This is a genomic window from Starkeya sp. ORNL1, assembly GCF_012971745.1.
In the GTDB taxonomy this organism is placed as follows: domain Bacteria; phylum Pseudomonadota; class Alphaproteobacteria; order Rhizobiales; family Xanthobacteraceae; genus Ancylobacter.
The window spans coordinates 1,581,045-1,693,914 of sequence record NZ_CP048834.1 but is presented as its reverse complement, the minus strand read 5'-3'; the positions used below and the strand labels follow the sequence as shown (position 1 = coordinate 1,693,914).

At 66.5% G+C, this 112,870-nt stretch carries 105 protein-coding genes and 2 pseudogenes (2 of these 107 only partly in view); 54 read left to right on the top strand and 53 right to left on the bottom strand.

Annotation, left to right across the window (positions count from 1 at the left end):
- Positions 1-505, top strand: partial view of a citramalate synthase gene (gene cimA / locus G3545_RS08185; RefSeq protein WP_170011518.1) — the 3' end only. 1,091 nt of this gene lie to the left of the window's left edge; 505 of the gene's 1,596 nt are visible here — the last part of the coding sequence; its start codon lies beyond the left edge, outside the window; its stop codon occupies positions 503-505.
- Positions 506-753: 248 nt separating this feature from the next.
- Positions 754-2,958 carry a mechanosensitive ion channel domain-containing protein gene (locus G3545_RS08180; protein ID WP_170011516.1) on the top strand — a complete coding sequence of 735 codons (2,205 nt, stop codon included), beginning with the start codon at positions 754-756 and terminating at the stop codon, positions 2,956-2,958.
- Between the two features lie 141 nt (positions 2,959-3,099).
- Here G3545_RS08180 and G3545_RS08175 read toward each other — a convergent pair whose 3' ends face one another.
- A complete protein-coding gene (locus tag G3545_RS08175; protein WP_246702739.1) occupies positions 3,100-3,750 on the bottom strand; it encodes a TIGR00730 family Rossman fold protein in 651 nt (216 codons plus the stop codon).
- Positions 3,751-3,870: 120 nt separating this feature from the next.
- Between G3545_RS08175 and G3545_RS08170 the strand changes: the two genes are divergently transcribed.
- Both G3545_RS08170 and G3545_RS08165 read left to right on the top strand, forming a co-directional pair.
- On the top strand, positions 3,871-4,290 hold the full coding sequence (locus tag G3545_RS08170) for a metalloregulator ArsR/SmtB family transcription factor (RefSeq protein WP_170011514.1): 420 nt from the start codon (positions 3,871-3,873) through the stop codon (positions 4,288-4,290).
- 119 nt (positions 4,291-4,409) lie between these two features.
- On the top strand, positions 4,410-6,290 hold the full coding sequence (locus tag G3545_RS08165; protein WP_246702873.1) for an ABC transporter ATP-binding protein/permease: 1,881 nt from the start codon (positions 4,410-4,412) through the stop codon (positions 6,288-6,290).
- Positions 6,291-7,292: 1,002 nt separating this feature from the next.
- On the opposite strand, the gene G3545_RS08160 is transcribed toward G3545_RS08165, so the two are convergent.
- The 3 genes from G3545_RS08160 to G3545_RS08150 all read right to left on the bottom strand — a co-directional run bounded on the left by G3545_RS08160 (position 7,293) and on the right by G3545_RS08150 (position 9,374).
- Positions 7,293-8,132 carry a hypothetical protein gene (locus G3545_RS08160; protein WP_170011510.1) on the bottom strand — a complete coding sequence of 280 codons (840 nt, stop codon included), beginning with the start codon at positions 8,130-8,132 and terminating at the stop codon, positions 7,293-7,295.
- Positions 8,133-8,461: 329 nt separating this feature from the next.
- Positions 8,462-8,806: a hypothetical protein gene (locus G3545_RS08155; protein ID WP_170011508.1), complete on the bottom strand. Its 345-nt coding sequence runs from the start codon at positions 8,804-8,806 to the stop codon at positions 8,462-8,464.
- Positions 8,796-9,374: a hypothetical protein gene (locus tag G3545_RS08150; protein WP_170011506.1), complete on the bottom strand. Its 579-nt coding sequence runs from the start codon at positions 9,372-9,374 to the stop codon at positions 8,796-8,798. Before G3545_RS08150 ends, G3545_RS08155 begins: the two co-directional genes overlap by 11 nt.
- A 647-nt stretch (positions 9,375-10,021) precedes the next feature.
- Between G3545_RS08150 and G3545_RS08145 the strand changes: the two genes are divergently transcribed.
- Positions 10,022-10,791 (top strand): IS5 family transposase gene (locus G3545_RS08145; protein ID WP_170008969.1). Its coding sequence is split into 2 segments (ribosomal slippage): positions 10,022-10,336 and positions 10,339-10,791, totalling 768 coding nucleotides; the frame shifts between segments, so codons are not numbered across the junction.
- Here G3545_RS08145 and G3545_RS08140 read toward each other — a convergent pair.
- Both G3545_RS08140 and G3545_RS08135 read right to left on the bottom strand, forming a co-directional pair.
- Complete coding sequence (locus tag G3545_RS08140; RefSeq protein ID WP_170011504.1) at positions 10,750-11,769, bottom strand: DUF4917 family protein; 1,020 nt, start codon at positions 11,767-11,769, stop codon at positions 10,750-10,752. The two genes, G3545_RS08145 and G3545_RS08140, sit on opposite strands and share 42 nt — an antisense overlap.
- Positions 11,770-11,843: 74 nt before the next feature.
- Positions 11,844-12,095: a hypothetical protein gene (locus G3545_RS08135; RefSeq protein ID WP_170011502.1), complete on the bottom strand. Its 252-nt coding sequence runs from the start codon at positions 12,093-12,095 to the stop codon at positions 11,844-11,846.
- A gap of 53 nt (positions 12,096-12,148) precedes the next feature.
- Between G3545_RS08135 and G3545_RS08130 the strand changes: the two genes are divergently transcribed.
- Positions 12,149-13,273, top strand: a complete 1,125-nt coding sequence (locus G3545_RS08130) for an SH3 domain-containing protein (RefSeq protein WP_170011500.1) — start codon at positions 12,149-12,151, stop codon at positions 13,271-13,273.
- 9 nt (positions 13,274-13,282) lie between these two features.
- Here the strand turns inward: G3545_RS08130 and G3545_RS08125 are convergent, their stop codons facing one another.
- The 4 genes from G3545_RS08125 to G3545_RS08110 all read right to left on the bottom strand — a co-directional run bounded on the left by G3545_RS08125 (position 13,283) and on the right by G3545_RS08110 (position 16,922).
- Positions 13,283-14,290: a L,D-transpeptidase gene (locus G3545_RS08125; protein WP_170011498.1), complete on the bottom strand. Its 1,008-nt coding sequence runs from the start codon at positions 14,288-14,290 to the stop codon at positions 13,283-13,285.
- A 146-nt stretch (positions 14,291-14,436) separates the two neighbouring features.
- A complete protein-coding gene (locus G3545_RS08120; protein ID WP_170011496.1) occupies positions 14,437-14,643 on the bottom strand; it encodes a hypothetical protein in 207 nt (68 codons plus the stop codon).
- 518 nt (positions 14,644-15,161) lie between these two features.
- Positions 15,162-16,439 (bottom strand): hypothetical protein, encoded by a 1,278-nt coding sequence (locus G3545_RS08115; RefSeq protein ID WP_170011494.1) that lies wholly within the window; start codon positions 16,437-16,439, stop codon positions 15,162-15,164.
- Positions 16,440-16,529: 90 nt separating this feature from the next.
- Positions 16,530-16,922: a DoxX family protein gene (locus G3545_RS08110; RefSeq protein ID WP_170011492.1), complete on the bottom strand. Its 393-nt coding sequence runs from the start codon at positions 16,920-16,922 to the stop codon at positions 16,530-16,532.
- 218 nt (positions 16,923-17,140) lie between these two features.
- On the opposite strand from G3545_RS08110, the gene G3545_RS08105 reads away from it, so the two are divergent.
- Together G3545_RS08105 and G3545_RS08100 are read left to right on the top strand one after the other, a co-directional pair.
- A complete protein-coding gene (locus tag G3545_RS08105) occupies positions 17,141-17,536 on the top strand; it encodes a YciI family protein (protein ID WP_170011490.1) in 396 nt (131 codons plus the stop codon).
- Positions 17,505-18,872 (top strand): RNA polymerase sigma factor, encoded by a 1,368-nt coding sequence (locus G3545_RS08100; protein WP_170011488.1) that lies wholly within the window; start codon positions 17,505-17,507, stop codon positions 18,870-18,872. Before G3545_RS08105 ends, G3545_RS08100 begins: the two co-directional genes overlap by 32 nt.
- Before the next feature lie 134 nt (positions 18,873-19,006).
- Here G3545_RS08100 and G3545_RS08095 read toward each other — a convergent pair whose 3' ends face one another.
- Entirely contained in the window at positions 19,007-19,711 is a 705-nt protein-coding gene (locus tag G3545_RS08095; protein WP_170011486.1) for a glutathione S-transferase family protein, read from the bottom strand.
- Between the two features lie 113 nt (positions 19,712-19,824).
- Between G3545_RS08095 and G3545_RS08090 the strand changes: the two genes are divergently transcribed.
- Positions 19,825-20,172, top strand: a complete 348-nt coding sequence (locus G3545_RS08090) for a helix-turn-helix domain-containing protein (protein ID WP_170011485.1) — start codon at positions 19,825-19,827, stop codon at positions 20,170-20,172.
- Between the two features lie 177 nt (positions 20,173-20,349).
- On the opposite strand, the gene G3545_RS08085 is transcribed toward G3545_RS08090, so the two are convergent.
- Positions 20,350-20,523 carry a hypothetical protein gene (locus tag G3545_RS08085; protein ID WP_170011484.1) on the bottom strand — a complete coding sequence of 58 codons (174 nt, stop codon included), beginning with the start codon at positions 20,521-20,523 and terminating at the stop codon, positions 20,350-20,352.
- Between the two features lie 55 nt (positions 20,524-20,578).
- On the bottom strand, positions 20,579-20,995 hold the full coding sequence (locus G3545_RS08080; protein ID WP_170011483.1) for an organic hydroperoxide resistance protein: 417 nt from the start codon (positions 20,993-20,995) through the stop codon (positions 20,579-20,581).
- A gap of 322 nt (positions 20,996-21,317) precedes the next feature.
- Here G3545_RS08080 and G3545_RS08075 point away from each other — a divergent pair.
- Positions 21,318-22,415 (top strand): annotated as a pseudogene (locus tag G3545_RS08075) (IS481 family transposase); the annotation flags it as partial.
- 101 nt (positions 22,416-22,516) lie between these two features.
- On the opposite strand, the gene G3545_RS08070 reads toward G3545_RS08075, so the two are convergent.
- Positions 22,517-24,262 (bottom strand): cytochrome c biogenesis protein DipZ, encoded by a 1,746-nt coding sequence (locus G3545_RS08070; RefSeq protein WP_170011481.1) that lies wholly within the window; start codon positions 24,260-24,262, stop codon positions 22,517-22,519.
- 248 nt (positions 24,263-24,510) lie between these two features.
- On the opposite strand from G3545_RS08070, the gene G3545_RS08065 reads away from it, so the two are divergent.
- The 3 genes from G3545_RS08065 to G3545_RS08055 all read left to right on the top strand — a co-directional run bounded on the left by G3545_RS08065 (position 24,511) and on the right by G3545_RS08055 (position 27,906).
- Entirely contained in the window at positions 24,511-25,251 is a 741-nt protein-coding gene (locus G3545_RS08065; RefSeq protein WP_170011480.1) for a response regulator, read from the top strand.
- Complete coding sequence (locus G3545_RS08060; protein WP_170011479.1) at positions 25,248-26,564, top strand: ATP-binding protein; 1,317 nt, start codon at positions 25,248-25,250, stop codon at positions 26,562-26,564. The genes G3545_RS08065 and G3545_RS08060 overlap by 4 nt, the downstream gene beginning before the upstream one ends.
- A gap of 307 nt (positions 26,565-26,871) precedes the next feature.
- Entirely contained in the window at positions 26,872-27,906 is a 1,035-nt protein-coding gene (locus tag G3545_RS08055; protein WP_170011478.1) for a murein L,D-transpeptidase family protein, read from the top strand.
- A gap of 69 nt (positions 27,907-27,975) precedes the next feature.
- On the opposite strand, the gene G3545_RS08050 is transcribed toward G3545_RS08055, so the two are convergent.
- Complete coding sequence (locus tag G3545_RS08050) at positions 27,976-28,701, bottom strand: outer membrane protein (protein WP_170011477.1); 726 nt, start codon at positions 28,699-28,701, stop codon at positions 27,976-27,978.
- A 154-nt stretch (positions 28,702-28,855) separates the two neighbouring features.
- On the opposite strand from G3545_RS08050, the gene G3545_RS08045 reads away from it, so the two are divergent.
- The gene (locus G3545_RS08045) at positions 28,856-29,086 is read left to right on the top strand and encodes an acyl carrier protein (protein ID WP_170011476.1); all 231 of its coding nucleotides are present in this window, start codon (positions 28,856-28,858) and stop codon (positions 29,084-29,086) included.
- Complete coding sequence (locus G3545_RS08040; protein ID WP_170011474.1) at positions 29,083-30,336, top strand: cytochrome P450; 1,254 nt, start codon at positions 29,083-29,085, stop codon at positions 30,334-30,336. Before G3545_RS08045 ends, G3545_RS08040 begins: the two co-directional genes overlap by 4 nt.
- Here the strand turns inward: G3545_RS08040 and G3545_RS08035 are convergent.
- The 6 genes from G3545_RS08035 to G3545_RS08010 form a co-directional block, all read right to left on the bottom strand.
- On the bottom strand, positions 30,333-31,988 hold the full coding sequence (locus G3545_RS08035) for an AMP-binding protein (protein WP_170011472.1): 1,656 nt from the start codon (positions 31,986-31,988) through the stop codon (positions 30,333-30,335). The two genes, G3545_RS08040 and G3545_RS08035, sit on opposite strands and share 4 nt — an antisense overlap.
- Complete coding sequence (locus G3545_RS08030) at positions 31,985-32,593, bottom strand: GNAT family N-acetyltransferase (RefSeq protein WP_170011470.1); 609 nt, start codon at positions 32,591-32,593, stop codon at positions 31,985-31,987. Before G3545_RS08030 ends, G3545_RS08035 begins: the two co-directional genes overlap by 4 nt.
- A gap of 365 nt (positions 32,594-32,958) precedes the next feature.
- Positions 32,959-33,795, bottom strand: coding sequence for an alpha/beta hydrolase (locus tag G3545_RS08025; RefSeq protein WP_170011468.1), 837 nt, complete (start codon positions 33,793-33,795; stop codon positions 32,959-32,961).
- 181 nt (positions 33,796-33,976) lie between these two features.
- Positions 33,977-34,450 carry a nuclear transport factor 2 family protein gene (locus G3545_RS08020; protein ID WP_170011466.1) on the bottom strand — a complete coding sequence of 158 codons (474 nt, stop codon included), beginning with the start codon at positions 34,448-34,450 and terminating at the stop codon, positions 33,977-33,979.
- 131 nt (positions 34,451-34,581) lie between these two features.
- Positions 34,582-35,100, bottom strand: coding sequence for a DUF4399 domain-containing protein (locus tag G3545_RS08015; protein ID WP_206151399.1), 519 nt, complete (start codon positions 35,098-35,100; stop codon positions 34,582-34,584).
- A gap of 12 nt (positions 35,101-35,112) precedes the next feature.
- On the bottom strand, positions 35,113-36,777 hold the full coding sequence (locus G3545_RS08010; protein WP_170011464.1) for an SUMF1/EgtB/PvdO family nonheme iron enzyme: 1,665 nt from the start codon (positions 36,775-36,777) through the stop codon (positions 35,113-35,115).
- Positions 36,778-36,962: 185 nt separating this feature from the next.
- Here G3545_RS08010 and G3545_RS08005 point away from each other — a divergent pair, with 185 nt between their 5' ends.
- From G3545_RS08005 to G3545_RS07995, 3 genes are all read left to right on the top strand, one after another.
- Positions 36,963-38,903, top strand: a complete 1,941-nt coding sequence (locus tag G3545_RS08005; RefSeq protein ID WP_170011463.1) for a cytochrome c — start codon at positions 36,963-36,965, stop codon at positions 38,901-38,903.
- A 188-nt stretch (positions 38,904-39,091) separates the two neighbouring features.
- A complete protein-coding gene (locus tag G3545_RS08000; RefSeq protein ID WP_170011462.1) occupies positions 39,092-39,532 on the top strand; it encodes a hypothetical protein in 441 nt (146 codons plus the stop codon).
- Between the two features lie 163 nt (positions 39,533-39,695).
- Entirely contained in the window at positions 39,696-40,412 is a 717-nt protein-coding gene (locus G3545_RS07995) for a carbonic anhydrase (protein WP_170011461.1), read from the top strand.
- A gap of 24 nt (positions 40,413-40,436) precedes the next feature.
- On the opposite strand, the gene G3545_RS07990 is transcribed toward G3545_RS07995, so the two are convergent.
- Both G3545_RS07990 and G3545_RS07985 read right to left on the bottom strand, forming a co-directional pair.
- Positions 40,437-42,083 (bottom strand): MFS transporter, encoded by a 1,647-nt coding sequence (locus G3545_RS07990; protein ID WP_170011460.1) that lies wholly within the window; start codon positions 42,081-42,083, stop codon positions 40,437-40,439.
- Entirely contained in the window at positions 42,064-43,185 is a 1,122-nt protein-coding gene (locus tag G3545_RS07985; RefSeq protein WP_170011459.1) for an HlyD family secretion protein, read from the bottom strand. Before G3545_RS07985 ends, G3545_RS07990 begins: the two co-directional genes overlap by 20 nt.
- Positions 43,186-43,602: 417 nt before the next feature.
- Between G3545_RS07985 and G3545_RS07980 the strand changes: the two genes are divergently transcribed.
- Positions 43,603-44,118, top strand: a complete 516-nt coding sequence (locus tag G3545_RS07980) for a DNA starvation/stationary phase protection protein (RefSeq protein WP_170011458.1) — start codon at positions 43,603-43,605, stop codon at positions 44,116-44,118.
- 85 nt (positions 44,119-44,203) lie between these two features.
- On the opposite strand, the gene G3545_RS07975 is transcribed toward G3545_RS07980, so the two are convergent.
- On the bottom strand, positions 44,204-45,628 hold the full coding sequence (locus G3545_RS07975; RefSeq protein ID WP_170011457.1) for a PLP-dependent aminotransferase family protein: 1,425 nt from the start codon (positions 45,626-45,628) through the stop codon (positions 44,204-44,206).
- Between the two features lie 85 nt (positions 45,629-45,713).
- Here G3545_RS07975 and G3545_RS07970 point away from each other — a divergent pair, with 85 nt between their 5' ends.
- Together G3545_RS07970 and G3545_RS07965 are read left to right on the top strand one after the other, a co-directional pair.
- Entirely contained in the window at positions 45,714-46,577 is an 864-nt protein-coding gene (locus G3545_RS07970; RefSeq protein WP_170011456.1) for a DMT family transporter, read from the top strand.
- 54 nt (positions 46,578-46,631) lie between these two features.
- The gene (locus tag G3545_RS07965; RefSeq protein WP_170011455.1) at positions 46,632-47,705 is read left to right on the top strand and encodes a D-alanine--D-alanine ligase family protein; all 1,074 of its coding nucleotides are present in this window, start codon (positions 46,632-46,634) and stop codon (positions 47,703-47,705) included.
- Positions 47,706-47,770: 65 nt separating this feature from the next.
- On the opposite strand, the gene G3545_RS07960 is transcribed toward G3545_RS07965, so the two are convergent.
- The gene (locus G3545_RS07960) at positions 47,771-48,505 is read right to left on the bottom strand and encodes an SDR family oxidoreductase (protein WP_170011454.1); all 735 of its coding nucleotides are present in this window, start codon (positions 48,503-48,505) and stop codon (positions 47,771-47,773) included.
- Between the two features lie 160 nt (positions 48,506-48,665).
- On the opposite strand from G3545_RS07960, the gene G3545_RS07955 reads away from it, so the two are divergent.
- Positions 48,666-49,025, top strand: a complete 360-nt coding sequence (locus tag G3545_RS07955; protein ID WP_170017960.1) for a helix-turn-helix domain-containing protein — start codon at positions 48,666-48,668, stop codon at positions 49,023-49,025.
- Between the two features lie 36 nt (positions 49,026-49,061).
- On the opposite strand, the gene G3545_RS07950 is transcribed toward G3545_RS07955, so the two are convergent.
- The 4 genes from G3545_RS07950 to G3545_RS07935 form a co-directional block, all read right to left on the bottom strand.
- Positions 49,062-50,777 (bottom strand): ABC transporter ATP-binding protein, encoded by a 1,716-nt coding sequence (locus tag G3545_RS07950; RefSeq protein ID WP_170011452.1) that lies wholly within the window; start codon positions 50,775-50,777, stop codon positions 49,062-49,064.
- A gap of 181 nt (positions 50,778-50,958) precedes the next feature.
- A complete protein-coding gene (locus tag G3545_RS07945; RefSeq protein WP_170011450.1) occupies positions 50,959-51,837 on the bottom strand; it encodes an ABC transporter permease in 879 nt (292 codons plus the stop codon).
- Complete coding sequence (locus tag G3545_RS07940; protein WP_170011448.1) at positions 51,834-52,847, bottom strand: ABC transporter permease; 1,014 nt, start codon at positions 52,845-52,847, stop codon at positions 51,834-51,836. The genes G3545_RS07945 and G3545_RS07940 overlap by 4 nt, the downstream gene beginning before the upstream one ends.
- A gap of 33 nt (positions 52,848-52,880) precedes the next feature.
- Positions 52,881-54,509 (bottom strand): ABC transporter substrate-binding protein, encoded by a 1,629-nt coding sequence (locus G3545_RS07935; RefSeq protein ID WP_170011446.1) that lies wholly within the window; start codon positions 54,507-54,509, stop codon positions 52,881-52,883.
- 207 nt (positions 54,510-54,716) lie between these two features.
- On the opposite strand from G3545_RS07935, the gene G3545_RS07930 reads away from it, so the two are divergent.
- Positions 54,717-55,391 carry a GntR family transcriptional regulator gene (locus G3545_RS07930; RefSeq protein ID WP_170011444.1) on the top strand — a complete coding sequence of 225 codons (675 nt, stop codon included), beginning with the start codon at positions 54,717-54,719 and terminating at the stop codon, positions 55,389-55,391.
- Positions 55,392-55,612: 221 nt separating this feature from the next.
- Positions 55,613-57,142 (top strand): hypothetical protein, encoded by a 1,530-nt coding sequence (locus tag G3545_RS07925; RefSeq protein WP_170011442.1) that lies wholly within the window; start codon positions 55,613-55,615, stop codon positions 57,140-57,142.
- Here G3545_RS07925 and G3545_RS07920 read toward each other — a convergent pair.
- Both G3545_RS07920 and G3545_RS07915 read right to left on the bottom strand, forming a co-directional pair.
- On the bottom strand, positions 57,105-58,391 hold the full coding sequence (locus G3545_RS07920; protein WP_170011440.1) for a hypothetical protein: 1,287 nt from the start codon (positions 58,389-58,391) through the stop codon (positions 57,105-57,107). The genes G3545_RS07925 and G3545_RS07920 overlap by 38 nt on opposite strands.
- Positions 58,392-58,393: 2 nt before the next feature.
- Positions 58,394-60,226, bottom strand: a complete 1,833-nt coding sequence (locus G3545_RS07915) for a S8 family peptidase (protein ID WP_170011437.1) — start codon at positions 60,224-60,226, stop codon at positions 58,394-58,396.
- Between the two features lie 171 nt (positions 60,227-60,397).
- Here G3545_RS07915 and G3545_RS07910 point away from each other — a divergent pair, with 171 nt between their 5' ends.
- The 4 genes from G3545_RS07910 to G3545_RS07895 all read left to right on the top strand — a co-directional run bounded on the left by G3545_RS07910 (position 60,398) and on the right by G3545_RS07895 (position 64,938).
- Entirely contained in the window at positions 60,398-61,909 is a 1,512-nt protein-coding gene (locus tag G3545_RS07910; protein WP_170011435.1) for an MBL fold metallo-hydrolase, read from the top strand.
- Positions 61,910-62,113: 204 nt separating this feature from the next.
- Positions 62,114-63,736: an ABC-F family ATP-binding cassette domain-containing protein gene (locus G3545_RS07905; protein ID WP_170011433.1), complete on the top strand. Its 1,623-nt coding sequence runs from the start codon at positions 62,114-62,116 to the stop codon at positions 63,734-63,736.
- A 124-nt stretch (positions 63,737-63,860) separates the two neighbouring features.
- The gene (locus tag G3545_RS07900; RefSeq protein WP_170011431.1) at positions 63,861-64,304 is read left to right on the top strand and encodes an SRPBCC family protein; all 444 of its coding nucleotides are present in this window, start codon (positions 63,861-63,863) and stop codon (positions 64,302-64,304) included.
- A gap of 160 nt (positions 64,305-64,464) precedes the next feature.
- Complete coding sequence (locus tag G3545_RS07895; protein ID WP_170017959.1) at positions 64,465-64,938, top strand: VOC family protein; 474 nt, start codon at positions 64,465-64,467, stop codon at positions 64,936-64,938.
- Positions 64,939-64,997: 59 nt separating this feature from the next.
- Here the strand turns inward: G3545_RS07895 and G3545_RS07890 are convergent, their stop codons facing one another.
- Positions 64,998-66,140: an alpha/beta hydrolase gene (locus tag G3545_RS07890; RefSeq protein ID WP_170011429.1), complete on the bottom strand. Its 1,143-nt coding sequence runs from the start codon at positions 66,138-66,140 to the stop codon at positions 64,998-65,000.
- 174 nt (positions 66,141-66,314) lie between these two features.
- On the opposite strand from G3545_RS07890, the gene G3545_RS07885 reads away from it, so the two are divergent.
- The 4 genes from G3545_RS07885 to G3545_RS07870 all read left to right on the top strand — a co-directional run bounded on the left by G3545_RS07885 (position 66,315) and on the right by G3545_RS07870 (position 71,269).
- Entirely contained in the window at positions 66,315-67,175 is an 861-nt protein-coding gene (locus tag G3545_RS07885) for an aldo/keto reductase (protein ID WP_170011427.1), read from the top strand.
- A 99-nt stretch (positions 67,176-67,274) separates the two neighbouring features.
- Positions 67,275-67,769: a MarR family transcriptional regulator gene (locus G3545_RS07880; RefSeq protein WP_170011425.1), complete on the top strand. Its 495-nt coding sequence runs from the start codon at positions 67,275-67,277 to the stop codon at positions 67,767-67,769.
- A complete protein-coding gene (locus G3545_RS07875) occupies positions 67,766-68,446 on the top strand; it encodes a GNAT family N-acetyltransferase (protein ID WP_170011423.1) in 681 nt (226 codons plus the stop codon). The genes G3545_RS07880 and G3545_RS07875 overlap by 4 nt, the downstream gene beginning before the upstream one ends.
- A gap of 354 nt (positions 68,447-68,800) precedes the next feature.
- Entirely contained in the window at positions 68,801-71,269 is a 2,469-nt protein-coding gene (locus tag G3545_RS07870; protein ID WP_170011421.1) for a glycogen/starch/alpha-glucan phosphorylase, read from the top strand.
- Between the two features lie 229 nt (positions 71,270-71,498).
- Here G3545_RS07870 and G3545_RS07865 read toward each other — a convergent pair whose 3' ends face one another.
- Positions 71,499-72,209 carry a L,D-transpeptidase gene (locus tag G3545_RS07865; protein WP_170011419.1) on the bottom strand — a complete coding sequence of 237 codons (711 nt, stop codon included), beginning with the start codon at positions 72,207-72,209 and terminating at the stop codon, positions 71,499-71,501.
- A 135-nt stretch (positions 72,210-72,344) separates the two neighbouring features.
- Entirely contained in the window at positions 72,345-73,886 is a 1,542-nt protein-coding gene (locus tag G3545_RS07860) for an adenosine deaminase (RefSeq protein ID WP_170011417.1), read from the bottom strand.
- A 401-nt stretch (positions 73,887-74,287) separates the two neighbouring features.
- Between G3545_RS07860 and G3545_RS07855 the strand changes: the two genes are divergently transcribed.
- From G3545_RS07855 to G3545_RS07845, 3 genes are all read left to right on the top strand, one after another.
- Positions 74,288-74,551 (top strand): hypothetical protein, encoded by a 264-nt coding sequence (locus tag G3545_RS07855; protein WP_170011415.1) that lies wholly within the window; start codon positions 74,288-74,290, stop codon positions 74,549-74,551.
- Between the two features lie 223 nt (positions 74,552-74,774).
- Positions 74,775-75,029, top strand: coding sequence for a hypothetical protein (locus G3545_RS07850; RefSeq protein ID WP_170011413.1), 255 nt, complete (start codon positions 74,775-74,777; stop codon positions 75,027-75,029).
- A gap of 284 nt (positions 75,030-75,313) precedes the next feature.
- On the top strand, positions 75,314-75,622 hold the full coding sequence (locus tag G3545_RS07845; RefSeq protein WP_170011411.1) for a hypothetical protein: 309 nt from the start codon (positions 75,314-75,316) through the stop codon (positions 75,620-75,622).
- A gap of 27 nt (positions 75,623-75,649) precedes the next feature.
- Here G3545_RS07845 and G3545_RS07840 read toward each other — a convergent pair whose 3' ends face one another.
- Positions 75,650-77,305: an MBL fold metallo-hydrolase gene (locus G3545_RS07840; protein ID WP_170011409.1), complete on the bottom strand. Its 1,656-nt coding sequence runs from the start codon at positions 77,303-77,305 to the stop codon at positions 75,650-75,652.
- Positions 77,306-77,417: 112 nt separating this feature from the next.
- On the opposite strand from G3545_RS07840, the gene G3545_RS07835 reads away from it, so the two are divergent.
- The 4 genes from G3545_RS07835 (at position 77,418) to G3545_RS07820 (ending at position 80,793) form a co-directional block, all read left to right on the top strand.
- Positions 77,418-77,837 (top strand): META domain-containing protein, encoded by a 420-nt coding sequence (locus G3545_RS07835; RefSeq protein ID WP_170011408.1) that lies wholly within the window; start codon positions 77,418-77,420, stop codon positions 77,835-77,837.
- 363 nt (positions 77,838-78,200) lie between these two features.
- On the top strand, positions 78,201-78,614 hold the full coding sequence (locus G3545_RS07830) for a hypothetical protein (RefSeq protein ID WP_170011407.1): 414 nt from the start codon (positions 78,201-78,203) through the stop codon (positions 78,612-78,614).
- 164 nt (positions 78,615-78,778) lie between these two features.
- On the top strand, positions 78,779-79,168 hold the full coding sequence (locus G3545_RS07825; RefSeq protein ID WP_170011406.1) for a mannan-binding protein: 390 nt from the start codon (positions 78,779-78,781) through the stop codon (positions 79,166-79,168).
- A gap of 47 nt (positions 79,169-79,215) precedes the next feature.
- Positions 79,216-80,793, top strand: a complete 1,578-nt coding sequence (locus G3545_RS07820; RefSeq protein WP_170011405.1) for an alkaline phosphatase family protein — start codon at positions 79,216-79,218, stop codon at positions 80,791-80,793.
- Here the strand turns inward: G3545_RS07820 and G3545_RS07815 are convergent.
- Entirely contained in the window at positions 80,790-81,074 is a 285-nt protein-coding gene (locus tag G3545_RS07815; RefSeq protein WP_170011404.1) for a hypothetical protein, read from the bottom strand. The two genes, G3545_RS07820 and G3545_RS07815, sit on opposite strands and share 4 nt — an antisense overlap.
- A 448-nt stretch (positions 81,075-81,522) precedes the next feature.
- Here G3545_RS07815 and G3545_RS07810 point away from each other — a divergent pair, with 448 nt between their 5' ends.
- The 4 genes from G3545_RS07810 (at position 81,523) to G3545_RS07795 (ending at position 84,948) form a co-directional block, all read left to right on the top strand.
- Complete coding sequence (locus tag G3545_RS07810; protein ID WP_170011403.1) at positions 81,523-81,900, top strand: HEPN domain-containing protein; 378 nt, start codon at positions 81,523-81,525, stop codon at positions 81,898-81,900.
- Positions 81,901-81,902: 2 nt separating this feature from the next.
- Positions 81,903-83,198, top strand: a complete 1,296-nt coding sequence (locus G3545_RS07805) for a hypothetical protein (RefSeq protein ID WP_170011402.1) — start codon at positions 81,903-81,905, stop codon at positions 83,196-83,198.
- Positions 83,195-84,649 (top strand): hypothetical protein, encoded by a 1,455-nt coding sequence (locus G3545_RS07800; RefSeq protein WP_170011401.1) that lies wholly within the window; start codon positions 83,195-83,197, stop codon positions 84,647-84,649. The genes G3545_RS07805 and G3545_RS07800 overlap by 4 nt, the downstream gene beginning before the upstream one ends.
- Before the next feature lie 86 nt (positions 84,650-84,735).
- Complete coding sequence (locus G3545_RS07795) at positions 84,736-84,948, top strand: hypothetical protein (RefSeq protein WP_170011400.1); 213 nt, start codon at positions 84,736-84,738, stop codon at positions 84,946-84,948.
- An 18-nt stretch (positions 84,949-84,966) separates the two neighbouring features.
- Here the strand turns inward: G3545_RS07795 and G3545_RS07790 are convergent, their stop codons facing one another.
- Positions 84,967-85,737, bottom strand: a complete 771-nt coding sequence (locus G3545_RS07790) for a methyltransferase domain-containing protein (protein ID WP_170011398.1) — start codon at positions 85,735-85,737, stop codon at positions 84,967-84,969.
- Positions 85,738-85,875: 138 nt separating this feature from the next.
- On the opposite strand from G3545_RS07790, the gene G3545_RS07785 reads away from it, so the two are divergent.
- Positions 85,876-86,904 carry a c-type cytochrome gene (locus G3545_RS07785; RefSeq protein ID WP_170011396.1) on the top strand — a complete coding sequence of 343 codons (1,029 nt, stop codon included), beginning with the start codon at positions 85,876-85,878 and terminating at the stop codon, positions 86,902-86,904.
- A gap of 24 nt (positions 86,905-86,928) precedes the next feature.
- On the opposite strand, the gene G3545_RS07780 is transcribed toward G3545_RS07785, so the two are convergent.
- The gene (locus tag G3545_RS07780; protein WP_170011394.1) at positions 86,929-87,348 is read right to left on the bottom strand and encodes a hypothetical protein; all 420 of its coding nucleotides are present in this window, start codon (positions 87,346-87,348) and stop codon (positions 86,929-86,931) included.
- 72 nt (positions 87,349-87,420) lie between these two features.
- Positions 87,421-88,035, bottom strand: a complete 615-nt coding sequence (locus G3545_RS07775) for a LysE/ArgO family amino acid transporter (protein WP_170011392.1) — start codon at positions 88,033-88,035, stop codon at positions 87,421-87,423.
- Positions 88,036-88,124: 89 nt separating this feature from the next.
- Between G3545_RS07775 and G3545_RS07770 the strand changes: the two genes are divergently transcribed.
- Positions 88,125-89,030, top strand: coding sequence for a LysR family transcriptional regulator ArgP (locus G3545_RS07770; protein WP_170011390.1), 906 nt, complete (start codon positions 88,125-88,127; stop codon positions 89,028-89,030).
- Here G3545_RS07770 and G3545_RS29655 read toward each other — a convergent pair.
- The 5 genes from G3545_RS29655 to ada all read right to left on the bottom strand — a co-directional run bounded on the left by G3545_RS29655 (position 89,027) and on the right by ada (position 92,294).
- On the bottom strand, positions 89,027-89,308 hold the full coding sequence (locus G3545_RS29655; protein WP_246702738.1) for a hypothetical protein: 282 nt from the start codon (positions 89,306-89,308) through the stop codon (positions 89,027-89,029). The genes G3545_RS07770 and G3545_RS29655 overlap by 4 nt on opposite strands.
- Before the next feature lie 45 nt (positions 89,309-89,353).
- Positions 89,354-89,704, bottom strand: coding sequence for an antibiotic biosynthesis monooxygenase (locus tag G3545_RS29650; RefSeq protein ID WP_246702737.1), 351 nt, complete (start codon positions 89,702-89,704; stop codon positions 89,354-89,356).
- Positions 89,705-89,731: 27 nt separating this feature from the next.
- The gene (locus G3545_RS07760) at positions 89,732-90,223 is read right to left on the bottom strand and encodes a methylated-DNA--[protein]-cysteine S-methyltransferase (protein WP_170017958.1); all 492 of its coding nucleotides are present in this window, start codon (positions 90,221-90,223) and stop codon (positions 89,732-89,734) included.
- 160 nt (positions 90,224-90,383) lie between these two features.
- Positions 90,384-91,124, bottom strand: a complete 741-nt coding sequence (locus G3545_RS07755) for a 2OG-Fe(II) oxygenase (RefSeq protein WP_170011388.1) — start codon at positions 91,122-91,124, stop codon at positions 90,384-90,386.
- 84 nt (positions 91,125-91,208) lie between these two features.
- Positions 91,209-92,294: a bifunctional DNA-binding transcriptional regulator/O6-methylguanine-DNA methyltransferase Ada gene (gene ada, locus G3545_RS07750; protein WP_206151398.1), complete on the bottom strand. Its 1,086-nt coding sequence runs from the start codon at positions 92,292-92,294 to the stop codon at positions 91,209-91,211.
- A gap of 222 nt (positions 92,295-92,516) precedes the next feature.
- Here ada and G3545_RS07745 point away from each other — a divergent pair, with 222 nt between their 5' ends.
- Positions 92,517-93,230, top strand: a complete 714-nt coding sequence (locus tag G3545_RS07745) for a phosphatidylserine decarboxylase (RefSeq protein WP_281411730.1) — start codon at positions 92,517-92,519, stop codon at positions 93,228-93,230.
- Between the two features lie 64 nt (positions 93,231-93,294).
- Positions 93,295-94,191 carry a CDP-diacylglycerol--serine O-phosphatidyltransferase gene (gene pssA / locus G3545_RS07740; RefSeq protein ID WP_170011384.1) on the top strand — a complete coding sequence of 299 codons (897 nt, stop codon included), beginning with the start codon at positions 93,295-93,297 and terminating at the stop codon, positions 94,189-94,191.
- A gap of 140 nt (positions 94,192-94,331) precedes the next feature.
- Here the strand turns inward: pssA and G3545_RS29645 are convergent, their stop codons facing one another.
- Positions 94,332-94,568 carry a transferase gene (locus tag G3545_RS29645; protein ID WP_246702736.1) on the bottom strand — a complete coding sequence of 79 codons (237 nt, stop codon included), beginning with the start codon at positions 94,566-94,568 and terminating at the stop codon, positions 94,332-94,334.
- 430 nt (positions 94,569-94,998) lie between these two features.
- Positions 94,999-95,601 carry a protease inhibitor Inh/omp19 family protein gene (locus tag G3545_RS07730; RefSeq protein ID WP_170011381.1) on the bottom strand — a complete coding sequence of 201 codons (603 nt, stop codon included), beginning with the start codon at positions 95,599-95,601 and terminating at the stop codon, positions 94,999-95,001.
- A 302-nt stretch (positions 95,602-95,903) separates the two neighbouring features.
- On the opposite strand from G3545_RS07730, the gene G3545_RS07725 reads away from it, so the two are divergent.
- Together G3545_RS07725 and G3545_RS07720 are read left to right on the top strand one after the other, a co-directional pair.
- Entirely contained in the window at positions 95,904-96,677 is a 774-nt protein-coding gene (locus G3545_RS07725) for an SDR family NAD(P)-dependent oxidoreductase (protein ID WP_170011379.1), read from the top strand.
- A gap of 419 nt (positions 96,678-97,096) precedes the next feature.
- A complete protein-coding gene (locus G3545_RS07720) occupies positions 97,097-99,076 on the top strand; it encodes a multicopper oxidase domain-containing protein (RefSeq protein WP_170011377.1) in 1,980 nt (659 codons plus the stop codon).
- Between the two features lie 4 nt (positions 99,077-99,080).
- Here the strand turns inward: G3545_RS07720 and chrA are convergent, their stop codons facing one another.
- Both chrA and G3545_RS07710 read right to left on the bottom strand, forming a co-directional pair.
- Positions 99,081-100,304 (bottom strand): chromate efflux transporter, encoded by a 1,224-nt coding sequence (gene chrA, locus G3545_RS07715; protein ID WP_170011375.1) that lies wholly within the window; start codon positions 100,302-100,304, stop codon positions 99,081-99,083.
- Positions 100,305-100,429: 125 nt separating this feature from the next.
- The gene (locus tag G3545_RS07710) at positions 100,430-101,389 is read right to left on the bottom strand and encodes a transposase (protein ID WP_170010893.1); all 960 of its coding nucleotides are present in this window, start codon (positions 101,387-101,389) and stop codon (positions 100,430-100,432) included.
- Between the two features lie 401 nt (positions 101,390-101,790).
- Between G3545_RS07710 and G3545_RS07705 the strand changes: the two are divergent.
- A pseudogene (locus G3545_RS07705) lies at positions 101,791-102,740 on the top strand (IS110 family transposase).
- A 46-nt stretch (positions 102,741-102,786) separates the two neighbouring features.
- Here G3545_RS07705 and G3545_RS07700 read toward each other — a convergent pair.
- A complete protein-coding gene (locus G3545_RS07700) occupies positions 102,787-103,659 on the bottom strand; it encodes a LysR family transcriptional regulator (RefSeq protein ID WP_170011373.1) in 873 nt (290 codons plus the stop codon).
- A 236-nt stretch (positions 103,660-103,895) separates the two neighbouring features.
- On the opposite strand from G3545_RS07700, the gene G3545_RS07695 reads away from it, so the two are divergent.
- Positions 103,896-104,927, top strand: a complete 1,032-nt coding sequence (locus tag G3545_RS07695) for a DMT family transporter (RefSeq protein ID WP_170011371.1) — start codon at positions 103,896-103,898, stop codon at positions 104,925-104,927.
- 60 nt (positions 104,928-104,987) lie between these two features.
- Positions 104,988-105,326 (top strand): rhodanese-like domain-containing protein, encoded by a 339-nt coding sequence (locus tag G3545_RS07690; RefSeq protein WP_170011370.1) that lies wholly within the window; start codon positions 104,988-104,990, stop codon positions 105,324-105,326.
- 141 nt (positions 105,327-105,467) lie between these two features.
- Here the strand turns inward: G3545_RS07690 and G3545_RS07685 are convergent, their stop codons facing one another.
- Positions 105,468-106,847 carry an aspartate aminotransferase family protein gene (locus G3545_RS07685; RefSeq protein ID WP_170011369.1) on the bottom strand — a complete coding sequence of 460 codons (1,380 nt, stop codon included), beginning with the start codon at positions 106,845-106,847 and terminating at the stop codon, positions 105,468-105,470.
- A 108-nt stretch (positions 106,848-106,955) separates the two neighbouring features.
- A complete protein-coding gene (locus G3545_RS07680; protein ID WP_170011368.1) occupies positions 106,956-108,338 on the bottom strand; it encodes an aspartate aminotransferase family protein in 1,383 nt (460 codons plus the stop codon).
- Between the two features lie 330 nt (positions 108,339-108,668).
- Here G3545_RS07680 and G3545_RS07675 point away from each other — a divergent pair, with 330 nt between their 5' ends.
- Both G3545_RS07675 and G3545_RS07670 read left to right on the top strand, forming a co-directional pair.
- Positions 108,669-110,087: a glutamine synthetase family protein gene (locus G3545_RS07675; RefSeq protein WP_170011367.1), complete on the top strand. Its 1,419-nt coding sequence runs from the start codon at positions 108,669-108,671 to the stop codon at positions 110,085-110,087.
- Between the two features lie 106 nt (positions 110,088-110,193).
- Positions 110,194-111,318, top strand: coding sequence for a polyamine ABC transporter substrate-binding protein (locus G3545_RS07670; RefSeq protein ID WP_170011366.1), 1,125 nt, complete (start codon positions 110,194-110,196; stop codon positions 111,316-111,318).
- Positions 111,319-111,516: 198 nt separating this feature from the next.
- On the opposite strand, the gene G3545_RS07665 is transcribed toward G3545_RS07670, so the two are convergent.
- Together G3545_RS07665 and G3545_RS07660 are read right to left on the bottom strand one after the other, a co-directional pair.
- Entirely contained in the window at positions 111,517-112,446 is a 930-nt protein-coding gene (locus tag G3545_RS07665; protein ID WP_170011365.1) for a lipid A biosynthesis lauroyl acyltransferase, read from the bottom strand.
- 154 nt (positions 112,447-112,600) lie between these two features.
- On the bottom strand, positions 112,601-112,870 hold the final stretch of the coding sequence (locus tag G3545_RS07660; protein WP_170011364.1) for a zinc-binding dehydrogenase. It continues 753 nt past the right edge of the window; only the last 270 of its 1,023 coding nucleotides appear in the window; its start codon lies beyond the right edge, outside the window — the gene reads right to left on this strand; its stop codon occupies positions 112,601-112,603.

The following is a 112,870-nucleotide window of genomic DNA, read 5'->3' as shown; positions in this document are numbered from 1 at the left end:
GCTGGACGAGGTGAAGACCCGCGAGGCCGGCGGCTATGCCTATGAAGCGGCCGACGCCTCCTTCGCGCTGCTGGCCCGGCGCATCCTCGGCGGCGTGCCGGACTATTTCACCGTGGAGCGCTTCAGCGTCAGCGTCGAGCGCCGCTACAATGTGCGCGGCGAGATGGTGACAGTGGCCGAGGCCATCGTGAAGGTGCGCATCGGCGAGGAGGTGATGATCTCTGCCGCCGAGGGCAACGGCCCGGTGAACGCGCTGGACCTCGCCTTGCGCAAGGATCTCGGCAAGTACCAGCCGCTGATCGCCGGCCTCAAGCTCACCGACTACCGCGTGCGCATCCTCGACGGCGGCACCGAGGCGGTGACCCGCGTGCTGCTGGAGAGCGCCGACGAGACCGGCGAGCGCTGGACCACGGTCGGCGTCTCCCCGAACATCATCGACGCCTCGTTCCAGGCGCTGAGCGACAGCATCGTGTGGAAGCTGGTGAAGAGCGGAGCGGCGGCGTGAGGTTGCACGGCTGCAGCATCCTTCGAGGCCGCTTCGCGGCACCTCAGGATGAGGTGGTTCTATTAAAAGCGACCTCATCCTGAGGTGCCCGGCAAAGCCGGGCCTCGAAGGATGCCCGAGCCGAGCGCCCTCTTACTTGGTTGTCGCACGTTGATCGCCTTAACCCCCTCATAGGCCCCGACATCATAAGGTAAGCTGGACTGGGGTAAGGGGACGCCGCGTCGCGGCGGCGAGGGACGGGCCTGGACATGCGGTGCGTAAATACGGCTAACAACATCACGCGGCTGGCAGCGCCGCTGCTGCTGCTTCTCGCGCTCTTCACCGCCACCCCATCCCCCGCGCAAACATCGCCGGAACCCGCGGCCCCCGCGGCCGGCCTCACCCAGGCTGAGACCGACGCGCTGGTGGATCGCATCAGCACCGAGGTGGTGCGCCGGCTGAGGGCCGAGGGCCTGTCGCCCGCCACCCCAGCCGCGGCCCCGGCCACCACGCCCGCCGGGAAGGCCAAGCCCACCGCCGACGCGCCGATGATGGCCGACGATTCCATGGATGAGGACTATGTCCGCCGCTTCGCGCGCGCCGGCTCCATCTTCATGGCCTTGCCCGCGCTCGGCGACGAACTCGCCCGCGTGCCTGGCATGCTCACCTCGATGGAAGGCGAGCGCCCGCTCGGCTCCTATCTGGCGCTGCTGCTGCTTGCCGGCGTGCTGGTGATCGCCGCCGATGCCGCGGCGCGCATCATCACCGATCCGCTGCGCCGGAGCCTTGCCGCGCACATGCATGGTTCGCGCGGCGTCGGCGCGCTGGCGCTCCTCGCGCTGCTTGATGCGCTCGGCCTGATCGCCGCCTGGCTGGTGAGCCACGGCCTGCTCTCGGTGTGGTTCCCCGGCACGCTGCCGCAATCGCGCTTCGCCTCGCTGGTGCTGCTCAGCGTATTCTCCTGGCTGCTCTACATGTTCGTGTTCCGCGCCGCGCTGCGCCCCAAGCTGCGGCCGGCGCGTCTCGTCGAGATCAGCGACGATGACGCCTCCGCCATCTTCCGCGCCATCGGCATCGTCGTCGCCATGGTGCTGGTCAGCCGCGGCATCACCCGGGTGCTCACCGCCATCGGCGCGCCGGAGGATGTGACCGCGCTGGCCGAGATCCTCGAGGCGCTCGTCGTGGTCGCCGCTTTCATCATCGGCGCGGTGCGCCAGCGCCATCCCGCCGCGCGCTTCTTCCTCGGCCTGTCGCGCCGCGCCGAGCCGCACCCGGTGATCGCCGGCATCTCCCAGCACTGGATCGCGGTGGCGATCCCGTTCTTCCTGATACTGGGCATCGCCCGCATCCATGGCGCGGTGATGGACCAGACCATGGTGCCCGAGGCGCTGGTGACGACGCTGAACGTCGTCATCGGGCTTTTGCTGATGGAAGCGGTGACCGGCAAGGTGACGCGGCTGGTGCGCGGCCCCCATGCGCGGGCCGCCGACGGCGCGCCGCATCTGCCCGATGTGGTGGCGCGCTGCCTGCGCTTCGCCGTGTTCATGATCGCCGGCCTCTATCTCGCCGAGGTGTGGATCCTCGACGTGCTGGCGCTGGCGAGCATGATGGACACCGGCCGCGTCACCGCCGGCGTGCTCGCGGTGGGCACCACGGCTTTCGTCTCCTATTGCTCGTTCGAGGCCATTCGCTACCTCACCGATCGCTATGCCGCGCGCGCCTACAAGCCGGTGATGCCGGGCGCCGAGGATCCGGACGGCGACACCCCGGCGGTGGTGGAGAGCAGCCGGGCCGGCACGCTGGTGCCGCTGGTGCGCGTGGTGCTCTATGCGACGCTCGCCATATTGGTGACGCTGACCGTGCTCTCGCAGCTCGGCATCAACATCACCGCGCTGATCGCCGGCGCCTCGGTGGTCGGCCTCGCCATCTCCTTCGGCAGCCAGACTTTGGTGAAGGACATCGTCTCCGGCGTGTTCTACCTGGTCGACGACGCGTTCCGGGTCGGCGAGTACATCGATGTCGGCAAGGGCAAGGGCACGGTGGAGGGCTTCACCATGCGCTCCCTGAAGCTGCGCCACCAGAGCGGGCAGATCCACACCATCCCGTTCGGCCAGCTCGGCCAGATCACCAATTTCAGCCGCGACTGGACCACCGCGAAGTTCAATCTCCGCTTCATGCCCAACACCGATCTCGAGAAGCTGCGCAAGGTGGTGAAGAAGATCGGCGTGGAGATGATGGACGACCCGGAGATGAAGGACGAGATCCTGATGCCCCTGAAGATGCAGGGCGTCGCCGACATCACCGACAGCGCCATCGTGGTGCGCTTCAAGTTCACCGTGAAGCCGAACAAGCCGAGCTACATCCAGCGCGAGGCGCTCAAGCGCATGTTCCGCGCCTTCCCCGAAGTCGGCATCGAGTTCGCGAACGCGGTGCTGGCGCTGCAGAATCTGGGTGGGCGGCCGGAGGGGTCTTAAAGCGATCTCTGCCTCATCATCCTTCGAGGCCGCCTGCGGCGGCACCTCAGGATGAGGCGGTTCTTTTCAAGTGAACCTCATCCTGAGGTGCCCGGCACAGCCGGGCCTCGAAGGATGTTGAAGCAGGGCGACCCCCGCGCCTCACATCCGGTCCATCACCTGTTCCGCCGCCGCATCGTGCAGCTCGCCCTCGGCGACGTTCGACACCGCGGTGCGCAGCTTCGGCAGCACGGCGCGGGCATTGTGCGCCACCAAGAGGCGCACCGGGCGGGCGATGTTCACGAAGCCGCTGGACTGCATGTGGTCGAACAGGCCGAGCAGCGGATCCCAGAAATTGGCGACGTTCAGCACCATTACCGGCTTGGAATGCCGGTTGAGCTGAACCCAGGTGAGTTGTTCCACCAGCTCCTCCAGCGTGCCGACGCCGCCGGGCAGCGCCACGAACGCATCGGCCCGCTCGAACATCAGGCGCTTGCGCTCATGCATGTCCTGGGTGACGACGAGTTCATGGGCGTGGTCGAACGCCTGTTCCTTGCCGATCAGGAAATCCGGGATGATGCCGGTGACACGCCCGCCGGCCTCGGCGCAGGCGCGCGCCACCGCGCCCATCAGCCCGACGCCGCCGCCGCCATAGATCAGGCGGATATTCTCGCGGGCGAGGATCTGGCCGAATTCGATGGCGGTCTGGAGGAAGACGGGATCGTCCCCGGGAGCAGCGCCACAATAGACGCAGATATTCTTTATCGTTGACATGACCACCATGTTGCAGCGCGGCATGGAAGCGTCAAGCATCCCATGCCTTCATTGTGACTCGCACCAAGCATAGCCGCAGGGCGGATTCAGGGCGAGGTAACGCCCCCGGCGATAGAGCGCCTTGCCCCCGTCATCATCATCGTCTATCGCCGATGGACGATGACCGACACGCCCGACACTGACGACCTTCTCGCCTTGCGCCTGCGCGCGCTCGGCCACCCGGCGCGGCTCGCCATCCTTCGCGCGCTGGCGCGGGCCGAGAAGTGCCAGTGCGGCGAGATCGTGCGCGGGCTGCCGCTGGCGCAATCCACCGTCTCCCAGCATCTTAAAGTTCTGAAGGAAGCCGGCCTCATCACCGGCACCATTGACGGCCCGCGCTCCTGCTATTGCCTGGATCGCGCGGTGTGCGCGGAACTCGCCGCCGCGCTCGGCCCGCTGCTCGGCGAATGGGCCGCACCTCTCGCAAATCGGCCCACCGACCCCAATTGTAGGCAAACGGCATCGGCATCCGTGCCCGATCGGCAGTCCATGCCCGATCCGCACCCCTCGCTGATGTCCGGGAAACGGATATCCGCCTGATGAATGCCCCTGTCAGCGCCAACCCGGCGCCCGCCGCCACGTCGCAACCAGGCCCCCAGCCGGCCGCCTATCCCTCCGTAGAGCCGCGCGGCAGCCTCTGGCTCGCGCTGCGCGGGCTGATGCCTTACCTCTGGCCGCGCGACCGGGCGGACCTGCGCGCCAGCGTGCTGTGGGGCCTCATCCTCATGGTGCTGGCCAAGGTCGCCACCATGTCGACGCCCTTCGTCTTCAAATGGGCGACCGATGCGGTGGCGCACGGCGAGGGCGCCAACGTCTCCACCGACCAGCTCGGCTGGCTGGTGGCGATCCCGGTGTGGCTGACGCTGGCCTATGGCTTCGCCCGCATCGTCATGGCCGCCATCACCCAGTGGCGCGACGGCCTGTTCGCCAAGGTGGCGGTGCATGCGGTGCGCCGCCTCGCGCTGGAGACCTTCCAGCACATGCACGCGCTGTCGCTGCGCTTCCATCTGGAGCGCAAGACCGGCGGACTCACCCGCGTGCTGGAGCGTTCGCGCAACGGCATCGAGACCATCGTGCGCATGACGGTGCTGAACCTCGCCCCCACCATCCTCGAATTCATCATGGTGGTGGGCGTGCTGCTCTGGGTGTTCGACTGGCGCTATGTGCTGGTCACGGTGGCGATGATCATCGGCTACACCGTCTTCACCTTCATGCTCACCGAATGGCGCATGGGCATCCGCGCCGCGATGAATGAGAGCGACACCGACGCCAATGCCAAGGCGGTGGATTCGCTGCTCAATTACGAGACGGTGAAGTATTTCGGCGCCGAGGGCTGGGAGGCGGAGCGCTATGACCGCTCCATGGCGAAGTACGAGCGCGCCACCACCCACACCTACACCTCGCTGGCCTGGCTGAATGCCGGGCAGGCGGTGATCTTCACCCTCGGCCTCACCGCGGCGATGGTGCTGTGCGTGCTCGACATCCGCGCCGGGCGCCAGTCGGTCGGCTCCTTCGTGATGATCAACGCCATGATGGTGCAGCTCTATCAGCCGCTGAACTTCCTCGGCATGATCTATCGCGAGATCAAGCAATCGCTCATCGACATCGAGGCGATGTTCGCCATCCTCGCCCGCCCGCCGGAGATCGAGGACAAGCCCGGCGCCAGGCCCTTGCAGGCGCAGGGCGGCGCGGTGCGCTTCGAGGATGTGCGCTTTTCCTATGATCCGGACCGCGAGATCCTCAAGGGCATCTCCTTCGAGGTGCCGGCCGGGCGCACGGTGGCGATCGTCGGCCCCTCGGGCGCCGGCAAGTCCACCATTTCGCGCCTGCTGTTCCGCTTCTACGACGTGAATGCCGGCCGCATCACCATTGACGGCCAGGACATTCGCGACGTGACGCAGGAGAGCCTGCGCGCCGTCATCGGCATGGTGCCGCAGGATACCGTGCTGTTCAACGACACGCTGGGCTACAACATCCATTACGGCCGGCACAGCGCGCCGGAACAGGCGATCGAAGGCGCGGCGGAGCTGGCGCAGATCGACACCTTCATCCGCACCACGCCCAAGGGCTTCGCCACCGAGGTGGGCGAGCGCGGGCTGAAGCTCTCCGGCGGCGAGAAGCAGCGCGTCGCCATCGCCCGCACCATATTGAAGGCCCCGCCGATCCTGCTGCTTGATGAGGCCACCTCCGCGCTCGACAGCCACACCGAGCGCGAGATCCAGGACGCGCTGGACCGCGTCTCCCGCGGCCGCACCACTTTGGTGATCGCGCACCGGCTCTCCACCGTGGTGAGCGCCGACGAGATCATTGTGCTGGCGCAGGGCAGGATCACCGAGCGCGGCACCCACCTCGAACTGATGCGCAAGCGCGGGCTCTACCACTCCATGTGGGAACGCCAGCGCGAAGCCGACCGCGCCCGCGAGACGCTGCGTGCGGCGGGCGAGGAGGGTGTGGGCGAGGGGCCGGCTGCTGGAGGCGAGGCCGGGGAGCCGGCGCGCGGCGTGGAGCGGGTCGGGGAGGAGAGCGGGGCGGCGGCTTGATGGCGGCGAGTGACATCTCGTAAAACACTCATCGCGGATGGTCGAGTGTAAGAAAAATATCTAACCCTGCAAGCAAGATGAATTCGTCTGAAGGCGAGATGCCGGCCAGCTTACCAAAGCGCGAGTAAGTGGCGCCAATTGATCGCTGATGATGTTTCAGTATATTTTTCGACCCCAATTTTAAAAATTGTATGTCGGATCGAGATCAAATTGAGCAGCTTATTGAAGCAAAGAAGCCTCGAACGAATGCTTTAGTTGCGAGACGGGCATGAACCAATGAGGGGCTCGTTCCGTCAATTGTCAAAGATGCGGTCCCGGACCGAAAGCGCAACGACGCTCGACGGTTCGCTAATCCAGTGAATAGAGGCCGAAATCCATAACCGCGACCTAGGCCTGCTCCAAGTCGCGACGCTCCGTCGGTTAAGGCTAAGCGTAAAGCTTCTCCATGATCAGTCAGTAGTGCATAGTCTGGCGCCTCGCGTAGCGTTGCCAAGAGTCCTAAGCCGAGATCAGCGACGACGAACTCGAACTCCCCCGGCGCTCCGCGATAGGCTATGAGCCCGGTTCCTACGGCCCCCGAGTGTTCGTGGATATTCGATTCCAATTCGCGGAGTGCAGCCGTCATCTGCGCCGCCCAATCGGAAGAGAGGCCTGCGAGTACGCCAGCGCGCTTCATGTTCATCGCGAAGTCTGTCCACTCCTGCGGTCGAGGTGTGGCGTCGAGTTTCATCATGCCCATGGCGCGATTGATCCGGCAGAACCATTGCCGCTCGTCTCCCGCGATTGCCCGCATTAGTTCATCGAGTCCCCCGACATTTAGCCACCAAGGACGTGCACTGGGAATCGTGCCGCTACCTTGAAGATGTCGCAGTTCAAGCAAAGGTCCTATCTGGTGGCTCGTAAAGGAGAGGTTTGATGGCAGTTTCTCCAGCCTCCCTTTCGCCCCGGCAAAGCCTAGGTCATCTACGGCCGCAAAATTCAGTACGCGAGATTCGAGTTCCATTAGGAGCCCGAGGCTATTAATTCGCCGCGCGAAGGCGATGTGAGCAAGCAGGCGATATCGTTCAGTGCAGTCACATTGTGGATAAACAACCTTTCAAGCTCATCGTTGGTAGCCGTCGGCGATAGCTCCCACCTCACGTTCCTATTCCCTTCCGGAACAGCGCACTGGCGATTCATCGTCTTCATAAACGCAGACGTGTCGAGCAAGGTCACGCCGGCGAATGAAGCAGCAAGCGTTGGCAACACATCAAGGCCGCCGCGAACGAGAATGTGGAGTGGTCGATCGACGGATCGCGCCAGTTCTGTAAGCCACTCGGCGTGTTGCGGCGACCGTGCCGCTCGTCCGGCGCCAGTCCCGAACTCGTAGGCCAGGTGCGTGATCTCAGGGCGCTCGCACAGGAAGTCGCGCCACCTCCAGAAGTCCTTTGCTGTTCGGCCGTTCACATGGAGGGCGGCCGGAATTCCGCCGCGGACGAACTGTGCAAACGTCAGAGCGATCCGCTTCATAGAGTGCATATCGTCCCAACGGGGCGCGTTGGCAAAAAGGCTGTAATTTGGCGTTGTAACCAGTTTGATCCCAAGTCCGCGAAGCAAGCCGATGATTTCTTCGGTTTTCGCCTCGCCGTACGACCACCAACGCTCCAGCGGCGGATCCTGGTGGGTGCCTGTGAGAACGATGGTCGTATCTGTAGAAATCCTGAATGCGTCACACAACTGCTCGCGCGACATGAATTTGAGGTCGCCGGTCGCCTTGCTCAGCAAGGCATAAAGCGAAAGCGCGACTACTCCGCCGGAATAAACCTCCGTTCGCTTGTTTCCGTGGTAGATAACCGGAATCATCTTTGGTAGCGTCGGTGACGCAAGTAATGGGCCGCGCGGTGTATTGGAGAGATTAAACCCGCCTATCTCTCGAACACGCGCGACAAAATCGGCAGGTTTCGCACGGCAAACCTTGCTACAGGTCGCGGGTCTGCCACAACAGAGGCCCATGCAATCAAGTAACGGCGCCTTTGTGTGTAAGCCTCCACACTCATCGACCTGTCTACACGCGGTGCAGCCGAGTGAAAGTGTCGACCAAGGTTGATCCCAAAGGCGGCGTTCCCGTCGTAGAGTACGCGCGCTGTTAGCGGTCTCATTCGACGTCGCATGGTCGAGAGCAGGGGAGGTCATTAGCACAGGGTAACCTCTACAACACCGGAGAATTCATGCACTTCCTGCACTATTGCGGTTGCGACACCGCAAGAGTCCTCAACGGCCTGTAGAATTGAAGGCGGAACAGTGCCGCGGGCGACGACGGTTTGGTCATTACTCAACACAAGTGTTTGACCATCGACCTCGGCTATCAACTCCATACCGACCTTCGGAACAAAGCGTCCGACGAGATCAGCAGAAAACGCCGGGCGGTTCTCAATCGGAGTTCGGGTAAAGAGATCCGCCGTCGCTAACTTCGCCCGCTGAAGATCAAGGTGTTTCTCGAAAGTGCGTTTAACCTTTTCAATGAAGTCAACACCCATCGTAAACCCCACCTAATAGTGAGCGATACCGCTTCGCTCGGCCTCGGCTTGTTTCAATGATTAGGCCAGAAGCTGCCAATGCAGCGAGACGGTTGTTCCATGCAGTCTGCTTTACGCCTTCATTCTCACCGAACTCGAGCTGCAATTGCGCCGCATCGGTCTCGCCGCGCTCGCCCACTAACTTAAACGCGAGTTGCTGTTTGCCTTCGAGGCGTCCGAGAAGCTGAATATTGGTTGTTTGGTTGCCGATGTCCAGCTCACACGCCAAAAGTGCACCACCTTGAAGGTCGAGAAGCATCTTTAGCTCCTCGCTGACTTGGACGTTCGCGTTGGCGAGTAGCGGATAATATGTGGGGCGTTGCTGCCGAACGAAGTCCCGGAAGGCGAGCACGCTCTCGCGGAGGAAGCTCGCGGTAGCTATTTCGACGTCGGCAAAATCAAGGAACACCAATTCCGGCACGCTGTGCTCGCGGTTCACTTCGCCAAGAAGTTTGACCAGCACCAAGTGGCCAACGTGCGCGCCAGCGCAAACCGTGTCGCCCGTCAATTTTTGGATCGAAACTCGCATGTCACTAATCTCACGTAGGTTGCGTGAGGATAGTGAGCGATTCAAGCTGTGGCTGTCAATGGTGATTTTGTCGTCGTCGGAGAGTTCTCGGAATTCTTGAGCTAGAACATTTCCCGTTGGCATGGCGACAGCGGCTTGGTGCGGTCGCGGCCACAGTTCGCAATACGGATATTGGTCTCGATATGCGGATTGCGCGGTCGGGCGATATGAACTGAACCAGCTTGGCGCCTCTTACGGGGAGAATTGTCGCTCCGTGGCGTCCGACACCTCCGCTGTCACGGTGCCAGGGTATATGTGGGCGATCAGGGTCTCCAAGCGCGCTGCGTGAAGCAATTGCGCTGGATCGTCACTAGGTTTCATCTCGATGCGGCGCTCGTCATTGTCGTGGACGAATGGGCACTCGTAAGGGCCACCGCAAAGTCCGAGCTTGTATTCTTCTCTTAGTTCGCAGTTGTTGCCATCGAGTTTAAGCGAAGGGTGAGCATTGATAGTCTATCCCCATACCTTGGCGGACTCGGCATCGTAAAAGGTGACCTCAAGAGGGTATCGGTCGCTACGAAGCTGAGCCAACTCTAGGTCACATACCCATAAGGGGATTCCCTGCGGCCCGGTGTTCTGATTCACTGATCTCAGCGTTGGAGGTTGAGATGGCGCGATTTGACCTGACGGATTTCGAGTGGTCGGTGATCGAGCCACTTCTGCCGACGAAGGTGCGCGGGGTTGCACGCGTGGATGACCGTCGCGTTCTGAACGGCATCTTCTGGCGCCTGCGCACCGGGGCGCCATGGGCCGATATCCCTTCGCGCTATGGCCCTCATACGACCTGCGTGAACCGCTTCAACCGGTGGCGCAAGGCCGGCCACTGGGCGCGCATTCTGAAAGCCGTATCAGCTGCTTACGATGGCGATATCCAGATGATCGACGCCTCGTCGATCCGCGTTCACCAGCATGCCGCCAACGGCCAAAAAAAGACGAGCGATCCCGTTGCATGGGTCGCTCGCGCGGCGGCCTGACCACCAAGATCCACGCGCTCGTCGACGCCGAAGGCCGCCCGATCCGCCTGAAGCTCACCGAGGGCCAAGCTCACGACGGGCGCTCGGCCACCGACATGCTGGACGCGGTCGAGCCGGGAAACATCCTTCTCGCCGACAGGGCTTATGACAGCGACGCCTTGCGAGACGAGATGGCTGGGCGCGGCGCATGGGCCAACGTTCGCGCCATGCCCAACAGGGTCAAAACCCTCGCCTTCAGCGCCTGGCTCTACCGCCAACGCAACGCTGTCGAGCGCTTCTTCAACAAACTCAAACACTTCAGGGCCGTCGCCACCCGCTACGACAAGCGAGACGACAATTTCCTCGCCTCAATCCAGCTCGCTTCAATTCGCATCTGGCTGCGAAGTTATGAGTCGGTCACCTAAGGCTCGTCTCATGATTCGCGTATTGTCAAACGCAAGTGGGTCGCCATAGATCCCAACATAGAGATGTGCGAATCGGCCTCGGGCTAAGCGATGAAGTATGTGGTCGTCGTTTTGCGCCAAAGAGTGACCGAAGATAAAAAAGCAATGTTTTATGGTCTCCGCGTTAGCCGTAAGTTGTTTGAATCCTTGATAAAGATAGGCGTTGTGCCTGATCTTGTTCTTTTTCTGTATGTTCGTTCCTTCGGCAACAAATAGCGGAAACGCGTTTGTGGCGATGGCGGCTCGAGCTTGTTGTATTAGAGGTATCCCTTTTCGTACCCATGTATATTTCTTTAGTTCTGATCCTGAGTCAAAAAGATGAAGAGCTCCATGGAGAAAATGGACAGATGCACTATGGGCGCCGACCTCGCCCTGCCAGACAACATAATCTGCTAGTGGGTCTCCCTCAGAATTCCCAAATCCGTCATTCTTGTTAAGTTGAATGGGCCCTTCGAAGGGCTTATCCTCGTGCATAAGCGTCCAGTATAGCAATAGATCATAGTTGAGGCTGAAAACCTGCCCCTGCTGTGGAGCCAAGAAATTCGACAGGAATTTACGACAAGCCCAAAACTTCTCGTCAGGGATGTCGCCAGGGATTGCAGGGTGATTTGCTGCAATGGTTTGAACGAGAATATCTTTTAGTGCTTCAGCGTGTCTAGCCATCATAGCCTGAGGCGCAGCACTGTCAGCTACATAGGCTGGTAGGATTCGCAACGCACCTTCGAGCGCTCTGATTGCTACTTCAAAGTCTTGTGTTTCTAAACCTTTGAAAACAGCCCGGACCTCAGGAACGTCAGAAAAATCCGCTTGGGCGAACAATGATCCGTAGTGAAAAATGTCCGCGCGACAAGCGATGCTGAAGCCGTTGCCAAGCAACAAATGCCGCCTTGTATACCTTGCCGAATCTAGGATTGCGTCCGCGAATGAGATGACCAGCATGTCTCCCCCATACAAAAGAATTCATCAAAGACAGGAGAGAGTCAACTTAGCGGTGTGCCGCTCGCCCCCCTCCCTCAACTCCCCACCTCATTCGTGATAATCACGAAATCCTTCCCCTTCCGCGTGTCCGCGCTTAGCGGCACGTCCACGGTCGCCATCACCGTGCCTGGGTGCATGCGGGCGGTCACGGCGTCGACCACGGCTTGCGTGGTGCGGATGCGCTGGATGGTCACCAGCTCCATCGGCTCCGGAGAGCGCTGGCCATTGTCGTAATAGCCGGCCGGCGCAAGCCGCGCCGCCCACCCGCATACCCCAATTTCAAACATTCGACGGCAACCCTGCCGCGAGCTACCCTCCGCCGGAACGTGAGGAGGACGCCATGCCGCTCGCCTGCCTTGTCCCGCCGGCTCGCATTTTCCCACCTGCGCTGCGGCGTGCGCTCGCGCTTGTTGGCGCGCTCGCCGCCCTTGCGCTTTCGGGCACCCAGCCGCTGCGCGCGGCCGACGAGGTGAGCCGGGTCGAGGTGAAGTTCGCGGCGGGGGCGAGTTCGGCCTCCTATCAGGGCAGCGTGCGCGGCAACAACTCGGTGGAATACCGGCTCGGCGCCCGCGCCGGGCAGACCATGACCGTCACCTTCCGCGCCCGCAATCCGAGCGCCAATTTCAACGTGAACGCGCCCGGCAGCGACATGGCGCTGTTCGTCGGCTCGGTGTCGGGCAGCGATTTCACCGGCGCTCTGCCGGCGGACGGCATTTATGTCGTCCAGGTCTATCTGGTGCGCGCCGCCGCCCGGCGGAACGAGAGCGCCGACTACACCATCGATTTCAGCATCGGCTCCGGCAGCGGGCGCGCGCCGCAGCCGGGCGCGCCGCAGGTCGCCGCCATGCCGCCGCTGCCGAAGACCGATTTTGCCGATGGCTTCGCCGGCGGGCCGGATTTCTGGCAGGTGGCCGGGCTGGTGCCGGGCGATACGCTGAACATCCGCTCCGGTCCCTCGGCGACGGATGCTGTCCTCGTCACGCTGAATGAGGGCGCCGTGGTGCGCAATATGGGCTGCCGGCCCGTTGCCGGCGCGCGCTGGTGCAAGGTGCAGCTCCAGGGCGATGCCAATACGGTCGGCTGGGCCAGCGGGCGCTATCTGCGTGAGGCGGCGGGCGAGGCCGCGCCCAAGGCCAATGCCAAGGCTTCTGACGCCAAGGCGAGTGCCGATGCCAAGGTGGCGGGCACGCAATTCAACGCCACCGGCGAGGTGGATTGCCGCCTGCCGGGCGACAAGGCGGTGCGCGCCTGCCGCTTCGGCGTGACGCGCGCCGGGCAGGGGCGGGCGAGCGTGGAGATCAGCTTTCCCGATGGCTCCAGGCGCACGCTGCGCTTCAGCCACGGCCTCGTCACCACCAGCGACGGCAGCGCGGTGGTGAGCGCCCGCGAGAGCGACAACACCGTGGTGACGGTAAACGGTACCGAGCGCTTCGTGGTGCCGGATGTCGTGGTCGACGGCGATTGAGGCGCGCCGCTAACTCCCCGCGTCGTTCGTGATGATCACGAAATCCTTCCCCGTCCGGGTGTCGGCGCTCAAGGGCACGTCCACGGTCACCATCACCGTGCCGGGGTGCATGCGGGCGGTCATGGCGTCGACCACCGCTTGCGTGGTGCGGATGCGCTGGATCGTCACCAGCTCCATCGGCTCCGGGGAACGCTGGTCATTGTCGTAATAGCCGATGGTCTGCCAGCGCAGCTCCTTGTCGTCGGTGTCGACGCTGGAGAGGATGAACACATGGTTGCCGAGCGGCTTGTCCGGATTGGTGATGGTCACCGCGCCCTCGGCCACCTGCTTGCCGTCGTCGAGGATGATGATGCGCTGGTCGGCGCTCGAAACCATGATCGAGGTTGCCGGGATCTGGTTGGCCGGCACGGGCTTGGCCGCCTGCTTCTTCGCAGCCGCCGCCACGCCGTCGAACGCCTTCGCGGCGTCGGCCGAGAGCACCATGCCGGGATGGATCACCGCGGTCGGGTAGGTGGCGGCATCGGCGATGATCACCGGCGTGCCGATGCGGGTGATGCCGAACAGCTTCTGCGAGAACGCCATCGGCAGCCGCACGCAGCCATGCGAGGCCGGATAGCCCGGCAGGTTGCCGGCATGCAGCGCGACGCCCGACCAGGTCAGCCGGTTCATGTTCGGCATCGGCGCGTTGTTATAGATCGAGGAGTGGTGGTCCTTGTCCTTCTCCAGGATGGTGAACACGCCAGTCGGCGTCTCGTGCCCCTTCTTGCCGGTGGAGCAGGTGGAGACCGCGATGCGCACCCCGTTGCGATAGACATAGACCCGCTGGTCCGGCAGCGAGACCACGATGGCGATCGGTCCGCCCGGCGCGCGCTCCGGGTGCCAGCTGAACTGGCCGGGCTTCAACTGGTCGATCTGCAATTCCTGCGGCTCGGCCTGCGCGCGGCCGATCCCGGCGAGACCGGCGCCGAGCCCGATCACCACCGCGCGCCGCGACAGCGCGCCTCTCGTTCCCGACATCCCCATCCCCCCAAGGCCGGGGGGCTCCGCGGCCGCCCGGTATTCGGGGGAGCATAGGCATAGCTTGCCGCTGGCAACCAGAGCTGGCTGCCAGCGGGCAGGATGACTTTTACGTTTGCGCCTCCGGCCCGCCGGCTCAGGCGCCGCTACCCGCCGCGGCGTGGTCGCTTGCGCGCCCCGTTGCCGGGAGGCACCAGCGCGCCTTGCAGGCGGCTCTCCAGCTCATCGTTCCAATAGAAGCGGCCGAACTCTGCCCGGGCCAGAGCATTGGCAAAGCGCCGCTTGCGCTCGGCTTCGCTCTGCCTGGGGTCGGTGGAAGGTTCGGTTTCGGGATTCTCGTCCTGCCTGGCCATGCCAGCCTCCTCGGCGCGCGGCGCGGGGAGAGGCAGGCACACCTCTCCCGTCGTCGCGGCGAGAGGGGGGACGGGCGGGCCGTCAGTGTCGGAGAGGCAAGGCCATCAGTGGCTCCTTGGACAAGGCGAATATAAGCGAGCCCGCCTGTGGCTGCCAGTGGCATGGGGCCGGAGCCACGTCATCCTGGGAGCCTGACTCGAAAACTCGTCTGCGATACCAGAACCACCTCATCCCTGGCGGTTGGCCCATGGGCCAACCGCGGGGGTGCTCGGGCAGGGCCCGAGCCTCGAAGGATGCTCGTTGGCGGTCACAGGCGCTCTGTTTCAGCATCCTTCGAGGCCGCCTGCGGCGGCACCTCAGGATGAGGTCGTCTATTTTGAGTCAGGCTCTGAGGTGCCTAACGAAGCTGGGCCTCGAAGGATGTTCGCGAGCGAGCGATGTGGCCCGGCTTCAGCATCCTTCGAGGCTCGCTGTCGCTCGCGCCTCAGGATGACGTTGTTGGGTGCGAGCCCGGCACTCAGGACGACGCGGCAATGCTCGGGCTCGCCGGCGGGCCGATGAGCGGCTTCGCCTCGTCCGCGGCCTCGGCGGCCGGCTCGGCGGTTTCGATGATTTCGGGCTTGGCATCCTCGGCCGGCGTCGGCTGGGCGGTTTCGATCACCGCCGGCGCGGCGTCCTCGGCCGGCTTCGGCTCGGGAGCGCTCGCGACGATCTCGGTGGGGGCCGGTGGGCTTTCCGCCACCGCCTCGACCGGCGACGGCTCGGCTGCGGGCGGGCTTTCCGTCGCCCACAGCCGGCGCACCACGCCCAGCTGCGCATAGATCGCGCCGCCCATGGCACCGAGTGCGCCGGCCAGCATCAGCGCTTCGAGCCACCAATTGCGCGTCACTGCCGGCGCGGTCTCGTCTCCCGCGCGCGCCGTCTGCGTCAAGCCATCCACCGCGCCGGTCAGCCGCGTCGCCGCCGCGGCGTTGCGGCCGAGCAATTGCCGGATCTGGCCGTCGAGATCGCGGATCTGGCGCTGCGCCGCGAATACGCCGTCGCTCCCGGTCACCGCCTCGTCGAGGCGGGTCTGCAGCCCCGGCAAGGCGGGCGCCGCCGCGCGGCTGCCGGCCGCGGTCTCGCCGCCGGCCGCATCGGCGATCTCCCCGGCATGGGAAAGCACCACCCCGGCGGCGGCGGCGGGGCCGTCCATACCGGCGCCGTCGGTGGCGGCGAGCGCGGCGAAGATGTCGCCGGTGGCGCCGCGCGCCTCGTCGAGCCAGCGGGCAATCGGCGCGCCGCGCGGCTGGCCGGAGAGCGCCGCTGCCTCCTCGAACACCGTGGCCACTGCCGCCAGCCCTTGCCGGAGCTTCGCCTCGGCCGTGGCCCTGGAGGCGATGGCGGGGGCGAGCCGATCGATGGTCTCGAACAGCTCGGCCGACGAAGCGCGCAGGATTGCGACCGGCTCGCCGGTCCCGAGATGGGCGGCGAGCTCGTCGATCAGCTGCTGCATGTTTTGCTGCTGGGTGCGGACCTGCGGCCCCGACTGACCCCGCGCCGCCGGGTCGACCGCCCCGGCGAACAGGCTCGGCGCCACGCCTTCCAGCGCGGCGCTGCTCTGGCTCAGCCTTTCAGCGATGGCGGCGGTCTGGCCGGCGGCGGCGCGCGCGACATCGCCGCGGATCTGCGTGAAGGCGAGGGCGGCGATGAGGCCGCACGCCAGTATCACCAGGCCGAGCGCCAGTATGGCCGCCGTCAGCGTCGTGCCGCGACGGACCTGCGGCGGCCGGATCTGCGCGCCTTGCTCTGCCATGCCGATGCCCGGCTGCGCCCGCCCGCCCCCGCGGACCCCTGCGCAGAAGCTGGAGCCTAGCAGAAACGCCCGCAACGTGCCGTGCGTTGCTCAGGTGCGGCGTTCGCTCAGCGCGTCGACACTGATGCGCCCGCCGCCGGCGCTGACCAGATAGAGGAAGACGAAGCAGAACAGGATGGCGGCGACGCCGCCATTCAGCGAGGGGAAGAAATCGCGCGGTGCGTGGCCGATGAAATAGGCAAACGCCATCAGCCCGGAGAGCACGAAGGCGACGATGCGGGTCTGCCAGCCCACTAGCAGCAGGAAGCCGAGGGTGAGCTCCAGCACGCCGGCGATCCAGGGCAGCGATCCCATCGGCGGCACCTGCGGCGCCACCGGGAAGCCGAGGATCTTCTGGGTGCCGAAGCTGAACAGCACCAGCGCCGAGACCACGCGAAGCAGGCTCAGCAGATAGGGTTGCAGGGTCGCGATCCGGTCCGTCACCACGCGGTCTCCATGTTTGAACTGGATGCGCAGATAGCATTGCCGGCGGTGCCATGCCTATCGAGACTTACGTTGCGTGATGTCGGCGCCGACAGCGGCGACAGATTGGGCTAGGGTGCCCGGCGAATTTTTTCGTGCCGCCTGTCGATCTGCGGCGGTCCCGTTCGTCGTCCAGATGAGCGACCCCGTCCGGTGCTCTCGAACAGAGGAAACATCACATGCGCTTCATGTTCATCGTCACCTCCGCCGATATGTCTCCGCCGTCGCCCGAGCTGATGGAGGCCATCGGCAAGCTCAGCGAGGAGGAGATCAAGGCCGGCCGCATGGTCGATAGCGGCGGCCTGCTGCCGCTTCCGATGGCCGGCGCGCGGGTCCAGCTTAAGGGTGGCCAGCTCAAGACCATTGACGGGCCCTATGTGGAGGCCAAGGAATTCATCGGCGGCTATGCGGTGTTCGATCTGAAGAACATGGAGGAGGCCGTCGCCTCGGCGCAGGGCTTCATGCAGTTGCACAAGGATCTGATGCCGGGCTGGGAAGGCACCTGCGAGGTGCGCGTGATGGCCGAGAATTGCGCCGACATCCATGAAGAGCTGCAGCGCTCCGCTGTCGCCTGAGGCGCAGCGCGAACCCGACCTGTCGGCGGCGCAGGTGCACGCGCCGCCCGCCGCCGACACTCGGCTTGCCGGCACCCACCGCGCCATCCTCGCGGTGTGGCGCATCGAACAGCCGCGCCTGATCACCCGCCTGGCGCGGATGCTGCGCGACGTGCCGCTGGCCGAAGACCTGACCCAGGAAGCCCTGCTGATCGCACTGGAGCGCTGGCCGCAATCGGGCGTGCCGGAGCACCCCGGCGCGTGGCTGATGGCGACTGCCAAGCACCGCGCGCTCGATCATCTGCGCCGCGGCCAGATGCTGGCGCGCAAGCATGGCGAGGTGGCACGCGAACTGGAGGACGAACAGCAGGCGATGCCGGATTTCGACGCCCCATTGGATGACGATATCGGCGACGAATTGCTGCGGCTCATCTTCACCGCCTGTCACCCGCTGCTCTCCCGCGAGGCCCGCGCCGCTCTCGCGCTGCGCATGATTTGCGGGCTGACCACAGATGAGATCGCCCGCGCCTTCCTGGTGCCGGAGACCACCGTCTCCCAGCGCATCGTGCGCGCCAAGCGCACGCTCGCCGAATCCGGCCTGTCCTACGAGACGCCGCACGGCGAAGAGCTGAAGGCGCGGCTCTCCTCGGTGCTGGAGGTGGTCTATCTCATCTTCAATGAGGGCTACACCGCCGCCAAGGGCGATGACTGGATGCGCCCGCAGCTCTGCAACGAGGCGCTGCGCATGGGCCGCGTGCTCACCAATATCGCCCCGAACGAGCCCGAAGCCCACGGCCTGCTGGCGCTGATGGAGCTGAATGCCTCGCGCACCCGCGCCCGCACCGATGCCACCGGCGAGCCGATCCTGCTGATGGATCAGAACCGCGCGCTGTGGGACCAGCTGCAGATAAGGCGCGGCCTCGCGGCGCTGGCGCGGGCGAAGGCGCTCGGCGGGGCCGGGGGCTTCCATGCGCTGCAGGGCGCCATCATCGCCTGCCATGCGCGGGCGGCGCGCGCCGACGAGACCGACTGGCCGCGCATCGCCGCGCTCTATGCCGAGCTGGCGCACGTGGCGCCGTCGCCGGTGGTCGAGCTCAACCGCGCGGTAGCGGTCGGCATGGCCGAGGGGCCGGCCGCCGGGCTCGCCATCGCCGATCGGCTGCTGAGCGAGCCGGCTTTGGCGCGCTACCATCTGCTTCCGGGCGTGCGCGGCGATCTGCTGTTCCGCCTCGCCCGCTTCGAGCAGGCCCGCGCCGCGTTCGAAGCGGCCGCGCTGCTGGCCGGCAATTGCCGCGAGCGCGAGCTGATGAAGCGCCGGGCGGTGGAGGCGGGGAGCAAGAGCACCCCGTCATCCTAACCCGCCACACCCATCGTCATCCCGGACGGCCGAAGGCCGAGCCGGGATCGCGCGAAGGTGCCGAGCGGGACTTCACGCGATCCCGGCTCTGCGCTTCGCTGCGGCCGGGATGACGACTGTGGTGCGGAGGAAGCTCACTCGGCAAACCGCTCCAGCACCTCCTTGAGCGGCACATGCCCGCGCAACGCGCCATTACCCGCCGGCGTTTCGCCATCCTCGAGCGCGAGGGCGAACTGCACCTCGGGCTCCGCCTCGATCCGCCGGCGCAGCGCGGCGAGCTTCGGATAGGCGTCGCCATCCACCGCCTGGTGGAACTCGGCCCAGCGGGCGACGCCGATCAGCGTGGTATCGGCGAGCGTCAGCCGGTCGCCGATGAGGAAGGCACTGTCGCCGATCATCGCCTCCAGCTTCTCATGGCGGTCCGTCACCGCCTTGCGGCCATAAGCGCGCAGCACCTCGAGCGTCGCCGGCGCGGCGTCTTCCATCTCGAACGCGACCCAGAGCGGGGAGAAGGCGTTGGTGAAGCCGGTATTCACGAAGCCGATCAGCTGGTGCATGCGGTCGGCCTGCGGGCTGCCGGGCGCGAAGCTGATGCGCCGCTCGTTATCGCGCGCCTCCAGCCACAGCGCGATCGCCATGGTCTCGGTCAGCACCCGACCGTCCTCGGTGATGAGCACCGGCGTCTCCTGCCGGCCACTGAGGCGGGCAAAGGCGTCGTTCTTCATCTCGCTCAGCATGTCGACGCGGGTGAGGCGGTAGGGCTGGCCAAGGCGCTCGAACGCCGCGACGAGCCCCATCGAACTTCCCGACGGGAAGCCGTATATCAGGATAGGTTCCATGCTCTCTCTGCCTGATGAGGGGGATCGCTGCGCAGCGAGGCTGGAATCTAGGGATCGATGGTCCCATGTAAATTACGCACTAATCTGTAACCAGAACAAACCTGGCCAAGTTCATGAAAGATCTCGTCTCCCGCTGCCCGATCGAAGAGGCCATGCAGGTGCTGAGCGGGCGCTGGCCGAGCTTGCTGCTGTATTATCTGAAGGACGGCACCAAGCGCTTCGGCGATCTGCGTCGCGACAACCCGACGGTTTCGCACCGCATGCTGGCGCTGGAACTGCGCAAGCTGGAAGACGCCGGCATCGTCCGCCGCACCGCTTATCCCGGCTACCCGCTGCGGGTCGATTACGACCTGACGCCGGCCGGGCTGAAGCTGGTGCCGCTGATCGACGCGCTGGGGGATTGGTGGGAAGCGACGGAAGCCGATCGCCGCGGTGCTCCGGGCATGCGCCCGGCGGCGTGAGGGGGCTGCTCTAAAGAACCACCTCAGCCTGAGGTGCCGCGAAGCGGCCTTGAAGGATGCCCATCCCCGATGGCCGTCTTCTGCTTCAGCATCCTTCGAGGCCCGGCTGACGCCGGGCACCTCAGGATGAGGGCGTACTGGTTAGGGAGAGGCTGTGGCAACTTCTCTCCCACGATCTCAAAACCAGCCGGGGAAGGAGTCTTCCCAGCCGTGATCATTGTGATGGGTATCGGCCGGCGCGAGCTGGGCGAGCACCGCGCTCACCGCCGCGGTCTCGCGCGGATCGGTGTCCCAGGCGCAGGGTGACAGCAGCACGGCGAGGCCGACCAGACATTTGATGGCGAACTGCATGGTGTAGCTCCCGATTGCGGCCCGCCCATCGGGATGCGCGGGCCGGGGTGACGGCTCAGACCAGATTGATGACGACGTCGATATTGCCGCGCGTCGCCTTGGAGTACGGGCAGGTCTGGTGGGCAGCGTTCACCAGCTCCTGGGCGACATCGTGCTCGAGGCCCGGCAGGCTGACATTGAGCCGCGCCTGCAGGAAATAGGCGCCGTCGGTGGTACCGAGATCGACTTCGGCATCGACCGCATGGCCGGCGGGCAGCGCGATCTTGGCCTTGGCGGCGGCAAGCCCGATCGCGCCGATGAAGCAGGCCGACCAGCCGGCGGCGAACAGCTGCTCGGGATTGGTGCCGGCGCCCGACGAGCCGGGCGAGGACAGCTTGATGTCCAGCCGGTTGTCGGAGCTGCGCGCGGCGCCGTCCCGCCCGCCGGTGGTGTGGGTCTTGCCGGTGTAGAGCACCTTTTCGATCTTGGTCATTGCATTTGTCCTTGGGGTTTCGAGGGCCGTCGGCCGCTCAGCCAATGACCGCATCAGGCGCCCGCGGCGTATCCCGCATGTGTTCGGATCGGCCGCGAAATGTAAGCGCGTGTAGGTGAGGCGAGGGCGGATACAGAGCGATACAAAGGGGCAGAGCCGGCCCCTCAACTCGTCATCCCCGGGCTTGTCCCGGGGAACTCGGCCGCTGACGCTCTGTCGGGAATCGAGATCCCCGGCACCAGTGTTTGTTCTGGATACATGGCTGACAGGTGTTCGGAGACATGCCTGACACTTTTGGGGCTTTTGGCCCTGGGAGGTCGGGATGGTCTGGCGGGAGGCATCTGTGGCGGATCAGCGGCGGGAGTTCTGTTTGCTGGCGAGCCTTGAGGGGGCAAACGTCTCGGCGCTGTGCGCGGGCTTCGGGATCAGCCGGCAGACCGGCTATGTGTGGCTGCGCCGCTACCGCGCCGGCGAGGCGCTGACGGAGCGCTCGCGGCGCCCGCATGCGAGCCCGCGGCGTAGCGCGGCGGATCTGGAGGCCCGGATCCTGGCGCTGCGCGATGCCCATCCGGCGTGGGGCGCGCGCAAGCTGGCGCGGCTGCTGGAGGACGCGGCGGCCCCCTCGACGGTGCATGCGGTGCTGGCCCGCCATGACCGGATCGCGCCGGCCGCGCGCCGGACGCAGGCCTATGGCCGGTTCGAGCGGGCGACGCCGAACGAGCTGTGGCAGATGGATTTCAAGGGGCGGGTGCAACTCGCCTGCGGCACGTGGTGCCATACGCTGACGGTGATCGACGATCATTCGCGCTACGCCGTGGTGCTGGAGGCGTGCGCCGACGAACAGACCGCCACGGTGCGCGCCCGGCTGGAGCCGGCGCTGCGCCGCCACGGCCTGCCGCAGGCCATCTATGTCGACAATGGCGCGCCTTGGGGCGGCGGCCGCCCGGGGCAGTGGACGCCGCTGCGGGTCTGGCTGCTCAAGCTCGGCATCCGCACCATTCCGGCCCGTCCCCACCACCCGCAGGGCCGCGGCAAGAACGAGCGCTTCCACCGCAGCCTTGCCGACGAGGTGTTCGACCTCGCCATCCTGCGCGGCCTCGATCAGGCCCAGGCCGCGCTCGAAGCCTGGCGCGAGGACTACAACCATGTCCGCCCGCACCAGGGGATCGGCCTCGCCGTGCCGGCCAGCCGCTACCGACCCTCGCCGCGGCCCTTCCCGGAGCGCCTGCCCACACCGCACTATGACAGCGCCGAGATCGTCCGCCGGGTCGGCACCACCAAGGCCTATGTCGGCTTCAACAACCGGCTCTGGAAGGTGCCCAAGGCGTTCCGCGGCGAACTCCTCGCCATCCGCCCGCACAAGCGCGACGGCCTTTATGCCGTCTGCTTCGGCGCCACCAGAATCACAACCATCGACCTCAAAAAGCCCCCACACGACCCGCCCTGACTGTCAGGCATGTCTCCGAACACCTGTCAGGGGTGTCTCCGGTCTTTACAACCAGGCCGGGGATGACGTCGTACTCACCCGAACGTAAACGCGAATGCCTCCACGCCCGGCGCGAGGAAGCGCACCTCGAAGGTGCGCTCCTCGACCGGGCCGGCCTGCCGCACCAGCTGGTAGAGCCGGGTTTCCTTCACCGTGCCATTGCCCTGCGCGTCGGTGTCGGTGCCGTGGTCGACGCCCGGCGGCTGGCCGTCGACCGTCACCTGGAACGGCACCGGCCGCCCGGCCGCGCCGGGTCCGAGCACGAGATGCAGGTCGCGGGCGCGGAAGCGGTAGACGATGCCTCCGCCCGGCTGGTTGAGGCTGGCCTGCTCAGGCCCCACGGTCCAGTTGCCGGTGAGCGCCCACTGGTTCAGCGCCGGCGCGCCCGCCGTATAGTCGCGCGCGCCGGCCTTCAGCCCCTCGGGCGAGGCGAAGCGCCTCGCCTGCTCATAGCCGACATAGGTCTCGGGCGAGGCGAGGGCGCCGAGATCGGGCGCCGCCTCGGCGCCGGTGGCAGTGGGTGCCACGACGGCGCCCTCGGCCTTGCGGCTGCCGGCCTCCCTCAGGAGGTCCTGGATCACCTTTTCCGAGCGGTCATAATCGCCTTCGCCGAACTGGTGATGGCGGATACGGCCTTCGGCATCGATGAAGTACAGCGCCGGCCAGTAACTGTTCTGGAAGGCGCGCCAGACCTTGTAGTCATTGTCGATGGCGACCGGATAGTCGATCTTCAGATTGCCGAGCGCCGCCTTCACATTGTCGAGCTTCTTCTCGAAGGCGAATTCCGGCGTGTGCACGCCGATCACCACCAGCCCCTGGTCCTTGTACTTCTCCGCCCAGGCGCGGACATAAGGCAAGGTGCGGATGCAGTTGATGCAGGAATAGGTCCAGAAATCCACCAGCACGACCTTGCCGCGCAGCGCTTGCGTGCTCAGCGGCGCCGAATTCAGCCAACCGCCGGCACCGTCGAGCGAGGGGAACTGTCCCTCCACCGGCAGGCGGCTGCGATAGGGCGCGTCGGCCCCGATCGGCACCGCGCCGTTGCTGGCGACCATGCTGGGCGCGGCGGGGCTGGTGGCGTCGATCAAGGCCTGTTCGATCCGGCTGGTGGTGGGGCCGGACAGCCGCGCCAGCAGGCCGGTATCGGCACCGAGGCCGATCACCGCGACCGCAGCGAGCACGGCGACGCCGAGCCCGCGGCGCAGCCATTCACCCGCGCCGAGCGAGCGCTTCATCGCGGCGAACACCCGCCCGCCGATCAGGAGCGCCAGCGCCAGCGAGGTCGCCGCGCCGCCGGCATAGGCGAGCAGCAGTGCGGTGGTGCCGGCATTGGCGCCATTGAGCGCGGCGCCGGTCAGCACCAGCCCGAGGATCGGCCCGGCGCACGGCGCCCAGAGCAGGCCGATGGCGACGCCGAGCAGCAGCGAGCCGCCAACGCCCGGCGAGGTGCCCGCAGCCTCCGAGAGCCGGTTGCCGAGCGCGACGACCGGCTGGGTGAGCCGTTCCGCGATGGCCGGGAAAAGCAGCGTCGCGCCGAACACCGCAAGCAGCACCAGAGCGAGGCTCCGCCCGATCTCATTGGCATGCACCGCCCAGCCGCCGCCGACCGCGGCCAGCGTGGCGACGGCGGCGAAGGTGAGCGCCATGCCCGCCAGCATCGGCAGCGTGCTCTTGAAGAAGGGCTGTCCTGCGCGGGCGAAGACGAAGGGGAGAACCGGCAGGATGCAGGGGCTGAGAATTGTCAGCACCCCGCCAATATAGGCAACGACCAGCAGGGTCATCATCGTGTCCTTGCGAGGATGATGCGCCTCGGCGCAGCGGCTGAAGCACCAGCCGTCCACCGCATCTGGTGGCCGCCACTTATCCCGCATGTGTCCGGGGAAGCCTCGCCGGCGGGCATTTTGTAAGCCAGTGTATCCGGCCACTTCGCGCGTACAGTGGCTTACAACTCTGCTTCGGCCGGTCTTGCCAGCCTCATCGGGAATGGTGCTAGAGCTTTCCGGCACGCAAGAGGTGAAGGCACTGCACGATGGATCACATCGACCACATCCTCGTCGTCGATGACGACCGTGAGATCCGCGATCTGGTCTCCTCCTATCTCAGGAAGAACGGCCTGCGCGTCGACGTGGCGCCGGACGGCCGGCGCATGCGCGCCTTCTTGGAGGCCAACACCGTGGATCTTATCGTGCTTGATTTGATGATGCCGGGCGATGACGGCCTGGTGCTGTGCCGCGAACTGCGCGCCGGCAAGCACAAGGCGACGCCGGTGATCATGCTCACCGCTCGCGGCGACGAGACCGACCGCATCATCGGCCTGGAAATGGGTGCCGATGATTATCTCGCCAAGCCCTTCGCCGCGCGCGAATTGCTGGCGCGCATCAAGTCGGTGCTGCGCCGCGCCCGCATGCTGCCGCCCAATCTGCGCGTCACCGAGGCGGCGCCCATCCTCTCCTTCGGCGAATGGAAGCTCGATACCGTCGGTCGCAACCTGCTGGACAAGGACGGCACCACCATCGCGCTGAGCGGCGCCGAATATCGGCTGCTGCGGGTGTTCGTCGATCATCCCCAGCGCGTGCTGAGCCGCGACCAGCTCCTGAACCTCACACAGGGCCGCGAGGCGGAGCTGTTCGACCGCTCGATCGACCTGCTGGTCAGCCGGCTGCGCCAGCGCCTCAATGAGGATGCCCGCGAGCCGGCCTATATCAAGACCGTGCGCAGTGAAGGCTATGTCTTCGCCATGCCGGTCGACATCTCGGAGCCGCGCCCGTGAGCACGCCGCTCGCGCTGCGCGATCTCCATCTGTGGCCGCGCTCGCTCGCCGCCCGGCTGTTCGTCATCCTGCTCGCCGGCGTCATCATCGCCCATGCGCTGTCGTTCGGGGTGATCTTCCTCGAGCGCTACGTGACTGCCCGGCAGGTGATGCTCGGCACGCTGGAGAATGATGTCGCGACCTCCGTCGCCATTCTCGACCGGCTGCCGGCAGATGAGCGTCCGGCCTGGGTGCCGCAACTCGACCGCGGCGCCTACTCGTTCATGCTCGGCGCCGGCCAGCCCGGCGTGCCGGAGCTCAGCGCGCGTGGCGCCGACATCGCCGCCCGCATCCGCGACGCCATAGGTGGGCGCTTCCCGGTGACGGTGGAAGCCATCCCCGGCGAGGGCCAGCGGCTGCAGGCCCATCTCACGCTGCATGACGGCAGCCCGCTGACCATCGACGTCAATCCTGCGCCGATGCCGCTGGCGGAATGGCTGCCCTATGCGCTCATCGCGCAATTGCTGCTGCTGGTCGCCTGCTGCTGGCTCGCGGTGCGCCAGGCGATCCGCCCGCTGGCGGACCTCGCCCAGGCCGCCGACGCGCTCGATCCCAACCGCACGGCGCCGCGCCTGAGCGAAGCCGGGCCGAGCGAGGTGGCCCGCGCCGCCGGCGCCTTCAACGCCATGCGCGAGCGCATCGCGCAGTATCTGGAGGAGCGGGTGCAGATCCTCGCCGCCATCTCCCACGACCTGCAGACCCCGATCACCCGCATGAAGCTGCGCGCCGAGATGGCGGACGAGTCGGTGGAGAAGGACAAGCTGATGCAGGATCTCGATGAGATCGAGCGGCTGGTGAAGGAGGGCGTCGCCTATGCCCGCACCGCCCATGGCGATGCTGAGGCCGCGACGCGCATCGATATCGGCTCCTTCATCGAGAGCCTGGCTTATGACTATCAGGACACCGGCAAAGATGTGACGGTGACAGCGAGCGCCGCCGGCACCGTGACGGTGCGCCCCCACGCGCTGCGCCGCATCCTCACCAACCTCGTCGACAACGCGCTGAAGTTCGGCGGTGCTGCTGAGCTCAGCGTCGCGCGCGAAGGGGAGGGGGTGCGGATAAGCGTGCTGGATCGCGGCCCGGGGATCCCCGAGGACCAGCTGGAAGCGGTGATGCAGCCCTTCTTCCGCCTGGAGCACAGCCGCAGCCGCAATACCGGCGGCACCGGCTTGGGCTTGGCCATCGCCCAGCAACTGGCGCAGGCGACCGGCGGCTCACTCAAGCTGCGCAACCGCGAGGGCGGCGGGCTGGTGGCGGAAGTGCGGATCGGCTGAGGGCCACGTCATCCTGAGGTGCGAGCGCAGCGAGCCTCGAAGGATGTTGAAGCAGAGGAACGTCATCTGGGACGAGCATCCTTCGAGGCCCGGCTTCGCCGGGCACCTCAGGATGACGTGGCTCTATAGGTCGGCGGCGCCGCGAACGGCACCACCCTGTGGTTAACGGAACCTTCTGTAAATCATGATGATACTTCGCAGCTGCGCGGGGGCCGCGCGGGCTCATCCCTGCCAGATTCGCAGGCGATGAAGGGCGGCTGCACCGTCGCCTTGCCGATGTTCGGACCCGACCTGTTGCGAGTTGCCCATGAGTACCAGCGCCCGTACCCGTTTCCGCCTGGCCGTGCTGTTCGGCCTCTCCTTGCTCGTCGCAGGCTGCGTCGGCGTCGCGGTCGACGATCGTGCTTCGCAGCCCATACCGGCCCGGCTGGTCAAGGACATGGCGGCGCGCGGCATGACGCCGGCCGATCCGATCATGATCCGCATCTACAAGAAGGAGAGCGAGCTGGAGGTGTGGAAGCGCAACCGCTCCGGCCGCTATGCGCTGCTCAAGACCTATCCGATGTGCCGCTGGTCCGGCAGGCTCGGGCCCAAGACCCAGGAGGGCGACCGGCAGGCGCCCGAGGGCTTCTACAGCGTGACGCCGGGGCTGATGAACCCGAACTCGCAATTCTACCTCGCCTTCAATCTGGGCTATCCCAATAATCTGGAACGCGCGCTCGGCTATCACGGCGCGGCGCTGATGGTGCATGGCGCCTGCACCTCGTCCGGTTGCTATGCGATGACCGATGACGGCATCGCCGAGGTCTATGCGGTGGCGCGCGATGCGCTGGCGGCGGGGCAGCCGGCCTTCCAGGTGCAGGCGCTGCCGTTCCGCATGACGCCACGCAATTTCGCGCTGAATCGCAATGATCCGAACATGCCGTTCTGGCGCAATCTCAAGGAAGGCACCGACGTTTTCGCGGTGACGCGGCAGCCGCCGAACGTGTCGGCCTGCGGCGGGCGCTATCGCTTCACCTCGGCCGCGGACCCGGCGTTTCCGAACGAGGATCCGCTGGCGCCGTGCCTTCAGGAGCCGACCGATCCGCAGGTCGCCGAATTGGTGGCGCAGCGCGAGGCGCAGGACGAGCAGACCATCGGCCGGCTGTCGCAGACCACCCCGGCGGTTTCCCCGGTCTATATGGATGGCGGCATGCATCCGAGCTACCGCGCGATCCTGCGCAGCTCCGGCCCGGCCAAGCTGGCGACGCTCACCTCCGGCAAGGTGCCGGTGAGCCGCCCCGATGCCGCATTGGCCGACCCGTACTCGCAGGGCGACACCGACGACGACGGCGGCGAGTGAAGGCTGGAGCGAAGTCCCGACATGAAAAAGGGGCCGCGCGACGCGGCCCCTTCCATAAATGCTTCAAGCTCAGAACTTGTAGTTGATGCCGGCCTTGAGCGTGTGGAACTTGAAGTCGGTCTCCTGGCTAAGGTTAAAAAAGTCCGGCGTAAAGTCATCCACGCGGAACGTGCCAAGATCGACGTAAAGATATTCCGCCTTTATGCTCCAATTCGGAGCGAAGGCCCATTCGACACCGCCGCCGGCTGTCCAGCCCCAGCGGGTATCGCTGTAGGAATAATCACCCGGCGACGACCAGTTATTGTCGAATATCTTCACCTTGCCATAGGCGGCGCCGCCGGTGCCATAGACAAGAAGCGTGTCGAACGCGTAGCCGAGCCGGCCGCGAAGGGTGCCGAACCAGTCGACTTCGGAGCCGTAGCTGTAATGACCGCCGTCACCATCGCCGCTCGTCGTGGCGTCGATATCGCTCCATTCGAAATCCGCCTCGAGGCCGACGACGACATTGTTCGAGAACTGATAATTATAGCCGATCTGGCCGCCGCCAATGAATCCGCCCGCGCTGTGCGACCAGGATTGCGAGTCCACCAGGTTGCCGTCGCTGTACTTGCCCTGCCAGGTGTCGAAGTCGCCCCAGCCGCCGCCGGCATTGGCGCCGAGATAGAAGCCGGTCCAGCTATAGGCCGGAACAATGGCAATGGGTGGTGCCTTGACCGGGTAGCTCAGATCGGCGGCGAACGCCGACGAGGTGGCCACGGTCAGGCCGAAAACGGTGCAGAGCAGAAACTTCTTCATGGCGGCCCCCAGACATGCATGCCACCAAAGGTTACTCTCTGCCATCGCCGCGAGACAGTGTTGAAAAGCCACACTATAGGAGTTATCTCGTTGGAATATAAAACGAAGGTAGCCCAGGTTCCATGACCCATCGTCATCCACGTGTTGCAGCCTGATGAGTGAGTTACAGGCCGCAAAGGCAGTGCTATCGCGGGCGCTTTTCATCCCCGAAGCGATGATCGGCGACGACGCGGACATAAGCGCGGTCAAGCCGATGGACAGTCTGGCTTTCGAGTCGCTGGTGCTGGAGATAGAGCGGCACCTCGGCGTGGAGTTCGACGTGGTGCGTCTGATCGGCGTGAAGTCGGTGCGCGACCTAGCGGCGGTGCTGGAAAAGGCGGGATGAGCGAGGCCAGCGACTTCTGCACCTTGCTGTACCGGCTTGCGCAGGAGCGAAGCGGCGAAGACGTGGCGCTCGTGATGTCCGGTTATCCTGTGCTGATCGTGCAGGACATCGATTCGGCGCAGCGCGTGCTGCGGACCAATGCCGGAAACTACGCCAAGAACATGCTGCGCTACACCCAGGCCCTCGGCCCCTCGCGGATCACCGAGAATGGCGAGGCCTGGCAAATCCGGCAGCGGCTCTCCCAGGCGTATTTGGCGAAATTCGACCGGCAGGGCACGTTCGAACGCTGTATCCGGCATGGTGCGGCGACCATCGAAAAGCTTAGTGCGCGCTCCGATGCGGGCGAGCCGACACTGCCCGACGACCTGTTCCGGGAGATGGCGGCCGGCGTGATGGTGGAGACCTTCTTCGGACGCACGCTCGAGGAGAGCGGCGTCGATGTCGCCGACATCGCCCGCATGATCGCGTTCGGCTCCGAATATGCCTTCATGCCGGACCAGGGGCCAGCCGCGCTCGATCCGGACCGGTTGCGCAGCTTTCTGGAGGTCCGGGCGAAGGTTCTGGCGTCCCTCGCCTCATTCCGCACCGGCGATGTGGAGGAAGGCAGCCTGTTGTCGCGGATCCGCGAATTGAGCGCGGTTCCGGACAATGGCTTCGTGCTGGAGCACGAGGTGACGCTGTTCTTCGCCGCCGGGGCAGAGACGACGGCCGCCTCCATGGGCTGGGCCTGCTATCTCCTGGCGCGAAACCCGGAGCTCCAGGAAAGGCTGGGGCGCGCCGCCGATCGGTTCTGGAACGGTAGCGTGACCAACTGGGAACAGCTCTCTGATGTCTCGGACTTCGAGAGATTTCTCGACGCCGTGCTCCGCATCTTCCCGGCGGCGCCGATGGTCGGGCGCAAGGCTCTCGGCGACGACACGCTGGGCGGGCACCAAATCCGGCGGGATGACCAGGTCCTCGTCTCCATAGTCGGCGTTCAGCATGGCGCCCAATCCCGTTCCGACCCTTGGGCGGTGGACATCGATGCGACGGATGCCGGGGCCGCCAATGTCGGGCACTCATTCACCTTCAGCGTGGGGCCGCGGGTCTGTGCGGGCGCGCGCTTTGCCGTCATCGAAATGATGTCGTTCCTTGCGGTGTTCCTGCGGGACGCCCGCTTCGAGCTGACATCAACGGCCCCGCCGCGTTTTCGCTGGCAAAGCCAGCTGCTGCACGAGGGCGGCCAGCCTGTGAAGGTGGTTCGGCGCTAATCGGCCGAGGGAACGCGTCCGAATTCGCCGCCCAGATATTTCAGCCGGGCCGCCTGCCGGGAGAGCTTGCCCGATGAGGTGAACGGCAGGCTGCGGGGCGGTACTGTGACGACCTCGCAGACCACGCCGGCCGCCTCGCTGACGGCGACGCGGACCCGCTGGCAGAGCGTCTCGGCCGCGTCGTCCGGCATCCCGGACTGCACGAGGACGACGAGCCGGTCGTCGCCGGCTCCGTCGCTCACGCCAAAGGCCGCGGTATCGCCGGCCTTGAGGGGAGGGATCCGCTCCGCGGTCCACTCGATGTCTTCCGGCCATATATTGCGGCCGCGGAAATGCAGCACGTCCCTGGCCCGCCCGGTGACGACGAGCTTGCCCTCGACCAGATAGCCGAGGTCGCCGGTGTCGAGGAAGCCGTCAGGGCCGAGCGGCGAGCCGTCGGTGGACGGACGGACGTAACCGTCCATGATGCTGGGTCCGCGCACCAGGATGCGGCCGACCTCTCCGCCCGGCATCGGCGCGCCGTCCGGCGCGGCAATGATGAGTTCATGGCCCGATATCACCCGGCCGCACACCACGAAGCGCCGCGCACTTTCGCCGGGCTGAGCGGCGTCCGAAGACGGATCGTGGGTCTCCAGCCGGTCGGCGAACGCGACCGCCAGCGTCGCTTCAGCAAGACCATAGCTCGGGCGGAAGGCGGCGGCGTCGAAGCCCTTGGCGCTCAGCGCGGCCGCAAACGCCTCCAGATCGTCCAGCCGGATCATGTCGCCGCCGACGCCGGCGATCCGCAATCGCGACAAGTCGATGGCGTCCGCCGGTGCCGCGCGTTGCGCGGCCAGCCGGTAGCCGAAGGTCGGGGCAGCGGTGATGGTCGAGCCGAGACGCGACATCAGCTCGATCCACAGGCCGGGTCGGCGCGCGAACGAGGACGGCGCGATGTAGTCGACCGGGCATTGGCCGAACAGCGCAGCCAGCGAGAGGCTCACAAGGCCCATATCGTGATAAAAAGGCAGCCACGAGAAGGCCCGGTCCTCCTGCGTGAGCTGCACTCCATCGTTCAGTATCGCCGCCACATTGGCGCGCAGCGCCGCCTGCCGCACGGGCACGCCCTTGGGCGCGGCGGTCGATCCGGAGGAAAACTGGATATAGGCGAGGTCGTCCGGACCGCTCGGCGTCATGGGCATGTTCGCGCCGCCGATGCGAAGCTGATCGAAGCTCAGCGCCAAGGCGCCAATGCCTTCCGCAGCCTCACGTGCAACGCCTTCGAGCGCGGCCGGCGCGCAAATCGCGCGGGCATCCGCGGCCCGCATCAGGCTGCCGATCCGCGCGCAATAGGCGTCGCGTCCGCCGATGAAGGTCATGAAGGGCAGGGGGCAGGGCACCAGCCCGGCATACTGGCAGCCATGGAAGGCGCTGAGGAAATCCGGGCCGGTCTCGGCGATCACGGCGACGCGGTCCCCGCGTGCGAGACCGCTGGACAACAGCGCCCGTCCCGCCGTGAGCGCGGCTTCGCGCAGCGCCGCGTAGCTCATGCTCGAGGCCAGTTCGCCGCGCGACGAGAAGAATCCGAGGCCGGCATCGCCGCCGGCGGCGGCATCCAATGCCTCGGCGATTGTCCGGAACTCCGCCCCGAGCCGCCCGTTGCCCCGGCTCATCTGGCGGCAGCGGGCCGGTCTTTGAGCGCAGCGAATGACAGCACGTCGGTGCGCTCCCCATTCGGCGTCAGAAGTTCGCCGATCAGGCGGCCCTCGAAGAAGAAACGCTTCGAATTCATGAAGCCGAACAGGATGCGCCGATTGGTGGGGATGATCCGTGCCACCACCTTCTCGATGCCCCGTGTCTTGAACAGGCAATCCAGCAGTGCCGGGGTCGTCTCCGACAAAACGTTCTTCCCCCAATAGTCCCGATCGCCGATCCCGACCGAGATATGCGCGGTGCGATGGGTGAGGTTGACCTCGAGTATGTAGAAGCCGATCAGCGCCCCGCCCGCCTTGGCGAAAATGCCGATCAGATAGCGCTTGCGATTGTCGAACGAGAGGATGAAGGCCTGCTGTTTCTCGATCGGCCAGTCCCGCGCCGGAATGTTCAGCCCCCACATCATGTCCGGATCCGCGAGCCATGCGGAGAGCTTCTCGCTGGCGTCGTGCGGGCGCAGGCTTCGGATGTGGAAGCCCTGAGTTTCCAGGATAACGGGCGAGGCCGCCTGAATTGGCTGCTGAGGCGGAGGAACAGGGCGTCCCGTCTTGGATGCAGGCTTCATTCGGCGACGTTCCCAGTGGCCGGACGAATGCCGCCGGCCTGTTCCTAGCGCACTTCAGGGCCTGACCAAAAACTCCAACTGGCCCTCATCCCCGGACTTGATCCGGGGATCCAGCCCATCCGCATGCACCCGGCCGAAGTCTGGATCCCCGGGTCAAGCCCGGGGATGAGGGTGGAAAGGTAGCTCTTTCAACGGATAAGTCGAAGTTCGAGTCAGGCTCTCATGACGTGATGGAATGGCCGCTGATGATAGGCGTTCCCCTGGGCATAGGCTACTCGGCGGGATCGGCCTCGGGACTGCAACCCGTAGCCCTCCCGTCGATCGAGCAGCGATCGACGGGAGGGCCAGCCATATAGCCTTGTGGCTCAATCCTTGACGAAGGCGAGCAGGTCGGGATTGAGGACGTCGGCATGGATGGTCAGCATGCCGTGCGGATAGCCCGGATAGACCCGGAGCGTGCCGTTCTTCACCAGCTTGACGCTGAGGCGGCCGGCATCGTCTATCGGCACCACCTGGTCGTCGTCGCCATGCAGCACGAGAACGGGTACGGTGATGGCCTTGAGGTCTTCGGTCTGGTCGGTCTCGGAGAAGGCCTTGATGCCGTCATAGTGCGCCTTGGCGCCGCCGATCATGCCCTGGCGCCACCAATTCTGGATCACGCCCGGTATGGCTTTCGCGCCCGCACGGTTGAAGCCGTAGAACGGGCCGGAGGCGACGTCGAGATAGAACTGCGCACGGTTGGCGGCGAGCGCGCTGCGGAACTCGTCGAACACCGCGATCGGCGTGCCGCCGGGATTCTTCTCGGACTTGACCATGATCGGGGGAACCGAACTGACCAGCACCGCCTTGGCGACGCGGCCCTGCGGCTGGCCGAACTTGGCGACATAGCGGGCGACTTCGCCGCCGCCCGTCGAATGGCCGATATGGACGGCGTTCTTCAGGTCGAGGTGCTCGTACACGGCGGACGCGTCGGCCGCGTAATGGTCCATGTCGTGGCCTTCCCATACCTGGGCGGAGCGGCCATGGCCGCGCCGGTCATGGGCGACGACGCGGTAGCCCTTCTCCAGGAAGAACATCATCTGGGCGTCCCAGTCATCGGACGAGAGCGGCCAGCCATGATGGAAGACGATCGGCTGCGCGTTCTTCGGACCCCAGTCCTTGTAGAAGATTTCGACGCCGTCCTTGGTGGTGACGTAGGCCATTTTATTGCTCCTTGTGCTGTGGTGGTTGGGCGCCATCCCGCCGAGTGCGGAACAGCGATTTCAGTGCGTTGCTGCCGGGTTGATGGTCCCGGACGAAACGGAAGGCGGGTGACGAGAGGGCCAATGGAGGGTGATGTTCATCGAGGCAGGAATCGGCCCCGTCTCGACAGGAACCCCGGGATCAGAGACCCAGTTCCGAAAGCCCCGGATGGTCGGCGGGGCGGGGGCCCGAGCGGTCCCAATGGTACTTGCGCTCGCTCTCCTTGATCGGCAGGTCGTTGATGCAGGCGAAGCGCCGCTGCATCAGGCCATTGTCGGCAAATTCCCAGTTCTCATTGCCGTAGGAGCGGAACCAGTTTCCGGAATCGTCATGCCATTCATAGGCAAAGCGGACGGCGATCCGGTTGTCGGTGAACGCCCAGAGTTCCTTGATCAGGCGGTAGTCGAGTTCCTTCACCCATTTCCGCGCGAGGAAGGCGACGATCTCGGCGCGGCCATTGATGAACTCCGACCGGTTCCGCCAGTAGCTGTCCGGGGTATAGGCCAGCGATACCCGCTCGGGGTCGCAGGAATTCCAGCCGTCTTCGGCGCCTCGGACCTTCTGCTTGGCGGTTTCGCGGGTGAAGGGTGGAAAGGGAGGGCGGCTCTCGCTCATATCGAACCTCGATATCTGGCGGCGCCCCGATTGAGGCACCGTGATACGCCACATTGGCCGATGGGCACGCGATCTGCTTTCCGGTTCGACGCGCGGCTATCACGAACGCACGCTGGCGTGACGCTATTGCCCTAGGAGCCCTTCCCGCTGCCTTTCTTCGATGTCTTCGCCGGTGCCGACGGCAACACATTTATGGTGATCTTCTTGGAGATCAGCATCGGCGTGAACGGCCTGTGCTCCTGGTCGCCGAGCACCAGCTGGAGGGTGTGTTTTCCCGGCGGCAGCTCGAGCTTCGTCTCGGTCTGGCCGGCACCGAAGTGAAGATGCTGGTTGTCGGTGGGCAGCGGATCTTCCGGATCGATCGGCTCGGTGACATCGACCAGCAGGTGATGATGTCCGGCATTCGGAGCGGCGCTGCCGGCCTGCGTCACACCCATGTTGCGCAGGCCGAACCGCACCCAGAATTCGCCGCGGACCTGCGCGCCGTCCCAGGGATAGATGATGTAGAGGCGGGCATCGGGAGCCGGCGCGCGTTGCGGCGTCGCTGGCTTTGGAGGTGGCTGTTCCGGCGCGGTCTGCGCCAGGGCACCGGGCGGAAACAGGCTCATTACGGCACAGACAAGTACGATGCTGCTCGCTGATCGGCCCATTGAGCCCTCCTGTCAGAGCGAACGCGCTATCCTCATTCCGTGTGCTGGGTAACGTACACCGGTATCGTAATGGGTCCGGCTCGCCGGCCTCACCGAGGCCGCGTTGCTTCGCCAGGAACCGCCTCTCAGGACGTTCTCGCGGCAATTCTCGACCGTTCGCGGCGAGCCATCCGCTGGCGCATCCCGGTAGTTGGGCAGCCAGCAATCGGCCACCCACTGCGCGACCCCGCCGCCGAAATCGGCGCCGCCGAAGGCATTGCGTGCGAAACTGGCGACCGGCATCGGCGCCTTCGGATCCTGGGACACGCCGCAATCCTTGCAATTGGCCTTGCCGGGCTCGACCGCCGGCCCCCACCAGAAGCGGGTCGAGGTTCCCGCCCGGGCGGCGTATTCCCACTCCGCTTCGCTCGGCAAACGGTAGGGTTTGCCGGTCAGTTGCGCGAGCCAGTCGACATATTGCTTCGCATCGAGCCAGCTCAGATTGCGGGCCGGCGCGGTGTCGCTGCCGTCGAGCCTGAAGCTGCAGCCCTTTGCCGCCGCGCATCGGTTCCACTCGGCGACGGAGATCGGCGACAGCCCGATGGCGAATGGCGCGACGGTCACGGTATGGACCGGTTGTTCCGAGGTGTCCTCGTCACTGCCCATCCGGAAAGACCCGCCTTGTATGCGGATCATCTCGGGGCAGTTCTCGCAGTCGCGGAAGCCGGATGCGGTCTGGATCATCCGCGCGACGGGAAGGTTCGGGGCCAGGATCGCGACCTGCTGATCTGGAGCCGCGGCGCCGGCTGCGGGATTCGCGGGCGGCGCGGAAGGCGTCGCCGCGTCCGGAGGCTTGGCTGCCTCCAAAGACCTGACTGCGTCCGGAGGCTTGGCCGCGTCCGAAGGCTTGGCTGCCTCCACAGTGTTGCCCGCTGGTGGCGCAGCCGGCGGCGCGCGTGCCGGCTCGCTGGTCACGGTGATGGGCGGGACGATCACCCGGCGCGGGAGTTGGTCGACCGACGCCAGCATCGATCCTCCGCCGACCGGCACGTAGCCGGTGGCGTAGAGACCGGCAGCCAGCGCAAGAGCGGCCGCGATCCCGGCAGGGATCATGAACGGCCGCAGTTTTCTCGTCGTGGCGGTGACCGATGCAGGGTCCGGAAGCACCCGATAGATGCGGACGGGATCGGTGATGTTCTTCAGCTTCTCGTCGCCGAGCGACTGATATCCGCAGACCAGCTTGTTCTTGACCTGCTCATAGACGCCCCCCGAAATATAGACGCCGCCTGGCGTCGCCAGGGATTCCAGGCGGGCGGCGATGTTGACGCCGTCGCCGAACACATCGTCCGTCTCGACGATGACGTCGCCGAGATTCACCCCGATCCGGTATTGCAGCCAGTAATCGCGCGGCAGGCCGGTGTTCCGTGCCGACAGGGACTGCTGGATGACGATCGCGCAGCGCACGGCTTCGAGCGGGCTGTCGAACATGGCGAGGAAGCCGTCGCCGGTGTTCTTGATGATCTTGCCGTAATGCTCGTCAAGCGTGGGATCGACGATCTCGCGGCGAACCTGTTTCAGCCGACGAACCGTCCCTTCCTCGTCGCGGCCCATCATCTGGCTGAACCCGGCGAGGTCGGCCGCAAGGATAGCCGCAAGCCTGCGATGAGGATGCGGATGCGCAGAAAACTCTTCAGGCATCACTACCACCGCTGGGTGACCAGCAGCCGTCAATTTACGCGCATCGCCAACGCGGCGCAAACCGGATGCCCGGAAGCTCCGGCATTCGTGCGCACCGCTAACCAACGCCTCCCGAACCCGTGGCACATGACACTGGGATCGGTCTAAAGTGATGCCGCTGCGTCCGTGCGGGATGGGGGAGCGGAATGATTGACGTGCCGAACTCGAACATTAGGGGCGCGCTTGTCGCCGCCGCCTGGCTCTTCGGCACTTCGCTCGCCTGCGCGCAGGCGCCGAGTAGTGCGCCGGCTGATGATTCAGCGCTGGTGACGCGCGGCGAGTATCTCGCCCGGGCCGCGGACTGCATGCCGTGCCACACCTCGGACAAGTCCAAGCCCTATGCCGGCGGCCTCGCGCTGAACACGCCGTTCGGCGCGATCTATTCGGTGAACATCACTTCCGATCCCACCACCGGCATTGGCCGCTGGACCTATGACCAGTTCAAGCGCGCGCTGCATGACGGCATCCGCGCCGACGGTGCCTTCCTCTATCCGGCCATGCCGTTCGATGCCTATACCGGCATCGAGGAAGCTGACCTGAAGGCGCTGTGGGCCTATGTCCGCCGCATCCCGCCGGCGGCCGTCGAGAATACCGAGAACGGCCTGTCCTTCCCGTTCAATATCCGCCTCGGCATGCTGGCATGGCGCGAATTGTTCTTCGCACCGGCCAGCTTCAAGCCGACGCCGGGCAAGAGCGCGGAATGGAACCGCGGCGCCTATCTGGTCGAGGCGCTCGGCCATTGCTCGGATTGCCACAGCCCGCGCAACATCCTCGGCGGCATCAAGGGCAAGGCGCAGTTCACCGGCGCGGATATTGACGGCTTCTACGCCCCGGACATCGCCTCCGCCGCGCTGGCGAAGAACTGGACCAAGGATACGCTGGTGCAGTTCCTCAAGACCGGCTCCGCACCGCAGAAGACCGTGGTGTTCGGGCCGATGGCGGAAGTCATCCACGACAGCCTGGCCTTTCTGACCGACGCCGACCGCGCGGCGATGGTGACCTATCTGCTCGACAGCCCGCCGCCGCCGGACGCCCCGGCGCCGCAGAAGCTCTCGCCGTTGCCGGCCGGGGTCTACAAGCGCGCGGCCAAGCTCTACATCGACAATTGCGCCGCCTGCCACCAGGACCACGGCACCGGTGTCGCCAATGCCATTCCGCCGCTGGCCAACAATCCGGCAGTGACGGCCGACGAGCCCTACAACATCATCACCGTCGCGCTCGAAGGCCTGCCGGCCGGCGGCACGTTCGGCGCCATGCCGTCCTTCGCCGGACGGCTGTCCGATCGCGACATTGCCGACCTCGCCAATTATGTGCGCACCAGCTGGGGCAACCAGGCGGCGGCGAACGCCACTGCCAAGATGGTCGCCGCCTGGCGCGAGACCGTGCCGGTTCCCGACTATGGCACGCAGGCCGCCTCGTCCTTCGATTGCGGCGAAGTCGGCGGCGCGCCGGGCGTCGCGACCCCCGATCCGAAGGCGGTCGCTGCCATCTCGGCGATGCTGGCCGGTGGCAATCGCGACGTGCCGGCTATGGTCAGCAGCTATCAGGGCGCCGACCCCTCGGCGAGCCCCGCCGATGTGGTGAACGCGCTGGTCACCGCCTATTGCCCGGTGGTCGCGGCGAGCGCTGCCGAGACCTACCAGAAGCATGCCGAACTGCGCCGCTTCTCGCTGGAAGCCGTCGCCGATGTCTCGCCCGGCGCCGCTGCGGTGGCGTTCCCGCCGGTCGACACCATCTGGGCGAGCCCGGCCGGAAAATCGCTGGTGACGCGCGAGCCCGGCAGCCTCGCCGGCCCGCTCAAATGCCCGGCGGACGACGGCAAGCTGGTGCCGGTGGCGCTCGCCGGCAAGGCCTCCGCGCTGCTCGGCAAGCCGACGCTGCCGGTCTCCGGCGACAAGGCGACCCAGCTCGCCGGTGCGCTCGCCACCACCAACCCGAAGGCGCGCCTGTCCGATGTCGCCAACGCGCTGATCGCGAGCTACTGCACGCTGGTGGTCGCCGACGCCTCGCTGGAGCCGGCGCAGCAGCATGGCTGGATGGAGCAGTTCGGCGAGCAGGTGATCGAGACGCTGCAATTGCGTCCGTGAGGTCCGCGTGCCGTGCCGGCGGAATTCCCGTCGGCACGGTCAGGCCGCTGCCAAGATGGTACGCCTATAGGTTGGCGTGTCGCCACGGTCCCTGTAGTTTGGCGTCGATGTGGGCTGCCACCCAGGGCATTTAAGCGAACTGCGAACTCGACCGGACCCGGATGGCGCGCGGAAGGGGCCTTGCCGTCATGGAGACGTTGAACGCCATTTCTTCCTGGATAAAGTCGAATCCGATTATTGCCCTTGTGGGAACTCTTGCCGCCGCGCTGGCGGCCGTCTCTTCCTTGATCGGCAGCATCAGCAATGTCGTTCCGGCAACGCTCAAGGTTCTCGATCTGCCGGACTGTATCTCCTACGCAGATGTCTATCACAGCGCGCATAGTTACTTCAAAATGGATGCTCAGGGTGTCTGGCGCGAATACCCGCCGGAAGGCGGAACGGCTCGCTATGAATTCAAGGAAGTTCACCGTACCCGGGACTATATCGACCTGCTCAATCTGACCGAGCGGCCCGGCATGCCGGAGTGGCGAACCATGCTCGTTCGCCTGCCGGCCTGCGGGGGCAAGTCGGAAATGAGCCTCGGCATTCCGGAACGTTGGACCAATCTGTTTCAGGTCTGGCGGGAGTAAATCGCGGGCACCTGCGAACCGTTGCAATTGCGGCCGTGAGGTGCCCCTATACGGCGAACTCTATACGATCACCGAAGATCGCCGAACGTCGTCGTGAGTTCTCGAAGCGGCGCGGTTGCACAAAGCCCCGCTTGCGCCGGGCGGGATCAGGGGGGACGTCAAGATGTGCAGGAACTGTGAAGGCGTAGGTCGAAGGGACTTCTTCAGAATAGGCGCCACCGGTCTCGCGGCGCTCGCCGTCGGCGGGGTGGTCGGGGCGGCGCGCGCCGCCGATGGCCCGGTAGGGGTGCTTGCCCCTGGCGAGGCGCTCACCGCGCTGAAATCCGGCAATGAACGCTTTGTCAGCCGCCCGGAGCTGTGCTCGAACGATCTTGCCGCGCAGCGAAACGCGGTGGCGGCGCACCAGGCGCCCTGGGCGACGATCATCAGCTGCGCCGACAGCCGCGTTCCGCCCGAGTTGATATTCGGCGGTCACGGGGTCGGCGAGCTGTTCGTCGCCAGAAACGCCGGAAACCTCGTCGACACCGCGACGCTCGGCACCGTCGAATACGGGGCGGCGGTGCTCGGCTCGCCGCTCATCGTCGTGCTTGCCCACACCAGCTGCGGCGCGGTGAAGGCGGCCTGCGACGTCGTCACCAAGAACGCCACCTATCCCGGCGCGATCGGCCCGATGATCGAGCCGATCGTGCCCGCGGCGCTCGCCGTGCGGAACGAGCCCGGCGACTTCGTCAACAACGCCGCCAAGCAGAGCGCGCAGCGGACGGCGGCGCGGCTGATGACGGCGAGCACGCTCCTGACCGGCCTCGTCGGGGAGGGCAAGCTGAAGATCGTCTCCGCCATCTATGACCTGGAGACCGGCGCCGTCAGCTACCTCGCTTGACGGGAGCCGGGCAACGAACAGCCGCTATTCCTGCGTTCGCGCCACGCGCGGACGCAGGAACGGCCACTGCCACTGCCGCGGCTTCGGCACCAATATGCCGGGAGGCGCCGGGCCCAGCAGCGCCACCAGGACCAGGCCGATCAGCGCCACCCAGAACGTCACCTGGAAGCCGTCTATATAGGCGAGGACATTCGCCTGCTGGCTGATGAGGCCGGCGAGGCTCGCCGCGCTCCGCGCCAACAGCGCCTGCGGGGAGGCGCCGTCGGCGGAGAATACGTGGGAGAACAGGCCCAGCGCCCCTTCGGTATGGGCGCCGCCCGCCGGCACGTGCAGGCCGAGCAGATAGGAGTGCAACTGCTCGCGGTGGCGCAGGAAGGTGGCCATGACCGTCGTGGCGGTCTCGGCGCCGCCCAGCCGTATCACCTGAATATAGGCGGCAGTCGCCGTGGCCTGCTTCGGATCGGAATTGGCGAGGATGTAGACGATGGCGGCGAGCAGCAGGAAGCCTTGCCCCACCGACTGGATCAGCGTTATCGGCGTGAAGCTCCACGGGCCCCAGATGGCGCTGAGACCGGTGCCCATGCTGGCGGCGATGGCGAAGGCCAGGAAGCCGATCATGATCGTCACCCGCGCATCGAAGCGCAGCACCAGCAGGACCGCGAGCGGTGTGGTGACGAGCAGCGGGAGCCCGCTGGTCAGGAAGATGGTCCAGCCGATCTGCTCGGGCCGCAGCCCCACGACGGTGGTCAGGAATCCGGTGACGAGCTGCGAGTTCGACAGCGACGTCGCGGTGTAGCTCAGCACGATCAACAGGGCGATGGCGGTGTTCCGCGTGGCGATGACCTTGTGGCTGGCCCAGGGATTGCGCACCAGCATCTCGTTGATGAAGAAGCCGAGGATAAGGGCCGCCCCGCCACCTATCAGGCAGGTGATGAGGCCGGACTGGAACCAGTCCAGCCGGTTGCCCTGGTCCAGCCCGGCATAGATCAGCGCCCAGCCGCTGCCGAGCAGCGCCATGCCGCCCCAGTCCGCGCGCTGCAGCAGGCCGATATCGGTCTTCTCGTGCGGGCTGCCGAGCCACACCAGGCCGCCGATGATCGGGGCCAGGATCATGTCCTGCCAATAGATCCACTGCCAGCCGAAATGGGTGTCGTAGAGCCCGATCAGCAGCGGTCCGGTGTTCAGCGAGAAGGCGAGGCGGAAGGCGTAGATCGCCAGCGCCGGCACCCACCATCTGGTCGGCAGGTTGCGGAAGATGATCATGATGGTGGCGGGGATGAACACGCCGAGCAGCAGCCCGCGCACCATGTGCAGCGCCACCAGCAGGTGCCAGTCCCGCACCTGCGGCAGCACGAACGAGATGGCGGCATAGACGAGGCTCGGCCAGAACAGCACGCGGCGCACGCCGAAGGTCGCGGCCAGCCAGGCCACCGCCGGCGCGATCAGTATTTGCGGCGCGGTGGCGAAGGTGTTCAGCCACGCACCCTGGTCGTAGCTGAGCCCGAAGGCGCCGCGCAGATCCGGCAGGCCGACGCTGAACAGGCGGGTGTCGAAGCCGACCAGGAACGAGCCCAGCAACACCGCCGCCGCCGCAAAGACCGGGCGCGGAACGCCCAGGACGAGCGGCACGTCAGCAGGCTGCGCGGCCGATTCAGTGCTCGTCGTCGACATGGATGCTGGCCTCGACGGACATGCCGGCGCGCAACTTGTCCGTCAGCGCCTGGCCGGGATCGATCTCGATGCGCACCGGGATGCGCTGCACCACCTTGGTGAAATTGCCCGTGGCGTTGTCCGGCGGCAGCAGCGCGAACACCGCACCGCTCGCCGGCGACAGCCGCCCGACCTGCCCGCGCAGCGTCTGGCCCGGGAAGGTGTCGATCGTCAGGTCGACCGGCTGGCCGGCGGCGACGCGGGTGAGCTGCGTCTCCTTGAAATTGGCGATGACATAGACATTCGGCACCGGCACCACGGAGATGAGGTTGGTGCCGACATTCACATAGTCCGAGGGCTGCACCGCGCGGGTGCTCGCCTCGCCGTCGAACGGCGCGACCACCGAGGTGTAGCCGAGCTTGAGCTGGGCGGATGTCAGGTTGGCCTGCGCCGCATCGAGATTGGCGCGCAGCGTGCCCTCCTGGCCGACCAGCACATCGAGCTGGCGCTGCTGCGCCTCGATCGCCGCGAGCGAGGCCGCCACGCCCGCCACCGCTTCGGAATAGGCCGCGTTCGCCTGCTGGACCTTCTGCTGGGTGCCGGCGATGCCGCCATTCAGGAGCGTCTGCTGGCGGTCGCGCTCCTGCTGCGTCACGGTCTGCGAGGCGACCGCGGAGTCATGCTGCGCCTTGGCCTGCTGCAGCAGGGCGCGCTGCAGCGCCTCCTGGTTGGCGAGATTGTCCAGCGCCGCGCGGGCGCCGGCCACCGCCGCCTGCGCGGCATTGACCGCGGCCTGGTAGTCGGCGGGGTCGATCTGGACGAGAAGCTGGCCGGCCTTCACCGACTGGAAGTCATTGACCAGCACGCGCAGCACATTGCCGCTGACGCGCGCGCTGAGCGTCGAGACATCGGCCTCGACATAGGCGTCGTCGGTCGACTGGATAGCGGCGGCACTCACCCATTCGCCCCATTGATGGTCGGAGACGACGACCAGGCCGATCACGAGGGCGATCGCCACCGCGGGGATGGCAAGCCGGCGGACGCCGGCCGCCAGCGAAAACGGCGGATCGCCGGGCGTCGCCGGCGCAACAAACTTGCTGGTGACAGGCTCGACGATGGACATGACATCCTGGCTCCGGAAGTTTCGTTTGCTTTTTTGGATGCGCTCTTCCCGTGCGTTGGCCCCGGCAGCGAGGGTCGACGTCTTCGGAAAGCTGCGCTGCAAGTCTTGTGAAGCTGTTTTGCGCGGCGCGGGCTGGAAGTCTTTCCCATACGCACGCTGCGTGAAGCCTCATCGCGCACGTGCGCCCGGAAAAGCGGCGCTGTCGCAAGGGGATGTCGCAACGACACGGCTTTCCCGATACGGGTTAAACCGAAGTATGAGTGCGCCAAACCAGCGGTCAATTCTGCCGCGACGCCGGATCGCCTAAGCCTCCTCTGGCGTCCGGGGCGGCACGCATCTTCCGTTCGGATTGCTCCGGATGTGCCGGGCGGGCTGCCCGGCCCGACGCAGCGACGCGAACAGGATGGAGCGTGAACTATGGACACTTCCGCCAAGGCCCGCCGGGCCGCCCCTCTTCAGACCCCGACCGATCTCGGCTCGGACGCCACCCGCGACATCGCAGCGGCGCTCACCGGCCTGCTGGCCGACGTGTTCGCCCTCTACCTGAAGACCAAGAACTTCCACTGGCACATGTCGGGCCCGCACTTCCGTGACTATCATCTGATGCTCGACGAGCAGGGCGACCAGATCTTCGCGGCCACCGACGCCATCGCCGAGCGTGCGCGCAAGGTCGGCGGCAACACGCTGCGCTCGATCGGCCACATCCGGCGCCTGCAGCGCATCGCCGACAATGACGCGGACTTCGTGACGCCGCAGGACATGCTCGCCGAGCTTGGCGAGGACAACAGGCAGCTGATCTTGTTCCTGCGCGAGGTGCACGGCGTCTGCGAGGAATATAACGACGTAGCCACGACCAGCCTGATCGAGGTCTGGATCGACGAGGCCGAGCGCCGTTCCTGGTTCCTCTACGAGGCGACCCGCGGCGTGAACTGAGGCCCATCCAGGATGGGATTTCGGGTCAGCGGACGATCTTCCGCCGGGTTTACCCGGCGCGAGGATCGATCGCGCCGTTGCGCCGTCACCTGCCTCTGGCACTGGTGCGCAGTGCCTCGCGCAGCACCTGGAACGTGCGGTCGCTGAGCGTCTGCGAGACGTTGAAGCGCATATAGTTCCCGGCGGACTGCGACAGGCTGAACGCATTGCCCGGCGCCAGCACCACCCCGTCGGCAAGCGCCGTCCGCGCGACATCCGTGGCATCGATGCCGTCCGGCAGCCGGCACCACAGCAGCATGCCGGCCTGTGGCTCCAGCCAGGGCGCGATCCCCAGCGCTTTCAGCCTGGCGGCGACATCGAACATGGCGCGCGCCAGACGGCTGCGCAGCTGTTCCAGATGCTTGCGGTAGCCGCCATCGCTCAGCACGGCCAGCACCAGCTCGGCATTGAGCCGCCCGCCGCCGAACGAGGTGGCGATCTTGAGGTCGGTCAGGCTCTCGATCCATTCCGGCCGCGCGGCAATGAACCCGCAGCGCGCCGAGGCGGACAGCGTCTTGGAGAAGCTGCCGGTGTGGATGACACGATTGAGCCCGTCGAACGCCGCGAGGCGCGGCGCCGGGGTGTGCTCGAAATCGGCGAAGATGTCGTCCTCGATGATGGTCAGCGCGAACTGGTCGGCGAGCTTCAGTACCCGGTGCGCGACCACTGGCGACAAGGTCGCGCCGGTCGGATTGTGGATCGCGGAATTGGTGATGTAGAGCCGCGGCCGGTGTTCGGCCAGCGCGCTGCCGAACTGCGCGATGTCAGGACCGACGGGCGTGTGGGGCACGCTGACGATCCTGGCGCGGTGTGCGCGCAGCAGGGCCTGGAAATTGAAGTAGCAGGGGTCGTCGACCAGCACGACATCGCCAGGCTCGATCAGCAGCCGGCACAGCAAATCCATCGCCTGCGTGCCGGAATCGGTCAGCATGATCTGGTCCGGCGAGGCCTCGATGCCGCGCTCGGCCATGCGGCGGGCAATGAGCTGGCGCAAGGGCGGCAGGCCCAATGGGGTGCTGTAGTCGGCCAGAGCCGGGCCGTCGGCGCGCGAGAGCGTGCGCAGCGCTTTCCTTATGCCGTCCTCCGGCAGCCATGATGGCGGGAGCCAGCCGCACCCCGGCTTCAGGTCGCCATCTCCGGCTTCCAGCGATTGCCGCGACACCCAGAACGGATCGACGGCGCGGTCGAGCTTCGGGCCGACCTCCGCGAGCGACAGCGGCGCCGTCTGGCTGGCGACATAGAATCCCGAGCCCGGCCGGGAGTGGATGGCGCCCTCGGCGACCAGCCGTTCATAGGCTTCCACCACCGTCGAGGCCGATACCTTGAGCGTCACCGCCATGCCCCGGATCGAGGGCAGCCGGGCGCCGGCGGTCAGGCTGCGCCCGGCAATCCGCTGGCGGATCGTTGCCATGACCATCTCGACGCGGGTGCCGAGGGTTTGCTCGCTCATCTGTACTGTACCTTGAACCATAACAGTTTGGCCTGACTGTACCGATTTGTCACTGGCCGCGCCAGCCGATGCAGCGGATAGGACGCTGCATGTGAGGGAGCGCGACATGGACCGCACGGCCACCGGCTGGATCAATGGCTTCATCGGCGTGGTGGTGTTCAGCGGCTCGCTGCCGGCCACGCGCGTTGCCGTCATGCAATTCGATCCGGTGTTCCTGACGGTCGCCCGCGCGGCGATTGCCGGCGCGCTGGCGCTGTGCCTGCTCGTCATCTTCCGGGAGCGGCGCCCCGCGCGCGGAGACATCGCCTCGCTGGTGGTGGTCTCGCTCGGCGTCGTGGTCGGCTTCCCGTTGCTCACCGCGCTGGCGCTCCAGCACGTGACCTCCGCACATTCGATCGTCTTCATCGGGTTGCTGCCGCTGGCGACGGCGATCTTCGGCGTCATCCGCGGCGGCGAGCGGCCGAAGCCGGCCTTCTGGTTCTTCTCGCTGCTCGGCAGCGCGCTGGTGGCGGGCTTCGCCCTGTCGCAGGGACTGACGGCCTCGCCCGTTGGCGACACGCTGATGCTCGCGGCGATCATCGTCTGCGGCCTCGGCTATGCCGAGGGCGCGCGGCTCTCCCGCACGCTCGGCGGCTGGCAGGTCATCTGCTGGGCGCTGGTGCTGAGCCTGCCGGTCATGATCGGGTTGATGTTCCTCACCATGCCGCCGACCTTCGCCAACATCGAGGCGCCGGCCTGGCTCGGCCTCGGCTATGTCTCGCTGTTCAGCATGCTGATCGGCTTCGTGTTCTGGTATCGCGGCCTCGCGCAGGGCGGCATCGCAGCCGTCGGCCAGTTGCAACTGCTGCAGCCGTTCTTCGGCCTGGCGCTGGCCGCCACGCTGCTGCACGAGCCGGTGACCTCGCTCATGCTTGCGGTGACCGTCGCCGTGATCCTGTGCGTCGCCGGCGCGCGGAAGTTCGCCCGATAGGATTAAGGCGCAAATCGATGTATGTGCCAGCTATCCCATCGGTAAGGAGCGCCCATGACGACGACATCGAAGCTGCGCATCGCCGTGCTCTTCGGCGGCCGCTCCGCCGAGCATGACGTTTCGGTGCTCTCGGCCACGAATGTCATGCGCGCGCTGGATCCCGCCCGATACGACGCGGTTCCGGTCTTCGTCACCCGCGACGGACAATGGCTGCTGAGCAGTTTCGAGGACGGCGCGCTGGCGAAGCCTTCGGTGGGCACGGAAGTCTGCCTGGTGCCGGGCGGGCAGGGGCGCATGCTGGCGATCCCGACCAATGGCATGCCCCATGAGCTGCCGGAGATCGGCATCCTGTTCCCGGTGCTGCACGGGCTTCACGGCGAGGACGGCGCCGCGCAGGGGCTCGCCGAGGTGGCGCGGGTGCCGCTGGTCGGCTGCGGCATCCTCGGTTCGGCGAACGCGCTCGACAAGGACATCGCCAAGCGCCTGCTGAACGAGGCGGGCCTGCCGGCCGCGCGCTCCGTCACGATCCACCCGGGCGCCGCGCCGAGCTTTGCCGAATTGCAAGGCACGCTCGGGCTTCCGCTGTTCATCAAGCCGGCCCGGCAGGGCTCCTCCGTCGGCGTCAGCAAGGTCTCGACCGAGCAGGACTACGCGGCGGCGCTTGCCGAGGGCTTCAGGCACGATGGCAAGCTGCTGGCCGAGGAATTCATCCGCGGCCGCGAGATCGAGTGCAGCGTGCTGGAGGATCCCGAGGGCGGCCTCTTCGTCTCCCGCCCCGGCGAGATCGTGCCGGCGGAGAGCCACGGCTTCTACACCTACGACGCCAAGTATATCGACGAGGATGGCGCCGCCCTGAAAGTGCCGGCGGAACTGCCGGAAGAGATCGAGAGCGCGGTCCGCGCAATGGCGGCGAAGGCGTTCCGCGCGGTCGGCTGCGATGGCATGGCGCGGGTGGATTTCTTCGTGACCTCGGAGCTGCGCATCCTCATCAACGAGCTCAACACCATTCCCGGCTTCACCAATATCAGCATGTATTCCAAGGCAATGGCGGCCAGCGGCGTCAGCTATCCCGAGGTGATCGACCGGCTGGTAGCCCACGGACTCGCCCGCGCCGCCCGCCTGGGCTGAGGCCGGTTCACCGCAGCGCATTGAGGGCTTCGGTCCACTTCCCGAAGCCCTCAGGTTTAGTTGCCTCAGACTTGTGCCAGGCCTCCGTCGACGAAGACCTCGCCGCCGGTCATGAAGCTGCTGTCCGAGGACGCCAGGAATGCGGCCACCGCCCCGGTCTCTGTCGGGTCGCCCATGCGGCCGATCGGCGTCGTGGCCCCGAGCGCGGCCAGGCCTTCCTCGCCCACGACCTCAATCGCCAACTCGGTCTTGGTCGGCCCCGGAGACAGCACATTGACGCGGATACCTGTGTCGCGCAGGTCAAGCGCCCAGCTGCGCGCGAGATTGCGGATTGCCGCCTTGGTCGCGCTGTAGATGCTGAACTGCGGCGTCCCCATCACCCCGGTGCTCGAGCCGGTAAGGATGATCGACGACCCCGCCTTCATCAGCGGCAGGGCCTTCTGCACCGTGAAGATCAGCCCTTTCACGTTGACGTCTAAGATCTGATCGTAGTGCTCGGGCGTGATCTCGCCGAGCGGCGCGAACGACCCGGTCCCGGCATTGGCGAACACGATGTCGAGCCCGCCTCGTTCGGCCTTTACCTGCTGGTACAGCCGATCGAGGTCGGCCAGGTCGGTCACCGAGCCCTGCACGGCCCGGGCCGAGGGACCCAGCTTCGCCACGGCGGCGTCGAGCGCCTCCTGCCGCCGGCCGAAGATGTAGACGAACGCGCCTTCGTCGATGAACCGTTTGGCGGCCCCGAGCCCGATGCCGCTGCCGCCGCCCGTCACCACTGCCGTCTTGCCCTGTAGTCTGCTCATGATGTGCTCCTTCATTGAGGTTGCACTGAGCTGGCGGCCTACCCACTTATCTACAAGTATGCACCTTTTGGTAAGTGCCAGAGAAATGTCATCAGATCGTTCAGACCAGATCTCACCGCCGGCGCAGGCTTCGCCGTCGGCCCAGGCATGCACCCCGACGCTGCCTGGTTTCACCTGCGGCCTCGACGCGACGCTGCGGGTCATCGCCGGCAAGTGGAAGCCACTGATCCTCTACTTCCTCGCCCAGGGCGGCCCGACCCGCTACGGCGAGCTGCGGCGAGCCGTGCGCGACGTCAGCGACAAGATGCTGATTCAGCAGCTCAAGGAGCTGGAGGCCGACGGTCTCGTGAAGCGGACCGACTACAAGGAGGTCCCGCCACGGGTGGACTATAGCCTGACCCCGTTGGGCCACAGCCTCGCCGAGGCTCTCGTGCCGCTCTGCTCCTGGGGCACCGAAAACCTGGCGGAGGTCACGCGCGTCTTCGCCCAGCGCGAGGCCCTGAACGGCAAACGACGGTAAACTGCGGTTGCTTCCGCCTGACGGCTGCCGCCCGGCCTAGATCGGCGGATGCGGGATCGAGGACAGCAGCTCGCGCGTATAGTCCGCCTTCGGCGCCGCCATCACCTCTTCGGTCACGCCTTCCTCGACGATGCGGCCGGCGCGCATCACGATGACCCGGTCGCACAGCATGCGCACCACTTCGAGGTCGTGGCTGACGAAGATGTAGCTCATGCCGAGCCGCAGCTTCAGGTCCTGCAGCAGGTTCAGCACCACCGCCTGCACCGAGACATCGAGCGCCGCGGTCGGCTCGTCCAGCACCACGAGGTCGGGCCTGAGCGCGATGGCGCGGGCAATGCCGACGCGGGCCTTCTGGCCGCCCGAGAGCTGGTGAGGGAAGCGGTCGAGGAACTGGACGGGCAGGCCGACCAGCTGCGCCAATTCCTCGACCTGCCCCCGCAAGGCCGCCCCGCCGACGGTCTCGCCCATGCGCAGCAGCGGGTCCGCGATCGAGCGGGCCGCGGTGAAGCGGGGATTGAGGCTGTCGGTCGGATCCTGGAACACCATCTGGATGCGCCGCCGCCATTGCGAGCGGGCGAACTGCTTGGCCGGGATGGTGGAAAGGTCGGTGCCGTCGAACACGATGCGGCCGGAGGTCGGGTCGATCAGGCGCATCAGCATCATCGATGTGGTGGACTTGCCGCAGCCGGATTCGCCGACGAGGCCGAGGCTCTCGCCGCGCCCGACCTCGAAGCTGATGCCGTCCACCGCGCGGAACGGGTCCTCCACCGCGCCGCGCACGCCGAACACCTTGGCGAGCCCGGTGCTGGTGGCCTGGCGCGGATATTCCTTCAGCAGGCGCTCCACCTTGAGCAGCGGGCCATCGCCCTTCGGCGGCACTGCAACGATGGGCAAGGCCGCCGGCGCATCCTCGGGCAGCAGCCCGCGCAGCGTGGCGCCGCGGCGCGGCGTCGCCCGCATCAGCTTGCGCGTATAGGGATGCTCCGGCGCGCGGAAGATGGCCTCGGCGGTGGCGGTCTCCACCACCTTGCCCTTCTCCATCACCATCACCTTGTCGCAATAGGCGGCGGCGAGGCCGAGATCGTGGGTGATGAGGATGGTCGACATGTTGCGCTCGCGCGTCAGCTCGACCACCAGGTCCATCACCGCCTTCTGCGTCGTCACGTCGAGCCCGGTGGTCGGCTCGTCGGCGATCAGCAATTGCGGGCGGCAGGCCAGTGCCAAAGCGATGACGATGCGCTGGCACATGCCGCCGGAAAGCTCGAACGGGTAGGCGTGGTAGCGCTCCTCGGGGCGGGCGATGCGCACCGCCTTCAACGCCTCGATGGCCTTCTCCCTGGCGTCGCTCGGCTGCGCCTGCACATGCTCGATCAGCACGTCCTCGATCTGCTTGCCCACCTTGCGGATCGGGTTGAGCGCGGCGCGCGGGTTCTGGAAGATCATCGACATCTCCCGTCCGCGCAGCGCCCGCACCGTCGCCTCGGGAGCGGTGCCGATATCGACGCCGCCGAGGCGGATGGTGCCGTCCGCGATGCGCCCGGCGCGGTCGAGGATGCGCATCACCGTGTAGGAGGTGACGGATTTTCCCGAGCCGGACTCGCCGACAATGCCCAGCGTCTCGCCCTTGGCGAGGCTGATATTCACCTTCTCCACCGCGCGCACCGTGCCGCGCCGTGTGGCGAACTCGACGGTGAGGTCGTGGACTTCGAGGAGAGGGGGCTGTGCGTAGTTCACCGGGGCGTGGACGTTCATGGCGAGCACCTCAGAGCACGGCCGGGGAATCCCTCTCCCCGCTGGGGAGAGGTGGCCCGCGTAGCGGGTCGGCGAGGGGGCGCATCATTGCGGAGCGGCGAAGACCCCTCACCCCAACCCTCTTCCCGACGGGGAGAGGGAGCCGACGCTCTGGATGAGGTGTGCATTTTGATTCCTGTTCTCACGTCCGGCGCTGCGGGTCGACGAGGTCGCGCAGGCCGTCGCCGAGCAAATTGAAGCAGAACACCGCGAGCATCAGCGTCGCGCCGGGGAAGAAGGCGATCCACCATTCGCCGGAGACGATGAAGGAGGCGCCCTCCGCCACCATGATCCCCCATTCCGGCGTCGGCGGGCGCACGCCGAGCCCGATGAAGGACAGGCCCGCCGCATTGAGGATGGCGTAGCCCATGGTGAGCGAGACCTGCACCATCATGATCGGCAATATGTTCGGCGCGATCTGCGTCAGCAGGATGCGCATCTCCGAATTGCCGCACAGCCGCGCCGCCTGCACGAAGCCGGCCTCGCGGCGGATATTGGCCTCCGCCCGGGCGACGCGGACATAAAGCGGGAAATTGATGATGGCAGTGGCGATGACGATGTTGGTCACCGTGTTGCCGAGCGCGGCGACGATGCCCATGGCCAGCACGAACAGCGGGAAGGCCATGATGGTGTCGGAGACGCGCCCGACGATGCGGTCGGTCCAGCCGCCGAAATAGCCGGAGGCGATGCCGGCAAAGCCGCCGGCGAAGAACACCAGCGCCACCGAGGCGATGGCGATGATCATGTCGAGCCGGGTCGCCACCACCACGCGGCTGAAGATGTCGCGGCCGAGCTGGTCGGTGCCGAACCAGTGCGTCGTTGACGGCCCCTGCAACGCCGCCGCGGTGTCGCTGGCCAGCGGATCGTGCGGCACGATCCATGGCCCGATCACCGCGGCGAGCAGGAACAGCGCGAACAGGCCGAAGGCAAGCCCGGTCACCGGGTTCTCGGTGACGATGTGCTTCAGGTGGGCGAGGATGCTGTCGTCGGTGGCGGCGGGAGACGCGGTGGCGACACTCATGCCTCGATCCTCACGCGCGGGTCGATCACGCCGTAGACGATGTCGATCCCCAGATTGAGCAGGACGTAGAGGATGGCCATGGCGAGCACGAAGCCCTGCACCGGCGCATAGTCCGAGGTGATGAGCGCCTCGATGGCGTAGGAGCCGATGCCCGGCCAGGCGAACACCTTCTCCACCAGCACATTGGCGCCGAGCAGGAAGGAGAACACCATGCCGAGCGTGGTCACCACCGGGAGGAGCGCATTGCGGAAGGCATAGCCCATCACGACCTTGGTGGGGCTGAGGCCGCTGGCCCGCGCGGTGCGCACGAAGTCCGAGGCCAGCACCGCCAGCATCGAGGCGCGGGTCATGCGCGCGATCGGCGCCAGCGAGAAGATGGCGAGCGTCACCGCCGGCAGCCAGATCTGCGACCAGGCGGCGCGGAAGGTCTCGATGTCGCCGACCAGCAGGCTGTCGACCAGATAGAAGCCGGTGATCGGTTCGGGCGCGGTGAAGAACACGTCGATCCGCCCGAGCGGCGCCGGCGCCCAGCCGAGCTTGAAGTAGAACACGTAGACCAGAAGCAGCCCGGTGAAGAACACCGGGAGCGAGACGCCGGCGGTCGCCACCACGCGGCATAGATGGTCGATCCAGGAGCCTTCCTTCACCGCCGCCAGGATGCCGAGCGGCACCGCCACCAGCACCGAGATGAGCAGGCCGAGCAGCGTCAGCTCGGCCGAGGCGGGCAGGCGGGCGCGGATATCGTCGAACACCGGCTGGCCGGTGGTGAGCGAGGTGCCGAGATTGCCGGTGGCGAGATCCTTCACATAGGCGAGGAACTGCACCGGCAACGGCTGGTCGAGGCCGAGCTTGGTCTTGATTTCGGCAATGGCCTGCGGGGTTGCCGCCGGCCCGGCGAAATAGGCCGCGGTGTCGCCGGGCAATACCCGCGTCAGCAGGAAGGTGACGATGATGACACCGATGATGCTCGGCACCGCCGTCATCAGGCGTTTGGCGATCTGTGCAAGCAACGCGGCCTCCATTCGTGCTGGCGAATTGGTGGATCAGCCTTTGGCGAGGGTGCGATAGTCGAGCTGGCGGTGGAACCAGTATTGATAGCCGCTCACCTGCTTCTGCATGGCGACGTTGAGATAGGGCTGGAACAGCGGGATGCGCGGCACCTCGGCGAAGGCGAGGTCGACGAAGCCCTTCACATCGATGGTGTAGGTCGGCCAGTCTGCCTTGGCGGCGGCAGCCCGGGCGCCGTCGATCAGCGTGTCCATCGCCGGGCTCTTGTAGCCCATGGTGTTGAACACCGCGTTCTGGCCGTGATAGCACCAGAAGAAGAAGTATTCGGGATAGTCGAGCCAGCCCGAGAAGAAGTTGACGATCAGCGGCATCTCCTTCTTCAGCAATTCGCCGCGCCAATTGGCGCCTGGGATCTTGTTGAGCGTGGTGCGGATGCCGATCTGCGCGAGGCTCTCCTGCACCAGCGTCGCCAGCGGCTCGTTCACCGCGCCGCCGCCGAGATCGAATGACAGCGTGGTCTCGAAGCCCTCGGGATAGCCGCCCTCGGTGAGCAGCGCCTTGGCCTTGGCGATGTCGGTGTTGTAGGCGTGCGGCTGCGGCCAGACCGGATCGGTGACGGTGTTGGAGCCGGCGCCGAACATCGGCTTGGCGAGGCCGAACATCACCGCGTCCATGATCTTCTGGTAGGGCAGGGCGTAGGCCACCGCCTGGCGCACCGCCAGCTTGTCGAAGGGCGGCTTGTTCACGTTCATGCCGATATACTGGATGCCGTTGCCGATCGGGTTCGACACCACCGCGACCTTGCCGCCGGCCTTCAGTTCGACGAAATCCTTGGACGGCAGGTCGAAGGAGATGTCGGCATCGCCGCGCTCCACCAAGGCGCGCCGGTTGCCGGCGGAGGGCACCATGCGCCAGATGATGCGCTTCAGCGCCGGCTTCGGCCCACTGGTCCAGGCCTCGTTGCGCTCATAGGCGACCTCGGTTCCCGAGGTCCATTTCGACACCTTGTAGGCGCCGCCGCCGGCGGTGTTCTGCTTGGTGTATTCAAGGCCCCACGGGTCCTGCGCGGTGGCCTTGGATTTCACCAGCTTCGAATTGAACACGCAGGGCACGATCACCGCGAGGTCCGGCATGGTCAGCCGGTCCGGCCGCAGGAAATCGACGCGGAAGGTGCGCTCGTCGACCGCGACGAACTGCTCGGGCTTTTCCAGCGAACCCGCCTTCATCTGGAAGGTGGGGAAGCCGCCGACCGTCACCGCGCGGTCGAACGACCATTTCACGTCCTCCGCCGTTACCGGCGAGCCGTCATGGAATTTGGCGTCCTTGCGCAGCTTGAAGGTCACCGAGCCGGGGGTCTCGGTCCATTCCTCGGCAAGCTCGGGGGTGAGCTTGTCGCGGTCATAGGAGCGGGTGCCGTCCGGCAGCGTCTTCGAGCCGTAGCTCATCAGCCGGTCGTAGCAGTTCCACGCCACCTCATAGCCTGGCCGGTTGGTGCCGACACCATGGATGTCGAGATTGTTGGGCCCGCCTTCGCTCACCACCAGCAGCGTCTCGGCGCGCGCCGATTGCGCACTGGCCGAGGACCACACCGCGGGGGCGGCGACGCCGGTGGAGGCGGCGCAGGAGAGGACAGACGCGGACTTCAGGAATTCGCGACGGTTCATGCCAGAGCTCCAGATCCGGCCAGGTCGGCACAAGCCGCGAAGGCCGCTATGCATTCTCTGTCATGATTGTGCATGCAATTTCTAGATATTGCGTGCTGAAATAGAATTCACCGCCGCTCAATTTCTGGGCTGTGTGCATTCGCGGTTTTATGCGAGACATTGAGAGTGATTTTCGCGCTGACAGCAGCGGGATAGGGCCTGCGCCTCATGGCGGACGAACGTCAGACCAGAACCGAGAAGCTGGCCGAGGAACTGGCCGATGCCATTCTCGACGGCACACTGGAGCCCGGCTGCCGGCTCGATGAGCTCATGCTTGCGGAACGCTACGGCACCTCGCGGACCCCGGTGCGCGAGGCCTTGCGCCAACTTGCAACCACCGGCCTGATCGAATTGCGCCCGCGCCGCGGCGCCGTGGTGACGCAAGTGACCTCCGAGCAGTTGGAGACGCTGTTCGTCGCCATGGGCGAACTGGAGGCGACCTGCGCCCGGCTTTGCGCGCTGAGCATGACCCCCATCGAGCGCCGCCGGCTCGAGGCGATGCAGGAGGCGATGGGTGAGTTGGTGGCACGCGGCGACGTCGCCGGCTACACCGCGGCCAATACCAGCTTCCACACCATGCTCTATGCCGGCGCGCATAATCCGGTGCTGTCGGAAATGGCGATCGGCCTGCGCCGGCGCCTTGCGCCGTTCCGGCAGGCGCAGTTCCGCGCCTCCGGCCGGCTGGCGCGTTCGCACATCGAGCACGGCGTCGTCGCGCGCGCCGTGCTGGCCGGCGACGCTGCCGGCGCCCATGCCGCCATGCTGCATCATGTGAGCCTCGTGGAGGACGCCTTCGAGCAGCTGAAACTGCAGAGCGGCCGAGCTGCCGGCGCGGCGCGCTGAGCCGCCCCGACCGCCTTCGTGAGGGCAGGGGCACGTCGCACGCCGATTAGTCGCGAGGCCGGCAGTATAGGCGGCCATAGCGAAGCTATGCGCGTTAGCCATTTGCCGATCATGCAAATATCGCCTGCCGTAAAATCATGTATTCTGGTCGCATCACAATCCATGATTAGCGTGCCGGCTTCACTTCGGCATGGCGACAATTCTGGCCGGGGGCGGCATCAATGGAATCGGACGCGACGACCTTCATACCCGACACTGCCGTCACGCCGGCGCGCGACGGCAAGAGGACCGCGGTGGTGCTCATCCACGGCATGGGCGAGCAATGGCCGATGGAGACGCTGCGCGGATTTGCCGACGCCGCCTGGACGAAAGACCCGGAACTGATCCCGGAAGGCCAGACGCAGATCTATTCGACGCCGGACCGCATCACCGGCAGCTTCGAACTGCGCCGCATCACCACCCGCTACTGGAGCGGCGAGAAGCGGCGGCGCGTCGATTTCTTCGAGTTCTACTGGGCCCACATGATGCAGGGCAACACGCTCGGCGCCGTCATTGGCTGGCTGAAGCGGCTGCTGGTCCGCTCGCCGTCGCGGGTGCCGGCGCGCCTCAAGGCGGGCTGGATTGTCGGGCTAATCCTGTCCCTCATCATCGGCGTGTTCGTGCTGATCACGGCGCTGAAGCTGTGGGATCTGGTCGGCTGGCCGTCCTTCATCTTGTCGGCGATCGTCGCCGCGGCCTCGCTCCTCGCCACGGTGTGGATCGTCCCCGTGCTGGGCGATGCCGCCCGCTATCTGAGCCCGGCGCCGGGCAATGTCGCCGCGCGCCAGGCGATCCGCGAGGCGGGCATCGACCTCATCACCAAGCTCCACACCAGCGGGCAATATGACCGCATCATCCTGGCCGGCCACTCGCTCGGCTCGGTGATCGGCTACGATATCCTCAATCACGCCTGGGGCCGGCTCCATAGCGAGGATCTGCTCGCCGGCCACGGCAAGCATTCCAGGGCGATGCAACTCCTCACATTGCTCGAGGAGATTACCCCGACGCTGAACAAGGACGCGCCGGACGGCCTGTCGGACTATCGCGAATTGCAGCGCGCCTATTTCGCCGAACTGTCGAAGATGAAGAACAAGGCCGGCGAGCCGCTGTGGCTGGTCAGTGACTTCGTCACCATGGGCTGCCCGCTGTCGAAGGCTGACGTGCTGCTCGGCAAGGACGAGGCCGATCTCGAAGCGCGCAAGGCGCTGCGCGAGGCGCCGACCGTGCCGCCTTTTCTGGAGCGCAAGAAGCCGCCGCGCTTCTCCTATCCGCCGGACGCCGACACCAGGACGCCACACCATGGCGCGGTGTTCGCCCCGACGGTGTGGACCAACATCTATTATCCGAGTGCGCTGGGCCTGTTCGGCGATTTCATCTCCGGCCCGGTCGCCTCGCTGCTCGGCGCCGGCGTGCGCGATATCCGGGTGCCGATGGGCACACCGCGGTTCCGCCATCTGTCCTATTGGACGGCGCCCGAAAAGGCCGGCCCGGCCATCCGCGCGCTGCGCCGCGCACTCAATCTGCGCGGCCATGACGAGGCGACACTCTGGGGCGCGGCGGCCGACTTCAATCCGGTCGACGCGGAGACGCTGGGCGAGCGTATCATACCGGAGCCCGCGGCGCCGGTCGCCGAGCCCGTGCCGGAGAGCCCGGTCGTCGACTATCCCGCGCCGCTCATAGCGCCAGCCTCACCGGGCCCTCCGCGACCCTGATCTTTCCCTCGGACTTCCACCGCCCGACAATGTCGGCGATGGCGTGCTTCTTGGGGTCGAAGGGGCCCTCCTTGCGATCCTTCAGCCAATCCTTATGCGTCGCGTCGCAGGATTCCGCGCTGTAGGTCAGGTGCACCGTGAAGCCGCCTTGCGGGCGGGCTTTCTCGATCATCTCCAGCGTCTCCCGGTCGGGATTGCCGTAAGTGCCATCCGCGGAGGCGACGTAATGGTCGGCCTGGATCTTCTTGAAGAACGAGACGTCGAGATTGCGCGATGAGCCGTGGTGCGGAAGCTTCAGTATGTCGAGCTTCAGCGGTCCGGATGCCGGCATCAATTTGGCGGCCTCCAGCCCTTCGAGAACATGATCGCCCCGCGCGTCACCGGTAAGCAGGAGCTTCCGGCTACCGCATTCCATTACCACCACGATGCTGGAAAGGTTCGGCACGCTCTTGTCGAGATAGGCCGCGAGGGCGGCGGTGGCGTCCTTGTCCTTCTGCTTCGCCTTCCACTTCGCCCATTCCTTCTGCAGATCGTCGATCTCCTCCTTCAGCGGCCCGACCACGGTGAGTGTCGCATCGCCGAGCCGCAGCACCCGCGGCTGCGCGGTGGTGAACTGGATCAGGCCCTGATCCGGCGGGTTGCGGTTGATCTTGAGCGCCGCGGCCAGCGAGGCGAGCTTGCTGCCCTGGCCATAGCTTTGCAGCACGAGACGGGCGGTGTGCGCCTTGTCGTCCAGCAGCACGCCGGAGACGGCATTGAGGCTCGCCAGCACCGTCTCCCCGCTCATGGCACGCGCCGCGCCGCCTTCGCCTTCGCCGACCAGCCCGTCGAAGCTGTTGTGCAGCAGCCAGCGCGGCTGGTAGGCGCGCGGTGCCCGGCGCTCATCGGCGTCGCGCAGGGTGCCGAACAGATCGAGGATGCCGAGTATGTGGTCCTCGTCGATGTGGCTGACCATGACGGCGTCGATGGCCAGCGGCTTCTCCGCCGGCGGGCCGGCCGATATCTCGTCGAGGCGCGGCTTGAGCGAGGTGCGGAACACCCCGGACGGCCCGCCATCGACCAGCAGCCGGATCGGGCGCTCCGGACCCGGCAGCGTCAGCAGCAGGCAGTCGCCATAGCGCGCCGGCAGCGCTTCGAAGATCAGGCCGGTCTTGCTCTTGGTCGTCGCCGTGTCCGCGGCGGCTGCGGCCGGGGTGCGACGCGCCCGCGGGGGGGAGGCCGGGGAAGCTCGTTTTGCTGTCTTCGCCATTTTCACACCGTTTGCAGGGCGCGTAGCGCGTCGACGAGGCCGGCGCCCTGGAAATAGGACTCGCGGCCGAGGCTGGTGGCGCTGGAGATGATGACCGACTTCACCCGGGCCGGATCGCCGACCATTTCCGGATGCCGCGCCATCAGCAGCGCGGCGACGCCGGAAACATGCGGCGCCGCCATGCTGGTGCCGTCGAGCCGCCCGAAGCCGAGATTGGGCAGCGGCCCGTCGATACGCTCGCCCGGCGCCACCACGTCGGGCTTGGCCCGCCCGTCCGCGGTCGGCCCGCGCGAGGAGAAGAAGCTGACGCCATATTCGTGCGGCCGCTCGCGATGGGTGGAACCCACCGTGATGACCGACGCCGCATTGCCGGGATCGGCGATGGAGATCGAGGCATAGCCGGCATAGTCGCCATCATGGGTGGTGAAGCGCTGCGCGCCCCAATTGCCGGCGGCGGCGACCACGGTGACGCCGGAGGCGACGGTGGCCTCGCAGGCAAGGCACACCGGGGTGCGCCCGCAGGCATAATTGTCGCGATCATGCACCAGGCCGATGGAGAGATTGACCCCGTGGATGCTCATGAAGCGGTTGCGCCCGTTCATCCAGCGCACGAATTCCAGCGCCGCGATCACCGCGAACTCGGTATCGGTGGCGGTGTCGCCGAGCACCCGCAGATCGAGCAGCCGCAGATTGGGGCAGACGCCGCGGAACACCTCGCCGCCATCCTCGCGCCAATCCCCGGCCAGCACGCCGGCGACATGGGTGCCATGGCCGTCCGGCTTGTCGTCGGCGACGGCGTCGAGCCGGTCGGGCGCCACTTCCAGCAGCCTGGAGAGCGCATCCCAGTCATAGGGCCGGCCTTCCTGCGCATCGGCTTGCAGCCGGGCGAGCAGGGCGGCCGCCGCGTTGGCGTCGATCAGCAGCTTGCCCTGGATCTCGGCGAGGATTGCCGCGCGCTGGCCGGCATCGGCGAGCGTGTCGAACGAGGCGAGCGCCCGCATCCGCGCGAAATCATAGGCGTTGTCCACGCGCGTGGCGAAATTGCCGGCGGCGTGGTCGCGGAACGCCGGGTGGGAGCCGTCAATGCCGGAATCGATCACCGCCCAGGTCAGGTTGCGGCAATCAATGTCGAACACCCGCTGCGCCGCGTCCGCCTTGATGGTGGAAACCGAGAGCGAGAGCGGCACCACCTGCCGGTTCAGCGCCACCCGCCAGATCAACGGGTCGACCCGCGCAAGGGGTGGCCTGAGATCGCGCTCCAGCGGCAGCGGCATGTCGCCGGCGGTGCCGGCCATCACCGGCATCGAGGACTGATCGTTGCTCGCAATCAGCAGGCCAGCATCCAGCTTGCGGGCCAGCAGCAGCAAGGTGACCAGCAGCGCGGCGCGGACCTCCGGCGATAGCCGGCCGCGGCTGACATCGATGAAGGCGGCGAGATCCCGCGCGGTGAGCGGGGCCACCATGTCGCCGCCGCGGCGCGCCAGCATCAAGGTGCGCAGGTCGTCGAAGGCAGCGTCGAGGTCGAGCCCGGTGCACGGCAGCACCTCGCTGACGAACTCCTCGAAGCCGAGCCGGATCGCGACCGTGGCCTCCAGCGGCGCGATATGGCGCGGCACCTTCGTCGGCACGCCGTCCAGCGCCTTGTGCAGCACGCGGGCGAGAGTGGCCGCCGGCGTGGTGTCGAGCGGAGTCAGCAGGAGGTCGACCGGATCGGCCGGCTTGCCGGCGAAGGCGATCCAGACATCCACCTGCACGGCGGATTCATTGAGCAGCCGCAGCCCGGCGCGCCCATCGAACAGAATCCGGCGAACGAGATCATCGGCGACCCTAGCCACAACGCCCCCCTGGAGTCGGCTGGTCCGGCACAGTCAAGCACGTATTGCGGTAGTCGCGCTACAGGGTCGTGGAAGAGCGTGCAAGCTCCGCACTCGGCAACGGGAGTTGGCTGTGCTCCATTTACGTAAACAACTTCAGGTGGCATCATGTGCCCGCGGGGGGACACGCAAATGGCGAAACCTGATTTCGATGCGTTTATCGGGGCGAAGTCCGCAGATCTCTTTGTCGACTCGACGGGAGAAAAGACAGCCGGCTATCTGTTATGGGGCGATGGCGTCCATCTTCTTGGAGAGCGCCAGAATGGCCGCCTCCGCGTCAGGGCACGCGGCCGCGAGCGAGCCGGCTGGATCGACGAGGATGCGCTGAGGGGCGGCAAGTCTCTTCTGGAGGTGTATTTCATCGATGTCGGCCAAGGCGACGGCGTGCTGATCAAGACCCCTGACTTCCGGCACATCATGATCGATGGCGGCCATCCTCGCAGCGCGCAGAATACCGGCAAGAGCGCGGCCGATTTTGTGGACTGGAAGTTCTTTGAGGATTACGGCCTGGACGAAATCACGCTCGACGCCATGATCGCGTCTCACAATGATTTCGATCACTATGGCGGCCTTGCCGATCTCCTGGACACGGCGCAGGAAGGCGAACTCGACACCCAGGAAATCCATGTCGAGGCTTTCTATCACGCCGGCATTTCATGGTGGACCAAGCCGGACGGTACCGATCGCACTTTGGGTCGTACCGTGGTGAGAGGCGACGCGCAGTACCAGGTGCAATTGCTCGGCGACCGGGCCTCGGCCGAAAACGCTGCCGGCCCGGGCGGCTCCAGGCTTCAGGGTGCCTGGGGCAATTTCATCGGGAAGGTGGTGGCGGCGCGGCGCGCTGACGGCCAGCCCACCTCGATCACCCGGCTCAGCCACGTCACGCCATTCCTGCCCGGCTTCGGACCCGACGACAATGGCCCGGTCATCCATGTTCTGGGTCCCGTCGAATTCGACGTCGATGGCCAGCCGGGCCTCCAGAAACTGGGGGCGGATTCCAAGACCACGAACGGCAACAGCGTCCTGCTGCGCATGGATTTTGGCCGCGCGCGGATCTTGTTGACCGGCGACTTGAACAAGACAAGCCAGCAGGCTTTGCTCGATTTCTACACCGGCCGCCGGCTGGAGTTTCAATGCGATGTCGCCAAGGCCTGCCACCATGGCAGCGAAGATGTGTCATACGCCTTCCTTCAGGCCATGGCGCCGGCGGCGACAATCATCAGCTCCGGTGACGGCGAGGGGCATGATCATCCCAAGCCGCGTGTGGTCGCCGCCAGCGGCGCCGTCGGACATCTCTCCATTGAGGACGACGAGATCATCACGCCTCTCGTCTACTCCACCGAGCTGGCGCGCTCGGTCTCCATCGGCAATCCGAAGGCTTTGCGGATTAGCGACCCCGATAGCGACCAGGAGCAGCGGATCGAAGCGAACGAACTGCAGCGCGTCACCATCGAATTCACCGAGACCAAGCCGGGCGCACTGCGTCCGGCAAAGAAACAGCGCGTGCTATCGCGCACGAAACTGGTGGCGGGCCTCATTTATGGTCTGGTCAACGTGCGGACGGATGGTGACACGATACTCACGGCAACGATGAACGAGGGCGACGGCTCCTGGGCCGTAAAGACGTTCCGATCGCGCTTCTGACCGCATGCCGTGGTCGGCACGGCATGCGGTCCGGCGTCACCTTCGTGCGGAGCGCCGGCGGCGGCCTTCGAGGATGGACAGGCCGGCAAGGCATTATAACGCCTCCGCCACGTCAAATCCGGCCATGCGCCCCCGCGTCACCTTCCGCGCGGGGTCGGGATGGCTTATCTGCGCGGGCTAAATCCCTGAAGGCACCGCGCGCGCATGATCCGTCTCGACAATATCGGCAAGCAGAATGGCAAGCAGATCGTCTTCATCGAGGCCTCCATGGCCCTCTTGAAGGGCGAGAAGGTCGGCCTCGTCGGCCCCAATGGCGCCGGCAAGACCACGCTGTTCCGCCTCATCACCGGGCAGGAACCGCCGGACGAGGGGCAGATCTCGGTCGATCGCGGTGTCACGCTCGGCTATTTCAGCCAGGATGTCGGCGACATGGCCGGCCGCAGTGCGGTGGCCGAGGTGATGGACGGCGCCGGCCCGGTGAGCGTGGTCGCCGCCGAGCTGAAGGAACTGGAGGCCGGGCTCGGCGACCCCGACCGCGCCGACGAGATGGAAGCCCTCATCGAGCGCTATGGCGAGGTGCAGGCCCGCTTCGAGGAACTGGACGGCTATGCGCTGGAGGGCCGCGCCAGCGAGGTGCTGGCCGGCCTCGGCTTCACCCAGGAGATGATGGACGGCGATGTCGGCAAGCTCTCCGGTGGCTGGAAGATGCGCGTCGGCCTCGCCCGAATCCTCTTGATGCGCCCGGACGTGATGCTGCTCGACGAGCCGTCGAACCATCTCGATCTCGAAAGCATCATCTGGCTGGAGTCGTTCCTGAAGAATTATGACGGCGCACTGATGATGACCTCGCATGATCGCGAGTTCATGAACCGCATCGTTTCCAAGGTGGTGGAGATCGACGGCGGCGCGCTCACCACCTTCTCCGGCGACTATGAGTTCTACGCCCAGCAGCGCGCGCAGAACGAGAAGCAGCAGCAGGCGCAGTTCGAGCGCCAGCAGGCGATGCTCGCCAAGGAGATCCAGTTCATCGAGCGCTTCAAGGCGCGCGCCTCGCACGCCGCTCAGGTACAGAGCCGGGTGAAGAAGCTGGAGAAGATCGATCGCGTCGAGCCGCCGCGCCGCCGCGAGACCATCGAGTTCGAATTCCGCCCGGCGCCGCGCTCCGGCGAGGACGTGGCGAGCCTGAAAGGCGTGCACAAGAGCTACGGCAATCGCAGCATCTATGAGGGGCTCGACCTGCAACTGCGCCGCCGCGAGCGCTGGTGCGTGATGGGCATCAACGGCGCCGGCAAGTCGACCTTGCTGCGCCTGATCGCCGGCGCCACCAAGCCGGACGCCGGCACGGTGGCACTCGGCGCCAGCGTGAAGATGGGCTATTTCGCCCAGCACGCCATGGAGGTGCTGGAGGGCGAGCGCACCGTGTTCGAGACGCTGGAGGATGCCTTCCCGCAGGCCGGGCAGGGGTCGCTGCGCGCGCTCGCCGGCTGCTTCGGCTTCTCCGGCGACGATGTCGAGAAGAAGTGCCGCGTGCTCTCCGGCGGCGAGAAGGCCCGCTTGGTCATGGCCAAGATGCTCTACGACCCGCCGAACTTCCTGGTGCTGGACGAGCCCACCAACCATCTCGACATGGCGACCAAGGAGATGCTGATCGGCGCTCTGGCGAGCTTCGAGGGCACCATGCTGTTCGTCTCGCATGACCGGCATTTCCTCGCCGCGCTGTCGAACCGCGTGCTGGAGCTGACGCCGGAAGGCATCCACCAGTATGGCGGCGGCTATGTCGAGTACGTCGCGCGCACCGGGCAGGAGGCGCCGGGGTTGCGGAGCTGAGGGGCCGGCTTATCAAGCAGCTGACGGCGGCGCTGCCATTGGAAATCTGAAAGCCTGGTGTCGGAGTGGCGAAGCCTCGTTCGTCCTTGCAACATGGATCGAGCATTCATGAGGATCAACGCGCATGCCCAGCACCGTACGCCTGCACCGCGTTCTGGCCACCAGCCCGGAGAAAATCTATCGCGCCTTCGTCGAGGCCGACGCGCTCGCGAAATGGCTGCCGCCCAACGGCTTCACCTGCACCGTGCACCATCTGGAGCCAAAGGTCGGCGGCACCTTCCGAATGTCCTTCCGGAACTTCACGACGACCGATAGCCACGCCTTCGGTGGCGAGTATGTTGAACTCGTTGTCGGCGAGCGCGTGCGCTACACCGACACGTTCGACGATCCCAGCCTGCCCGGCGAGATGCAGGTGACCGTGACCTTGAAGAAAGTATCGGTCGGCACCGAGCTGGAAATCGTGCAGGCGGGCATCCCGGACGCGATCCCGGCGGAGGCTTGTTATCTCGGTTGGCAGGAATCGCTGCGCAACCTGGCAAGGCTCGTCGAGCCCGAGATCAATCAATAGCGCATCGCGCACGCAACGCTCGGGCGAGCGTTGTCAATCTCGGCATTCCGACGGCCGACCAATGCTTGCCGGGGTGGAGCAGCGCGGTTCGCGACCTATTTCGATAGAGCGCAAACGCGAATGGTTTTCTTGGCTCACATCGAGAGGAATACCTATGCCAATTGCAAAAAATACGATCTGCCTCTGGTACGACAAGGACGCCGAGGCTGCGGCCCGCTTTTATGCCGAGACCTTTCCCGACAGCGCGGTGAGTGCTGTCCACCGCGCGCCGAGCGACTATCCCTCAGGCAAAAAGGGCGACGTCCTGACAGTCGAGTTCACCGTAGCCGGCATTCCCTGTCTCGGCCTCAATGGCGGCCCCGCGTTCAAGCACAATCAGGCCTTCTCGTTCCAGATTGCCACCGACAGCCAGGAAGAGACGGACCGCTACTGGAATGCCATCGTCGGCAATGGCGGACAGGAGAATGTTTGCGGCTGGTGCCAGGACAAATGGGGCCTGTCCTGGCAGATCACGCCACGTGTGCTGACCGAGGCGATGGCAGCCGGCGGAGACGAGGCCAAGCGCGCCTTCGAGGCCATGATGGGCATGGGGAAGATCGACGTCGCCGCGATCGAGGCCGCCCGGCGCGGTTGAGACCCGCCCGGCACCTGGCGGCACATCGCCGCCGGGTGCACCCGCATCAAGCGGGCCGCTCAGCGCGACAGCTTGTCGGCCAGCCATTTGAACGAGGCGGGCGCCCATTCCTTGTAGTATTTGAAGGCACAATGCCCGCCGTCCGGGTAGATCCGCGCCTCGCGGCCGGTCACCGGGCCGTGCTCGAGCATGTAGTAGATGTTGCCGATCGGCGCGAGGATGTCGTTCTTGCCGTTGATCATGAGCGTCGGCATGGTGATGCGATCGACGAGGCCAAGCGACTTCAGCGACCACCGGTCGAAGATCTCGGTCTCCTTCTCCCTGGACCATTTTGGAAAAGCCGGCGGGCTGCCGGGCGGGCCATAGACGAACAGCGAGCGGCGGCTGCGGCCCTCCACGACCCAGTCCATCTCCTGGGGCGTCAGCTCATAGCCGAACGGATGCCCGGCGGAGGCGACGACTGCCTTGATCATCTCGGGATAGGCGCCGGCGAGCTGCATCACCGAATAGCCGCCACGGCTGATGCCGAAGGCGCCGATGCGGTTGCCGTCGACTTCCGGACGGGCGGCCATCCAGTCGACCGCGGCCATCCACGCCTTCACCGATTCCGGTGCCCACGGAAACGGGTTCTCGCCGGTGCCTGGCGCATCCATGACGAGGGCGGCGAGGCCCTCGGCGATGCACATGTCGCTCGCCCAGCCGCGATCCTCCTTGAAGACGTCCGCGCCGCACATGATGAGCACCGCGCCGACCGGCCTCGACGCGCTCGGGGCGCGGAAGTGAGCACGGATCGACTTGCCGTCGCAGGGGATGTCGACCACCTGCACCGGCGGATCGAGGTGGGCGTTCGCCTTGCGGAAGGCGCGGGCGCAATCGGCGCTCACGTCGCGCTTCAAGGGCGACAGCTCCCACGGAAAGCGGGCGATGGCGTAGTAGGTCTTGGCGATGAGATGCTCGCGGCGGGCACCCTCATAGTCCTTCTGCGCCTCCAATGCGTCGCCGCGGTCCTCGTGCGTGCGGCCCGCAGTGCGCCAGACCGGCACCCATTCGTCCTCGGTGGATGCTTTGAGGCTGTCGACATGGGCCTGCAACTCGGCGTGGTCGTCGAGCATGGCAAGCCAGCGGCGGTAGAAGCCTCTTGGCGTGACGAAGAAGGGGTTCTCGTCCGACACGATGGCGCGGCCCTCGGCGGCAGTGGTCATACGGCTTTCCTCCTGCGGCCGCACGCGACGCGGCCAGCGCTTGCGTCGGTTGGATATTTCGCGCAAACGATTGCATAGGACGTTAATGTGTCGCGTCGGCGAGAGCAACATGGCACTCGGTCACCTGCCAGCCGATCGTGCTGCAAGCCGAGCCCCGCGGGAGGAGTAGCCCAGATGACCACGACGACCACGACCACCACCGCGGGCGGCCCGCGGGTCGCCACCGCCTCCGGCGCCGCCATCCCTGCCATCGGCTACGGCACCGGCGGAATGCGCTCCACCACCGTCGAATCCATACTGGCGGCGCTCAGGAGCGGCTATCGCCATATCGACACCGCCCGCAAGTACGGCACCGAGGAGAGTGTCGGCGAGGCGCTGCGGCAGAGCGCGCTTGCGCGCGACGAGGTGTTCGTCACCACCAAGGTGTCGCACGAGGACCTCGCCCCCGTCGACTTCGAGCGCTCGACGACGGAGAGCCTCACCGCGCTCGGGATCGACCAGGCGGACCTCTTGATGGTGCACTGGCCGCTGCCGACGATGGACCTCGCCGCCACCATAGGCGCGCTCGCGCAGATGAAGCGGCGCGGCTTCACCCGCCACATCGGCGTCGCCAATTTCAACCTGACGCTGCTCGAGGAGGCGATCCGCCTCAGCCCCGAGCCGCTGACGGCGCTGCAGGCGGAGTTCCATCCCCTTCTCGACCAGTCGCGGATGATTGCGGCGTGCCGCCGGCATGGCCTCGCCTTCATCTCCTATTGCCCCCTGGCGCGCGGCCGCATCCTGGAGGAGCCGTCGCTCCTCCACATTGCCGCCGCGCATGGCAAGTCGGTGCCGCAGATCGCTCTCAGATGGCTGATCGACCATGAGGGCGTTTGCGCCATCCCGTCCTCGAGCAGCGTCGAGCGCGTCGCGGCCAATATCGACATCTTCGATTTCGCCCTCACCGCGGACGAGCGTGCGCGGATCGACGGCGTTGCCAAGCCCGACGGCCGCCTCGTCAACCCGAAAGGCCGCGCACCGGACTGGGCCGCCTAGCCGTCAGAACGACGAAGGCCCCCGCTCTGCATGCCATCGCGTTGACGCCATTATATAACACGTTATATAATAGCTTATCGATATTGAGAGGAACGGGTCTTGGTCGAGGATGTCGTGAAGTCGCTGGGCTTGCTCTGCCTCGGCAGCCGCTTCCGCCGTATCGGCGAGCGCCTTCAGGCCGATACCCAGCAGATTATCGAGGAGCTCGGCGTTTCCATTCAGGCCGCCCAGTATCCCTTTCTTGCAGCCATTGACCGCAGCGGGCCGCTGACCATCGGCGAACTCGCCCAGGCCGTCGGCATTACCCAGCCCGGCGCCACGCGCACCGTCTCGCAGCTTCTGGAGCTGGGTTACGTCGACATGCAGGCCTCGGCCAGGGATCAGCGCCGCCGCCTGGTCTCGCTGACTCCCAAGGGACAAGAGCTGGTCAACTACTCGAAGCGCGTGGTCTGGCCGCGCGTCGAACAGGCGGTGTTCGAACTCTGCGGCGGAATTTCAGGAGCGCTCCTCGACCAGCTTGCGGCGATCGAGGGCGGGCTTGCCGAGGCGCCGCTCGCCCGCCGGGGCAATCTCGACAAGGAACAGAAGCCGTGAACCACCTTCTTGACCGTCCGGCCTGGAATGCCCTTCGAACCGCCCATGCGACATTGAGCGAAGGCAACGCGCTTGCCCGCCGTTACCCGCCCTCCATCGTGCCGTTCGCAGCCGCTGCCGACGATGCGGCGGAAAGCCTCGAGGCGCTGGAGAATTTGCCGGCCCGCGACGAGGTCATGGCGCTGGTCGAGGCCGGCCCGATCGCGATCCCGCCGGGACTGATGGTCGTCGGCGAAGGCAATCTGGTGCAGATGGTCGCCGAACGTCCCTATGAGCGGATCGTGGACAGCCGGATCGAGCCGCTCGGGGAAGCCGATGCGGCGGAGATGCTCGCCCTTGCAACCTTGACCAATCCCGGCCCGTTCACATTGCGGGCGCAGGCGCTCGGAACCTTCTGGGGCGTAAAGGTCGACGGCAACCTCATAGCCATGGCCGGCCAGCGGATGCGCCCGACCGGCTTTGCCGAGCTCAGCGGCCTCTGCACCCATCCGGATTTCCAGGGACGAGGCCTCGGCACGCTGCTCTTCCGCTTCGTCGCGGGCGAGATTTCCGGGCGCGGCGAGACTGTCTTCCTGCACGCCTATGCGTCGAACACGCCAGCCATCTCGCTCTACACGGCGCTCGGCTTCCGGCTGCGCACCGAAATGAACATGCGCATCGTCAAGCGCCGCGCCTGAGCGCCGATACCTTCGGACGTCGCCGCCGATATCCGCGCACCTGGCACCACCGTCCTCGCCACCGCTCCCAGCCACGCACCCCGCGGCTGTGCAGCGCGAGCACGTGGGTCTTTTGGGGCAGCGGCTTCCATACGCATCAAGTTCGCCGCCCACCCGAGCGCCGCCTTTGCCGCGCTGCATAGGTCGCTTGCCGAAACCGAGGTCACAAAAGCTTAAAGATCGAGGCCTACCCCTCTGCATAGTACCGACCCGAGATCTGCACGCGCATTGCGTGCTCGACCACTCTTGAGATTTGCCGGCTATCAAACGTGGAAGCCCGATCGCACGGGCTTGATCGACGACAGGGGGCTCGAAATGAACATACAAACGACAGCGGCGCCGAGCGGGCAGGGCGACCAGGTTCTGGGCGCTGATCGGCTCAATGAACTGTTCGTCCAGCATCTTATGTCGGACGCCGTTGTCGAGCCCGCCGGCGCCTATGAGCGCCAACGCTTCGAAGCAGCGGCGCGGTCGGTGCGCTATCTGCTGTCGCAGCGCTGGATCGAAACGCAGCGCCACTATGACCGGCAGAATCCGAAGCGGGTCTATTACATGTCGATGGAGTTCCTCATCGGCCGGTCGCTGAGCAACAACATCGCCAATTTGATGTTGCACCCGCTGGTCGAGCGAGCGCTGCGCGACCAAGGTCTCGACGTCATGGCCATGGTCGACCAGGAGCCCGACGCCGGGCTCGGCAATGGCGGCCTCGGGCGGCTCGCCGCGTGCTTCCTCGATTCCATGGCCACCATGCAGCTCCCGGCCATGGGTTACGGGCTGCGCTACGAATACGGCATGTTCAGCCAGTCGATCGTCGATGGCTGGCAGCGCGAACGGCCGGACAATTGGCTTCGCCGGCAGGACCCCTGGGAGATTTCCCGTCGCAGCGAAGCCGTCGAGGTCAAGCTCGCCGGATCGTTCGAGATGCATAATGAGAGCCTGCAGGTGGTTCCCAACCGCCCGTCGGTTCTGGTCGGCGTCCCCTATGATCGGCCGATCGTCGGCTTCGGTGGTCGCACGATCAACAGCCTGCGCCTGTGGAACGCCGCGGCGCACGATACCTTCGACTTTCAGGAGTTCAGCACCGGGGATTTCGTCGGCGCCCTCGTCGGGGGCATCTCGGCGCAGACCGTGACCCGCGTGCTCTATCCCGATGACTCGACGGAGATGGGCCAGGGCCTGCGCTTTGTTCAGGAGTATTTCCTGGTCGCGTGCTCGCTCGCCGATCTGGTGCGGCGGTTTCGCAGCGCCAACGACGATTGGAGCACCTTTCCGGAGAAGGTGGCGATCCAGCTCAACGATACCCACCCGACGCTCGCCGTTCCCGAATTGATGCGCATCCTGCTCGACGAGGCACATCTGGGATGGGACGAGGCCTGGGACATCACCCGCCGCACGCTCGCCTATACGAACCACACGCTGCTTCCCGAGGCGCTCGAGAAGTGGCCGCTGCACTATTTCCGGAATTTGCTGCCGCGCCAGCTCGAGATCATCTACGAGATCAACCAGCGTTTCCTCTCCGAGGTGCGGCGGGTCTACCCCGGCGACGAGGCACGCATCGAGCGCGTCAGCCTCATCGAGGAAGGCGCGGAAGACAAGGTGCGGATGGCGAACCTGGCAATCGTCGGATCGCACAGCACCAATGGCGTGGCCGCGATCCATTCGCGATTGCTGCGCAGCGCGACTGTCAAGGACCTCGCCGAGATCTTTCCGGAGCGGTTCAACAACAAGACAAATGGCGTGACCCCGCGGCGCTGGCTGATGTTGGCCAATCCGGGCCTGGCGCAAGCCATCACGACCGTGATCGGCGATGGCTGGGTGACGGATTTCGGCCAGGTCGCCAGACTGAAGCCCTCCGCTGACGACCGCGGCTTTCACCAGACGTTCCTCGCGACGAAGCGCGAAGCCAAGGTCGATTTCAGCAACTGGCTGAAGGCGGCGTCCGGCGAGGTCGTCGATCCCGACAGCATCTTCGATTGCCAGGTCAAGCGCATCCACGAGTACAAGCGGCAGATGCTGAATGCGCTTCGCGTGGTGATCCTCTACAACCGGTTGCGGACCGGGTCGGCGACGGACATGGCTCCGCGGACCTTCTTCTTTGCCGGCAAGGCTGCACCGGCTTATCGCCTCGCCAAGCTGATCATCAAATTCATCAACAACCTCGCCGGCACGATCGATGGCGATCCTGTCGCGCGCGGGCGGCTCAAGGTGGTGTTCCTGCCGGAATACAGCGTCTCTCTGGCCGAGCGGCTGATACCGGCCTCCGACGTCTCCAACCAGATCTCGACGGCTGGCTACGAGGCCAGCGGCACCAGCAACATGAAGTTCATGATGAATGGTGCGCTGACCATCGGCACGCGCGATGGCGCCACGATCGAGATGGCCGAGGAGGCCGGCGAGGAGAACTTCTTCCTGTTCGGCCTGACCGCCCAGCAAGTGTCGGACACCGCCGGCTGGTACGACCCTTACTGGCACTACCATAACGACCCGGAGACCCGGGCGGCACTGGACCTGATAGCGAGCGACTATTTCAGCCAGAATGAGCGCGGCGTCTTTGCCCCGCTGCTGGATCGGCTCCTGAAGAATGGCGACCGCTATCTGCACCTTGCGGACCTCGGCTCGTATCTCGAGGCGGACCGCGCGCTCTGCGAGCTCTATGCCGACAGGGATGCCTGGGCGCGCAAGGCGATCCTCAACGTTGCCGGCTCGGGCAAATTCTCCAGCGATCGGACCATCGCACAATATGCGACCGAGATCTGGGGCGTGACGCCGTGCCCGGCGCCGTGATCGCGCGAACCGCCCGCTGGAGCCGCTTCGCCAACATCGAGGTCTAACCGGGGGCGGGCCAATTCACGATGCGGACGCCCACCAACCGGTTGGGAACGTCCGCTTTCGGGCGGCCAGATCGGGCGAACTTCCCGAGATCGCCACCCGCCTAATCGCTGAGACCCTGAGAACGGTCCTGTTCCTTGCGCTACCCGCCGACGGGCGCCTGAACCGGAGGCTGACGCGCTGCCTATGCCGGCAGGACGACCACTTTCGTTTTGACCGGCGTCCGTGCGTAGAGATCGATCATGTCCTGACTCAGGAGGCCGACACAGCCGCTGGTAACGCCTGAGCCGATCGACTCGGGATCGCTGGTCGCGTAGATCGTGTAGAGCGTGTACGCGCCATTCTGATAGAGATGAAGCGTGCGGGCGCCGAGTGGATTGTCGAGGCCGCCCGGCATGCCGCGGGCGTATTTGGCCGCCTCGGGCTGACGCTGAATCATCTCCTTGGGCGGTGTCCAGGTCGCCCATTCGCTTTTGCGCCCGACATAAGCGTCACCGCTCCACAGGAAGCCGGCGCGGCCGACATTGGCACCATAGCGGGTAGCGGATCCCTCGCCCTCGACGCGATAAACGTAGTAATTGCCGGGATCGACGATAATCGTCCCCGCCTCTTCCTTGGTGTCGTAGCGAACGGTGCGGCGATAATATTTCGGATTGACCTTGCTGACGTCGACCCCCGGAATCGGGAATTTCTCGTCGGGCAGCGGCCCGTAGAGCTTCTTCGCCTCGGCGAGGCTCATGCCATCGACTGTCCCGCAACCGGCCAGCCCGAGCGCGCCGAGACTGAGCGCCGAGCCGACCAGAAACGACCGGCGGTCGATAAGTCCCGCCCGAGGCCCGCGCAGAGCGATCTCATTCATCTTGCCGGAATCGGCATCCCCACCGTCCGTGATCATGATTCTGGACTTCCCCTGTCCTGCTCCCCGACGCGTTGATACTCCAGCATGCACAATTTGAGCAACTCCCCCGGGCCGGGACTGCCGCTACACGGCTCGACTGGCAAGCTCGGGCTTTCCATGCGGTGTGCGCCCTCACCGAGTAAGCACCGCACCCAGCGCCACCGCCTGCACCCACTCCACCCAAGTCTCTCCATGCGCCACCGACCGCTCGAAATCCGCGAACGACCGATCCAGCTTTTCCAGCTCCCGCCGCTTCTCGTCCTCGCCGAGAAACGCATGCGTGATCGCGTTGTGGGCGAGGGACTTCAATTTGCGGTAGCCGAGGCCGTGTTCGTGCGCGGCGCGGTAATATTCGTTGGACAGGTCGATGCGGGAGACCCCGGCATCGTCGGTCGCCAGCACCACCGGCACGCCGGCATTGAGATAGGTGGTGATCGGATGCTCGGTGCCGCGCACGCCGAGGATGACGTCGGAGGAGGTCAGCGCGATCTCGACGGTCACGCCGCGCCGGCGCATCTCGGCGAGCAGGCCGTTCATGTCGCGCTCGAAGCCCACCGCGGTGCCGTGGCCGATGCGGCGGGCGCCGGCAACCTCCACCGCCTCGCGGATGTGGAAGTCGAGATCGGGCGGCGGCACCAGCCCGAGCCATAGCTCGCCGGCATGCAGCGCCACCGGCACGTCGCTGCCGGTGAGGAACCCGATCCACTTCATGTGCATGCGGTAGTCGCGCAGAGAGATCCGATAATCCTCCGGCCCCACATAATTGAGGCCGACGACGCTATGAGGCGCCGCCCGCACCAGCGCGGCGGCGTGCGCGGTCTGGGTGAAGACATCCGCCGGGGCACTGTTGCGGTTCACCTGGGCGATGAAGCGATACGTGACGCCGCATCCGGGCTTGCGCCGCTCGCTGCCGCAATCGAGCAGGGCATCGATCTGCTTGACCAGTTCCGCGACCTGTTGCGCCCTCCCGGTAACCGACTGGGCAAGGCCGGCACTCTGCAGCGCCGCGAGCATCGCCGCCGGCTCGGTCTCGGTGCCGATCGCCTGCGACAATTGCCGGCGTTCGTCGCCCTCCAGCAGGGTGACCATGAACTCGGCGTACTGCACCGCATCGGCATCGTATTGCCTGAGCTGGTCGGCGATCATCTCGGCCATGCGGGCCAGCGTCGCCTGCCAGTCGGAACCGCCGGTAGCGGCGTTGAATTTGCCGAACGTGCCGAAGAACTGGTCATGGCCCGAGGGGATTGCCGGTGTCGGCAGGAACCACCGCATCGACAGCGCATCGAGCAGGAGATCATAGGTCGTCTGCCCCCGCGGGCCCGATACCGCGTCCGCGATCGGGACCACGGCAGGGTCCGCCCCGCACGGCTGGTCCGCTGCGGCGCCATTCGGGCGCGGCAGGATGGCCCAGTCGGCACGGCGTAGGCACAGCCCGTCGCGCACCGCCCAGGTGATGAAGCGTTCCGCATAGACCGCGCCGGAAAGGTGCGTGTGCAGGTCGGCGCCCTTCGGCATGCGCCGCAGGAACGCGCGCAATTGCGGGGAGTCGGCACGCAACTCCTCGAACCGTGCCGCAGTGACGACCTCGGGAAGATTGCCGGAAATGGCGACCATGCGCCAGGCGAGGGCGAGCGCCGCCAGCAGGAAGAGGGCAGCCCAGATACGGCGTCGCAAGCAAGCCTCCCGGCATGGAATCGCCGCAGAGTGTAGCTCGCGGTTGTGGGTACGGTAATCCGGCTCGGTGCCTGTGCACCGGTTTGGAAAAAGCTGCCGCCGCGGAGATGACGCTTTGTTGAACGGCGTTCTGGAACTCGCTGCGGAAGGCATCCACCAATATGGCGGCGTCTCCATCGAGTATGTCGCGCGCACCGGGCAGGAGGCGCGGCGGCTGCATCAGGTGACGCAACGGTCGCTATACAGTCGTATGGGGAAAGCCGTCACATCGTTTAGTTATCTAAATCTTCGTTCTATGTCCGCATAGACTTGCGCGTCATAGACTCTGGTAACTATCCCGGCCTTGCACGAGGCCTTGCACAAGGCCTCGCAGGAGCCGGTGTGGACAGGGAGTAACGACAATGCATGTGAAGCACCTCTCGATCCTGCTCGTCTCCGGCCTGATCGCCGCTGGTGCCGTCTCCAGTGCCAGTGCAGCGCCGCTGCGCTACGTGCCGCAGGCGGGGCACCATGGCGGCTATATCGTCGATCCCTGGATGGCGGCCAATACCAACAGGGCCATCGAGCAGGAGCCCGATGCCTCCGCTTCCGATGACGGCGGCAGCCTTGGAGGTCATCCGACTCACGACACTGGCCATGGCGGCGGGCACGGCGGCCGGCGCTGAGCCTGACGCGTAGCCGATAGATCGTCCGTCATCCCCGGGCAAAGCGGCTTGAGGTCCCTTTGCCCGGCCATGACGGACGGACATGCCCATACCAGAGTATGCGGACAGCGCGCCGGATCGCCTAGCGGACCATATGCTCGTTCAATTTCTGTATTGCCTTCAGAGCCATAGCTTGGTCGTCACCAAATCACCGCAACCCGCGGTGCTGACAGGAGAGACGACCATGTACGTCAAGACCCTTTCAATCCTCCTGGTGTCCGGCCTGGTCGCCGGCGCCGCCGTTTCCACCGCCGATGCCGCCACGCTGCGCCGGGTGCCGATTCAGCAGACCCAGGTGAACCCCTTCGATTCGTGGCTCGCCGCCAATGGCCAGACCGCCATCGACCTGCAGTCCGGCTACGACCAGGGCGCCCATGAATTCAGCCATGGCGATGGCGTCCACGAGGGCCACAGCGGTCACGGCGGCGGCCGTCGCTGAGCATCTCACCCGCGACCTCACCAGTTGGCCATCCGGCTGACCGCGGATGGGGTGCGTGCCTTGAAGAATGCAGACCGCCGAGCCACCATCCCTTGACGGTCGGCATTCTTCGGGCGCGGGATCACGATGCCGGGCCGCCTGCCCATACACCCGTATGGAGCGAGCGAACGCATCGCCTATCCTCCTATATGTACGTCTGATTTCGGCATCGGATTCAAATGCATAGCTTCAGTCCGAAAGGCGCCGCAGCTCCGCGGGAGCCGGCGCAATTGGGAGTGAAGTTCATGCATAGCAAGACCCTTTCAGTCCTTCTCCTCTCCGGCCTGATCGCCGGTGCCGCCATCTCCAGCGCCGACGCCGCCTCAATGGGTGGCGCGCCTGTGCAGCCGCAATACCAGGCGAACGATATGACTTCATGGATGGCGGCCAATGGCAGTATGGCCATCAGGCAGCAGTCCGGCGAAAACCAGCACCACCATCATGGCGACGGCGCTCGCGACGGCAATGCTCATGACAGCTCGGCCAGCAGCAGTTCGGCCGACAGCAGCTCGTCGCACAGCGGCAGCTCGCACGGTGGCGGCGGCCGGCACTGAGGCGCCCGCGCTGCCGGCCCGGCGGCGTCAGGCGTTCCCTTGCTCGTTCCGGACGGCGATCGTCGTGAGCGTCACATGCTCCGCGCTGACACGGTAGGTGCCCTGCATCCGCTTCATCGCGCGATGATAGAGCGCCGCTCGGATGGGCGGGATTGCCGGTGGTGCACCGGAGCTGACCCGCAGCACGGCAGCCGCATCGTCGCGGAATATCTCGATAGCGAGCGAGGGCCCGTCGCCATGCGCGGCGAGGGTCTCCAGCGTGGACAGCAGCACCATCTGGAACGCCACCGCATCTATCTCCGCGAGCACTTCGCCCGCCGGTGCGTGAAGCTGCACCTCGCAATGGCGCAAGGCGTGCGACGACATCAGATTGTCGGCCAGCATATGGCCGAAGCCGTGCGGATCGTCCGCCGCTTCCAGGAATTCGTCGGCGCCATGCGCCGGGGCCTGTTCGCGCGCGAGGGTCTGGCGCACCAGCTCGGCGAGGTCGGTCGTCGTGGTCGGCACCGGAAACACCAGCCCGCGGATTGCCTGGAGGAATGCATCGATCAGATAGTCGATGCGCCCGACCATGGTGCCGTGCCGGCTTCCGACCGGCTGGAAGCTCTCCACCGCGCGCGCGATCCGTCCCACCGTCGCGCCCGCCTTCATGGCCACGGACAATTCGGGCTGCTCGCCGCGCTCGAAGGCCCGCGCAAAATCGCGGAACTCCGCCAGCAGCGCGTCGATCCCGTCGAAGTCGATCGCGTCAGCGAGCCGTGACGCCTCCTCCGATTCCTCCAATTGCTCGAGATGGCTCGCCGCCAGCAGCAGGCGCGCGCCCACCAGCGCCATCAGGCGTTCGATCTCGCGCAGCAGCTCGATGGCGAACTGGCGCAGCAGCGTGATGCGCTCCTCGTCGATCCGCACGATCTCGCCGAGGTCGCCGAGCTGCCGCTCGACATCGGCGAGCAGCCCGGCCGCTTCCTCTCCCGCAAGCGGGCGCCCATGGCCGGGCCAGCACATCTCGATCCGGTGCGCGGCGATGAGGTCGCGGATCGTCTGGGTGGAACTGCGCAATGCCTCGCTGCTCCATCCGCTCAAGCCGGCGAGCCCGGGGCTCGCCCCGAACGGGACATCGCCGATGATGAGTTCGCGGCCGATGCGGAACGACACGCTGCGGGTGGAATGTCCCGGTGTCGGATAGACGTCGAGCTCGATGCCGGGTGCGATCTCGAAGCTCTCGATGGTGGTCCGGCTGGCCCCGATCATCTCAACCCGACGTCGCCCGCCGACGGGCGGCGTGGCGCCGAAGAACACGTCGTCGATGGCGAGGTCGGGGATCACGGCGTTGCGGTAGAGGATGGCGAGCGTGTGGTGCCGGTCCTTCCTGCGGATCGCGCGGGCGCCCTCGGCGTGCACCAGCGTCCATGGCCGCACGCCGCCGGGATCGAGATGTTCCACGGCGCGGAAATGATCGAGATGGGCGTGGGTGAGCAGCAGCGACACCTCCCGCGCGCCACCCGCCAGGCTTTCCGCCACCAGCTCATTGATGCGTTCGACCTGTGGTTTCTCCGCACCGGGGTCGATGATCAGGATGCGAGCGGGCGTGCGGACAATATAGGCGTTCGAATTGGTGATCGATGGCTTGCTGGTGATCGCGAAGATTTCTGCGCCCGGCGCGCCGGCGATCGGTCGCCACATCGGAACTACCTGAATACTACTGGCCATTGACGAATACAGGTCATCTTAAGCGGCACGCCGGATGGCTACAAATGGCAAGGCTGTTCCAATGCGGCAGGCGGGAGGCCGGCTCATGAAACAAGGCGCGTCGCACATCCTGCTGCCGCTCATCGCCGCGCTCGTGCTGCCGGCGGGCACGGCCGTGGCGGCTTCGCCGACCTCGCCCGCGGGCCGCTGGCTGGCGGAGGACATTCGCGGCGGCGGCGTCATCGACTATTTGCAGAGCGTGCTGGAGATCGCCGGTGATGGGCGGATCAGCGGCACCGGCGGCTGCAACCGCATCATGGGCAAGGCGCGCGTCGAGGGCGCCACGATCACCCTCGGTCCGCTCGCCACCACCCGCATGGCCTGCTCGCCCGCGGTGATGGACCAGGAGCGCAAATTCCTCGCCGCGCTCGAAGCGGTGCGCAGCTGGCGCATCGATACGGTGCGCCACAAGCTCGTGCTGCTCGGCGCCAAGGGCGAGACCCTCGTAGTGCTCGCGCGGATGTAGCGGCGTCCTCAGCGAGTAGAACACGCCATCCCGAGGCTGACTCAAAACTAACCACCTCATCCTGAGGTGCGAGCGAAGCGAGCCTCGAAGGATGCTGAAGCAGGGGAACGGGCATCGCTGACGAGCATCCTTCGAGGCCCAGGCTGCGCCTGGGCACCTCAGGATGAGGTCGTTCCGATATTGAAATGGGGATTCAGCCCATCACCCCAGTCTGCAACCCCATCCAGCCGCACCCGATTCATGGTACAACAGTCTTCCTCTAGGGTAGCCGCGTGCCGGGAAACCGACCCGGCGCCGGTTCGCCAGACGTGCAGCACATCCGGGAAAGGCCGGCGTCACGCGCGCCCGCCAGGGAGACGCACCATGTTGATGAGGGCCGTCATCTTAGTGCTTGCCATGCTTGCGCTTTACACCCTGCCGGCCCGCGCCGAATGGCGACCCGCCGGGCAGGTCTGGAACGACGCGCAAGCCCGGCACACATGCCCGCAGGTGTGCGGGCGTGTCGGCTGGCAGGGCAGCTGGAAGCTGGTGGAGGCGGGCCACAGCTCCGTCTGCCTGTGCAAGGGCAGGCGCCACGACAACTGGCTGGCCGCCAATCCTCGCGGACCGAGGATCTGCATCGAGACCGACCCGATCCGGAGCCGCCTCGAGGCGCAGATGATCTGCCCGGGCGCCTGCGGCGCGGGCACATGGGATGGCAGCTGGCACCGCATGGGTCGTGACCGCGCCACCTGCGGCTGCTCCTGGCGCTACCCCCGCGAATTCCATCCGATCTGAACGGCGGGCCGGCCGACCGGCGAGGCCGGCCACCATCAAATCCTGGTGCAACAATCTGCCTCCAGGCTAGCCCCATCCGGCTCGCCGATGCGGCGGGCCGGCGCGCGATACGTGCAGCACATCCGGAAAAGTCGGCGACACACGTCCGACAGGGGAGAGGAACCATGCTGATCAGGGCCATCGTCTTGATGCTTGCCGTGCTTGCGCTTCACACGGCGCCGGCCCGCGCCGACTGGCAATCCGCCGGGCCGATCTGGAACGACATGGACGCCCAGCGCAAATGCCCGAGCACCTGCGGGCGCGACGGCTGGGACGGCAACTGGAAGACCGTGGAGATGGGCCGCAACTCGGTGTGCTTCTGCAAAGGGAAGGGCAAGGGCGGGCGGAACTGGAGCGAGCGCGGGCCCCGCAAGCAAACCGTCGATGCCGGAGTGATCTGGAATGATGGCGACGCCAAGTGGAAGTGTCCGCGCGTCTGCGGCAACGGCAAGTGGGACGGCAACTGGCGCCACACCGGCGCCGCGCGCTCCGCCTGCGACTGCATCATGCGCTAGCCTCGCCCGTTCATCCTGAATGGCAGACTGACAGGCGAGGTGGAGAGATGGCACGCAAGTACACGCGCCGGCGTTTCGTCGGCCTCGCCGGCGGCCTTGCCGCCATGGGCGCCGCTTCCCACGCCGTGGGCGAGACGGCGCCGCAGGCCGGCAGCCGCCTGCCGGCGCCGGCCGATGCGCCGTTCGACACCGTCGTGGTGCTGATGATGGAGAACCGCTCCTTCGACCATGTGCTGGGCTGGCTGCCCGGCGCCAATGGCCGCCAGCAGGGGCTCTCCTTCCTCGACACCAGCGGCGCCGCCCACGAGACCTGGCCGCTGGGGCCGGATTTCCAGGGTTGCCCCTATGATGATCCGGACCACACCTGGCCCGGCATCGCCGTGCAATATGCTGAAGGCCGCTGCGACGGCTTCCTCAAGACCGCCAAGGTCGGCGACAGGTTTCCCATCGGCTATTACCGCGAGGACGAACTGCCGATCCTCAGCGCGCTCGCCAAGGGCTACACCACGTTCGATGCCTATTTCTCATCGATGATGGGGCCGACCTGGGAGAACCGGCTGTTCGCGCTCACCGGCACCACGCAGCTCGACGAGGGCTGGTGCGATTTCCCGCGGCCGGGCGAGCGCCGGCCGGTGCTCATCAACACCTCGATCTTCGATCGGGTGCGCGAGGCCGGCCTCAGCGCCGGCTATTACTATCACGACAGCCCTGTCACCGGCCTGTTCGCCAGCAAGCGCTATGACGACATCTCCCATCCGATCGAGAAGTTCTGGACCGATGCGCGCGCCGGCAAGCTCGCAAATGTGGTGTTCGTCGATCCCGACTACACCGACCGCGCCGAGGACATGGGCACCTCGAACGATTACCACCCATGGGGCAATCTCCTGGTGGCGGAGGGCTTCCTCGCCCAGGTTCACGACACACTGAAGGCGAGCCCGCAATGGGATCGCATGGTGTTCGTGCTCAATTTCGACGAGCATGGCGGCTTCTACGATCACGTGCCGCCGCCCGCCTGCCAGGACGATACGAAGCTCGCGGGCTCGGGCCCGCTGCCGGACCTGAAGCGCCTCGGCTTCCGGGTGCCGGCCATCGCCATGGGCCCGTTCGCGCCGCGCAAGGTCGAGACCTCGGGGCCTTATGAGCATTGCTCGATCCTGAAGATGATCGAGTGGCGCTGGGGGCTGGAGCCGATGACGACGCGCGACCGCCACGCCAGGAACCTCGCGGAAGCGCTGGACTTCACCACCCGCCGCGCGCCCATCGACCTGCCGCGCTTCGATCCCCCGCCGGCCCGCGCCTGCGCCGTCGGCGGCGGCTGGCTGGAGCTGAACGCCTCCAAGGACGGCCTGGTGAAGATCGTCTGCGAGGGCTCGGCCGGCGCCGCCTGCACCGCCCGGCTGGTGGCGCTGGAAGGCGACCTGCAACTCGCCCGCGCCCCGGTGACGAAGTTCCGCCAGGCCAGCAAGCTGATCCTGGAGCTGAAGCTCACCAAGCAGGCGCGCGCGCTGCTGGCCTCGGGCGCGAGCCGGATGCCGGTGATGCTGGAGACTACGGTTATGCCGAAGGGCGGAGCGACGTGCCGGAGCGTGTTTTCGTCGATGCTGAACGGGCCGCCGGTTCACTAGCCCTGATCGCACCCGCCGGGTTGCCGGACGCCGCTCCCGCGCTCAGGCCAGCGACACTTCTCGCGCGCGTCCCCCAGCTCATATGCCGTCAGGCTGCCCGCTGTCTGGCTCTCGGCCACCAGTTCGTTGATGCGCGCGATCTGGGCGGGCTCGGTACTGGGATCGATGATCAGGATGCGCGTCGCCGTGCGGATGAGGTAGGCGTTGGAATTGGTGATCGGCGGCTTGTTGGTAAGCGCGAAGATCTCGGCGCCAGATGCGCCAGCGACCGGTCGCCACATATCAACCACCTGACTGCTGCTGGCCAGAACACGTTCGCAGTTACTTTACGGCGTTGATTGGATGCTAACAAATGGATTGTGGGAAAGGTACCAGCGCTCAAGGCGAGCCATATTCTGAATGCTGAAAGACGCCACGACCAACTATTTCGCTAGGGGACCGCGTATAGTACTTAGATTTCTGCTTATGACCCATAGCCGACGTTTGAAACGGCCTCTCTCAGGCAATCCCGAGAGCAACGGGCCAAGGCGATGTCTGACCAATTGCGGTCTTTGGACAGTCCCCGAATTCTTTGGACAGCAGTCCGAGTTCGCTTCAGTTCGAGGCGCGTGTGCATTGCAACGCGCGGAATGCCCTATGGGGCATCGGGCAAAGACGTGCGAATTGTCGGACGAGCTAGCGGATTACAGGCTGTGCCTTTACCTTGGTCGAGAATCTGGATTGAGAATGATGGCTGAAGATTATTTAAGCGCGGCGCATCGCCATTTCGAGGACGCCGAGCTCTTGCGGGAACAGGCTCGGCTAGACAATGCCGGCCACCATTATGGGATAGCCGGCGAGTGCGCCGTGAAGGCCGTCTGCATAGAGGAAGACGGCAGCCGGCCCAACAAGCACTTCGATCCAGACGTGAAAAGAGACCTTCGAGACGCGGCGATTCCCAATTTGTCGGGTCTCAAGGGGCAGCGCATCCTGGCCGTGCTGTCTGGGTTGTTTGCGGGCTGGTCGGTGCACGACCGCTATACGGCCCCGGGGTACACACCCTCCGCTCAGGTCGACCAATGGCGCACCGACGCTGAGCGGGTGCTTAGACTCATGCAGGGGTTCTGACGATGGCTGATCCGGTCTTCTACGACGACAGCCTCCGCATCGCGATTGAAGTGGTCCAAGACATACTGGGTGCGGATGCGGACGTTACTTACCTCCGCGACGGCCAGGGCCAGTTGCACGTCTTCGTGCCTGAGACGACCCAAAAAGCTCGGGTTTCGGCCCTCGATGAGGCGCTGCGTAAGCGCCTCGGTCGTTATGCGCCAAGGTTCGGGCGTTTGGTTCATCTAGATCAGCCAAGCTCGGAGCCCGTACTCTTGGTGGTGGGAGATCAGAGGATCAAATATGTAGAACGCCGGTTCGCCGGTGTGGACTGGACTTTGAGCCCCGCGCCGGTAGCCGTGGAGCCGCCGCGACTGGTATTTTACAGCATCAAAGGAGGGGTAGGGCGAACTACGGCCCTCACAGTCCTCGCGACGCATATCGCGATGCGCGGGGGAACGGTTCTTTGTCTTGATCTCGACTTGGAAGCGCCGGGTCTGGGCCAAGCGATGCTGCCCGAGGAACTGACGCCGGAGTTCGGAGCACTCGACTGGCTCGCCGAACGCGCGATCCAGGGCCTTAACGCCGAACTTCCCAAGCTCCGCGACCTGATCGGGACCAGTCCGGTCGCCCGAGACTCGGGCCGGATCGATGTCATTCCGGCTTTCGGCGTGCGATGCTTTCGGTCGCCAGGCACAGTCCTGGGTAAGCTTTCGCGATCTCTACTGGAATCTCCGGAAGACGGCAGGATCACCACCTTCGGGAAGCGCGTTACGGAACTGATTGAACGCGCGTGCGAGACGCGCCGATACGATGCCGTACTGATTGATGCGCGCGCCGGCCTGTCCGAGATCTCGGCTGCGCCCCTCCTAGCGCTAGGCGCGGACGTGTTGCTCTTCATGGCGGATAGCAACCAGTCGTTCGTCACCTATTCGGCGCTGCTTACCTACCTCCAGCGCTTCGCGCCGACCAACCCCGAGGCCGATGACTGGAGACTTCGGTTCAAGACCATTCGCGGACGGGTCGCCAATCCGGGTGACGTCGTGGCCTCGGAACGCTTCCTTGATCGGATCGCCACCGTCTTCGCGGAGGGACTTTACGACGAGGCGTCCGATGCGGGTGATCTCGATGTGTTCAACTTCGCGCCCGATGACAGCGATGCGCCGCACTATCCGGTGTCGATCGCCTTTGATCCGCGGTATCAGACATACGAACCGCTGGAATTCACCGAGCAGACCAATCCGGAGGTGGCAGAGGCGGCTTTTGGCGCATTCACGCGTTGGTGCATCGAACGACTGGGATTAGATCAGAAACCATGACCGCCCGAACTGACGCTGTCTCCAAAGTACGCGCCGCGATCCGGAACCTGCCGTCGATCGCGCAGTGGTCGGCGACCGACAAACCCGATCTGGACCTGCTTATCACCCCGCGATCGCACGCGCAGGCGATTGATCCCGACGAAATGGTCGTTGAAGGGGACCGCGGCGTCGGTAAGTCTTTCTGGAGCGCCATCCTGACGTTTGACGATGCTCGTCGTCGCGCCGCTCTATCCTACCCCAATCTTCGCCTGGACCAGCTGAGGGTCGAATTGGGCTTCGCTCAGGCTCGCGGTCGGGAAGAGTACCCCTCAGCGAAAATTCTGACATCCGCCCTCAAGGATGTTCCGGCCAATACCATCTGGCGACTCGTGACCTTGCGATCCGCCGCGCGATCGCTCAACGAACGGCTTCCGCCGGAGATCGCATCCGACAAAGGTTGGGCCGGCGCCTGTCGTTGGTTGGATGCGCACGCGGAGGAGGAAGAGCGTCTTCTCGCGGAGTTCAACACAGCCCTGAGCCGCGATGGGGCCAAGTTGCTCATCGTCTTCGACGCACTCGACCGGATCGCCGGCACGGACTGGGGGGCCATTCGTCGCTTGGTGCGTGGCATCCTTGAAGTCGGCCTCGAACTTCGCGACTCTTATTCTTCGATCCGCTTCAAAGTATTTCTGCGCAGCGACTTCTTCAACGACGAGGAGATCTGGCGCTTCCCGGATGCGTCCAAGATCAAGGGCAGCGCGGCGCGCTTGAAATGGACGGCGGTAGATCTCTATGCCCTGTTATTCCGTTATTTGGACACGGCGAAGGTCGGAGACGCCCTGTCGATCCTCGTACCCAAAGTCGACCAATCCGCTCTGTATTCGGATCCTTTGGCGCAGCAGCGTGCCTTCGAGGCCTTGGCCGGAGAGCACATGGGCGGCGTGCGCCGCGGTCGGACCTACAATTGGCTTCCGAGCCACCTATCCGACGCCCGCGGCGAAGCTAGCCCGAGAAGCTTTCTAATGGCGCTGAAACGGGCCGCTGAGCGGACGAACGACGGTGCGTCGCTGCCGCTGTCCTACCTGGAAATCCGCGACAGCGTGCAAGACGCTTCGGCAAACCGGGTGACTGAACTGGCGGAGGACCACCCTTGGCTGGGCGAGGTTATGAAGTCGCTCGATGGGTTGATCGTGCCCGCCGAGCGCGCCGAGGTTTTCAGCAAGTTCAAGGGCGCGAACCTTGAGAAGACGCTTACCGCTCAGCGCAATCCTGGTGGCAGCGATGTTCCAAGGATACCGACAGAGATCTCCAGTCCTACGCTCAACGCCCGCGATTTTTACGAACGCCTGCTGCTCGCCCTAAAGCGCCTGTACGTCGTCGAGGAGCGGCCGGATCGGCGGGTTAATGTGCCGGATCTCTTCCGTGTTGCCGCTCGGATCAAGCGCAAGGGCGGCGTTCCCGTCCCGCGCTAGCCCATCGTCAGTCAACAAAACCCCATCTCCCGCCGCCTTATACCACCCCCCGGTGCCACCACCCCACCCGCACAACGGAGGTTCGCTTGAACGGCGACGAACTGAGAAGAATCCTGTGCCTGCTGGAGCCGGGAATGTCGCTGACCGTGCCCGATGAATGGGTCGACCGGACCATCGCCGGCACACGCGTCGCGCGCGCTCGTCTGGTCGACGAGATCGCGCTCCAGTATGGCTGCGCCTGCAAGCAGGGCCACGGCATACAGACGTTCGAGAAGCTCGAAATCCCCGCGACGGGCTGACGGGTCGCGCCGGGCCGGTCAGCCGGGCTTGCGGGCGGTCGTCGCGGTGAAGGCGATGGTCGTGGTCCAGTAGGCGGGATCGCGCGCCAGCGTGTGGAACTCGTCGAGCGCGGCATCGGAGACGCCGCCTTCGCTCTTCAGCCGGCCGGCGATCTCGCGCAGGCCGTAGTCCCACCACTGCGCGAAGTCCGAGCCGCCATTATAGAGCTCGGCATGGCCCTGCGCGCTGATATCAGTGAGGCCTTCCTGCTGCACCCAGGCCGGGATCTTGCGGCCGACATAATAGTCGATCTGGTGAGCCTGCGCCCAGCGGATGAACTGCTCCCACAGCGTCTTCTGCGAGGGCGGCTCCACCGTCCAGGTCGGATAGAAATCGGGCTCCTGCACGAACAGCCAGCCGCCCGGCTTCAGCCAGCGCGCCATGCGCGCGACCACAGTACGGCGCTCCGGCAGATGGTGCAGCAGCGCGCGCACCGCGACGAGATCGAACGGCGCGCCCGGCGGGTCGTCATGCACGACATCGAAGGCGCGCACCTCGAGATTGCCGCCGGCAATGCCCTGCATCAGATCGGGGTGCAGGTCGGTTGCCAGCACGTGCCCGGTGGGTCCCACCTGCCGCGCCAGCCATTGCGACACCGAGCCGTTGCCGGCGCCGATCTCCAGGCAGCGCCAGCCCGCGCCCACGCCGGTGCGCAGCAGGCGAAAGCGGCTCGATGGATCGAGCAGGCGCGACATCAGCCGCAGCCGGTCCGCTTCGCCCTTCAGATCGTGCTGCCAGACATAATCCATGGCGTCCCCCATGAGCATTGATCGCGGCGCCGATCCGCTTGTCAACGCACCGGCGCTTCGCTCGATATCGCCGGGGAGCAATGGTATGGATGCGCCGCTTCGGGAGCGGCAGTACTTCGCGTGAAAGGAATCAGCGGCATGGCTCGGCTCGGCTTCGGGAGCAGCGTCGCTGCCCTATGCGCGGCGGTGCTGCTTCCCGCCGTGATCGCTTTCGCCCAGCCCGCACCCGCGCCGCAGTCGCCCCCCGCGAAGATCGTGCTCTGGGACGTGCCGGCCCTCGATGCCTTGCCGGATGATGAGTTCGGCCGGCTGGCGCGGTATGGGCGCTCGATCATCGAGGCGACCTACGCCCATATCGGTCCCGACGTCGACGATACCGACGCGCGCTTTGCCGGCAATAATCTCGCCTGCGCCAATTGCCACCTCCAGGCCGGCCTGAAGAAGTTCGGCCTGCCGCTGGTCGCGGCCTCCGCCGATTATCCCGCCTACAGCACGCGCAGCGGCGAGGTGAGCTCGATCTTCGATCGGGTGAACCAGTGCATGAAGCGCAGCCTGAACGGCCGGCCGATGCCGGAGAGCGCGCGCCCGATGCAGGCGATCCTCGCCTATCTCAAGGTGCTCTCGACCAATATTCCCCCGGACGCGAAAATCGCCGGGGGCGGGGCAGGGGCGATGCCGGAGCTGGACCGCGCGGCCGATCCGAATCGCGGCGCGCCGCTCTATGCGAAGAACTGCGCCGAATGCCATCGCCGCGACGGTCTCGGCGTCCGGCGCAACGAGGCGCAGCCGGACCTCGGCTATGGCGTGCCGCCGCTCTGGGGACCGGACAGCTTCAATGACGGGGCGGGTGCCGCGCGGCTGATCACGCTGGCGAACTTCGTCCACGACAACATGCCGAACGGCACCTCGTGGGTGGCGCCGACGCTGGCGCCGGAGGATGCCTGGGATGTCGCTGCCTATGTCGTCTCGCAGCCGCGCCCCTCGCGGCCCGACATTGATCGCGACTATCCCGATCTGCTGCTGAAGCCGGTGGACGCGGCGTACGAGCCCTATGCCGACAGTTTCCCGACGGCACAGCATCGCTACGGCCCGTTCGCCCCGATCCGTGCGGAAATCCAGTCGCTGAAGGCCGGCCTCGGCACCATCCCGAACCCCAACGACAGGTGAGGCAGAGCCCCACCTTTCGCGGGATTACTGCTTCTTCAGCGTGAAGCAGGCCACCACCTTGGACTTCGGATAAAGGTGGTCGTAGCACAGGTCCATCGTGGTCGCGTCGCGCATCGTGAAGGTGTAGTGGCCGTCATCGTCGATGAAGATGCCGCCGGTGAAGTAGGGCGGCTGGAACGACCCGAGCACGGTCTCGGTACCCTTGCCGGCGGCGAGGGTGCCGATAAAGCGGGCGCCCTTCTGCTCGGTGAAGGTGTAGGTGTATTCCTGCGCCTGCTCGTAGAAGGTCGGTCCCGGCCCATCGGGCACGCGATACGGCGTGGAGCCGATGCCGACAGCGAGTGAGGAGCCTTTCCACACCCCAACGAGGTTTGGCGGTTCCTGGGCCTGGGCGAGGCCAGTTGCGCAAAGCAGCAGTACGGCAGAGATGGCGTGGATCCGCATTGGGGCCCTCCTTGAATGGCGGGCGACGGTATCATGCGGGTGCCGCGTTCTTCCAGCCGGGACGCAAGCGCGTCACGCCCCCGCATCCATCAGCAGCCGGGCGGCAATCGTCCACATGGTGAAGGCGATGCCGGCCTCCAGGATGCGCCAGGCCGAGGGCCGCGCGAAGATCGGGCGCAGCCAGCCGGCGCCATAGCCGAGCGCGAAGAAGAACAGGAAGGAGGCCGCCGTCGCGCCCGTCGCGAAAGCCAATGCCCGGCCGGGGAACTGCGTGGAGATGGTGCCGATCAGCACCACCGTGTCGAGATAGACGTGCGGGTTCAGCCAGGTGAGCGCGAGGCAGGTCGCCAGCGTCGGGCCGAGCGCGGCTGGGCACGCCTCGGCTGCAACCAGCGCGCCGCGCGAGCGCAGCGCCGAATAGAGATTGGTCGCGCCATACCACAGCAGGAAGGCGGCGCCGCCGATGCGCATCGTTGGGTCGATCCACGATGCCAGCGCCGCGATCTGCCGGAAGCCGCTCACCCCGAGGCCGATCAGCAGCGCGTCCGAGACCGCGCAGGCGAGGCACACGGCAAACACATGCTCGCCGCGCAGCCCCTGCCGCAACACGAAGGCGTTCTGCGCGCCGATGGCGAGGATGAGGCTGAGGCTCACGGTGAGCCCGGCGAGGAAGGCGCTGCTCGGCATGATGCGGTGTCCGGTGAGGGTCCGCGCTGCCTAGCTTTTTCAGCCGCCTTAGCCCAATTAATGCTGATCAATCGGATTAAGGGCGGCTAATGCTGGACTATCCCGCGCTCCGTGCCTTGGCTGCCGTGGTGCAGGCCGGCAGCTTCGAGAAGGCGGCGCTGGCGCTCAATGTCACGCCGTCCGCCGTCTCCCAGCGCGTCAAGCAGCTGGAGGAGCGGCTCGGCCTGGTGCTCATCGTGCGCGGCCAGCCCTGCACCGCGACGGAGCAGGGCGCCTGGCTGTGCCGGCATGTGGAGCATGTCGGCATGCTGGAGCATGAGCTGCTTCAGCATCTGCCGGCGGCGCGGCTGGAGGGCGATGTCCAGCGCGTCACTCTGCGTATCGCCACCAATGCCGACAGCCTCGGCACCTGGTTCCTCGAGGCCGCGGCGAACTTCACCCGCCGCTCGCCGCATCTGCTGGACATCGCGGTCGACGACCAGGACCACACCGCCGAGTGGCTGCAGCGCGGGCAGGTGGCCGGGGCCGTCACCAGCTCGGGCAAGCCGGTGCCGGGGTGTCGGCGTACCGCGCTCGGCGCGCTGCGCTACCACGCGACGGCGAGCCCCGAATTCATCGCGCGGCATTTCCCTGAGGGCGTCACCATCGAGGCGCTGGCCAATGCGCCGGCGCTGACCTTCAACCAGAAGGACGGCTTGCAGGATCGCTGGATCCGGCTGGCGTTCGGGCGTGCCGTCGTTCATCCCACCCATTGGTTGCCCTCCACCCAGAGCTTCGTCGAGGCCAGCCTTGCCGGCATGGGGTGGGGAATGAACCCGGTCCAATTGGTTGCGGATCATCTGCGCAGCGGCCGGCTGCGCGAGCTGGTGCCGGATACGCCGGTCGATATCCCGCTGTTCTGGCAGGTGAACCGGATGTCGTCCGGCCACCTCGCGGAGCTGACGCGGGAGATCGTCGCGGTCGGCCGGCGCGAGCTGGTCAATGACGGAAACTAGCCGGCGCCTCGCGTCACCTCCGGGTAATATTGCGGCGCCTCGCGGCGGTCGAACATGCCGTAGTCGCGCACCACGCGGATGTGGCGCAGCCGGCCGCCTTCGGGCAGCGAGACCAGCGCGTCGAAAGTCTCGGCGGCGGCGCGGTCGCTCCATGACATCAGCAATATGATGTCGCCCGGCGTCAGCACCGCCTCGAACACGTCCCACGCCACCAGCCCCGGCGCGTCGGGCACCAGCCCCAGCCAGTGCGCCACCGTGTCCGGCCCCGACTCCTTCACCCATTCCGGCGCGCGGTGGGCGTCGATCAGGGTGATGGCGGTGGCCTAGCCGGTCTCGGTCTCGTCCAGCCGCTGTTCGATGAGCGCGTGGCCGGCGGGCAGGTGCGTGTCCTGCGTCAGCTGGCCGACCCGCAGATGATAGTCGTTGAACACCTCGAAGCGGCCCTTCTCCTGCACGCCGTGGTGCCTCGCCTGGGTGCGCCACCGCACCAGCGCCTTCTCGTCACGCCAGCTGGAGAGCGACAGGATCCAGCCGTCGCGGGTCAGGCTGCGGTAGCGCACATTGTCGACGAAACCCTCGATGCGCTCGATCTCCGGCTTCAGCATGCGGGCATAGCCGAGATAGGCGTCCCACTGGTCCGACTTCGGATAGACCTCGAACAGCACGGCGAACATGAGCTTGCTCCTGGAGCGGTCGGGCGCTCAGGAGATGGGCGCGCCGGCCTCCATCCTGAGCAGATGTTCCTTCACTGCAAGCCCGCCGGCAAATCCGGTCAGCTCGCCGTTGGAGCCGAGGAGGCGGTGGCAGGGCGCGATGATCGAGATCGGGTTCCGGCCATTGGCCGCGCCCACCGCGCGCGCGGCGCTGGGCTTGCCGATCTGCCGGGCGATCTCGCCATAGGACCGGGTCTCGCCGAACGGGATCGCCAGCAGCGCCTGCCAGACGCTTTTCTGGAACGCGGTGCCCTGGAAATCGAGCGGCACGGTGAAGCGCGTGAGCGTGCCGGCGAAATAGGCGGCGAGCTGGCGTTCGGTCTCGATCAGGATCGGGTGGCCCTCGTCCTCGACCAGCGGCCCGAGCCGAACCCGGCGCGGATCCTCGTCCGGCCACAGGATTGCCGCCAGCCCGAGATCGCCGGCGACCAGCTTCAGCCGGCCGACCGGCGTGTCGGTCATCTTGAAGGAATAGCTCATGGGCGTCCCGCCGCCATTCGTCCCGCGCTTATCATACGGCCCCGATGGTTCGACAAGGCGCGGATTCCGCCGCATCAGCCCGAGCAATTCCGGCCGCATGCCGTCGCCGCGCCTGGCAGCGATCTCGTGAAAGGCGAGGAAAGTCATCGCTTTCGCTCCATTACTTCGCGTCGTGGAAGATGATGCCGAGCGTGTGCCGCATGCCGCTGCGCAGCCGGCTGACCCCGTGCCGCAAATTCACCCGGTAGTGCCCGCGCGTGCCTTTCACCGGCCGGTCATGCACCGCGAAAGCCACGGCATCGCCCTGGGTGAGCGGCACCACCTCGGCCCGGCTCTGCATGCGCGGGCGCTGCTCGGTCAGCACGAACTCGCCGCCGGTGAAATCGCGCCCCGGCTCGGAGAGCAGGATCGCCACCTGGATCGGAAAGGCGAGGTCGCCATAGAGATCCTGGTGCAGGCAATTGAAGTCGCCGGGCACATATTGCAGCAGCAGCGGCGTCGGCCGCGTCTGCCCGGCGGCATGGCATTGCGCGAGGAACGCCGCGTGCTCGGCCGGATAGCGCTCGGTGACGCCCATGCGGTCGGCCCATTCATTGGCGATGTCGGCGAGGCGCGGATAGAGCGCGGTGCGCAGGCCGGCGATGAGTTCGGGCAACGGGTAGCGGAAATAACGGTACTCGCCCTTGCCGAAGCCATGGCGCGCCATGTGGACGTGGCTGCGGAAATGGCTCTCCTGCGGATAGAGCGCCGCGACCTGCCGGCACTCCTCCGGCGTCAGCAGCTTTTCCAGCACCGCGCAGCCGTGGCTGTTCAGCTCGTCGGCGAGCTGAGGCCAGCCATAGCGGGCGATGCGGGCCGCGGCGGAGTTATCCGCCGGGGCGATGGGTGCGAGGATGTTCATCAGCGTGGCTCCGGTCTTGATCGGGAGACCCACGCTAGGACCGGGCTCGCTGTGGCGAACTCCGGTCCTTGCCTTCGAATCCGCTCAGCCGGCCGCTTGCGCCTCGCGCTCCAGCAGCGCGCGCTTGCGCTCCACGCCCCAGGCATAGCCGGAGAGCGCACCGTCATTGCGCACCACGCGGTGGCAGGGGATCGCCACGGCGATGTGGTTCGCCGCGCAGGCCCCGGCGACCGCGCGCACCGCCTTGGGCGCGCCGATGCGGCGGGCGATCTCGGCATAGGAGACGGTCTGCCCCGCCGGGATCTGCTGCAACGCCTGCCAGACCCGCTGCTGGAACGCGGTGCCGCGCACGTCGAGCGGCAGATCGAGGCCGAGCGTCGGCTCTTCCACCAACCCGACCACCCGCGCCACCAGCGCCTCATAGTCCCGGTCGGCGCCGATCAGCCGGGCTTTCGGGAAGCGGTCTTGCAGCTCGCGCACCAGCGCCTCGGGCTCGGTGCCGAGCAGGATCGACGCCACGCCCTTGGTGCTGGAGGCGACGAGGATGGCGCCGAGCGAGGTCTCGCCCACCGCGAAGCGGATCTCCTCGTCGGCACCACCGGCGCGATAGCGGCTCGGCGTCATGCCGAGCAGGTCCGTCGACTTCTCATAGAAGCGCCCGCTGGAATTGAACCCGGCCTCATAGATCGCCCCGGTCACGCTATTGCCCGACGCGAGACCGTCGCGGACCTTCGCCGCGCGGTGTGCGCTGGCATAGGCCTTCGGCGTCAGGCCGGTGGCGGCCTTGAAGATGCGGTGGAAATAGCCGGTGCTGCGCCCGGCCGCAACGGCGAGGTCGGCCAGCGACGGCTCGTCCTCGCTCTCCTCGATCCGCCGGCAGGCCTGCGCGACGATCGCGGCATTCTCCGCCTCGATCGACGGCCCATCCGGATGGCAGCGCTTGCAGGGCCGGAACCCGGTCGCCTTCGCTGCCTCCAGCGTGTCGTGGATCTGGACATTCCTGGGGTTCGCCCCGCGCGAGGCGCAGGACGGCCGGCAATAGACGCCGGTGGTCATCACGGAATACCAGAATTCCCCGTCCGCGCTCCGGTCGCGGGCGACAATGCGCACCCAGCGCGGATCATTCGCTTTGGTCGGCTGCGGCTTGGTCTGCAATGCTGCGGTCATCATGTCCGGCCTCGTGTCCCTGATATAGGCCGATGATGCCGAGAGCGCTCGAGTGGCGAACTCCGGTCCTTGCTTTTGAATCGGAGTGAGGCGGAGCGCCGTCGTCCTCATGACGCCGCTTTTTTTGAACACATCGGATATGGCATCGAGTGATGCTTGAAGCCACCCGATCCCCCCACCCATTTGACGCCCCGGCGCGCGCCCTCTAACCGTGCGCGCTTCCCGATCCGGAAGGCACCCATGTCCGTCATCGATTCCATCCGCAACGGCCTCGCGCCGGTCCACCGCGAGGGCTACCCCTTCCTGCTGATCGGCGCCGGCGTCTCCGTCGTGCTGCTCTGGCTCGTCCCGCCGCTCGGCTGGATCGCCGTGCTCATCACTGCCTGGATCGCCTATTTCTTCCGCGATCCCGAGCGCGTCACCCCGCTGCGCGATGGCCTCATCGTGTCGCCGGCGGACGGGCGGATCTGCCTCGTCGGCCCCGCCATTCCGCCGCGCGAGCTTGATCTCGGCGACAAGCCGCTGCCGCGGGTGTGCATCTTCATGAACGTGTTCGACGTCCATGTGAACCGGGCGCCGATCGGCGGGCGCATCCTGCGCATCGCCTACAAGCCCGGCAAGTTCCTCAGCGCCGATCTCGACAAGGCGAGCGAGGACAATGAGCGCAGCGGCATGGTGCTGGAGACGCCGATCGGGCAGGTCGGCGTGGTGCAGATCGCCGGCATGGTGGCGCGTCGCATCGTCTCCTTCGTGCGCGAGGGCGAGGCCATCGGCACCGGCGAGCGCTACGGCCTGATCCGCTTCGGCTCGCGGGTCGACGTCTATCTGCCCGTTGGCACCCGCCCGGCGGTGGCCGAGGGCCAGCGCGCCATTGCCGGCGAAACCGTCATCGCCGATCTCGCCGCGCCTGCGCGCGAGCTCGCCTTTCGTGTAAGCTGACCGTCCGCATTGACGTAACGTCGTCAAGCATCAAGCCGCTGCACTGCGCCCGAGGACTTCGCTGATGTCGAACCCGTTCCCGCCCTTCGATCCCGATATGAGGGAATTGCCGGAGCCGAAGCGCCGCCGCTTCCAGGCGGTGCCGATCCGCGTGCTGGTGCCGAACCTGGTCACGCTGCTGGCGCTGTGCGCCGGCCTCACCGGCATCCGCATGGCGATCGAAGGCAGGCTGGAGCTGGCGCTCGCCTCCATCGTGCTGGCCGCGGTGCTGGACGGCATGGACGGCCGCCTTGCGCGCATGCTGCACGGCACTTCGCGCTTCGGCGCCGAGCTCGACAGCCTGTCGGACTTCGTCTGCTTCGGCGTGGCGCCTGGCCTGGTGCTCTATGTGTGGGGGCTGGAGACGCTGGGCTCGGTCGGCTGGATCGCCGCGCTGGCCTTCGCCATCTGCGCGGCGCTGCGTCTCGCGCGCTTCAACGTGATGCTGGAAGACCCCAACAAGCCGCCCTTCGCCGGGGATTTCTTCACCGGCGTGCCGGCGCCGGCCGGCGCCATCTGCGTGCTGCTGCCGATCTATCTGGAACTGATCGGCCTGCCGCGCCTCATGGCCTCGCCGGCGGTGGCAGCGGCCTACTGCCTCGGCATCGCGCTGCTGATGGTCTCGCGCCTGCCGGCCTGGTCCGGCAAGCAACTCGGCAGCCGCATCCCGCGCGACGCGGTGCTGCCGCTGTTCGTCTGCGTGGTGCTGTTCGTCGCCGTTCTGGTCACCTGGCCGTGGCCGGTGCTCGCGGTGCTCACCGTCGCCTATCTGTCGATGCTGCCCTTCTCGGTGATGCGCTACGCCCAGCTCTCCCGCGACTACGCCGCAACCCACCCGCAAGCGGCGGTGGCAGCGGAGGCCGAGGAATTGGTGCTGACGGATGATGACGGCGCGGAAGACCGGCCCGGGCGGTTGAACTGAGGCCGCTCTGCGTCAGCATCCTTCGAGGCTCGCTTCGCGAGCACCTCAGGATGACGTCGCTTTATAGAACCACGTCATCCTGAGGTGCTCCGGCGCAGCCGGAGCCTCGAAGGATGTTCACGCAGTCCCCGGAAAAGAGTTCAGCGCACCCAGCCCGCCATCGCCGCGACGCGGGCGGCGAGCGGCGCACCCGGGAAGGCCTGGCGCAGCAGGCGCAGCGCCTCCGCGTCGGAGCGCGGACGGGCGGCGGCGAGGTGGTTCGACATGAGGTGCGTGAGCGAAGCGGGCTCGGCGGGGCGCAGTTCATCGGACTTGCCGCGGCTTCCCGCCAGCAGGGGGGACACGCCCGACGAGGTCACGCCCGACACGTGCAGCATCAGAACCTCCTCCGATGACAAAACCGAATCAATCGGTTCCGCTCATGGACAAGATGATTGGCTTCGCCCGTTAACGCATCCTTTATTTTATTTGCCTCGGCGAAGCATCTCCGGTCCGCAAGGCATAAATATCTGCTGCCGCAGCAGTTCCGCGACATTCACTATTAAATGAAGCAAGGATTAGGAATAACGTTGCCGGCCAAGATCACCGGGTGCGACTAGCTCCCTCTCCCCGCACTGAACTCGGCTGTTGCAGAGTTCAGCAACCTAAAGCCCAAAGTCGGATAGATCCGACTTTGGCGGAGAGGGGTGGGGTGAGGGGCCTTCTCGGCTTCCCGGCCGAGCACCCCCTCACCGACCCGCTGGCGCGGGTCACCTCTCCCCACCGGGGAGAGGGAAAAGGAAGTCAAAACTGGCGTCGAGGGAGATCCTACAGCCGTACCATCGTGATCTTGCCACCGTCCGCGGTGGCGACGCCGTCAAAGCGTCCGCCGCCGGCCGGCTGAAGCCGGGCGGTGACCTTGCCGAGATGGTTCTGCAGCACGATCTCGTTGCCCCACATGTCCCAGCCCTTGGTCATGAAGATGTCGTTCGGGCAGGAAAGGTCGGCGCTGGCGGCAAGTCCGGACATGCCCTGGCTGGTGGAAAGCGTGACCGGGCAGCTCTTCTGCCCGCCATCCCAGGTGAAGGTCCATTTGCCGGCAAGCTGCGTGCGCGCCGCGCCCGGTTCGGCATAGGCGACGCCGCCCGGCGCGGTGGCGGCCGGCGGCGCGGTGAGGGCGACAGCGTTGGCGGCGGTCGAAGGCTTCGGTGTCACCGCGGCGCTGGCGGTGGCGGCGGCGGCGCCATAGGCCGGCTGCGCGGCAGGCACGGCGGAGCTTTCCACCGAGCCGGTCGGCGCCGGGGTGATCTTCGCGCTTTCCACGGGTGAAGAAGCGGAACTGGACGCCGAACCAAACCCGTCGAGAACCGTGCTGCAGCCTGCCAGCAGCAAGGCGGCGGCTGTCGTTGCCGCAAGGGTGGTGGCGTTCATATTGTCACTCCTCGTCACGGCCCGCACCGTGCGCGTCCCCAATGCGGCCAATACGCAGCCGCATTTCATCCCGTTTGCCCGCTTCTTGTCGTTGCTTGTTCGTGTCGTCTTGGTGACGTTGTCGATGAGGATCGTGGCGTCAGCATGACCCCACAGCGGCCGATAGGGCAAGTCCACACATTCGGGCGTCATGTTCAATAAATGCTTAAGCATGCCGGACCGGCCGGACCTCGGCCTTCCAGGTAATGGACGCTGCGTCCGGTTGGCGTTATCTGGCGGTGCAACATTGATGAGGAGGCCGCATGTACCAGATGCTCGATCCGTCCACGCTCAGGGTCCTGGTGACCGGCGCCACCTCCGGCATCGGCGCCTCCACCGCCCGCCGCTTCGCCCGCGCCGGCGCCCATGTGGTCGCCACCGGCCGGCGCGCCGACCGGCTGATCGCGCTGCGCGATGAACTCGGCCCGCGGCTCCATCCGCTGGAGGTCGATGTGCGCGACAATGCGGCGCTCACCGATGCGCTGTCCTCGCTCCCCGAGCCGTTCGCGGCGCTGAACGTGGTGTTCGCCAATGCCGGCCTCGCGCTCGGCCTCGAGCCGGCGCACCGCGCCAGCCTCGAGGATTGGGAGGACATGGTCGACACCAACATCAAGGGCCTGCTCTACACCGTGCGCACCACGCTGCCCGGCATGGTGGAGCGGGGCGAGGGCCATGTGGTGTTCACCGGATCGGTGGCCGGCGATTATCCCTATCCCGGCGGCAACGCCTATGGCGGCACCAAGGCGTTCGTGAAGCAGTTCGCGCTGAACCTGATCGCCGATCTCGCGGGCACCAATGTACGCGTCACCAATATCGAACCCGGCATGGTGGAGACCGAGTTCTCGCTGGTGCGCTTCCACGGCGATGCCGCGCGCTCGGACAGCGTCTATGCCAATCTCCAGCCGCTGTCCGGCGAGGATATGGCCGAGCAGATCTTCTTCTGCTGCACCACGCCGCGCCACGTGAACATCAACCGCTTGCAGGTCTTCCCGACCGCGCAGAGCTTCTCGGCGTTCACCATCAAGCGGGAAGCCTGACTTTCTTCGCGCGCGTCTCTTGGCGCGCATCGCGTTTGATCGCCGGGGGCCGGACCGGGCAGCCTCGGCGGTCGTGCGTGGACCGTGATCGGGTACCGCCTGGCTGATTGCGGAGGGCCCGTTTTTCAATCAAGATAGGGCTCTCCGGCGCTGCCGGACCGGAATTCTCGGCAGCTGGGGGGCGCGCCGTGGTTGAGCGATATCTGGCCGGCATCGCATCGCTTTTTGCGATGGTCGTCGGGCCTTCTCAGATCTCTACGATCAATCCGATTCCGGCGGTGAAGCCGGTTCCCGTTGCAGTGAATCCGATTCCATTCGATCCGCTTTCGTACCTCTGCACCGCGGATGGCCGGGGCTCTGCCGGGCGCCTGCCATTCGCTTCCTTCGCCGGTGGGCAATTCTCGGCAACCAAGGTGGCCTTGCGTGCCGACAGTCCGGCGCCGGCCGTTTGCACGGCGCCGCCGACCGACTACCAGAGCCTGCCGAGCGTGACCGGGCCCGGCGACGTCAAGGTCGATCTCGATCTTGGGATCGGCCCTGGCGTCGGCGTCGACAATACGAGCCTCTGTTTCAGGAATGGCTCGCTGCCGGCCGCGCCGGTGATCAGGATCAAGCAGGGCAATCGCCTGACGATCCACCTCACCAATACGCTCTGGAATTCCGGCCCGGACAATACCGAGAACTGCGACATCGAGAACTATGTCGGCGGTCCCCCGGTCTCGAAGACCTGCTCTCAGCCGGAGCAAGGATTCAAGGCCGGGCCGGGCCCCAATGGCTCGTTCTATCCGATCCAGACCAACATCCCCCATCTTTCGGATGGGACGACCAATCTCCACGTCCACGGTCTTGAGGTGTCGCCGCAGCCCTGCAGCGACAATGTGCTCCAGAGCGTGCTGGTAGCGGCGAACTGGAACGGCCCGCTCCCGGCGCAGCTGACGTGCCAGAACGCTCCCAACGAGCTGACCTATTCCTACGACATAGCCCCCAATCATCCGACGGGCCTTTATTTCTACCACACGCACATGCACGGCCAGGCTCTCGCGCAGACCATGATGGGCGCGAGCGGCGCCATCGTCATCGAAGGCGAGGATGACGTCCGCCGCGAGAAGCTCGGCATCAGCGACGACGTGATGATCGTCAGGGATATTCCGAGCGCATATGTCCCGGGCGAGACGACGCCGCTCGTGCCTGCGGTCAAGCTCGCGGCGGCCTCGGTCACGCCGCCGGCCGCCCCCGCCGGGCGCAACTGGTTCCCGACTGTCGATCCGCGCATCGACCGCGAGAATATCGCCGGCTGCCCGGCCGATCTGCCCGATGTGGGCGGCCCCGCGGTAACGCGGCTGACGTTGAACGGCGCCCTCGTCAACGAGACGGCCGCGTTCCCGCCTCCGGACGACAAGGTCCTAGTGAAGACCATGGCGGCCGGCGAGCGCCAGCTCTGGCGCCTCGTGAACGCGTCGGCCCAGACCTATATCAGCCCGCAGCTCGTGCTGTCACAGAACGGGAAGACCAGCATCCTGCCGCTGGAGATCGTCGCGCTCGACGGTGCCCCGGTCTACGACAATGAAGGTCATCGCCGCATCGACCGGGTGGACACGACCAAGAAGCCCTTGCTCCTCGCAACGGCCAACCGGGTGGAGTTCCTCGTCGACGCGCCACCGCCGGGGGCTACGCTCTATCTCGACACCACCCAGGTCACGCCGGGCTGCGCCGCCGACGGCATTCCGGCGCGGCGCCTGTTGCGCGTGGTCTCCACGGGTGCCCCGGCGTCCACCAGCGCGCCGCCCGATGCTGCGGCGCTTCTCCCCGCAACGCAGGATCCGACCTACGCCCACATGCTCGATGTCGAGCCGGCCGTGAAGCGCGTCTTCGCCTTCATGGAATATCCGCGCGGCTTCACCGTGTCGAAGTCGCAATGGATTGTCGGGCCGCCGGGCAAGGGTCAGTTCAACCCGAACTCGACCGACTTCTTCCTGACCATGATCCAGTCCACCGATGGCCAGGGGCAACCGGTGGCGATACGTCCGTTCGTGCCGGACTCGCCGCCCGACGTCGTCGTGCACCTCAAGGGCAAGGACAGCGCCGTCGAAGAATGGACCATCCAGAACTACACGCTGGAGGTCCATCCCTTCCACATGCATCAGATGCATTTCCGCGACGTGACCGAGGCCGATGCGATCGACGGCCGTGCGCCGATCCTCGACACCATCAACATTCCGCCCGCCTCGCGCCGGGCTTCATCCTCGCAACCCGGCGTCGACACACCCGATCTCCCGGGAGAGGTTCGGCTTCGGATGAAGTTCACCCGCGAGATGGTTGGCGACTTCGTCTTCCATTGTCACATCCTCGCGCACGAGGATAAGGGCATGATGCAGAAGATCCGGGTCGTCGCCGACTGACGGCTCACAGCATCATCGCCCCCGCCACTGCCGCCCCGACCACCACCGCCCAGGGCGGCACGCGCCAGAGCGCCAGCGCGAGATAGGCGACGAGCGCCAGGGCGAAGGCGCGGCCGGACGTGACGCCCGCGCTCACCACCGGATCCCAGAAGGCAGCGCCGAGCAGGCCGACCACGGCGGCATTGACGCCGCCCAGCAGATCCTGCGCCCGCCGGTCCGCCGCGATCCGCGCCCAGAACGGCAGCGCGCCATAGACCAGCAGCGCGGACGGCAGGAATATCGCGACCAGCGCGATGGCGGCGCCGATCACGCCGTTCGGCGGGCTCGGCATCATCGCCCCGACATAGGCCGCGAAGGTGAAGAGCGGCCCGGGCACCGCCTGTACCGCGCCATAGCCGGCAAGGAAGGCCTCGCGCGTCAGCCCGCCGGGATGCACCAGCTCCGCCTCGATCAGCGGCAGCACCACATGGCCGCCGCCGAACACCAGCGCGCCGGCACGGTACAGCGCGTCCGCCAGATGCAGCGCCGCGCTGCCGCTCGCTTGCGCCAGTACCGGCAGGCCGACCAGCAGCGCCGCGAACAGCGCCAGCGCGGCAAGGGCGGCGCGGCGCGGCACGGCGACCCGCAGCGGCTCGCCGGCCGGGCGCGGCGGCAGGCGCAGGAAGGCGAGCCCGGCGAGCGCGCCGGCGATCAGCACCGCGACCTGACCGATAGCGCCGGGCAGCACCGCCGCCGCAGCGGCACCGATGAGCGCGATGGTTCGGCGCGGCCGATCCGGGCAGAGGCTGGCCGCCATGCCGAGCACGGCATGCGCCACCACCGCGGCGGCAGCCGCCTTCAGCCCGGCGAGCCAGCCGACGCCGGTGAGCGCACCCAGGCTGTCGACGCCATAGGCGAAGCCGAGCATCAGCAATGCCGAAGGCAAGGTGAAGCCGAGCCATGCCGCGGCCATGCCGGCCGGCCCGGCGCGCATCAGCCCCAGCGCCATGCCCACCTGGCTGGAGGCCGGGCCCGGCAGGAACTGGCAGAGCGCGACGAGGTCGGCGTAAGCGGCTTCGGTGAGCCATTGGCGGCGCACCACGAAGGCGTCGCGGAAGTAGCCGAGATGCGCCACCGGCCCGCCGAACGAGGTGAGGCCGAGCTTGACGAAGGCAAGCAGCACCTCGCGGGCGGAGCCGTGGGGCGTGGTGGTGTCGGCTGGGAGGTCGAGGGGAGGGGCGTCGCTCATGAGCGAGCGATAGCAAGCTTCGGCGACGCTTGCATCAAGGTAAGGGCGCTTTGCTTGAGCATCCTTCGAGGCCGCTGCGCGGCACCTCAGGATGAGGTTCATCTTTTAAGTGCAACGTCATCAAGTCAGTTTGGCTGAGGGATTTGAGCGTCTCGCAGGGTAGCGTTGGCGATGACGACGAGCTTTCGCGCGACAGCGGCGATGGCGAGGCGCTTTGGTTTTCCAGCGGCGGTGAGGCGCTGGTAGACGGCGCTCAAGGCTGGGTGGGCGCGTGCAGCGGAGAGCGCCGCCATGAAGAGCACGGGGCGCAGGGCTGCGCGGCCGCCGGTCATTCTTCGGTATTTTCGGGCGGATCCGGAATCTCTGGGATGGGGAGCGAGGCCGGCGAGGCTGGCGGCCTGTTTGGGGCCGAGCCGGCCGAGTTCGGGCAGCAGGGCGATGAGGGTGCGGGCGGCGACCGGGCCGATGCCCGGGATGGCGCGCAGGATCTGCTCGTGGCGCGCCAGGTCGGGGTCGGCGTCGAGTTGCTCGGCCATGAGGCGGTCGATCTCGGCGATCTGGCTGGTGAGGAAGTGGATCTGCCGATCCAGCAATTGATGGAGCGGCTCGGCGCCTGGAGCGCCGCGCCGGTTCTTGGCCTGGGTGCGCTGGGCCAGCAGATCCTGACGATGGCGCAGCCGTGCGGCGAAGGCTTCGCGTTCGCGGCTGGGCACTTGCCAGGGCGTCAGGGTGGCGGCGCGTTCGCGGCCGTACCGGCTCAACCAGGCGGCGTCGATCCGGTCGGTCTTGGCGCGTCCGCCATGGGAGGCGATGAAGGCCTTCGCCTGGGCGGCGTCCACGCGGGCGGCCGGCAAGCCCACCGCGGCCGCCGTCTCGAGCAGCGCGCGCTCGTAGCCGCCAGTGGTCTCGCAAATCAGCCAGTCATAGCCGGCGTAGGGCGCCAGCGCCGCGCCCAGGCTCTCGGGGGTGTTGGCCGCGCTCCAGCTGCGGCCGGTTTGGTCGTCATGGAAGACGATGCTGCCCTTGGCGACATCGGCGCCCAGGATGCGCAGGCCGGCATTGGCCGGCGGGATGGGTTGAGGCATGATCTCGCTCGGCTTCGGATTGTCTGCGGGCGCGCTCGCGCGGCCCAGTCAAGTCAACAAGCACACGAAGCCGGCCCGCCGCCGGACCTTGATGACGACGGGCGTATCGCCCGATCCCAGAACGGCCGCAGCGGCGGGCGCAGATCCGGGGCTGGCCGGCCCCGGATCTGCTTCCGGCCAACACCACAATGCATCATCTCCAACAGACAATCCTTGTATGTGGGCGCTGAGGTAGATTAGCCGTGCTTGGGCCGTGTTTGGCCCGGGTACGGCGGGGGACCGTGTCGTCCTTGGGCGCGTCGCGGGACGCGGCCCGTACCTCAGCCTGCTCCTCCGCCGTTCGGTCTTCGCTCGAACGGTTGCATGGGCCTGTGAGCCCGCATGGCAAGGAGGAGCCGATCATGACCGACCCTGATTCCGGCGCCGTGGTCGGCGTCGACGTCGCCAAGCGGCATCTCGACGTCGCCTGGCACGGGCGCGCCGGGGTGCGCCGCTTCGCCAACACGCCCGCGGGCCTCGCCGAGCTGGTCGCCGCGCTGCGGCCGGTGCCGCGGCTGGTGGTGGTGGAGGCGACCGGCGGCTACGAGCTGGCGCTGGTGCGCGCGCTGCAGCGCGGCGGTGTCGCGGTCGCCGTGGTCAATCGCGCCAGGTGCGCGATCTGGCGCGGGCCCGCGGCCAGCTCGCCAAGACCGATGCGCTCGATGCCGGCGCCGTCGCGCTGTTTGGCGCGCTGATGGCGCCGCGGCCACTGCCCGATCCGGTGGCCGAGCGCGAGACGCTCGCCGCCCTGGTCGCCCGCCGCCGCCAGCTCGTCGACATGATGATCGCCGAGAAGAACCGCCTCGAGCACGCCCAGGGCACCATCCGGCACTGGATCGAGCAGAGCCTCGCCGCTCTCAAGACCCAGCTCGCCGGTGTCGACGCCGCCATCGCCCTGGCGCTGGAGGCCGATGCCGAACTCGCCCACCGCCGCGACATCCTCACCAGCGTGCCCGGCGTCGGCGAGCTCACCGCCGCCGTCATTCTCGCCGAACTGCCGGAACTCGGCCGCATCGGCGCCCGTCAGGCCGCCGCCCTCGTCGGCGTCGCCCCCATCAACCGTGATTCCGGAACCTGGCGCGGCGAGCGCCACATCGGCGGCGGACGCCCCAGCGTGCGCTGCGCCATCTACATGGCCACGCTCTCCGCCGTCCGCCACGAACCTTCCCTCAAGGCCTTCCACCACCGCCTGCGCCAGGCCGGCAAGAAGCCCAAGGTCGCCCTCGTCGCCGCCATGCGAAAGCTGGTCGGCCTCCTCAACACCCTACTCGCCAGAGACACACCCTGGCAGCCTCAACAACACGGTTGCTGAGGTGCCGGCCATCGGCCGGCCTCGAAGGATGTTCAAGCAGGACGACCTACGCCGCCTCAACCGCCAGCGGGCCGGCGGAGAGCGCGGTGCGGAACGTGTCCGCCAGCCGTCGCGCCGCGGCGGAAGCGCCCGGCGCCAGCACCAGCCCGACCTCCATCTCCGGCAGCGGCGGCAGGCCGTCGGCCGGGCCGAGGCGGCGCCATTCGGCCGGCGCGGCGCATTCCGGCAGTGCGGTGATGCACAGCCCGGTCTCCACCGCGGAATAGATGCCGCCATTCGACGAGGAGGTGCAGGCAACGCGCCAGGCGCGCCCGGCGGCGTCGAGCGCGGCGGCGATGTGCGGGCGGGCGCGGCAGCCGGTCGGGAACAGCGCCAGCGGCAGCGGGTCGTTGCGCTCCGGCCGGTGGCCGCGGGCGGCGAGCCAGAGCAGCTTCTCGCGCTTCAGGAGTTCGCCGGTCGGGCGTGTCAGGTCGCGGGTGATGAGCGCCACATCGACATGGCCGCGCTCCACCTCCGGCTCAAGCACCTTGGAGAGGTCGCAGCGGATCGAGATCTCGACCCGCGGATACGCCGCCGCGAAGCGGGCGATGGTAGGGGTGAAATAGGCGTCGACATAATCGTCCGGCATGCCGAGCCGCACGCTGCCTTCCGGCGTGCCGCCCTTGAGATCGGCCAGCGCCTCGCTCTCGAAGGCGAGCAGGCGCCGCGCATGAGCCACCAGCCGCTCGCCTGTTTCGGTCAGCGAAATGCCGCGCCGCGAGCGCTCCAGCAGGCGCACGCCAAGGCTCTCCTCGAGCTGGGCGATGCGCGCCGAGACCGCCGACTGGGTGCGCCCGACCCGCTCCGCCGCCGCGGTGAAGCCGCCGCAATCGACGATGGCGATCAGCATGCCGAGCGATTCCGTATCGAGGTGGCGCATCGTCGTCTCCCTCAAGGTTCGGCCGGCCTCACATAAAAACTGCCACCGGCAGACATACGAATGTCATATCATCTTTAGTGATGCATCGACAAAATAAATTTGCTTTTACGATTTGAGCGCAAGGTATAGACCGCAGTTCGGACGATGCCGTGTCTGCGTCGCCGGCGCTTCGCCGGCTTCCGATCCCGTGCCGGTTGCGTTCCCGCTTATCTTCGTGCGCTTTCAAGAGTTCCGCAATGTCACCCCCGCCTCCCGCCTCCGTCGCGCTGTCGTCGCCGCTCGACGACGCCGCTCTCGCGTCGATCTCCATCCCGGCGATCGAGGAGGCGCGGCTGCGCCGGCAGGCCTTCATCGCCGTGCTGGTGGCGGCCGGCTGCATCGGTTTCTCGCCGATCTTCGTGCGCCTCGCCGATACCGGCCCGGCGGCGATCGGCTTCTGGCGCATGCTGTTCGCGGTCGGCCCGACCGCTTTGTGGGCCTATGCGGAATGGCGTGCCATGAAGGCCCGCCACGTCGCGACGGTCGGCGCCGGCGTGCGGCTGCGCCCGTTCAGCGGCCGGCAGTTCGCCTTCGGCACCTTGGCCGGCTTGTTCTTCGCCGCCGACCTCGTTTTCTTCCATGCAGCGCTGGCCAATACCAGCACCGCCAACAGCGTGCTGCTCGGCAACATGGCGCCGGTGTTCGTGCTGCTGTTCGCCTGGGCCTGCCTTGGCGAGCGCCCGACGCTCGGCCTGTTCATCGCATTGGTGCTGGCCATGGCCGGTTCGGCCATCATCGTGCTCGACAGCACCAGTGCTGCCGCGGGCATCAACAGCCTGCTCGGCGACCTGCTCGCCACCGGCGCGGCGGCCTGCTACGCCGCCTATATGATCGTGGTGCGCGTCATGCGCCGCGGCGGCCACACCCATGGTGGTGTGGTGCGCGTTCCCGGCCTCGGCGGCGGCATGGTGGCGCTGATCTCCACTGCGGCCGGCGCGGTGTTCTGCCTCGCCTACGCAGTCGGTGCCGGCGAGCAGATCGTCCCGGCGAGCCTCCAGGGTTTCCTCGCCGTGGTCGGCCTCGGCATCGTTGCCCATGCCTTCGGCCAGGGCCTCGCCACCTTCGCGCTCGGCCGGCTCACCGCCGGCACCATCTCCATCGTGCTGCTGCTGCAGATCGTTATCGGCATCTCGATGGCGGCGCTGCTGTTCGGCGAGGTGCCCTCGCTCACCGTGCTGTTCGGCGGCGGTCTCATCGTCGCCGGCATACTGGCGGTGCGCCCGCGCTGACACCCCTTGCGGTCACGCTCGCGCGGGTCTACCTCCGGGCGAGCAGCAGGGAGCACGACGATGGAACAGAACCCGTTTGGCGGCGTGATCGAGCATCTCTCGGTCGAGGAGGTCAAGGCGGGTCTGGAGGACGGCTCCATCCTGCTGGTCGACGTGCGCGAGCCCAATGAGCTTGCCGTCGAACGCATTCCCGGCGCGGTAGAGTTCCCGCTCTCGACCTTCGACGCTGCCGCCTTGCCTGATCCCGGCGAGAAGACCCTGGTGTTCTCCTGCCGCTCCGGCCAGCGCTCGCAAAAGGCTGCTGCCGCCGCGCAGGCCGCCGGCCACGACCTGCACCGCCACATGGCGGGCGGGCTGCTGGCCTGGAAGGCGGCCGGGTTCGAGACCGAGCAGGGGTGAGATTTCCAACGGTGTCGTCATCCCGGCCGAAGGCGAAGCCGTAGAGCCGGGATCGCGTGAAGTCCCGTGCAACACCTTCTTACGATCCCGGCTCGGCCTTCGGCCGTCCGGGATGACGGCGGATTGGAGGGGAGGAAGGCCTCACCCCACCAGCCGCCCGGTCACCTCGCGCATCGCGCTGATGAGATGGTCGACCTGTTCCTCGCTGGTGGCGGGGGAGGCGAGCATCATGTCGTGGAATGGCGAGATCAGCACGCCGCGCACCAGCAGCGCGAGATGGATCGCGGTCTCCACCGTCGGGTAATGCGCGCGGCGTGCCTCGGCGCCGTTGCTGAGCGGGTTCGGCGCGCGCACGATCTCCACCCGCGCGCCGCAGCGCGCCACGTGCCAGGGCAGGCCGGCCGTGTCGAGGATCGCCGCCAGTCCCGCCTCCATGCGGTCGGCGAGCTTCTCCATGTGCGCATAGGCGGCCTCCGTTGCCACCTGCTCCAGCGTCGCGCGCAATGCCGCGAGCTGGAACGGGCTGCCGGAAAGCGTGGTGCCGATGCCGGAATGGCCGGGCGGCAGGTTGGAGCGGGCGATCTTGAAGCGCGCCGCGGTCTCCTCGCTCATGCCCCACACCGCGGCCGGGATGCCACCGGCGATCGCCTTGCCGACGACGAACAGGTCCGGGGAGAGGCCGTAGCGCCGGCTGTAGCCGCCCGGCCCGGTGGAGAGCGTGTGGGTCTCGTCGATCAGCAGCAGCGTGCCGTGGCGCCGGGTGATCTCGCGCAGCCCCTCATGGAAGCCCGGCTGCGGCAGCACCATGGCGCAATTGGTCATGGCCGGCTCGGCGATGACGCAGGCCACCGTATGGTCGGCGAGCGCGGCTTCCAGCTGGTCGAGGTCGTTGAACGGCACGGCGCGGGTCAGCGCCGAGAGGTCGCGCGGCTCGCCGACCAGGCTCGGCCGGTTGACGGTGCGCCCTGACGGGCCGATCTCGACGAACACCTCGTCCACCGCGCCGTGATAGGCGCCGTCGAACACCAGTATCCGTGGCCGCCCGGTAGCGGCACGGGCAGCGCGGATGGCAAAGCGGTTGGCGTCGCTCGCGGTGGAGGCGATCTGCCATTGCGGCAGGCGGAAGCGCCTGGCCAGCAGGTCGCCCACCGCGGCCGCATCCGGGCTCGGCAGCATGGTGGCGAGGCCGCGATTGGCTTGGCGCGAAATGGCTTCCGCCACCGGCGCCGGTCCATGGCCGAACAGCGCCGCGGTGTCGCCGAGGCAGAAGTCGTCATAGGAATGGCCGTCGACATCGCGAAGACGCGCGTCCACCGCCTGCTCGATGATGAGGGGCACCGGGGTAGACCAGTCGGTCATCCAGTGCATCGGCACGCCCTCGAACAGATGGGCGGCGGCGCCGGCGGCGGCGCGGGTCTTCGGTCGTGTACCGAGATAGAGGGCCTCGGCTTCGGAACGCAACGCCGCGACACGTGCGTGGGTTACACCCGCACCGTCCGGCGCTCGGCTTAGTGCATCCATGTCACTGCCAATTGCAGGCCAGTCGAAGTCCCCCAGCGGCATCAAAGCACGAAAAGCGGTATCATGTCAGGGCTGCGTTGGTTTGACGCAACCGCGCGATCCATCCATTCACGCCACCCAACCTTGCCGCTTGAGCGTGCCGTAGGTGTCGTCGAGCGTCTTGCGGGCACGGGCGACCAACTCGTCGATCTCGCCATGCGAGATGGTGAGCGGCGGGGCGATGATCAACCGGTCGCGCACCGCGCGCATCACCAGCCCGTTCTGGAACGAGAAGTCGCGCGCCAGCGTGCCGACCTTGCCGACATCCGGGAATTTGGTGCGGCCGATTTTGTCCGGCGTCAGCTCCAGTGCGCCGACCATGCCGATCATCGGCGCCTCGCCGACCAGCGGGTGCTCGGCAAGCGCGCGCCAGCGGGCGGCGAGGTACGGCCCGACATCGTCCGCCACCCGCTCGACGATCTTCTCATTGATCATGATGTCGAGATTGGCGATGGCCGCGGCGCAGGCCGCCGGATGGCCGGAATAGGTGTAGCCGTGGTTGAAGTCGCCGCCCTCCAGCAGCGTCTCGGCCACACGGTCCGCCACCATTACCGCACCGAGCGGCATGTAGCCGGAGGTGATGCCCTTGGCCATCACCAGTATGTCCGGGTGGGTGTCGAAGGTCTCGCAGCCAAACCATTTGCCGGTGCGCCCGAAGCCGCAGATCACCTCGTCGGAGATGAACAGGATGTCGCGCTCGCGGCAGATGCGGGCGATCTCCGGCCAATAGGTCGGGGGCGGCACGATGACGCCGCCGGCACCCTGCACCGGCTCGGCGATGAAGGCGGCGATGCGGTCCTCGCCGAGCGCGTCGATGGTGGATTCCAGCGCGCGAGCGGTGCGCAGGCCAAACTCGTCCGGCGTCTCGCCCTGGCGCGCCTCGCCCCACCAGTAGGGCTGGGCGATGTGCACGATGTCGGGGATCGGAAGGCCGCCCTGCGCGTGCATCGGCGCCATGCCGCCAAGGCTCGCCGCGCCCACGGTGGAGCCGTGATAGGCGTTGCGGCGGGAGATGATGATCTTCTTGGTCGGCTGCTGCTTGATGTCGAAATAGCGCCGCACCATGCGGATCACGGTGTCGTTGGATTCCGACCCCGAACCGGTGAAGAACACCTTGTTGAACTGCGGCGGCGTCAGTTCGGCCAGTTTGGCGGCGAGCTCGATGGCCGGCTTGTGCGTGGTCTTGAAGAAGGTGTTGTAATAGGGCAGCTCCATCATCTGGGCGCGGACCGCCTCGACGATCTCGGTGCGGCCATAGCCGACATTCACGCACCACAGGCCGGACATGCCGTCGAGGATGCGGCTGCCATAGGAATCCTCCAGCCACACCCCCTCGGCCCTCACGATCACCCGCGCGCCTTCGGCGTTGAGCGATTTCATGTCGCTGAACGGGTGGAGATGGTGCGCGGCATCGAGCGCGCGCAGCTCGGACGTGGAGGTGGGGAGGGGCATGGTGATCCTGTTGATCAAGTGTCTGAGCGATTCAATTCCGGCACCCCGAACGACCTCATCCTGAGGTGCTCGGGCAACGCCCGAGCCTCGAAGGATGCCCGTCCCCGATGGCCGTCTTCTGCTTCAACATCCTTCGAGGCCCGGCTCTGCCGGGCACCTCAGGATGAGGTTGTCTGTTTGAAGTAGGCCAAATCCCGTGGAGAATGTGATCACATTTTGCGTGCGTCAAGCCAAGCCGCGTGGCATGAACATGGCATGACAGAATGGCGTGGCGCTTGACGCTGGCGCCGGCGGGGCCACAATCGGACCGCGAGACAACCAGGGTCTATCATGCCATTGCCGCACGCCGTGTCGCAGGACGCGGCCGAAAGTCCCAAGCCCACCACGGGCGCCAGTACCAGCTCCGCCCCCACTGACGAGCTCGGCCAGTACCTTGCGCAGAATCCGGCGCCGGAGATCGTCGAGGTCCTGCTGCCCGACACCCACGGCGTGCTGCGCGGCAAATGGATTCCGGGCGGGGCGGCGGCCAAGATCTGGAAAGACGGCGTCGCGATTCCGAGCTCGATCTTCGGCCTCGACATCTGGGGCCGCGAGGTCATGGAGACCGGCATCCATATCGAGACCGGCGACAAGGACGGGCTGTGCTGGCCGGTGCCGGGCACGCTGAAGTCCGTGCCGTGGGCGCTGCGCCCCTCCGCGCAGGTGCTGCTCTCCATGAGCGAGCCGGACGGCACGCCCTGGGTGCTCGATCCGCGCCACCGCCTCGCCGAGCAGATCGCCCGGCTCAAAGCGCTCGGCTACACGCCCTGCGTCGCCTTCGAGCTGGAATTCTACCTGATGAAGCAGGCGCCGGGTCCGGACGGCGTCCCGGAGCCGGTGTTCGCCACCAAGGGCAGCGGCCCGGCTCGGCAGAACATGTATTCCATGTCCGACCTCGACGCCTATGCCGGCCTGCTGCACGAGGTGCGCGAGGCGGCGCGCATCCAGGGCCTGCCGGCCGACACCGTGATCTCGGAAGCCGCACCGGGCCAGTATGAGGTGAACCTCTATCACCGCGCCGACCCGATGGCGGCAGCGGACGACGCGATCCTGCTGCGCCGCCTGATCGACGGCGTCGCCCGCAAGCACGGCCTGCGCGCCAGCTTCATGGCCAAGCCCTTCCTGGAGTTCGCCGGCTCCGGCATGCATGTCCATGTCAGCCTTTTGAACCGTGCCGGCGCCAATGCCTTCGGTGCGCCGGGGACAGGCGACGTGCTGCTGGGCGAGGCCGCAGCTGGCCTGCTCGCCACCATGGCCGACACCGCACTGTTCTACGTGCCGAGCTACAATGGCTTCCGCCGGCTGGTGCCGGGCAGCTACGCGCCGACCGGGATCTCCTGGGGCTACGACAACCGCTCGGTCGCGGTGCGGGTGCCGAACGGCCCGCCCAAGGCTCGGCGGCTGGAGCACCGCATCGCCGGCGCCGATGCCCATCCGCATCTCGTGCTCGCGGCGATTCTCGCCGGGATGCTGGAGGGCATCGAAAAGCATCTGGTGCCGCCGGCGCCACTCACCGGCAATGCCTATGAGGCTTCCGCGCCACGCCTGACCTATTCCATGCGAAAGGCGACGGCGAATTTTGCGAAATCGGACTTTGTCGAGCGTGCTTTTGGCGCGGAGTTCCGTCGCGTCTATGCGGTAATGAAAGAGGCGGAAGTCGCTGCGTTCGAGCAGCGGATCAATCCGCTCGAGTATGAGACGTATTTGTGACCATGCTTAAGGCTTGAGCAGACAGGCTGGTCCGACTAGCCTGACTCTCGGAACAGAAGCGGGGGCGGACGTTCCTATGAGATGCAACCTTCCCAAGGAGAACAGGATGGCTCGGCTCCTAACGACATTGGCGGCCAGTGTCCTCGCCGTGGGTACCCTCGCCGGCATGGCGAGCGTACCCGCTACGGCGCAGGACAAGGTCGTGAATGTCTATAACTGGTCCGACTACATCGACGAGTCGGTGCTGGAAGACTTCACCAAGGAAACCGGCATCAAGGTCCGCTACGACGTCTTCGACAGCAACGAAGTGCTGGAGACCAAGCTGCTCGGCGGCAAGACCGGTTATGACGTCGTGGTGCCCACCGGCTCGTTCCTGCAGCGCCAGATCCAGGCCGGCGTGTTCCTGCCGCTCGACAAGTCGAAGCTGCCGAACCTGCAATATCAGTGGCCGATGATCTCCGAGCGCCTCGGCGTCTACGATCCCGACAACAAGTTCGCCGTGAACTATATGTGGGGCACCACCGGCATCGGCATGAACATCGACAAGGTGAAGGAACGCCTTGGCGAGATCCCGCTCAACACCTGGGACATCATCTTCAAGCCGGAACTGCTCTCCAAGCTGAAGGATTGCGGCGTCTACATGCTGGACGGCCCGGAGGAGATCATCCCCACCGCGTTCCGCTATCTCGGCATCGACCCGAACTCGAAGAACCCTGACGACGTCGAGAAGGCGCTGGCGCTGCTGATGCCGATCCGCCCCTTCATCAAGAAGTTCGATAGCTCCGGCTACATCAATGCCCTGGCCCGCGGCGACATCTGCATCGCCACCGGCTGGTCCGGCGACGTGTTCCAGGCCAAGACCCGCGCCGAGGAAGCCGCCGCCAAGACCAAGAAGAAGCCGGTCAACATCGAGTACGTCCTTCCCAAGGAAGGCGCGCTGATGTGGTTCGACAATTTCGCGATCCCGAAGGATGCGAAGAATGTCGATAACGCCCTGGCCTTCATCAACTACATGATGAAGCCGGAAGTGGCGGCGAAGAACTCGAACTTCATCTCCTACGCCAACGGCAATCTGGAATCGCAGAAGTACATCGACAAGGCGATCCTGGATAATCCGGCGATCTACCCGAATGCCGAGGTGCAGGGCAAGCTGTTCACCGTTACCACCAACCCGCAGGACCTGCAGCGCGTAGTGACCCGCGCCTGGAACAAGTTCAAGCGCGGCAAGTGAGTCTTAGGGACTGACGTGAAGACGGCGCCTTCCGCAAGGAGGGCGCCGTTTTTGTTTGGGGTGCTTTGCGTGAGCATCCTTCGAGGCTCGCTGCGCTCGCACCTCAGGATGAGGTTGCATTTTTCAGTAACGACCTCATCCTGAGGTGCCGGCCGCAGGCCGGCCTCGAAGGATGCTGAAGCAGAGCGGCCCCAATCCTCACCCCGCCTTCTTCCTCTTCCCCCCGCGCCAGCGGCGGTAGAACCAGGTCCACTGCTCCGGATGCTCGCGAATCCAGCCCTCGACGATCGAGGTGATGGCCTGCATCGATGCGTCGACGTCGATCTTGCCGGTGGCATCGCGCGGCAACTCGACCGGGGGCGTGCAGGTGATGCGGAAGCGCCCGCCCGGCAGCCGGATCACCCGAACCCCATGCACCGGGCATTCGTAGAGCCGGGCGAGGCGGGCGATGGTGGGATTGGTGGTCGCGGGCCGGCCGAAGAACTGCACGATCGGCCCGCCGCGCCGCGCCTGATCGACCAATATGCCGAGATGCTTGCCCTGGTCGAGCACGCTTGCCAATTCGAACACCGCGACATGCGAGGCGGCGACGAGGTTGCCCATCACTTGGGAGCGGGCGCTGAACAGCATCTCGGCGAAGAAGTCATTGTCCGGCGCGCGGAACAGCACGGCGCTGTCGAGCCCCTGCGCGGCGGCGGCGATCGCCGGCAATTCCCAATTGCCGAGATGCGCGGTGAACACCAGCGCCGGCTTGCCGTCGACCCGCATGGCGACGAAATTCGAGACGCCGGTGGTCTCGATCCGGCTCTTTGCCGGCTCCCACATATTGTACTGCCAGATGCGGTCGAGATGGACGAACTCGCCGGCGACGCGGCCAAGATTGTCCCACATGCCGCGGGCGATGGCGGCGCGCTCTTCGGCGCTCTTCTCCGGGAAGGACCGAGCGAGATTTTCGAGCGCGGTCTTGTGGATCGGCGTCCATGGCCCGATGGCCCGCGCCCAGAAACTGCCGACCCACGCGGCGAAGCGCGGCCCCGGCGCGCGCAGCGCCCGCACCAGCACCCACACGATGGCCGAGAGCGCAAGGTTGCGCAGGCGTGTCGGCCAGGGCAGGGCAGGGGCGGTCACCGGGTGTCCTCTGGAATTGACCGGCCCTCATCCTGAGGTGCTCGGGCGAAGCCCGAGCCTCGAAGGATCCTTACGCAGATGGCCGTCTTCTGCTTCAGCATCCTTCGAGGCTCGCTTCGCTCGCACCTCAGGATGAGGTTGTTGACTGGAGGGCTCAGAACCGGATGACCACCTTGCCGAACACGCGGCGGGTTTCCAGCCGTTCCAGCCCGGCGCCGAAATCCTCCAGTGCATGTTCGGAATCGATCACCGGCATCACGCCGCGCGCCATGCGCTTCAGCCCGTCCGTGATCGCCCGGATCGGCGCGCCGAACGAGCCGATGATGCGGTACTGCCGCTGGAACAGCTGCATCAGGTTCATGTTCACCGAGACGCCCGAGGTCGAGCCGCAGGTGACGAGCCGGGCGCCCGGCTTCATCGACAG

Excerpts from the sequence above, each read along its gene's own strand:
- G3545_RS07825 (WP_170011406.1), top strand. The coding sequence starts at position 78,779 with ATGCTGATCAGGGCCATCGTCTTGATGCTTGCCGTGCTTGCGCTTCAC.
- G3545_RS07855 (WP_170011415.1), top strand. The coding sequence starts at position 74,288 with ATGCATGTGAAGCACCTCTCGATCCTGCTCGTCTCCGGCCTGATCGCC.
- G3545_RS07910 (WP_170011435.1), top strand. The coding sequence starts at position 60,398 with ATGGCGAAACCTGATTTCGATGCGTTTATCGGGGCGAAGTCCGCAGAT.
- G3545_RS07850 (WP_170011413.1), top strand. The coding sequence starts at position 74,775 with ATGTACGTCAAGACCCTTTCAATCCTCCTGGTGTCCGGCCTGGTCGCC.
- G3545_RS07780 (WP_170011394.1), bottom strand. The coding sequence starts at position 87,348 with ATGCGGATCCACGCCATCTCTGCCGTACTGCTGCTTTGCGCAACTGGC.
- G3545_RS08065 (WP_170011480.1), top strand. The coding sequence starts at position 24,511 with ATGGATCACATCGACCACATCCTCGTCGTCGATGACGACCGTGAGATC.
- G3545_RS07925 (WP_170011442.1), top strand. The coding sequence starts at position 55,613 with ATGGAATCGGACGCGACGACCTTCATACCCGACACTGCCGTCACGCCG.
- G3545_RS08140 (WP_170011504.1), bottom strand. The coding sequence starts at position 11,769 with ATGCTGGTCATCTCATTCGCGGACGCAATCCTAGATTCGGCAAGGTAT.
- G3545_RS08045 (WP_170011476.1), top strand. The coding sequence starts at position 28,856 with ATGAGTGAGTTACAGGCCGCAAAGGCAGTGCTATCGCGGGCGCTTTTC.
- G3545_RS07890 (WP_170011429.1), bottom strand. The coding sequence starts at position 66,140 with ATGACCACTGCCGCCGAGGGCCGCGCCATCGTGTCGGACGAGAACCCC.
- G3545_RS08040 (WP_170011474.1), top strand. The coding sequence starts at position 29,083 with ATGAGCGAGGCCAGCGACTTCTGCACCTTGCTGTACCGGCTTGCGCAG.
- G3545_RS08005 (WP_170011463.1), top strand. The coding sequence starts at position 36,963 with ATGATTGACGTGCCGAACTCGAACATTAGGGGCGCGCTTGTCGCCGCC.
- G3545_RS07695 (WP_170011371.1), top strand. The coding sequence starts at position 103,896 with ATGTCACCCCCGCCTCCCGCCTCCGTCGCGCTGTCGTCGCCGCTCGAC.
- chrA (WP_170011375.1), bottom strand. The coding sequence starts at position 100,304 with ATGAGCGACGCCCCTCCCCTCGACCTCCCAGCCGACACCACCACGCCC.
- G3545_RS08135 (WP_170011502.1), bottom strand. The coding sequence starts at position 12,095 with ATGTTTGAAATTGGGGTATGCGGGTGGGCGGCGCGGCTTGCGCCGGCC.
- G3545_RS29645 (WP_246702736.1), bottom strand. The coding sequence starts at position 94,568 with ATGCTGCACGTGTCGGGCGTGACCTCGTCGGGCGTGTCCCCCCTGCTG.
- G3545_RS07845 (WP_170011411.1), top strand. The coding sequence starts at position 75,314 with ATGCATAGCAAGACCCTTTCAGTCCTTCTCCTCTCCGGCCTGATCGCC.
- G3545_RS07985 (WP_170011459.1), bottom strand. The coding sequence starts at position 43,185 with ATGTCCATCGTCGAGCCTGTCACCAGCAAGTTTGTTGCGCCGGCGACG.
- G3545_RS07810 (WP_170011403.1), top strand. The coding sequence starts at position 81,523 with ATGGCTGAAGATTATTTAAGCGCGGCGCATCGCCATTTCGAGGACGCC.
- G3545_RS07990 (WP_170011460.1), bottom strand. The coding sequence starts at position 42,083 with ATGTCGACGACGAGCACTGAATCGGCCGCGCAGCCTGCTGACGTGCCG.
- G3545_RS29650 (WP_246702737.1), bottom strand. The coding sequence starts at position 89,704 with ATGTTCGCCGTGCTGTTCGAGGTCTATCCGAAGTCGGACCAGTGGGAC.
- G3545_RS07760 (WP_170017958.1), bottom strand. The coding sequence starts at position 90,223 with ATGAGCTATTCCTTCAAGATGACCGACACGCCGGTCGGCCGGCTGAAG.
- G3545_RS08010 (WP_170011464.1), bottom strand. The coding sequence starts at position 36,777 with ATGCCTGAAGAGTTTTCTGCGCATCCGCATCCTCATCGCAGGCTTGCG.
- G3545_RS08125 (WP_170011498.1), bottom strand. The coding sequence starts at position 14,290 with ATGTCGGGAACGAGAGGCGCGCTGTCGCGGCGCGCGGTGGTGATCGGG.
- G3545_RS08020 (WP_170011466.1), bottom strand. The coding sequence starts at position 34,450 with ATGAGCGAGAGCCGCCCTCCCTTTCCACCCTTCACCCGCGAAACCGCC.
- G3545_RS07680 (WP_170011368.1), bottom strand. The coding sequence starts at position 108,338 with ATGCCCCTCCCCACCTCCACGTCCGAGCTGCGCGCGCTCGATGCCGCG.
- G3545_RS08095 (WP_170011486.1), bottom strand. The coding sequence starts at position 19,711 with ATGGAACCTATCCTGATATACGGCTTCCCGTCGGGAAGTTCGATGGGG.
- G3545_RS08055 (WP_170011478.1), top strand. The coding sequence starts at position 26,872 with ATGAGTACCAGCGCCCGTACCCGTTTCCGCCTGGCCGTGCTGTTCGGC.
- G3545_RS08025 (WP_170011468.1), bottom strand. The coding sequence starts at position 33,795 with ATGGCCTACGTCACCACCAAGGACGGCGTCGAAATCTTCTACAAGGAC.
- G3545_RS07930 (WP_170011444.1), top strand. The coding sequence starts at position 54,717 with ATGGCGGACGAACGTCAGACCAGAACCGAGAAGCTGGCCGAGGAACTG.
- G3545_RS08175 (WP_246702739.1), bottom strand. The coding sequence starts at position 3,750 with ATGCTTGACGCTTCCATGCCGCGCTGCAACATGGTGGTCATGTCAACG.
- G3545_RS08115 (WP_170011494.1), bottom strand. The coding sequence starts at position 16,439 with ATGGCAGAGCAAGGCGCGCAGATCCGGCCGCCGCAGGTCCGTCGCGGC.
- G3545_RS08050 (WP_170011477.1), bottom strand. The coding sequence starts at position 28,701 with ATGAAGAAGTTTCTGCTCTGCACCGTTTTCGGCCTGACCGTGGCCACC.
- G3545_RS07865 (WP_170011419.1), bottom strand. The coding sequence starts at position 72,209 with ATGATCACGGACGGTGGGGATGCCGATTCCGGCAAGATGAATGAGATC.
- ada (WP_206151398.1), bottom strand. The coding sequence starts at position 92,294 with ATGATGACCGCAGCATTGCAGACCAAGCCGCAGCCGACCAAAGCGAAT.
- pssA (WP_170011384.1), top strand. The coding sequence starts at position 93,295 with ATGTCGAACCCGTTCCCGCCCTTCGATCCCGATATGAGGGAATTGCCG.
- G3545_RS08085 (WP_170011484.1), bottom strand. The coding sequence starts at position 20,523 with ATGCAGTTCGCCATCAAATGTCTGGTCGGCCTCGCCGTGCTGCTGTCA.
- G3545_RS08080 (WP_170011483.1), bottom strand. The coding sequence starts at position 20,995 with ATGACCAAGATCGAAAAGGTGCTCTACACCGGCAAGACCCACACCACC.
- G3545_RS07920 (WP_170011440.1), bottom strand. The coding sequence starts at position 58,391 with ATGGCGAAGACAGCAAAACGAGCTTCCCCGGCCTCCCCCCCGCGGGCG.
- G3545_RS08180 (WP_170011516.1), top strand. The coding sequence starts at position 754 with ATGCGGTGCGTAAATACGGCTAACAACATCACGCGGCTGGCAGCGCCG.
- G3545_RS07775 (WP_170011392.1), bottom strand. The coding sequence starts at position 88,035 with ATGCCGAGCAGCGCCTTCCTCGCCGGGCTCACCGTGAGCCTCAGCCTC.
- G3545_RS08030 (WP_170011470.1), bottom strand. The coding sequence starts at position 32,593 with ATGAAGCCTGCATCCAAGACGGGACGCCCTGTTCCTCCGCCTCAGCAG.
- G3545_RS07995 (WP_170011461.1), top strand. The coding sequence starts at position 39,696 with ATGTGCAGGAACTGTGAAGGCGTAGGTCGAAGGGACTTCTTCAGAATA.
- G3545_RS07755 (WP_170011388.1), bottom strand. The coding sequence starts at position 91,124 with ATGAACATCCTCGCACCCATCGCCCCGGCGGATAACTCCGCCGCGGCC.
- G3545_RS07935 (WP_170011446.1), bottom strand. The coding sequence starts at position 54,509 with ATGAACCGTCGCGAATTCCTGAAGTCCGCGTCTGTCCTCTCCTGCGCC.
- G3545_RS08000 (WP_170011462.1), top strand. The coding sequence starts at position 39,092 with ATGGAGACGTTGAACGCCATTTCTTCCTGGATAAAGTCGAATCCGATT.
- G3545_RS07945 (WP_170011450.1), bottom strand. The coding sequence starts at position 51,837 with ATGAGTGTCGCCACCGCGTCTCCCGCCGCCACCGACGACAGCATCCTC.
- G3545_RS08150 (WP_170011506.1), bottom strand. The coding sequence starts at position 9,374 with ATGCGAGTTTCGATCCAAAAATTGACGGGCGACACGGTTTGCGCTGGC.
- G3545_RS07805 (WP_170011402.1), top strand. The coding sequence starts at position 81,903 with ATGGCTGATCCGGTCTTCTACGACGACAGCCTCCGCATCGCGATTGAA.
- G3545_RS07690 (WP_170011370.1), top strand. The coding sequence starts at position 104,988 with ATGGAACAGAACCCGTTTGGCGGCGTGATCGAGCATCTCTCGGTCGAG.
- G3545_RS08090 (WP_170011485.1), top strand. The coding sequence starts at position 19,825 with ATGAAAGATCTCGTCTCCCGCTGCCCGATCGAAGAGGCCATGCAGGTG.
- G3545_RS07815 (WP_170011404.1), bottom strand. The coding sequence starts at position 81,074 with ATGTGGCGACCGGTCGCTGGCGCATCTGGCGCCGAGATCTTCGCGCTT.
- G3545_RS07870 (WP_170011421.1), top strand. The coding sequence starts at position 68,801 with ATGAACATACAAACGACAGCGGCGCCGAGCGGGCAGGGCGACCAGGTT.
- G3545_RS07970 (WP_170011456.1), top strand. The coding sequence starts at position 45,714 with ATGGACCGCACGGCCACCGGCTGGATCAATGGCTTCATCGGCGTGGTG.
- G3545_RS07960 (WP_170011454.1), bottom strand. The coding sequence starts at position 48,505 with ATGAGCAGACTACAGGGCAAGACGGCAGTGGTGACGGGCGGCGGCAGC.
- G3545_RS07670 (WP_170011366.1), top strand. The coding sequence starts at position 110,194 with ATGGCTCGGCTCCTAACGACATTGGCGGCCAGTGTCCTCGCCGTGGGT.
- G3545_RS08015 (WP_206151399.1), bottom strand. The coding sequence starts at position 35,100 with ATGGGCCGATCAGCGAGCAGCATCGTACTTGTCTGTGCCGTAATGAGC.
- G3545_RS07710 (WP_170010893.1), bottom strand. The coding sequence starts at position 101,389 with ATGCCTCAACCCATCCCGCCGGCCAATGCCGGCCTGCGCATCCTGGGC.
- G3545_RS07800 (WP_170011401.1), top strand. The coding sequence starts at position 83,195 with ATGACCGCCCGAACTGACGCTGTCTCCAAAGTACGCGCCGCGATCCGG.
- G3545_RS07830 (WP_170011407.1), top strand. The coding sequence starts at position 78,201 with ATGTTGATGAGGGCCGTCATCTTAGTGCTTGCCATGCTTGCGCTTTAC.
- G3545_RS08165 (WP_246702873.1), top strand. The coding sequence starts at position 4,410 with ATGCCTTACCTCTGGCCGCGCGACCGGGCGGACCTGCGCGCCAGCGTG.
- G3545_RS07790 (WP_170011398.1), bottom strand. The coding sequence starts at position 85,737 with ATGGATTATGTCTGGCAGCACGATCTGAAGGGCGAAGCGGACCGGCTG.
- G3545_RS07675 (WP_170011367.1), top strand. The coding sequence starts at position 108,669 with ATGCCATTGCCGCACGCCGTGTCGCAGGACGCGGCCGAAAGTCCCAAG.
- G3545_RS07905 (WP_170011433.1), top strand. The coding sequence starts at position 62,114 with ATGATCCGTCTCGACAATATCGGCAAGCAGAATGGCAAGCAGATCGTC.
- G3545_RS07700 (WP_170011373.1), bottom strand. The coding sequence starts at position 103,659 with ATGCGCCACCTCGATACGGAATCGCTCGGCATGCTGATCGCCATCGTC.
- G3545_RS08035 (WP_170011472.1), bottom strand. The coding sequence starts at position 31,988 with ATGAGCCGGGGCAACGGGCGGCTCGGGGCGGAGTTCCGGACAATCGCC.
- G3545_RS07900 (WP_170011431.1), top strand. The coding sequence starts at position 63,861 with ATGCCCAGCACCGTACGCCTGCACCGCGTTCTGGCCACCAGCCCGGAG.
- G3545_RS08105 (WP_170011490.1), top strand. The coding sequence starts at position 17,141 with ATGCGCTTCATGTTCATCGTCACCTCCGCCGATATGTCTCCGCCGTCG.
- G3545_RS07820 (WP_170011405.1), top strand. The coding sequence starts at position 79,216 with ATGGCACGCAAGTACACGCGCCGGCGTTTCGTCGGCCTCGCCGGCGGC.
- G3545_RS07950 (WP_170011452.1), bottom strand. The coding sequence starts at position 50,777 with ATGAACGTCCACGCCCCGGTGAACTACGCACAGCCCCCTCTCCTCGAA.
- G3545_RS07770 (WP_170011390.1), top strand. The coding sequence starts at position 88,125 with ATGCTGGACTATCCCGCGCTCCGTGCCTTGGCTGCCGTGGTGCAGGCC.
- G3545_RS07835 (WP_170011408.1), top strand. The coding sequence starts at position 77,418 with ATGAAACAAGGCGCGTCGCACATCCTGCTGCCGCTCATCGCCGCGCTC.
- G3545_RS08100 (WP_170011488.1), top strand. The coding sequence starts at position 17,505 with ATGAAGAGCTGCAGCGCTCCGCTGTCGCCTGAGGCGCAGCGCGAACCC.
- G3545_RS08155 (WP_170011508.1), bottom strand. The coding sequence starts at position 8,806 with ATGGGTGTTGACTTCATTGAAAAGGTTAAACGCACTTTCGAGAAACAC.
- G3545_RS07730 (WP_170011381.1), bottom strand. The coding sequence starts at position 95,601 with ATGAACGCCACCACCCTTGCGGCAACGACAGCCGCCGCCTTGCTGCTG.
- G3545_RS07725 (WP_170011379.1), top strand. The coding sequence starts at position 95,904 with ATGTACCAGATGCTCGATCCGTCCACGCTCAGGGTCCTGGTGACCGGC.
- G3545_RS07975 (WP_170011457.1), bottom strand. The coding sequence starts at position 45,628 with ATGGTTCAAGGTACAGTACAGATGAGCGAGCAAACCCTCGGCACCCGC.
- G3545_RS08070 (WP_170011481.1), bottom strand. The coding sequence starts at position 24,262 with ATGACCCTGCTGGTCGTTGCCTATATTGGCGGGGTGCTGACAATTCTC.
- G3545_RS07980 (WP_170011458.1), top strand. The coding sequence starts at position 43,603 with ATGGACACTTCCGCCAAGGCCCGCCGGGCCGCCCCTCTTCAGACCCCG.
- G3545_RS07885 (WP_170011427.1), top strand. The coding sequence starts at position 66,315 with ATGACCACGACGACCACGACCACCACCGCGGGCGGCCCGCGGGTCGCC.
- G3545_RS07685 (WP_170011369.1), bottom strand. The coding sequence starts at position 106,847 with ATGGATGCACTAAGCCGAGCGCCGGACGGTGCGGGTGTAACCCACGCA.
- G3545_RS08120 (WP_170011496.1), bottom strand. The coding sequence starts at position 14,643 with ATGGCCAGGCAGGACGAGAATCCCGAAACCGAACCTTCCACCGACCCC.
- G3545_RS07840 (WP_170011409.1), bottom strand. The coding sequence starts at position 77,305 with ATGTGGCGACCGATCGCCGGCGCGCCGGGCGCAGAAATCTTCGCGATC.
- G3545_RS07965 (WP_170011455.1), top strand. The coding sequence starts at position 46,632 with ATGACGACGACATCGAAGCTGCGCATCGCCGTGCTCTTCGGCGGCCGC.
- G3545_RS08170 (WP_170011514.1), top strand. The coding sequence starts at position 3,871 with ATGACCGACACGCCCGACACTGACGACCTTCTCGCCTTGCGCCTGCGC.
- G3545_RS08130 (WP_170011500.1), top strand. The coding sequence starts at position 12,149 with ATGCCGCTCGCCTGCCTTGTCCCGCCGGCTCGCATTTTCCCACCTGCG.
- G3545_RS07785 (WP_170011396.1), top strand. The coding sequence starts at position 85,876 with ATGGCTCGGCTCGGCTTCGGGAGCAGCGTCGCTGCCCTATGCGCGGCG.
- G3545_RS08160 (WP_170011510.1), bottom strand. The coding sequence starts at position 8,132 with ATGATTCCGGTTATCTACCACGGAAACAAGCGAACGGAGGTTTATTCC.